Below are 114,017 nucleotides of genomic sequence, written 5' to 3'. Positions count from 1 at the left end.
TCCGTCCCTCGCCCACAGCCCGTCGTTGAACAGCTCGACCTCGATGGCACCGGTGTAGCCGGCGGCCTCCACGTAACCCTGCCACTCCCGCATGTCGATCGAGCCGTCGCCGATCTGGCCACGGCCGGTCAGCACGCCCTGCGGGAGCGGAGTCGTCCAGTCGGCGAGCTGGAAGGTGTGGATACGGCCGCCCGCACCGGCCCGGGCGATCTGCGCGGGAGCCGTGTCGTCCCACCAGATGTGGTACGTGTCGACGGTGACCCCGACCTGGTGCGCCGGGAAGCGTTCGGCCAGGTCCAGGGCCTGGGCCAGCGTCGACACCACGCAGCGGTCGGAGGCGTACATCGGGTGGAGCGGCTCGATGGCCAGGCGGACGCCGTGCCGCTCCGCGTACGGGCCCAGTTCCGCCAGCGCGTCCGCGATGCGCTCCCGCGCCCCGTGCAGGTCCTTGGAACCTGCCGGGAGCCCGCCCGAGACCAGGACCAGGGTGTCGGTGCCCAGCGCCGCCGCCTCGTCGATCGCCCGGCGGTTGTCGGCCAGGGCCTGAGCGCGCTCCCGCGGGTCGATCGCCGTGAAGAAGCCGCCCCGGCACAGCGTCGTCACCGTCAGGCCCGCGTCCCGGACCAGCTTGGCCGTGGCCTCCAGGCCGTACGACTGGACCGGCTCGCGCCACAGGCCGACGTTGCCGATGCCCGACTGTGCGCAGGTGTCCACCAGTTCCGGCATCGACAGCTGCTTCACCGTCATCTGGTTGATGGAGAAGCGCTCCAGGCGTCCTGACTCCGCGGTGCTCACTGGTCCACCCCGTACACGCTCAGCAGGTTCTTCATCCGCTCCTCCGCCAGCTTCGGGTCGGGGAACAGGCCCAGACCGTCGGCGAGTTCGTACGCCTTGGCGAAGTGCGGGAGCGAGCGGGCCGACTGGAGGCCGCCGACCATCGTGAAGTGGGACTGGTGGCCGGCCAGCCAGGCCAGGAACACCACGCCCGTCTTGTAGAAGCGGGTCGGGGTCTGGAAGAGGTGGCGGGAGAGTTCGACCGTGGGGTCCAGCAGGTCGCGGAAGCCCTGCGCGTTCCCCGTGTCGAGGACCCGGACCGCCTGCGCGGCCAGCGGGCCCAGCGGGTCGAAGATGCCGAGCAGCGCGTGGCTGAAGCCCTGCTCGTCGCCGGCGATCAGCTCGGGGTAGTTGAAGTCGTCACCCGTGTAGCAGCGCACGCCCTGCGGCAGGCGGCGGCGGATGTCGATCTCGCGCTGCGCGTCCAGCAGCGAGACCTTGATGCCGTCGACCTTGTCCGGGTGGGCGGCGATGACGTCCAGGAAGGTGCGGGTGGCGGCGTCCAGGTCCGTCGCTCCCCAGTAGCCCTCCAGCGCCGGGTCGAACATCGGGCCGAGCCAGTGCAGGATGACCGGCTCGGACGCCTGGCGGAGCAGGTGGCCGTAGACCTCCAGGTAGTCCTCCGGCCCCTTGGCGACCGCCGCCAGAGCCCGGGAGGCCATCAGGATCGCCCGCGCGCCCGACTCCTCGACGACCGCGAGCTGCTCCTCGTACGCGGCCCGGATCTCCGCCAGGCTGTACGGGTAGCCGATCTCGGTGGCCGACAGCTGGTCCGTGCCCACACCGCAGGCGATCAGGCCGCCGACCGACTTCGCCTCCGCCGCCGACCGGCGGATCAGCTCCGCCGCGCCCGCCCAGTCCAGACCCATGCCGCGCTGGGCCGTGTCCATCGCCTCGGCGACGCCCAGCCCGTGCGACCACAGGTGACGGCGGAAGGCCAGGGTGGCGTCCCAGTCGACGGCGGCGGGCGAGTCGGGCGACACGTCCGCGTAGGGGTCGGCGACGACGTGTGCCGCCGAGTAGACCGTGCGGGAGGTGAAGGGCGTGCCGGGCGTCACCAGGAGCGGTTCGGTGCGCGGCTCGTACGTCCGCGACGCCCCGTTGCTGTCCGGGAGTCGGATGGTCACGGCTGGATCTCCGGTACGTCGATACGGCGGCCCTCGGCCGAGGACTTCAGGCCCAGCTCGGCGAGCTGGACGCCGCGGGCGCCGGCCAGCAGGTCCCAGTGGTAGGGGGCGTCGGCGTAGACGTGCTTGAGGAACAGCTCCCACTGTGCCTTGAAGCCGTTGTCGAACTCGGCGTTGTCCGGGATCTCCTGCCACTGGTCGCGGAAGACCTCGGTGACGGGGATGTCCGGGTTCCAGACCGGCTTGGGCGTGGCCGAGCGGTGCTGGACGCGGCAGTTGCGCAGGCCGGCGACGGCCGAGCCCTCGGTGCCGTCGACCTGGAACTCGACGAGCTCGTCGCGGTTGACGCGCACGGCCCAGCTGGAGTTGATCTGGGCGATCGCGCCGCCCTCCAGCTCGAAGATGCCGTACGCGGCGTCGTCGGCGGTGGCGTCGTAGGGCTTGCCCTTCTCGTCCCAGCGCTGCGGGATGTGGGTGGTGGCGATGGCCTGGACGGACTTCACCCGGCCGAACAGCTCGTGGAGCACATACTCCCAGTGCGGGAACATGTCGACGACGATGCCGCCGCCGTCCTCGGCCCGGTAGTTCCAGGACGGGCGCTGCGCGGCCTGCCAGTCGCCCTCGAAGACCCAGTAGCCGAACTCGCCGCGCACGGAGAGGATCCGGCCGAAGAAGCCGCCGTCGATGAGGCGCTTCAGCTTCAGCAGGCCGGGGAGGAAGAGCTTGTCCTGGACGACGCCGTGCTTGATGCCGGCCTCGTTCGCGAGCCGGGCGAGCTCCAGGGCGCCGTCGAGGCCGGTGGCCGTGGGCTTCTCGGTGTAGATGTGCTTGCCGGCCGCGACGGCCTTCTTGAGCGCCTCCTCGCGGGCGGAGGTGACCTGGGAGTCGAAGTAGATGTCCACCGTCTCGTCGGCGAGGACCGCGTCCAGGTCGGTCGAGACGTGCTCCAGGCCGTGCTGCTCGACCAGCGCCTTCAGCGCGTGCTCACGGCGGCCGACCAGGATCGGCTCGGGCCACAGCACGGTGCCGTCGCCGAGGTCGAGGCCGCCCTGCTCCCGGAGGGCGAGGATGGAGCGGACCAGGTGCTGGCGGTAGCCCATGCGCCCGGTCACGCCGTTCATGGCGATACGCACCGTCTTGCGTGTCACGTCGTTCCCTTCGTACGCGGTCGTCGCGCCGCGTACGCCCCACCCTTCCCTGGTGGCCCGGTGAGCCACCTGTGGACTGGTGAGCGTTACAGCAAGCGCTTTCTATAAAGGAAGAAGCTAGCCTCTGACAGCGGTCCGGACAAGACCGTGACCAGGACGAGTTGTTCGAGGGGGCGAACAACCCGGGGTCGGGGGCTTAGGGTCTGCTCGGAACCATGGCCATAGGTCCCTCGGAGCCAGGGCGTCGGTTCCATCGGAACCAAGGCCACAGGTCTGTATGTGTACGAGGGCGACGAGGCGGACGACGAGATGCGCGACCGGAGGACGACGAGATGACGGTGACCCTGGCGGACGTGGCGGCCCGCGCGCAGGTCTCGCCCGCGACGGTGTCGCGCGTGCTGAACGGCAACTACCCCGTGGCCGCCTCCACCCGGGAGCGGGTGCTGAAGGCCGTGGACGAGCTGGACTACGTGCTCAACGGGCCCGCGAGCGCCCTGGCCGCCGCCACCTCCGACCTGGTCGGGATCCTGGTGAACGACATCGCCGACCCGTTCTTCGGGATCATGGCGAGCGCCATCCAGGCCGAGATCGGCGGGCCGGGCGGCCGCGCGGGCGGGGAGAGACTCGCGGTGGTCTGCAACACGGGGGGCTCTCCCGAGCGGGAGCTGACGTATCTCACGCTGTTGCAGCGGCAGCGGGCGGCGGCCGTGGTGCTGACCGGCGGGGCGATCGAGGACGCGGCGCACCAGGCGGCCATGGACACCAAGGTGCGCAAGCTGACCGACGCCGGGACGCGGGTCGTCCTGTGCGGACGCCCGCCGGCGCCGGAGACCGGGGCGATCGCGCTGGCCTTCGACAACCGCGGGGGCGGGCAGGAACTCACCGAGCACCTGATCGGGCTCGGGCACCGGCGGCTCGGCTACATCGCCGGCCCGGAGGAACGGACGACGACCCGGCACCGGCTGGAGGGACACCGGGCCGCGCTCGCCGCGCACGGCATCGAGGAGGACCCCCGGTGGACGGTGCACGGGCGGTACGACCGGCGGTCCGGCTACGAAGCGACGCTGGAGCTGCTGCGGCGCGACCCGTCCCTGACGGCGGTCGTCGCCGCGAACGACTCCGTCGCGCTCGGGGCGTGCGCCGCGCTGCGGGACTCCGGGCTGCGGATCCCGGAGGACGTGTCGGTGGCCGGGTTCGACGATCTGCCGTTCAGCATCGACGCGGTGCCTTCGCTGACGACCGTGCGGTTGCCGCTGGCGGAGGCCGGGGCACGGGCCGGGCGGATCGCCATGGGCCGGGAGGAGGCGCCGCCCGGGGGGATCGCTTCGGTGCGGGGGGAGTTGATGGTGCGGGGGTCTTCCGGAGTGCCGCGCGCCTGATCGTGCCGGTGCTGGGGAGGGGCGTTGGTGCCAGGGGGCAGAGCAGGTGAAGCCCCGACGGCGGCGCTTCGACGGTCGCCCTTGAGACGCCGGCCGCATAGTCGCCCTCAAGGAAGGCTGATGGCCCGGCCCGACGTCGATGAGGAACTGGCCTGGGCCGTGTCGGTGGACTCCACGATCGTGCGAGCTCACCAGCACGCGTCCGGGGCCCGCAGAAAGGGCCCCGGCCGGCGAACCGGCCGACCACGCCATCGGCCGGTCCCGCGGCGGGCTCCACCAAGATCCACCTCGCAGCCGATGCCCGCTGCCGACCGTTCCTAAAGACTGAGCGGGAGTGAGTCCTGTTGCCAGGCTTCATGCTCAGCCGAACGTCCCGAACGGTGTTGGGCGTTCTGGTTGCCCGCGTTCGCTCCGCAGTCCGGCGGCACGCATCGGGTGCGTGGTCCGGGGATGCGGGGGCGGGGTCCCTCACGCCCGAGTGCACGCCGGTCGGCCTGGACGGTCCGATGCCCCTGCACATCGCTCTGGTGTGCAGGGGGCGGTGTCGTCCGTCGCCGGATCGGGTGCCCTTGGGCGCGCCGTCCGATCGCCACGGCGGCAGCGTCGTGGCGGGTGGTCTTGCGGGTGGTGCTGGTGAGGGGCTTTTGCCAGTGCTGGGCGCCCCATCGGGAGGTGTAGGCCGCGTCGACGGCGATGACGGCGATGCCGGTCTGGTCGGCCATCGAGGTCAGCCGGGCGCGGAGCCTGCTGGTGGGCATGCCGGAGATCAGCTGCCTGAACCGGCGCTTGCGGCCGTGCTTCTCCCGGGTCTTCTCCGCCGTGAAGTCGAGGTCCTCGACGGCGATCGCCTTCACGCCGCAGCGTTTGGCCCAGTGCAGCAGGCGGGTGAGGGCGTGGCGGACCTGGGCGTCACGGTGACCGGCCGGGCCGGACAGGTCGAAGAAGAAGCGGCGCGGGTTTCCGGTCGGGTTGCCGTGGACATCGAGGCGCCATGCGGCGAGGTGGTCGGCGTTGGTGTCGACACCGATCACGCCGTCGGCCAGCGCCGTGGCCAGCGGGATGGTGCGGGATACCGGGATCTGCCAGGACGCGGTCAGATACCAGCGCCCGCGGGCCGTGTCGTGGTGGATGCGGTAGGCGACCGCCCGGTTTGCCTCCACCCGGTCCGCCCACTCCTGCCCCCGGTGCGGGAAAGCGACCCGGCAGGCAAGGACGTACCGGCCGTGCGGAGCGTTCGCCAACTCCTTCAGCGGGGACGGGAGCTTGATGCTCACCTCCCCGTCGGCGGTGATGCGGATGGTCTCGTTGCCGTACCGCTTGCCGGACTCGCCGTCGGCCTGGAGGAACCAGCGCTCGGCCTCCCACCGCTGCCGCCAGTGGGCCTCGGTGAGCTGGGCGGCGTCGAGGTGGTGGCGGGTGCGGGCCAGGCGTTTGCCGCCCCGCACGACATGGACGATTCCGGCCTTGTGGTCGGCGCGCTCGCGCTCCAGCCGGTCTTCCAAGAGGTGCAGGCGGCGGGTCTTGGCGTGCCACTCCTGCCTGCTGCGATAACCGCCCGGCGCCCGCTTGCTGCCCTTCTGCCCCACCGGCAGGGACAAACGGTGCCGGATGGTCCGGACAGCCGCTTCCAGGCTGTGGATGTGGGCGAGTTGGCAGCGGCGGGCCAGAGCCCACTGGTCGTGGCTGGCCTTGGTGATCGCGCCTGCCCATCGCGAGGAGGACTGGGGTGTCAGGTCCCTCTTGCGCCCCGCCCACGCCTCACCGTCGTGGCCCAGCCCGTCCCGGCAGCGCGTTTTCAGGTCACGGCAGGCCAGCGACCCGAGGTGGGCGCCCACCAGCCGCAGCACCTTCTCATCGGCGGGCGCGAGGTGCTTGAGCCGGGTACGGACCGCCACCCCGGACGGCCCCGGAGCGACAAACGACTCCGCAAGCTTGCGCAGCCCACCCACCCCACACCCCCCGGCACAGCCCGCGAAAAATCCGGTCGCCACACCCAACGAGCACCACCCGGAAAGGTCACGCATTCGACAGGCGAAACTACATTCCCTTCCTGAACCAACAGCGCCCAACCCCCAACCGGGAGCGCCAGCGCTCACTCATGCACGTCACAACACACTCTTACTCACTCAAACCTCAGCAGGTCCCACCCCCTCGCGTTCGTTCTCACCGCCGGACAGGCCGGGGATGCGCCCGCCTTCACCGACGTCATGACCCGCCTGCGCGTTCCCCGACGACGTGGTCGTCCGTGCACCAGGCCGGACGTGGTTCCGGCGGATAAGGCCTGCTCATCCCGCGCGATCCGCGACCACTTGCGCAAGCGCGGCATCCAGGCGGTGTTCCCGGTCTGGGCGGATCAGCGTGGCCACCGGCTGCGACGGGGCGAGCGGTGCGTCAACCGCCTGAAGCAGTGGCGGGGCATCGCGACCCGCCACGACAAGACAGCGGCCATCTACCTCGCCGGACTTCACATCGCGGGCGTCTTCCTCTGCTCCGAGCGTTGATCCATCGCCCGCCGAGCAGGTCCTCCGCCGAGTGCCACGTCCGGGGATGCGACGGCAGGGCGAGTGCGGGAGCCTCGTCAGCGGACGACGTCGAAGACGTTCTTCTGCAGACCGTTGGCGTAGACCTCGTGCTCGACGAGCTTCAGCTTCTGGGTGTCCTTGTCCGTGGCGCTGAAGAGCCGCTTGCCCGCCCCGAGCAGGAGCGGAAAGACGAGCAGGTGGTAACGATCGATCAGGCCGGCGTCCGAAAGGGACTGGTTCAGGGAGGCGCTGCCGTGGACGATGATCGGGCCGCCCTCGGTCTCCTTCAGCGCGGCGACGTCGTCGAGCGAGCGCAGGATCGCCGTCTCGCCCCAGTTCGACACCAGGTTGTCCTCGGTGAGGGTGGTGGAGACGACGTACTTCGGCATCACCTTGTAGTCGGCGAAGTCCTCCATGTCGGGCCACACCGGACTGAACGCCTCGTAGCTGGTCCGGCCCATCAGCATCGCGGTGGCTTCCTTCTGCTCCCGGCTTTTGATCTCGAATGCCTCGGGGAGGAACTCGATGTCCTTGAAGGTCCACCCGGAGTTCCGGTAACCGGGCTCGCCGCCCGGGGCCTCCACGACGCCGTCGAGCGAGATGAAAGCGGTGCTGATCAGGGTGCGCATCTAAGGTTCCTCGGTATCTCGTGTCCGGTTCTCAGCAGATTCCGGCGGTGCACGCTTCCACGACACTCGCGGGTGCGGCGCACCAACCATGGTTTCTGACTGCGGGGCACGGAGAAACTCATCGGCCTCACCTCGGGGAGCCACACACGTGCCCGACTGCGGGACACGAAACTGCCTGGTCTCGGATGCCCTGAACGGCTAGGCTCGACCCAGGGAATCTCTGACTAAGTCAACCATCGGGGGTCGTGGCCATGACCGTCCAGGACATCCGCTCCTTCAACCGCTTCTACACGAACGTCATCGGCGCGCTCGACTACGGCCGTCACCTCTACGCCCCCTACACCCTCACCGAGTCCCGCGTGCTCTACGAGCTCGCCTACGCGCCGCGCACGGACGCCGCCGACCTGCGGGCCCAGCTGCACCTGGACGCCGGGTACCTCAGCCGCATCCTGAACAAGTTCGAGGGGGACGGGCTGGTCGAGCGCGGACCGTCCGAGACGGATCCGCGCCGCCGCAGTGTCACGCTCACCGGGCGCGGCCGGGAGGCCGCCGCGCTCCTCGACGAGCGGGCGCGCGAGACGGTCGGGGCGCTGCTGGACACCGTGCGGGCCGAGGACCGGCCGCGGCTGGCTCAGGCGCTGCGGACCGTCCGGACGATCCTGGGCGAGGGCCGGGCGCCACGCCCCGAGGACGTCGTCCTGCGCGAGCCCGCCCCCGGCGACCTCGGCTGGATCGTGCAGCGCAACGCCGCCCTGTACGCCGCCGAATACGGCTTCAACCTCGACTACGAGGGCCTGGTCGCCCGGATCGTCGCCGAGTACGCCGAGGACCACGACCCGCATCTGGAGCGGACGTGGATCGCCGAGCTGGACGGCCGGCCGGTGGGGTGCGTGATGTGCGTACGGGACGACGCGCCGGGTGCCGCCCGGCTCCGGCTGCTGCTCGTCGAGCCGGACGCGCGCGGCCTGGGCATCGGGGACCGGCTGGTCGGGGCCGTCGTCGCCTTCGCGCGCGAGGCCGGCTACCGCGAGGTGGTCCTGTGGACCAACGACGTCCTCGCCGCGGCCCGCCGCATCTACCAGCGCCACGGCTTCGTGCTGGTCGCGGAGAAACCGCACCGTTCCTTCGGCCAGGACCTGGTCGGCCAGGACTGGCGACTGGATCTTCTCGCAACACCCGAGTGACCAAGGGGAGTCGCCGGCAGGGGGGCCGGGTAGGGTCCGTCCACATGAAGCTGGCGTTCTCCACCCTCGGTGTCCCCGGCCTGCCCCTGCCCGACGTCCTGCGGCTCGCGACCGCCCACGGCTACCACGGCGTGGAGCTGCGCGCCCACCCCGAGGAACCGGTCCACCCCGGCCTCGGATCCGCCGAACGGACGGATGTCGCGGCCGAGTTCAAGGGGTCGGGCGTAGAGATCCTCGGTCTGGCGGGCTACGCGCGGGTCGCCGCGCCGGGCGACGACGAACCCGTCCTGGCCGAGATCCGCTCCCTCCTCGACCTGGCCCGCGACCTCGGCGCCCCGTACATCCGGGTCTTCCCCGGCGGCGACCTGGACGTCCAGACCCCCGAGGAGGCCGACGCCACGGCCGCCCGGCGGCTGGGCACGGCCGCCGAGTACGCGAACGACCTGGGCGTCCGCATCCTGCTGGAGACCCACGACTCGCACCGCACCGCCGCCGACGCGATGCGCGTCCTCGGGCTGGTCGGCCACCGCCAGGTGGGCGCGCTGTGGGATGTGATGCACACCTGGCTGGGCGGCGAACAGCCCTCGGAGACCTACGCGGCGCTCTCCCCGCACCTCGGCTACGTCCAGGTCAAGGACATCGCCTCCGCCGAGGACACCACCCCGCTGCCGCTCGGCGCGGGCGTCCTGCCGCTGGCCGAGTGCGTGGAGGTCCTCTCCCGGCACGGCTGGGACGGCTGGCTGTGCTGGGAGTACGAGAAGCGGTGGTACGAGGAGGCGGCGCCGCTGCCGGACCTGCTCGGGGCCGGGCGCGAGCATCTGGGCAGGCTGCTGAACGAGTCGGCGTGACGGGCCGCGCGGCGTCGGCCCGGGGCACCTGACCGGGCTCGGGCACCCGCGGCTCGGCCGCGTCGCGGGTCCTGCCGCGTCGCGGGTCCGGAGGTACGGACGACGCCCGGACCGACGCCCTCCCGGCGCGGTCAGATCACGCGGAACAGGTCGGCGGCGGCGTGGACGTCGGTGAGGTCCTCGACGGAGCGCAGGTTGTCGCACAGGGCCTCCAGCACCGAGCCGACCTCGCCGACGCGCGGGGCGCCGACGACCACGCCGAACACCCGGAAGCCCATCCGGCGCTTGGCGTCGTTCCAGCCGCGCATCCACTCCTCGGTGACGCCGCAGTCGTCGTCGGTGATCATTACGATGTCGCCCCGCCCGCGGGAGGTGTCGTCGGACTCCTCCTCCAGCAGCTCGCCGGCGGCCGACAGCGGTGTCTGACAGCTGGTGCCGCCGCCGAGGAAGGTCTCCGCGAAGTCGAGGACCGGGGGCAGCGGATCGGCTCGCCGCCGTTCTCGGGGTGGTGCGCGGTGGTGGCGCGGCCGTCGTAGACCTGGCGGTACTCGCCCCGGGCCAGCGCGGCGACGTCGATGGGGCCGAACATCCTCGTCGGCGCGGTGAACTTCGACAGCAGGATCTCCCAGTAGGCCGCGCCCTCGATCCGGCCCGTGAGCTCCCGCGCATCTCGGACTTCGCCGTCCCGGGCGGACCGAGCACCAGCGAGTGCTGCCCGGCCAGCAGTGTCACCAGCAGCGTCCGCACGACGTCGGCCCGCTCGTAGAACCGCTCCGACATCGTCGCCGATCCTCCGCAGCCGCTCGGCGGTGTCCTGCGCGTCGACTTTCAACTCCTTGCCTGTGACGCGGTGTTGTGCCGACGGGACGGGTCTGTCCTCCCCGGAACCTACGACGAAGCGAAAGGTAGCCTGGGCCGACCGCGCACAGGGAAAGGCACAGCACCATGACGAACGGCGAGAGCGGTGACACCACGGCACTCGACGACCCGGTGGGCGAGTCGCTGCGCGGCCGCCACGCGGACCTCGGTCGCCGGCTCGGCCGTGCCGCCACCTATCTGCCGGGAGTCGCGACCTTCTCGGCGGTACCCGCCGAAGCGGACGCGGCGGACTGGACCGATCTCGCACGGCTCCTCGGCCCGGACGCGTTCGCCGACATGTTCAGCTGCCCGGCGACCCCACCGCCCAACTGGGAGCCGGTTTTCGTCCTCGAAGGCCGGCAGATGATCTGGCCCGCCGGCAGCCGGCCCGATCAGACCCACGCCGCGACCGGCGGCACCGATGTGGTCGAACTGGGCGAAGCCGATGTGCCCGAGATGCTCGACCTGGCCGCACGCACCCGACCCGGGCCGTTCTGGCCGCGCACCCGCGACCTCGGCACCTACCTCGGCGTCCGCGACGGCGGCAGGCTGGTTGCCATGGCGGGCGAGCGGCTCCGGCCTCCGGGATGGACCGAGATCAGCGCCGTCTGCACGGCCCCCGAGGCACGCGGGCGAGGCCACGCCGTCCGCCTGGTCACCGCCCTCGCCACCCGCATCCTGGCTCGCGGCGGGCGCCCCTTCCTGCACGTGGCCGAGGCGAACGCCGGTGCGATCGCGCTCTACGAACGGCTCGGCTTCACCAGCCGGAAGCACGTGACGTTCCGCGGCTTCCGCACCCCGTGAGAAAGTGCGTTGCACCTCCCTGTCCACGTCGCTAACGTCGCCGCCCATGCCCCCAACCCTGCGAACGCCCCGCCTGCTCCTCGACGCCTACACCCCGCAGGACGAGGAGGACTTCGTCGCCCTGTTCCAGGACACCAGGGTCTCCCGGTGGATGGGGGACGGCCCCGCTGCAGAGGCGGACGACCGGGCCCTGTTCGGGCGGATCTTCACCAAGGTCTATGCCCAGGATCTGTTCGACGTGTGGGCGGTCCGGCGCGGCGGGCGGCTGGTCGGGCATGCGGAGATCAAGCGGACGGACGCGGTCGACGGTCACGAGATCGTCTACGCCCTGGCCCCTCAGGCGTGGGGCAGCGGGCTCGGGACGGAGCTGGCGGAGGCGCTCGTGGGATACGGCTTCGACTCGCTCGGGCTGACCGAGGTGCACGCCACCGTCGCCGCGCGCAACGAGGCCTCCCTGCGCCTGCTCGACCGGATCGGGTTCGCGCACGTCCGGGACATCGAGGAGGACGACGGCGGACTCACCCGCGTGCTGAGCCGCCCGGCGCGGTGATCTCCTCGGCCATCCGGCAAGAATCCGGCAAGAAATTCTTACCCGACCGTGCAACCCTTTCTGTCCCGCGCGGGTCGTACATGGCGTCAGGGCTTTCTGGTGGGGGATCTGGGGGGATCGCGGGGGTTCTGACGGGAGGGGAAAGCCGAGGGGGCCCGGTCCACGGACCGTGGCCCCCTCGAAGCAGAAGCCCTCAGAAGACTCAGAAGAAGACGCCACACCTCAGCAGCACGTTCGCGTACGGCCGTGCCTCGCCCGTGCGGACCACCAGCCGGGCCCCGGCCGACAGCTCCTTGAGCCGCTCGTGCGACACCAGGTCCAGTGACGGGAAGTGCCCGTCCAGGAGCTGCGAAGCCTCCTGGTTCGCCTCCCGTACCTCCGTCGCCGCCGTCGCCCCCTCGACCACCAGCTCGGCCAGCAGCCCCTGAAGCACCTCGGCGAACGTCGGCACCCCGGCCCGGAAGGCGAGGTCCACCAACCGGGGGCCGTCGGGAATGGGCATGCCCGCGTCGCACACCAGCACCCCGTCCCCGTGGCCCAGCTCGGCCAGCGCACCGGCGAGGTGACGGTTCAGTATCCCGTTCCGCTTCACAGCGCGGCGACCTCCGCCGCCGTCGGGAAAGACGCCTGCGCGCCCTCCTTCGTCACGGTCACCGCCCCGACCCGCGCCGCGTAAGCGGCCGCCTCCGCCAGGGACTCACCGGCCCCCAGCCGGAAGGCCAGCGCGGCGGTGAACGCGTCACCCGCACCGGTTGTGTCCACGGCGCTCACCTTCACCGACGGCACCCGGGAGACACCCTCCGCGGAGGCGACCAGCGCGCCCTGCGCGCCCAGCGTCACCACCACCGACCGCGGGCCCTTCGCGAGCAGGATCCGCGCCCAGTCCTCCGGGCTGTCCCCCACGGCGGCCGAGCCCAGGATCACCTTCGCCTCGTGCTCGTTGACGATCAGCGGGTCGCACGCCGCCAGCACCTCCTGCGGAAGGGGGCGCGGCGGCGAGGGGTTCAGCACGAAACGGCTCTCCGGCGCAAGGTTCCGTACGACCTCCACCACCGTCTCAAGCGGGATCTCCAGCTGCGCCGAGACCACCCGGGAGGCGTGGAAGAGGCTCCCGGCGGCGTGGACGTCCTCCGTGGCCAGCCGGCCGTTCGCACCCGGCGAGACCACGATGCTGTTGTCCCCGGACGGGTCGACCGTGATCAGCGCGACCCCGGTCGGCGCGCCGCCCACCAGGACACCCACCGTGTCCACGCCGGACTCCCGCTGCGAGTCCAGCAGCAGCCGGCCGTACGCGTCGTCGCCGACCCGGGCCAGCAGAGCCGTACGGGCTCCGAGCCGGGCGGCCGCGACCGCCTGGTTCGCGCCCTTGCCGCCCGGGTGGACGGCCAGGTCGGAGCCGAGCACGGTCTCGCCCGCACCGGGCCGGCGCTCGACACCGATCACCAGGTCGGCGTTGGCCGACCCCACGACCAGGAGGTCGTAGTCGTACATGAGTCGTCTCCCCACATGAGTGACATGGGCGGGCGGCCCCACCAGCCGTGGGTGACCGCCCGCCGTTCCCCGATGTCAGCCGCTGAAGCCGGCCACGTTCTCCTTCGTGACCACCTTCACCGGCACCTTCACCGTCTCCTCGACCTTCTTGCCCTGGAGTGCCTTCAGCGCGTTGTCCACGGCGATCTTCCCGAGCTGGGACGGCTGCTGCGCCACGGACGCGTACAGCGTGCCGCCCTCGACCGCCTTCAGTCCGTCAGGCGTGCCGTCGAAGCCGACCACCGAGACCGACTTGCCGGCCTTGGAACCCAGGGCCTTGATCGCGCCGAGGGCCATCTCGTCGTTGGCGGCGATGACGCCCTGGACGTCCGGGTGGGCCTGGAGCAGGTTCGACATCACGTCGAGGCCCTTGGTGCGGTCGAAGTCCGCGGGCTGCTGGGCGACGACCTGGATGCCCGGGTAGGCCTTGAGGCCGTTGGCGAAGCCCTGCGCGCGCTCGCGGGCGGCGGAGGTGCCCGCCTGGCCCTGGAGGATCACGATCTTGCCCTTGCCGCCCAGCTTGTCGGCGATGGTCTTCGCGGCGAGCTCACCGCCGGTGACGTTGTCGGAGGCGACGAGGGTGTCCGTCTTCGCGTTGTTGACGCCGCGGTCGACGGCGATGACAGGGATCTTCGCCTTGTCGGCGGCCTTCACCGAGTTGCTCGCCGCGTCCGAGTCGACCGGGTTGACGATGATCGCGCCGAGTCCGGAAGTGGTGAAGTTCTGGAGCTGGTTGGCCTGCTGGGAGGCGTCGTTCTGCGCGTCCGTGACGGTCAGGTCCACGCCCAGCTTCTTCGCCTCGGCCTGGGCGCCCGCCCGGATCTGCACGAAGAAGGGGTTGTTGAGGGTGGACAGCGACAGGCCCATCTTCGGGGTGCTCGCGGCGGAGGACCCGTTGTGCAGGAACGACGTGGCACCGACGATCGCGACGGTGACGACGGCCGCCAGCGCGTACGTCACCGCCTGCTTGCCCTTGTCGCCACCGGTGCCGGCCGCGGCCGGGGTCGCCCCGGCCTTGCGGCGCGCGGTGTCGAGCAGCACGGCCAGCGCGATGACGACGCCGATGACGACCTGCTGCCAGAACGCCGACACGTTCAGCAGGTTCAGCCCGTTGCGCAGCACGGCCAGGATCAGCGCGCCGATCAGCGTGCCGGACGCCTTGCCCGTACCGCCCGCGAGGGACGCCCCGCCGATGACGACCGCGGCGATCGCGTCCAGCTCGTAGCCGTCGGCGGCCTGCGGCTGCGCGGAGGACAGCCGGGCGGCGAGCACGACGCCCGCGACGGCGGCGAAGACGCCGGAGAAGGCGTAGATGGCGAGCTTCTGCTTCTTCACGCGCAGGCCGGACAGCCGCGCCGCCTCCTCGTTGCCGCCGATCGCGTACATCGAGCGGCCGATGTACGTCCGGCCGAGCACGAACGCGGCGATCAGGCCCATCACGACCATGACGAGCACCGGCACCGGCAGCCAGCCGCCGAGCACGTCACCGAGGCGGGAGACCGAGTCGGGGAGGGCGATCGGCGAGCCCTCGGAGATCACCAGCAACAGACCGCGGGCCACCGACAGCATGGCCAGCGTCGCGATGAACGGCGGCAGCTTGCCGTAGGAGATCAGGATGCCGTTGACCAGGCCGCACGCGATACCGGTCGCTATGGCCAGCAGGACGGCGAGGAACACGGGGACGCCCGCCGAGGTGGCGCTCCACGCCAGGACCGTGGCCGACAGCGCGGCGACCGAGCCGACCGACAGGTCGATGCCCGCCGAGACGATCACGAAGGTGACGCCGAAGGCGAGGATGGCGGTGACGGCCGCCTGGACACCGACGTTCAGGAGGTTGTCCGTCGTCAGGAAGTCGCCGGACAGCGCCGACATCGCGATGACGAGGACGATGAGCGCGGTCAGCGCGCCGTTGTCGAGCAGCAGACGGCGCAGGCCGCCCGAGGCCGAGGCGCCACCCGCGCCCGTCGTGCTCTTGAGCGTGTCAGTGGCCACGGGAGGCCTCCGTTCCGGTCGTGATCGTGGTCGTGGTCGGGGTGCTGACGGCGAGTGCCATCACGGTGTCCTGGGTCGCCTCGTCGGCGGAGAGTTCACCGGCGATCCGGCCCTGCGCCATGACCAGCACCCGGTCGCTCATGCCGAGCACCTCGGGCAGATCGCTGGAGATCATCAGGACGGCGGCACCGGCCGCGGTGAGTTCGTTGACCAGCTGGTAGATCTCGACCTTGGCGCCGACGTCGATGCCGCGCGTCGGCTCGTCGAGGATCAGCACCTTGGTGTCGGCGAGCAGCCACTTGCCGATGACGACCTTCTGCTGGTTGCCGCCGGACAGTGTCCGCACGTGCTGGCCGAGTCCCGCCATCCGCACACCGAGCTGTCCCGCGATCCGCTCGGCGGCCTCGCGCTGCCCCTTGAGGTCGACGAGCCCCGCGCGCGTGGCCGACCGCAGCGTCACAAGACCGAGGTTCTCCTCGACCGACGCGTCCAGCACCAGACCCTGGCCCTTGCGGTCCTCGGGGATGAGCCCGATGCCCGCGGTCATCGCCGCGTTGACGTCGTACTTGGGGACGGCGGCCCCGGCGACCTTCACGGCCCCCTTGTCGTACGGGTCCGCCCCGAACACCGCCCGTACGACCTCCGTACGGCCGGCGCCGACGAGCCCGGCGATGCCGACCACCTCACCGGCGTGCACCTCGAAGCTGACGTCGTGGAAGACGCCGTCGCGGGTGAGTTCCTCGACGGACAGCAACGCGGCGCCGCGATCGGCCCGTTCGCGCGGATACTGCTGCTCGATGGAGCGCCCGACCATGAGCCGTACGAGCTCGTCCTCGGGCGTGGAGGCGGGCACCTGCCCGACGCTCCTGCCGTCCCGGATGACCGTCACCCGGTCACCGAGGGCGGCGATCTCCTCCAGGTGGTGCGTGATGAACACGATCCCGACGCCGTCCTCGCGCAGCTTGCGCACGATTCCGAAGAGCTTCTCGACCTCCTCGGAGGTGAGCACGGCGGTCGGCTCGTCCATGATGAGCACGCGCGCGTCGAGGCTGAGCGCCTTGGCGATCTCGACCATCTGCAGGCGCGCGATGCCGAGTTCGCGTACCCGCGCGCGTGGCGACACCTGCACGCCCACGCGCGCCAGGAGGACCTCGGCGTCGGCCTCCATCCGCTTCCGGTCGATCATCCCGAACCGGCGCGGCTGCCGCCCCAGGAAGATGTTCTCGGCGACCGTCAGATCGGGAACGAGGTTGAACTCCTGGTAGATGGTGGCGATCCCGAGCCGCTCGGAGTCCTGCGCACCGTGGATGCGCACCTCCTCGCCGCCGACCAGGATCCGCCCGGCGTCGGGCGTGTAGGCGCCGGAGAGCATCTTGATGAGGGTGCTCTTGCCCGCGCCGTTCTCACCGAGCAGCACGTGCACCTCGCCCCGGCGCAGATCGAAGTCGACGCCGTCGAGCGCGACCACGCCGGGGAAGGTCTTGCGGATGCCCTCGATGCGCAGCAACTCGTCCGGGTTGCTCACGTCGTGCTCCTTTGCACTGGGGAGGGGGACTCGCCGCACGAGCGGCGTACGACGAGGCGGGCGGGGAGGGTGACGGACTCGGGGGTCCGGCCCTCGATGCGGTCGACCAGCGCGCGTACGGCGGCGCGCCCCAGCTCGCCCGTGGGCTGGGCGATCGCGGTGACCGGCGGATCGGTGTGCACGAACCAGCGGATGTCGTCGAACGCGGCCAGCGCGATGTCGTCGGGAACCCGCAGTCCACGCGCGCGTACGGCATCCAGCGCGCCGAGCGCCATCAGGTTGTCGGCCGCGAACACGACCTCGGGCGGCTCGGCCAGGTCGAGGAACCCCTCGGTGACCCGGCGCCCGCTCTCGGCCTGGAAGTCGCCCTGGCCTGTGTAGGCCTCGGGGAGGCCGAGCCCGTGCTCCTGGAGGGCCTCCCGGAAGACCTCCACGCGCTCCCGGCCGGTCGTGGTCGCCGCCGGACCCGCGATGATCGCGACCCGCCGGTGCCCGAGCCCGTACAGATGCGCCACGAGGTCCCGCACGGCGGCCCGGCCGTCCGCCCGGACCACAGGCACGTCCACGCCCGGGATCCACCGGTCCACGAACACCATGGGCGTCCCCGCCCGCGCGGCGTCCAGCATCAGCGGCGAACCGCCGTCCGTCGGGGAGACGAGCAGCCCGTCGATCCGCCGGTCCAGCAGGTTGCGTACGTGGTGGTCCTGGAGGTCGGGCCGCTCGTCGGCGTTGCCGATGATGACGCTGTAGCCGAGCGCGCGGGCCTCCTCCTCGACGGAGCGGGCCAGTTCGGTGAAGTACGGGTTCATCACGTCGCTGATGACCAGGCCCAGGGTGTGGGTCTGGTCGGTGCGCAGGGAGCGGGCGACGGCGTTCGGGCGGTAGCCCAGGGACTCGACGGCGGCCAGCACGCGCGTGCGTGCGTCGGCGCTGACCGACGGGTGGTCGTTCAGGACGCGCGAGACCGTGGCGACGGAGACGCCGGCCTCGGCAGCGACGTCCTTGATGCTGGCCACCGCCGCTCCACCTCCTTGTGGATCAGTCGTGGGAGCACGTGTCGCGTGCTCGTGGAATCGATTACATCGACGGGTGGATGGAATCGATTACACGCCGGTAAATCAAGACCCCGAGGACACCTCTTGACCGGATCGTGATGTCGCGGGCTGCTCCCCGGCGGTCCAGGGTGGAAGGAGAAGGTCCGTTGTCTCGAGGCCCGGCGGGGCCGGAGCGGAGGAGTCATGACGGCGGCGACCCGGAACGACGTACCCGTAGCCCTCGAGGGCAACGGCGTGGAACTGCGCCTCATGCCGATCGGGGGCGGCATGTCGGTGGGCTACGTCAGCCTGCCCCAGGGCACGGACATGGGCCCGGCCCTCAAGGGCATGCCCGACGACGCGTGCCAGTGCCCCCACTGGGGCTATCTGCTGAAGGGCCGCATCAGGATGCGCACGGCCTCCGGCGAGGAGGAGTACGAGGCGGGGCAGGCGTACTACTGGGGCCCGGGCCACGTCCCGGTCGCCCTGGAGGACAGCGAGTTCGTGGAGTTCTCCCCGAGCGAGGACTTCCAGCAGGTGATCGAGCACGTGGTCGCGCAGTCCGGGTGAGCTGGGGGAGCGGCCGGGCCGGTGAGCCGGAGGAACCCCTGACGGGCCGGTGAGTCAAGGGAACCGACGGACCACCGATGAGCCAGAGAACCGCCGGGTCACCGATGAGTTTCGGTGGCCCGGGCGGTCTGTCCCTGGTCGACCACCACAGGAGGAGCGCCGTGCACCACCAGCTACTGCGAGTGCAGAACTTCAACGTCTCGAGCGACGGATTCGGTGCCGGTGAGCACCAGAGTATGGAGCGGCCCTTCGGCCATGCCGATCCGGGTCAGATGTTCGCCTGGGCCGGCGCCACGGCGAGCTGGCCCAACCGCACCGACCCCGGCGGCAGCCGCGGTCTCGACGACTACCTCACGCGCGACTTCGCGAACAACATCGGCGCCGAGATCATGGGCCGCAACAAGTTCGGTCCCCAGCGCGGCCCCTGGCAGGACTACGAGTGGAAGGGCTGGTGGGGTGACGAGCCCCCGTTCCACACGCCGGTGTTCGTCATGACCCACCACGAGCGCCCTTCGTTCACCCTCTCCGACACGACGTTCCACTTCGTCGGCGGCGACCCGGCCGCGGTCCTCGAACAGGCCCGGGAGGCGGCACAGGGCAAGGACGTCCGGCTCGGCGGCGGGGCCATGACCATCCGGGAGTTCCTCGACGCCGACCTGGTCGACACCCTGCACGTGGCGGTCTCGCCGGTGAAACTCGGATCCGGTTCACGGCTCTGGGAGTCCCCCGAGGAGCTGTTCGACCGGTTCCACTGCGATGTCGTGCCGAGTCCGAGCGGGGTCACGCATCACTTGTTCTGGCGGAAATGACGGCAGGTCAGTCGCGTCCGCCCCAGTCCAGACGGTCGGCCAGTCCGGCTGCGGCGAAGGCGGCTGCCAACTCCTCGCGGCCCTCGGTGAAGTGGGCCCAGCTGTCGTAGTGGACGGGGACCACGCGGCGGGCGCCGAGGACCCGCGCGGCCTCGGCGGCCATGGCGCTGTCCAGGACGATCACCTTTCCGTCGAAGACTTCGGCGAAGCGCGGCGCGCCGGCGAACAGGATGGCGGTGTCCACCGGGGCGAAGCGCTCGGCGATCTCCTCCACCGCGTCGAGTGAGGCGTTGTCGCCGCTGACGTAGACGGTGGGCAGGCCCTCGCCGGTCAGGACGAAGCCGACGACCTCGCCGCAGACCGGCTCGACCTCCTCGCGGGGGCCCGGGCCGTGGATCGCGGGGACGCCCGTGACGGTGACCGTGCCGCCGTCGGGGCGGTCGAGCTCGACGGACTGCCAGTCGGCCAGGCCCGTGGCCCTCTCGCCGAGGCGCTGTCCTCCCCCGGGGGTGGTGAGGGTGAGCGGGACGTCGGCGAGCAGGGCCCGGCCGGAGGTGTCGAGGTTGTCGGCGTGCTCGTCGTGCGAGAGGAGCACCACGTCGATGGGGCTGAGTTCGGCGGGCGAGCCGGTGGAGGGGGCGGTCTTCGTCAGAACCACGGCGGGCGCGGGGAAGTCGCCGGGGCCGTCGAAGGTCGGGTCGGTCAGGAAGCGCAGGCCGCCGTACTCGAAGAGGGCGGTCGGGCCGCCGAAGACGCGGACGGGAAAGGGCGCGGTCGTCGCGGGAAGCGCGGACATGAAAGAAACCTCACGGATAGATGCGTTCGAACCGTGAGGCGACCGTAACTGCTTCTCACGGATACAGGCAAGCCGTACCATGAGGAGCATGGAGGAGTCCGTGACCGAACAACCCGCCCCGCCGCCCGCACAGGGCGAGGAGGAGCACCCCTCCCTCGCCCTCGTCAACAGCGCGATCGCCCTGCCCGGCGGGCACACGGTCGACCTCCTGGGCACCCCCGCGCAGACGAACCACTGGCTGACCCAGCGCGGCCTCGCCCCGGTCGACGTCGGCATGCGGGAGATGTGCGCGACCCAACTGCGCTCCCTGCGCGAACAGATCAGGTCGCTGTTCGCCGCCCGGGCCGAAGGCCTGCCCGCCCTCCCCGCGGCCGTGACGGCCATCAACGACGCGATGACCCGGGTCCCCACGGCTCCGCTGCTGGGGTGGGACGACAAGACCGGCCCCTACCGCACGGCCCCCCACCCCACCACCGCGATCGTCGACCTGGCTCTGGCCACTCTTGCCGCCGACGCCGCCGACCTGCTCACGTCCCCCGATGCCGAACGCCTCACCGCCTGCGGCTCCCCGCCCTGCAACCGCTACCTGCTCCGCCACGGCCGCCGCCACTGGTGCTCCACCCGCTGCGGCGACCGCGCCCGCGCGGCCCGCGCGTATGCCCGCCGCAGCGACTCGCGATGACTCGATCGCTTCACTCGTATGGGACGGTTCGACCATGACCAGCGACTACGACCGTCTTCGTAACGGCATCGAGTTCATGACCGCTTACGTCTCCGGCAACGACCTGCTGACGGCCTACGTGACAGAGCGACGGCGCGAGGACCCCATGGCGACCGAGGCCCTCATGGACGGGGCGGCGGCCCTCTGCGCCCTGTTGCTGCGCAAGATGGCCCGGGATGTCGGGAAGACCGAGCACGAGCTCCTCCAGGAACTGGCCCGCGGCACCCACCGACACGAGCGGCAGTCCGAAGAGTGACTCTGATCGTTGGTCAGAGTCATGGCGACGGGGCGAGCCGTGCCCCTCTGCTCTCCGCCACCCGCTTGACGTCCCGCAGGGACTCACTCAGCCGCAGGGCCAGATAATGCAGCTCCGCGCTCGTCACGCGGCGTTCCGCGAGGAGTGCGGCGGCGTGGCCGAGAAGATCGTCCGCCATGTCCAGCTGTACGGCTTCGATGTCGTCGGCCAAGCGTGAGACGTAACCCCTCCCGTCGCCCACTAGGTAGCACGGCCTTCCCTCGGCAGTCGTCCAGGGCAGCAGTCGCTCGGCCATCACGTGCTCACCTCCGCCGCCAGGTAGGGGCGGACCAGTCGGTTGTCCTCTCCGCGCAACGGACGTTCCTCCGGACGGCGGGCCATCGCGCCGCTGACGCCGTCGCGGCAGTACGGGCACGGGGGCGGTGCCGCGGACCGCCGTCGCCGTCCGCGCGGAGGGAACAGGACGCGGAGGAGCGGTTCGAGGGCTCGGGCGATGAGGTCTGTCATGTCTGCTTGCCTTCCGACCTGCGGTGACTGCGTTCTGTGGTGAATCACTCACAGAGTGGGGTCGGCGCTGGCTACGCTGCCAGGGGTCGGGGCTTGACATCGCGCTTGTCAAGAAAGGGAGTTGGCCGCATGGACGAACGCCGCACGCCTCGAACGCTGCGGGAGAAGTACGGGGAGGAGCTGAGGCTACGGCGGACGGCCGCGGGCCTCACTCAGGAGGAACTGAGCGACCAGGTCGTGTGCTCGCCTACGCTGATCAGCCACTTCGAGGCCGGGAGACGGCTTCCCAAACCCGATGACGCCCGGCGGATCGACCGTGCGCTGGGGACGGACGGATTCTTCACGCGGTGGCTGGAGGATCTGCAGAACACGTACGATCCCCGCTTCGCTGCCGCCGCCGAACTGGAGCGACACGCAACCGTGATCCAGCAGTTCGCGCTCTCACTGGTTCCCGGCCTGCTCCAGACACCCGATTACGCGCGCGCAGTGTTCGCCGCTTACCGCCCCAACTCCACAGACCAGGAACTTGACAGGAAAGTTGTCATCCGAACAGAGCGTGCCCGAATCCTCGACGGGCCGTCGGCTCCGGTCATCTGGACGCTTCTCGACGAGGCCGTACTGCGACGCTGTGTGGGTGGCCCGCAGGTCATGGCCGAACAGCTGCACAAGATCGCGGACTTGGCCGGGTCACGACGGATTCGGCTGCACGTCCTTCCGTACCGCGCCGGTGCGCATCCGCTCATGGAGAGCCTGCTCACCCTGATGACCTTCGAGGACTCCGCCCCGGTGGCGTACGTCGACGCATTCGAGACGGGACGTCTGATGGACGATCCGGCGCTGGTGAGCGCCTGCCAGACCGCCTACGCTCTGGCGCTGAGCGACGCGTTGTCGCAGCAGGAGTCACTGGCCCTCGTCAGGTCGGCAGCGAAGGAACACGCGCATGATCAGTAGTGAACACAGCGGGTGGTACAAGTCCAGCTACAGCGGCGGCAGCCAAGCCGAGTGCCTCGAAGTCGCCCGCAACAACCCAGACGTGCCCGTCCGTGACAGCAAGACCGCCACCGGCCCCACCCTGGTCTTCTCCACTCACGGCTGGACGGCATTCGTGACGGCCGTCAAGGAAGGTCGCATAGAGGCCTGAGTGTCGTACCACGGCGGTACGGTCGGATCATGCCCAACCACACGGGAACCCCCGCCGACGAACGGCGACTCGCCGTGCTCGAAGGCGTTCTCGAGCGGATCACGTACGCGAACGAGGAGAACGGCTACACGGTCGCCCGGGTCGACACCGGCAGAGGCGGCGGCGATCTGCTCACGGTCGTGGGCGCGCTGCTCGGCGCCCAGGTCGGGGAATCCCTGCGCATGGAGGGCCGCTGGGGCTCGCATCCCCAGTACGGCAAGCAGTTCCACGTGGAGAACTACACGACCGTCCTGCCCGCCACCGTCCAGGGCATCCGCCGTTATCTCGGCTCCGGCCTGGTCAAGGGCATCGGCCCGGTCTTCGCCGACCGCATCACGCAGCACTTCGGGCTGGACACGCTCCAGATCATCGAGGAGGAGCCCAAGCGGCTCATCGAGGTCCCGGGCCTCGGGCCCAAGCGGACGAAGAAGATCGCCGACGCCTGGGAGGAACAGAAGGCCATCAAGGAGGTCATGCTCTTCCTCCAGACCGTCGAGGTGTCCACGTCCATCGCCGTGCGCATCTACAAGAAGTACGGCGACGCGTCCATCTCCGTCGTGAAGAACCAGCCCTACCGCCTCGCCGCCGACGTCTGGGGCATCGGCTTCCTCACCGCAGACAAGATCGCCCAGTCCGTCGGCATCCCGCACGACAGCCCGGAGCGCGTCAAGGCGGGCCTGCAGTACGCGTTGTCGCAGTCCACCGACCAGGGCCACTGCTTCCTCCCGGAGGAGCAGCTGATCAAGGACGCGGTCAAGCTCCTCCAGGTCGACACGGGCCTGGTCATCGAGTGCCTCGCCGAGCTGGCCGAGCCCCCGGAGGACGGCGAGGACCCCGGCGTCGTACGGGAGAAGGTCCCGGGCCCTGACGGCGGGGAGCCCGTCACCGCGATCTACCTCGTGCCCTTCCACCGAGCCGAACTCTCCCTCTCCGCCCAGCTGCTGCGCCTCCTGCGCACGGAGGAGGACCGGATGCCGGGCTTCCGGGCGGTGGCCTGGGACAAGGCGCTCGGCTGGCTGAGAACACGCACCGGCGCCGACCTCGCCCCCGAGCAGGAGGCCGCCGTCAGGCTCGCGCTGACCGAGAAGGTCGCCGTCCTCACCGGCGGCCCCGGCTGCGGCAAGTCCTTCACGGTCCGCTCCATCGTGGAGCTGGCCCGCGCCAAGAAGGCCAAGGTCGTGCTCGCCGCCCCGACCGGCCGGGCCGCCAAGCGCCTGTCCGAGCTCACCGGCGCCGACGCCTCCACGGTCCACCGCCTGCTGGAGCTGAGGCCCGGCGGCGACGCGGCCTACGACCGGGACCGCCCGCTGGACGCCGACCTGGTGGTGGTCGACGAGGCCTCCATGCTGGACCTGCTCCTCGCCAACAAGCTGGTGAAGGCCGTCCCTCCGGGGGCCCATCTCCTCTTCGTCGGGGATGTGGACCAGCTGCCCAGCGTCGGCGCGGGCGAGGTGCTGCGCGACCTCCTGGCCGACGGGAGCCCGATCCCCGCCGTCCGCCTCACCCGGGTCTTCCGCCAGGCCCAGCAGTCGGGCGTGGTGACGAACGCGCACCGGATCAACGCCGGCCAACTCCCGCTCACCGACGGCATGAAGGACTTCTTCCTCTTCGTCGAGGACGACACGGAGGCCGCAGGCCGGCTCACGGTGGATGTGGCGGCGCATCGCATTCCGGCCAAGTTCGGGCTGGACCCGCGCCGGGACGTCCAGGTCCTCGCCCCCATGCACCGGGGCCCGGCGGGCGCGGGCACCCTCAACGGCCTGCTCCAGCAGGCCGTCACCCCGGGCCGCCCCGACCTGCCCGAGAAAAGATTCGGCGGACGGGTTTTCCGTGTGGGCGACAAGGTCACCCAGATTCGCAACAATTACGACAAGGGCAAGAACGGTGTCTTCAACGGCACCGTCGGTGTGGTCACCTCGCTCGACCCGGTCGACCAGCGCCTGACGGTGCTGACGGACGAGGACGAGGAGGTTTTGTACGAGTTCGACGAGCTGGACGAGCTGGCTCACGCCTACGCCGTGACCATCCACCGCTCCCAGGGCAGCGAGTACCCGGCGGTCGTCATCCCGGTCACCACGGGCGCCTGGATGATGCTCCAGCGGAACCTGCTCTACACGGCGGTCACCCGGGCCAAACAGCTGGTCGTCCTCGTCGGTTCGCGCAAGGCGATCGGCCAGGCGGTGCGCTCCGTGTCCGCGGGCCGTCGGTGCACGGCACTCGACTTCCGGCTCGGTTCGCAGAAAAATGATCGATCAAATGAGTCGTGAAGGTCACAAGGCACTTCCAGATGGGGAACACAGGGGGCAGGATGAGCAAGTTGACGGCACTCAGTGCCGTCAGTAGGCCCGATGGTCGACCCCGAGTGCACTCTCCTGAGCCGAGTGGGGGATGGTAGAGACAGTCAGGGCACCTCGAAGATGAGGCACAACGTCGGTGAGGGAAGACGTGAGCGACAACTCTGTAGTACTGCGGTACGACGGCAACGAGTACACCTACCCGGTGATCGACAGCACCGTCGGTGACAAGGGCTTCGACATCGGCAAGCTCCGCGCCCAGACCGGTCTGGTGACGCTGGACAGCGGTTACGGCAATACCGCCGCCTATAAATCCGCCGTCACCTACCTGGACGGCGAAGCGGGCATCCTGCGGTACCGCGGCTACCCGATCGAGCAGTTGGCCGAGCGCTCCACGTTCCTGGACGTCGCCTACCTGCTGATCAACGGCGAGCTGCCGACCGTCGACGAGCTCTCGACGTTCAAGAACGACATCACGCAGCACACCCTGCTGCACGAGGACGTCAAGAACTTCTACAAGGGCTTCCCGCGCGACGCCCACCCGATGGCCATGCTGTCCTCGGTCGTCTCGGCGCTGTCCACGTTCTACCAGGACAGCCACAACCCGTTCGACGAGCGCCAGCGCAACCTCTCCACGATCCGGCTGCTGGCCAAGCTCCCGACGATCGCGGCGTACGCGTACAAGAAGTCGATCGGCCACCCGTTCGTCTACCCGCGCAACGACCTCGGCTACGTCGAGAACTTCCTGCGCATGACCTTCTCGGTCCCCGCGCAGGAGTACGAGCTCGACCCGACCGTGGTCTCCGCGCTGGACAAGCTGCTGATCCTGCACGCGGACCACGAGCAGAACTGTTCGACCTCCACGGTCCGCCTGGTCGGCTCCTCGCAGGCGAACATGTTCGCCTCGATCTCCGCCGGCATCAACGCCCTGTGGGGCCCGCTGCACGGCGGCGCCAACCAGTCCGTGCTGGAGATGCTGGAAGGCATCCGCGACGCCGGCGGCGACGTCGACTCCTTCATCCGCAAGGTGAAGAACAAGGAGGAAGGCGTCCGCCTGATGGGCTTCGGCCACCGGGTCTACAAGAACTTCGACCCGCGTGCCAAGATCATCAAGGCCGCCGCGCACGACGTGCTGTCCGCCCTCGGCAAGTCCGACGAGCTGCTGGACATCGCGCTGAAGCTGGAAGAGCACGCGCTCTCCGACGACTACTTCGTCTCGCGCAGCCTCTACCCGAACGTTGACTTCTACACCGGCCTGATCTACCGGGCCATGGGCTTCCCGACCGAGATGTTCACGGTCCTGTTCGCCCTCGGCCGGCTGCCGGGCTGGATCGCCCAGTGGCACGAGATGATCAAGGAGCCGGGCTCCCGCATCGGCCGCCCGCGCCAGATCTACACGGGCGTCGTCGAGCGCGACTTCGTGCCCGTCGAGGAGCGCTGAGGCGCAAGTCCGCTCGGCCCCCGTATCCGCGCTTGTGCGGGTGCGGGGGCTCTTGCGTACGTGCGGGGCGAGAAGGCCCGAGAGGCTGAGAAGCAGAAAAGAAGGCGCCCTGTCGCCGGTCCCCCCACGGGCCGACGACCAGGGCGCCTTCCCAGTCCCGGTTCGGATTCCCCCCACGGGATCCGGCCGGGCGTCTGTGAGGACAGCGCCTGAATCGCTGTTGAGCACAAGGAGCAAAACTCGCCGTACTGCGGTGTGCGGTCTGCCGGGACAGCGCACGACCGGGAGGGCCGCTCAAAGCTTCCCGGTGTACGTGTCCCGGCAACGCATCTCTGGAGAAGTCCCCCAAGACATCTCCAGATGCCAGGTGGCGCCCCCCAAGACGCTCCCTGGCATCGTCAACTTAGACCTTCGAACCCCTTCGATGGTTACGTTCACATCACTGTGATCTGCGTCTCTTGCGTATGTCCGTAAGGTACGCAAGAGCCCGGATATGCCGCTCGGGACTCAAGCGTAAGGATGATGCGCGAGCCTTGTGAAGAGCTTATGTGAGCCGGGCCCGGGACTCCAGAGGGGCTCAAATCACGTTCGCCATGAACTTAGGGCGAATTCAGGGGACTTCACCGGAATGTCCGCAGTCGGAGACTGTTCGTGACGACGAAGACCGACGAGAAGGCCATCGCGGCCCCGGCGATCATCGGGTTCAGCGCTCCCGCGGCGGCCAGCGGCAGCGCGGCCACGTTGTAGCCGAAGGCCCAGACGAGGTTGCCCTTGATCGTGGCCAGCGTCCGGCGCGACAGCCGGATCGCGTCCGCGGCCACCCGCAGGTCGCCGCGCACCAGTGTCAGATCGCCCGCCTCGATCGCCGCGTCCGTTCCGGTGCCCAGGGCCAGGCCCAGATCGGCGGTGGCGAGCGCGGCCGCGTCGTTGACGCCGTCGCCCACCATGGCGACGACCCGCCCCTCGGCCTGCAGCCGCCGTACGGCGTCGACCTTGTCCTCGGGCATGACCTCCGCGATCACCCGGTCGATCCCGACGGTCTCGGCCACCGCTTCGGCCACCGCCCGGTTGTCCCCGGTCAGCAGCACCGGCGTGAGCCCCAGCGCGCGCAGCTCGCGCACCGCCTCGGCGCTGGTCTCCTTGACCGCGTCGGCCACGGCCAGCACGGCCCGCGCCCTCCCGTCCCAGCCGGCCAGGACGGCCGTACGGCCCGCCCGCTCGGCCTCGTCCCGCGCGCGGACCAGCTCCGGCGGTACGTCGTCGAAGAGCCGCCCCACGGCGACCTCACGGCCCTCCACACGCCCCCGTACGCCCCGCCCGGGGACGCTCTCGAAGCCCTCGACGTCCGGGAGCCGTCCGGCCCTCCCCCACTCTCGGCTTCGCTCGAGCGGGGGGACCCCCATCTCGGCGCCCAGCGCGATCGCACGGGCCACGGGGTGCTCGGAGGCGTGCTCGACGGCGCCCGCGAGCCGCAGCACCTCCTTCTCGTCCGCGCCCTCGGCGACGTGGACCTCCTGGAGGGTCATCCGGCCCGTGGTGACCGTGCCGGTCTTGTCCAGGACGACCGTGTCGATCCGGCGCGTGGACTCCAGGACCTCCGGGCCCTTGATGAGGATGCCGAGCTGGGCGCCGCGCCCCGTGCCGACCATCAGCGCGGTCGGCGTGGCCAGGCCCAGCGCGCACGGGCAGGCGATGATCAGGACCGCGACGGCGGCGGTGAACGCGGCGACGCCGTCGCCGGTCAGCCCGAGCCACGCCCCGGCCGTGGCGGCGGCGATCAGCAGGACCACCGGCACGAAGACCCCGGAGATCCGGTCGGCGAGCCGCTGCACCTCGGCCTTGCCGTTCTGCGCGTCCTCCACCAGCTTCGCCATCCGCGCGAGCCGGGTGTCGGCGCCGATGCGGGTGGCCTCGACGACGAGCCGGCCGCCCGCGTTGACCGTCGCGCCGGTGACCGCGTCCCCGGCCGTCACGTCCACCGGCACCGACTCGCCGGTCAGCATCGAGGCGTCCACCGCGGAGGCGCCCTCGACGACTGTGCCGTCGGTGGCGATCTTCTCGCCGGGCCGTACGACGAACCGGTCGCCGACGGCCAGCCGCTGCGCCGGGATCCGCACCTCGCGCCCGTCCCTCAGCACGGCCACGTCCTTCGCGCCCAGTTCCATCAGCGCGCGCAGGGCTGCCCCCGCACGGCGCTTGGAGCGGGCCTCCAGATAGCGGCCCAGCAGGATGAAGGCCGTGACGCCCGAGGCGACCTCCAGGTAGATCGAGGAGGCGCCGTCGCCGCGCGAGACCGTGAACTCGAAGGGGTGCCGCATGCCGGGCATGCCCGCGTCGCCGAGGAACAGGGCCCACAGGGACCAGCCGAACGCGGCCAGCGTGCCTAGGGAGACCAGCGTGTCCATGGTGGCGGAGCCGTGCCGGGCGTTCGTCCAGGCCGCCCGGTGGAACGGCAGCCCGCCCCAGACGACGACCGGGGCGGCGAGGGTGAGCGAGAGCCACTGCCAGTTGTCGAACTGGAGCGCAGGGACCATGGCCAGCAGGACGACGGGCACGGCGAGGGCGGCGGAGACGACGAGGCGCCGGCGCAGGGCCGACAGCTCGGGGTCCTCCTCGGCGGCGGGCGACCCTTCGGCGTCCGGCTCCTCGCGCGCGGGCTCCTCGGCGGTGTACCCGGTCTTCACCACGGTCGCGATCAGGTCGGCGACCTCGATGCCCGCGGGGTAGGTGACCCGGGCCTTCTCCGTCGCGTAGTTCACCGTGGCGGCGACGCCGTCCATGCGGTTGAGCTTCTTCTCCACGCGGGCCGCGCAGGAGGCGCAGGTCATCCCGCCGATGAGCAGCTCGACCTCGGCGAGCGCCGGCTCGCGGTCCGTCGGCGCCTTGGCGGTGGTGCTGGTCATGTCCGTACTCCAGGTGGTGCGGGGCGCCCGGGAAGCGGAACGGGCCGTACGGGCCGGGGCGGCGGCGTACGGCCCGTACGTCGGTACGAGTGCCAGGACTGGGATGTCTCACTCAGGCCTGTGCGTCTCGGGCTCTTGAAGCCGGCTCAGGCCTTCCCGGCCAGCTCGAAACCGGCCTCGTCGACGGCGGCGCGTACGGCCTCATCGTCGAGCGGGGCGGCGGAGACCACGGTGACCTCGCCGGTCTTGGCGACGGCCGTCACCGAACTGACGCCGGAGATCTCGGAGATCTCGCCGGAGACGGCACCCTCGCAGTGTCCGCAGCTCATGCCGCTCACCTTGTAGACGGTGGTGACGGGGCCCGTGGTGTCGGTCTGGGCGGTCATGTCGTTACTCCTCGTCGAGGCGTGTGGGGCGATGAGGACCTGGGTGGGGTCCGCATGCGCCCAACTGTACCCCTAGGGGGTATCACTTCTCGATGTCCCCGACCAGCGGTTGCAGGTACCGCAGGAGGGCGTTCTTCAGCTCTTGGACGTACGCCTCGCGTTCGGCCCCCTCGTGGACCAGGATCAGCTCCAGGCCCGCCTTGTAGATGCCGACGCACATCTGGGCGGTGCGGGTGATCGCCGGGGCGGGGACGTCGGGTGCGAACGGGGTGAGGATCGTCTCGACCCGGGTGACCAGCGTGCGGTGCAGCGCGTCGTGCTCCTTGGCGATGCGTCCCGGGATGTCGGGGCCGTGCATCAGCGCGAAGAAGGCCGGGTGGCGGCAGTTGAACTCGACGAAGCGGTCGACGGTCTCGGCGACCACCTCCTCGATCGGGGTCGTCGCGTCGGCGATCGGGGCGAGGATCTCGTCGTAGGACTGCCGCATCTCGTGCATGAGCCGGCTGCCCAGCTCGATCGCGATCGCTTCCTTGTTCGGGAAGAACTGGTACAGCGTCCCCGGCGAGACGCCTGCCTCGCGGGCGATGGCGTTGGTGCTGGCGGCCGTGTAGCCGGTCGTGGAGAAGACGGTGGCGGCGGCGTCGAGCAGCTGGGCGATCCGGCGCTCGCCGCGGGCCTGGCGGCGGCGCGGCCGGTCCTCGGCCGCCGCCGTCGTCTCTGTTCCGGCTTTCTCGGTCTTCTCGGGCACGCGTTATCCCCAGGTCTCAGAACGCGATTGACAAACGCGAGTGGTCGCTCGCATTCTGGAGTCGGCAGAAATGCGAGCGATCTCTCGTGTTTGCCAGTCTATGGCAGCCCCGCGCTGTCAGGCTGCGCCTGGACACGGGTCACGGTGAAGGGGACACCGCACGATGACCGAAGTCAACACACCGCCGCGCGTCGGAGGCTGGACCCGCTTCGTGACCGCCCGGCCCAGACTGTCGCTGCTGGTGGCGCTGGTCCTCACCGCGCTCGCGGTGCTGGCCGGCAGCGGCGTAGCCGACCGGCTCGGCGCCGGCGGCTGGGAGGACCCGGCCGCCGAGTCCACGTACGCGACCAAGGCCCTGGAGCGCGAGTTCCCCGGCTCCCAGCCCAACCTGCTGCTCCTGGTCGACGCGGGCGACGCCTCGGTCGACGACCCGGCCGTCGCCGCCCGGGCCGAGCGTCTCGCCGAGCGACTGGTCCACGAAAAGGGCGTCACCGGCGTCGGTTCCTACTGGCAGTCCGGCAGCCCGGCCCTGCGCGCCGAGGACGGCCACGAGGCGCTGATCGTCGCCCGCATCACGGGCGACGAGAAGACCGCCGGCGAGACCTTGGAGCGCATCGCCCACTACCGCGGCGCGCACAGCCCGGTGGAGGTCACCGTCGGTGGCCCGGTCGCCGTGCGGCACGAGATGCAGACGATCATCCAGGAGGACCTGATCCGGGCCGAGCTCATCGCCCTGCCGGTGACGCTCGTGCTGCTGGTGATGGTCTTCGGCAGTGCCGTCGCGGCCCTGCTGCCGCTCGGCATCGGCATCGTCGCCATCCTCGGGACGAACGCGATCCTGCGCGGCCTCACCGAGCTCACCGACGTGTCCGTGTTCGCGATCAACCTCACCACGGCCCTCGGCCTCGGCCTCGCCGTCGACTACGCGCTGTTCATCGTCCGCCGCTTCCGCGAGGAACTGTCCACCGGCGCCGAGCCCTTGACCGCGATCGGCACGACGCTGCGCACCGCCGGCCGCACGGTGCTGTTCTCCGCCCTCACGGTCGCGGTGTCCCTGGCGGCGATGCTGGTCTTCCCGCAGTACTTCCTGCGGTCCTTCGCCTACGCCGGGATCGCCGTGGTGCTGCTGGCCGCGGCCGCCGCGCTGATTCTGCTCCCGGCGGCGCTGATGCTGCTGGGACATCGGGTCAGCTCCCTGGATCTGCGCCGGGTGTTCCGGCGCGGACAGCGGCCGAAGCCCGCCGAGGAGGAGGGCAGGGCCTGGGCGCGCTCGGCGGCGCTCGTCATGCGCCGCGCCCCGTTCTTCGCCCTGGGCACCACAGCCGTCCTCGTCCTGCTCGGACTGCCCTTCCTGGGTGTCAAGTTCGGCACCGCCGACGACCGTCAGTTGCCGTCGACGTCCGAATCCCATGTCGTGCAGCAGCACATCCGTGAGGGCTTCCCGGGCAGCCCCGGCGGCGGCCTCGAAGTGCTCGCCGAGGGCCGCGCGACCGAGGCGCAGTATGGCGCCTACAAGGAGCGGATCGCCCGACTGCCCGATGTGCTGCGGGTCGACGGGCCGCTGGTGAAGGGCGACTCGGCGTACTTCACGGTGCTGCCGAAGGGCGAGGCGGTCGACGACCCGGCCCAGCGCCTCGTCGGCGAACTGCGCGAGGTCCGGGCCCCCTTCGACACCAAGGTGACCGGCACGGCGGCCGTCCTGGTCGACTCCAAGGACGCCATAGGGGAACGTCTGCCGCTCGCGGCCGTCTTCATCACGATCGTCACACTGCTCCTGGTCTTCCTCCTCACGGGCAGCGTGCTGATACCGGTCCAGGCGGTCGTGCTCAACGCGCTCAGTCTGACGGCCATGTTCGGCGCGGTCGTCTGGATCTTCCAGGACGGCCATCTCTCCGGCCTGCTCGGCTTCACCAGCCCCGGCTCCGTCGAGACGACCCTCCCGGTCCTGATGTTCTGCGTGGCCTTCGGCCTGTCCATGGACTACGGCGTGTTCCTGCTCTCCCGCATCAAGGAGGAGTACGACCACACCGGCGACCACGACCAGGCCGTCCGCCACGGCCTCCAGCGCACCGGCGGACTGATCACGGCGGCGGCGGTCATCCTGGCCGTGGTCATGGTCGCGATCGGCACGTCCCGGGTCACCAACACCAAGATGCTCGGCCTGGGCATCGCCCTGGCGGTCCTGATGGACGCGATGATCGTCCGCAGCCTCCTGGTCCCCGCGGTCATGCGCCTCACCGGCCGCGCCACCTGGTGGGCCCCGGGTCCCCTGCGCCGCTTCCACGAACGCTTCGGCCTGAGCGAGGCGGACCCGGAACCGGCCAGAGATCCGGAACCGGCCAGGGGCAAGGTCGGGGCCAGGGGCTGAAGTACAGGCCCGTGCGGCACGGGCTAGCGTTCCCCGAGGCGCTGACTGCCCGGGGCGCCAGGACACCCAGCGGCCCCGGGCACGAACGGAAGGCGGGTAGATCATGCGGGCAGTGGTGTTCGAGCGGTACGGGGAGCCGGCCGAGGTGCGGGACGTCGCTGATCCGGAGCCCGCGGAGCACGGGGTCGTCGTGCGGGTCGAGGCCACGGGGCTGTGCCGCAGCGACTGGCACGGCTGGCAGGGCCACGACCCGGACATAACGCTGCCGCACGTGCCGGGGCACGAACTCGCCGGGGTCGTCGAGGCGGTGGGCGACCGGGTGACCCGCTGGCGGCCCGGCGACCGGGTCACCGTGCCGTTCATCTGCGCCTGTGGCACCTGCCCGTCCTGCGCGGCGGGCGACCACCAGGTGTGCGAGCGGCAGACCCAGCCCGGCTTCTCGCACTGGGGTTCCTTCGCGCAGTACGTGGCCCTGGACCACGCCGACGTCAACCTCGTGGCGCTCCCCGGGGAGCTGTCGTTCGCGACGGCGGCCTCCCTCGGCTGCCGGTTCGCCACGGCGTACCGGGCGGTGGTGCGGCAGGGGCGGGTCGCGGCGGGGGAGTGGGTGGCGGTGCACGGTTGCGGCGGGGTCGGCCTCTCCGCGGTGATGATCGCGGCGGCGTCGGGCGCGCGGGTCGTGGCCGTCGACGTGTCGGCCCGGGCGCTGGACCTGGCGCGGAAGTTCGGGGCGGCGCAGTGCCTGGACGCGTCGGCCGTGCCGGACCCCGCGGCAGCGGTCCGTGACCTCACCGGCGGCGGCGCCCATCTCTCCCTCGACGCTCTCGGATCCCCCGCCACCTGCGCCGCCTCCGTGAACGGCCTGCGCCGCCGCGGCCGGCACGTCCAGGTCGGCCTGCTGCCCTCGCCGACCGGCACCACACCCGTGCCGATGGCCCGCGCGATCGCCCTGGAGCTCGAACTCCTCGGCAGCCACGGCATGGCCGCGCACAGCTACCCGCCGATGCTGGAGCTGGTGCGCGGCGGCGTTCTGCGCCCGGACCTGCTGGTGACGTCCACGATCCCGCTGGACGAGGCCCCGCCCGCGCTGGCGGCGATGGGGACGGCGCCACCGGCGGGCGCGACGGTCATCGAGCCGTGGCGCTGACCCTGCCGCGGGGACACCCGTGCCCCATGCGGCGGTGGGGCACGAGGTCGGGCCGGGAAGGTCAGTCGGCTCTTCGGGCGCGGTTGCCGGGCCTGGCGGCCACCCAGGCCCGGACCGTGTCGACGTACCAGTAGCACTTGCCGCTCTCGACGCGGTCGGGCGGGGGCAGCAGGCCGTGTTTGCGGTAGGACCGCACGGTGTCCGGCTGCACCCGGATGTGTGCCGCGATCTCCTTGTAGGACCAGAGTCTTCGGTCGGTCATGACGTGCACCTCCCCGCGCGCACCACGGCGGCGACCGGGGACGGCCGTCCGGGGGAGCCGGGCGCTGCGCTGGCGATCAAGAAGCCTGTGTCCGGTCAACGACACTCCGTGACACAGGGCAGGGCCCGTGACGGAAGATCCGCGTACACGGGACACGTGTGACAGGAAGGGGGCGTTCGTGACACACCCGGGGCAAAGATGCGCGCCGGAGCTTTCGGCGGGACGCCTTGACGTGGCAGAGCGTACTCGGACACAGAACACGCGGAAAGCGCTGTCATGATCTGGTCCGAATGTCCGGACAAAACATTGACAGGGCTTCGGGAAGGGGGCTACAAAGCCGGGGAGAGCCGACACCGAGGGGCAGCCGATGGCGTACGACCTGATCACCATGGGGCGCATCGGAGTGGATCTGTATCCGCTCCAGACGGGCGTCCCGCTGCCGCAGGTCACGTCCTTCGGCAAGTTCCTCGGCGGCTCGGCCACGAACGTCGCGGTCGCCGCGGCCCGCCTGGGACGGCGGACCGCGGTGATCACCCGCACCGGCGACGACCCCTTCGGCACCTACCTGCACGAGGCCCTGAAGGGCTTCGGCGTGGACGACCGCTGGGTCACCCCGGTCCCCGGCCTGCCCACCCCGGTCACCTTCTGCGAGGTCTTCCCACCGGAGGACTTCCCGCTGTACTTCTACCGGCAGCCCAAGGCCCCCGACCTGGAGATCGACGCCCACGAGCTCGACCTGGACGCCATCCGTGACGCCCGCGTCTTCTGGGTCACGGGCACGGGCCTGAGCGAGGAACCGAGCCGTACGGCGAACCTCGCGGCCCTGGCCCACCGCGCCAAGTCCGGTACGACGGTCTTCGACCTCGACTGGCGCCCGATGTTCTGGACCGACCCCGGCGCGGCCCGCCACTTCTACCAGGAGGCCCTGCGCCACACCACCGTCGCCGTCGGCAACCTCGACGAGGTGGAGGTCGCCACGGGCGTGCGCGAGCCCCACGCCGCCGCCCGGGCCCTCCTGGATGCCGGTGTCGAGCTGGCCGTCGTCAAGCAGGGCCCCAAGGGTGTCCTCGCCGTCGACCGCGAAGGCGTCACCGCCGAGGTCCCGCCGCTGCCCGTGAACGTCCTCAATGGCCTCGGCGCAGGCGACGCCTTCGGCGGCTGTCTCGTCCACGGCCTGCTGGCCGGCTGGGACCTGGAGAAGACCATGCGGCACGCCAACGCCGCCGGCGCCATCGTCGCCTCCCGCCTGGAGTGCTCCTCCGCGATGCCCACCCCGGACGAGATCGAGGCGGCCGTCACCGCGGGGGCCGTCAAGTGACCGTCGACGTCTCCGCACTCGTCCACCTCCGCAGCCACCGCCCGGAGGCGATCGCCGAGGCCGCCGCCCGCCGCCCCCGCCGGCCCCTGCTGAACGACAACGGCCGGCTGATGATCGTCGCCGCCGACCACCCGGCCCGCGGCGCCCTCGGCGTCGGCGGCCGCAGCATGGCCATGGCCAACCGCGCCGACCTCCTCGAACGCCTCTGCCTGGCCCTCTCCCGCCCGGGCGTGGACGGCGTCCTCGCCACCGCCGACATCCTCGACGACCTGCTCCTGCTCGGCGCCCTCGACGGCAAGGTCGTCCTGGGCTCGATGAACCGCGGCGGCCTGCAGGGCGCGCGCTTCGAACTCGACGACCGCTTCACCGGCCACCGCCCCGAGGACATCGAGCGCCTCGGCTTCGACGCGGGCAAACTGCTGCTGCGCATCGACTACGACGACCCGGGCTCCCTCACCACCCTGGAGTCCACCGCCCGCGCCATCGACGACATGGCGGCCCGCCGGCTCCCCGTCTTCGTCGAGCCGTTCATCTCCCGCCGCGACGAGACGGGTCGGCTGCGCAACGACCTGTCCGCCGAGGCCGTCACCCGGTCCATCGCCATCGCCTCCGGCCTGGGCGGCAGTTCCGCCTACACCTGGCTGAAGGTGCCGGTCACCGACAACCCCGACGACATGGCCGAGGTCATGGCCGCCTCCACGCTGCCCGCCGTACTGCTGGGCGGCGAGGTGGGCGACGACCAGGACGGGGCGTACGAGAAGTGGCGCGGCGCCCTCCAACTGCCCACCGTGCGCGGGCTGGTGGTCGGCCGCTCGCTGCTGTACCCGGCGGACGGCGACGTGGCCGCCGCCGTGGACACCGCCGTAGGACTGCTGTGAGGGCCGCTTCATGACCAGTGAGCTGTACGTCCCCAAGGGCACCACGACCGACGTGAACTACGTCCTGGACATCGACCCCAGGCGGGCCGGCTGGACGCACAGCGGCCTGCGGATCGTGGAGCTGGCGCCCGGCGGCACGCACACCTTCACCACCGGGGACAGCGAGTGGATCGTGCTGCCCCTGACGGGCGCGTGCACCGTGCGCGTCGAAGACGAGGAGTTCCACCTCTCGGGCAGAAAGAGCGTGTTCGCGTCGGTCACCGACTTCGCGTACGCGCCCCGCGACGCCCGGGCCCAGATCGCCTCCGGCGCGGGAGGCCACTTTGCTTTGGCAGGAGCGAAGTGCGAGCGACAACTCCCCGCCCGCTACGGCCCCGCGCCGGAGGTCCCCGACTCGAGGCGTACACGGCCTCGTTGCGTACTGCTGTGCAAAGTGGCGGATCTGCTCCCACCCCCGCGAACGGTCTTCGGGGCCAGAGGGCGCGCTGTTCCGCTTCGGCGGTCCGCGTCGTGCAAAGTCACACCTCGGCGATGGCAGACACCCCGCTGTAACCGCCCACGCGGTCATATAACCGAGAGAGACCACATGTTCACCCCCGGTAGTGAACGCCCGCGGCGGCCGCTGCGCACCCGTCACCATCCATAGGGAGGGATACCGATGACCTCGACGACGAGGCTGACGGTCGCACAGGCGCTCGTACGCTTCCTGTCCGCCCAGTACACCGAACGCGACGGCGTCCGGCAGCGGCTCATCGGCGCCACCTGGGGCATCTTCGGCCACGGCAACGTCGCCGGCATCGGCCAGGCGCTCCTGGAGTACACCGACGCGATGCCGTACCACCAGGGCCGCAACGAACAGGCCATGGTGCACGCGGCGGTCGGTTACGCGCGGCAGTCGGGCCGCCTCTCCACGCACGCGGTCACGACCTCCATCGGCCCGGGCGCCACCAACCTCGTCACCGGCGCCGCCCTGGCGACCATCAACCATCTGCCGGTGCTGCTCCTGCCCGGCGACATCTTCGCCACCCGCCCCGCCGACCCGGTCCTCCAGCAGCTCGAAGTGCCGTACGCGGGCGACGTGTCGGTCAACGACTGTCTGCGCCCGGTGTCGAGGTACTTCGACCGGATCGCCCGGCCGGAGGCCCTGATCCCCTCCGCGCTGAACGCGATGCGCGTGCTCACCGACCCCGTCGAGACCGGTGCCGTCACCCTCGCGCTGCCCCAGGACGTGCAGGCCGAGGCGTACGACTGGCCCGACGACTTCTTCGCCGAGCGCACCTGGACCGTACGGCGACCCGGTGCCGACCCGACGGAACTCGCAGAGGCGGTACGGATCATCCGCGCGGCGGCAAGGCCCCTGGTCGTCGCCGGCGGCGGCGTCCACCACAGCCGCGCCGAGGACGCGCTCGCCGAGTTCGCGGAGACCACCGGCATCCCGGTCGCCTCCACCCAGGCCGGCAAGGGCTCCCTGCGCCACGACCACCCCCAGGACGTCGGCGGCATCGGCCACACCGGCACGGCCACCGCGAACGAACTCGCCCGCACCGCCGACCTGGTGATCGGCGTCGGCACCCGCTACACCGACTTCACCACCGCTTCCGGCACGCTCTTCTCGAACCCGGACGTCCGGTTCCTCAACCTCAACGTCGCCCCCTTCGACGGCCACAAGCTCGCCGGGCACCCCCTGATCGCGGACGCCCGCACCGGCCTGGAGGAGCTGACCGAGCGACTGGAGATGCACGAACACCGGGTCGCCGCGTCGTACGCCACCGAGTACACCGAGGACAAGGAGCGCTGGGAACAGCGCGTCGACGCCTGCTACGAGGTGGACGAGCCGGACACCCGCCCGACCCAGCCGCAGGTCCTCGGCGTGCTGGACGCCCTGGTCGACGAGTCGGACATCCTCATCAACGCGGCCGGCTCCCTCCCCGGCGACTTGCACAAACTGTGGCGTACCCGCTCGTACGACCAGTACCACTTGGAGTACGGCTACTCCTGCATGGGCTACGAGATCCCGGCCGCGATCGGCGTCAAGATGGCCGCTCCCGACCGGCCCGTGTGGGCACTGGTCGGCGACGGAACGTACCTGATGATGCCGACGGAGATCGTGACGGCCGTACAGGAGGGCGTCGCGATCAAGGTCCTGATCATCCAGAACCACGGCTACGCGTCCATCGGCGGACTGTCCGAGTCGGTCGGCGGCGAGCGGTTCGGCACCGCCTACCGCTTCCCGTCCGAGGACGGCACGTACACGGGCCCGCCGCTGCCGGTGGACCTCGCCGCCAACGCGGCCAGCCTCGGCATGCGCGTCCTGCGCGCGAAGTCCGTACGGGACCTGCGGGAGGCCCTCGCCGAGGCCCGGGCCGCTGACACACCCACATGTGTCTACGTGGAGACCCAAACGGCAGACACAGTGTCGGGCGCGCCTCCCGCGCAGGCCTGGTGGGATGTACCCGTGGCCGAGACCGCGACACGGCCGTCCGCGGTCAAGGCACGTGAGCTGTACGAACGGCACGTCTCCACCCGACGCCGCCATCTGTGAAGGAGTTCCCGGCCATGACGAAGATCGTCAACCACTGGATCGGCGGCAAGACCGTCGAAGGCGCCTCGGGCACGCACGGGCCGGTGACCGATCCGGCGACCGGCGAGGTGACCACGAAGGTCGCGTTCGCCTCGGTCGAGGAGGTGGACGCGGCGGTCGCCGCAGCCAAGGAGGCCTTCACCACCTGGGGCCAGTCCTCGCTGGCCCAGCGGACCTCGATCCTCTTCAGGTTCCGGGCGCTGCTCGACGCGCACCGTGACGAGATCGCCGAGCTGATCACCGCCGAGCACGGCAAGGTGCACTCCGACGCGCTCGGCGAGGTGGCGCGCGGCCTGGAGATCGTCGACCTGGCCTGCGGCATCAGCGTGCAGTTGAAGGGCGAGCTGTCCACGCAGGTGGCGAGCCGCGTGGACGTGTCCTCGATCCGCCAGCCGCTCGGTGTCGTCGCCGGCATCACGCCGTTCAACTTCCCGGCGATGGTGCCGATGTGGATGTTCCCCCTCGCCATCGCGTGCGGCAACACGTTCGTGCTGAAGCCGTCCGAGAAGGACCCGTCGGCGTCGATCAAGCTCGCCGAGCTGCTCGCCGAGGCAGGCCTGCCGGACGGCGTCTTCAACGTCGTCCACGGCGACAAGGTGGCGGTGGACCGGCTGCTCGAACACCCGGACGTGAAGGCGGTGTCGTTCGTCGGCTCGACCCCGATCGCCCGCTACATCCACTCCACCGCCTCGGCGGGCGGCAAGCGCGTCCAGGCGCTCGGCGGCGCCAAGAACCACATGCTGGTCCTCCCGGACGCCGACCTGGACGCTGCGGCCGACGCCGCCGTGTCCGCCGCCTACGGCTCGGCGGGCGAACGCTGCATGGCCATCTCGGCGGTCGTCGCGGTCGGCGCGATCGGCGACGAACTGGTGGAGAAGATCCGCGAGCGCGCCGAGAAGATCAAGATCGGCCCCGGCAACGACCCCGCCTCCGAGATGGGCCCGCTCATCACCAAGGTCCACCGCGACAAGGTGGCCTCCTACGTCGAGGGCGCGGCGGCCGAGGGCGCCGAAGTGGTCCTCGACGGCACCGGCTACACGGTCGACGGATTCGAGAACGGCCACTGGATCGGCATCTCGCTCCTCGACAAGGTGCCCACGTCGGCAAAGGCCTACCAGGACGAGATCTTCGGCCCGGTCCTGTGCGTGCTGCGCACGGAGACCTACGAGGAGGCCCTGGACATCGTCAACGCCTCGCCGTTCGGCAACGGCACGGCGATCTTCACCCGGGACGGCGGCGCGGCCCGCCGCTTCCAGCTGGAGGTCGAGGCCGGCATGGTCGGCGTGAACGTCCCGATCCCGGTCCCCGTCGGCTACCACTCCTTCGGCGGCTGGAAGGACTCGCTCTTCGGCGACCACCACATCTACGGCAACGACGGCACGCACTTCTACACCCGCGGCAAGGTCGTCACCACCCGCTGGCCGGACCCGGCCGACGCCCCCGCGGGCGTGGACCTGGGCTTCCCGCGCAACCACTGACCGCTGCCCGGACAAGCCGGGCAGGACCAAGGACTGGATCACCGGGCTGAAGAAGGACGCGATGGCCTGGGCGGACCGGGGCCTGATCGAGAAGGGGCTGGTCCGGGACGAGAAGGTGCTCGGCCTCTTCCCCGTGCGCCGCTACCCGGCACGCCGTCCGCTCATGGAGTCGATCTCACACGGCCAGTGGTCCGCGACAGCGGTGCGCCATGTCGTGCGGGCGGCGGAGGAGGCGCTGGCGGTGACAGCCGACATCCGCCTGAGGCGGCCTCGCACGGACGGCGCAGCGGCATCAGGGTCACGCTGAGGCCGACCGGGACGCGTATCCCGGCGCCGGCGAGGTGGGCGAACGCCTGGTGGGTCTCCACCTTGAGCGACTGCCCTGTCTGCCGAAGTGTTGCTGTTTTTTGACGAAGTGTTGTGTTTCTACTACGTTTTATCCATGAGCCCAGTGAGTCATCGCGAGGGAATGCCGATCTACAACCAGCTGAGAGTGCTCCGCGCGGAGCGTGGCCTCAGCCGCGTCGCGCTGGCCAAGCTGGTGGAGGTACACCCGCAGACCATCGGTGCCATCGAGCGGGGCGACTACTTCCCGAGCCTCGACCTGGCGTTCCGGCTCAGCGACGTGTTCGAGCTTCCGGTCGAAGCGATCTTCAGCCGCAAGCCCTTCGCCCCCCTCTCCGCCCAGCTGTACAACAAGGAGGAACGCTCGTGAGCCGCCAAGGTGCCAACGAGACTGCGGATCTGGCCCGCAGTCCCATGCGCCCTGTGGCGCTCTCGCTCTGCGTGCTGAGCGCGGCCATGGTGGTGCTGTCGCTCATCTCGGACGGCAACGCGTTCTCCGACTCGTGGTGGCTCGCGGCCTTCGTGCTCTGGCTGCTGCTGTGGGGCGTGCTGCGCTCGATGACCCGCGGTGTGGCCGAACGGCCGCGGGCGGGACTGGACGAACGTGAACGCGGGCTGCGCGACCAGGTCTCCTTCATCGGATACCAGTGTGCGGTCGGCGCCGGCATGGTCGTCGTGCTGCTCATGGTCGTCTTCCAGAACCAGCCCGACATGATCGAGCGGATGCCCGCGCTGCTGACGACCCTCATGCTGGCCGCGTCCGTCGTACCCTCCATCGTCCTGGCGATGTCCGGTGCGAGCGTCGAGGACGCCGATGCGGATGAGGACGAGTGATTCGACAGCCGCGGACCGGGAATCAGTGCGACGGTAACCGCTCATGAGGACTGCTGACTCACGATGCCGTGATGGCAATGGAGTTGACCGCATGCGGACACTGTCAGCAATCGGTCAACGTTCCCGGAAGAGGAGCGGCGCCTGACGGTCGCCGACCCGCACGCCGGTTCACCCGCCGTGGCGGTGGGCTACCGGATGCCGGACCCGGTCGCCGAGCGCGCCGACTACCTCGCGCACCTCGTCCTGGCCGCGCTGCTGGGACAGGGCGGGCATGCCCTGCTGCGCCGGGGGCCGACCGCGGCCGCGCAGGTGTTCAGCCTCTCGGTGGGCTGGGGTCTCCGGGGCTGGCGAGGAACGAGGTCGATGCCAGGCCGCTGAGTGCCACGACCGCCCGCTGGCACGCAGCGGCGTGACCGGCGAACAGGTGAGCCGGGCGGCCGCCCGGCTCAGGTCCACGAGGCGGCGGTGGCACCACTGCGAACGGGCGCTGCCGACGAACTCGGCTTCTGACGGGTTGAGGGGGCTGTGCGGGTCAGCCCCGGTTCTTCTTGATCCCCGCCACAATGGCGATGAGAACGGCGATTCCGATGGCGATCCAGACGGCGATGCTCATGAGGTGCTCCTTCAGTGTTTTCCGGTAGGGGGTTGGTTGGGGACGGGTCGGGGGCAGCGGACTAACGCAGCCGCAGCGCTTCGGTGAGCGGTATGCGGGAGCCGCTGCGCAGCACGCTGCCGCGTACATCCGCCCGGCGACGCGGGTCATCCCCGCCAGCGCGGCGACCGCCAGCACCAGGGAGAGGCCGATCTGCCAGGCCGGGGCGATACCCAGCAGCATGCGGGCCGGCATCAGGATCGGGCTGAGCGGCGGTACGAGCGACAGCCATTCGATCAACGGGTCGTGCGCGTCCTTGCTCAACAGGGCGATGCCCAGCACGAACGGCATGGTGATGAGCAGCATCACCGGCTGCACGACCCCTTGCAGGTCCTCCTGCCGTGAGACCCGCGCGGCGGCTGCGGCCAGCATGGCGGCGAAGAGGAAGAAGCCGAGCAGGAACCACACGCCCAGCGTCACCAGTGTCCCAAGCCGACCGGGTGGCCGCGCCAGCGGACCTCTCCCTCGTCGGGTGTGAGGACGCCGAGGATGATCCGCATCGTCGTGGTCTTGCCTGCCCCGTTGCTTCCCACGAAGCCGAACAGCTCACCGGCGCGGATGTCGAAGGTCATGTCGGCGACTGCCTGACGTCTGCCGTACCTCTTTCGTACGCCGTCGACCTCCAGGGCTGGCCCAGTCATCTCGCGTACCTCCAGATGCGACGCGCTAACGAGATGGAGTATTGCGTTAACACATCACTTCGTCAATGTAGTCATACGCTTTGGAGCTCTACCACGCGCAGTCCGCGAGACGGGCCATCACGTCGAACTCGGCGGGCCAGGCGTACCAGCTGACCGCGGGCACCTTCCGCAGCCCGCCGTGGTGACACTGCCGGCCGGGGTGTTTCGGCGGTCATCGTGCTGCCTTTGTGCGGTGTCAGGTGGATACGTGTTCCGGCTCGGGCCCGTCGTGGCCACCGAGGGGGTGTGTTCCGTGTACGCCGCGCTCTGAGTGCCACCGGTCCGCCAGCCCCTCACAGCCGCCGATGGGAATCGTGCTGTTCGGTTCCCGCCAACCCAAGAAGCGAAGGAATCCGGAGTGCGGACGGGGTGACCAGGCCCCGTCGTACCGCGGACGTGGTACGCCATGGGGCCGCGTACTCCCGTAGGAGGGGTGCGGGTTCGGCCTTCGGTCGACAACTGTTCGACAGGTTGACCCCGTACCGTTGACGCATGGATCTTCGACTGCCCGGACTGCGCGGGCTGCTTCGGGGGCCCCGGCGCCTCATGGCCGCCGGGGCCGCCGTCGTCGTGCTCGCCGGAGCGGGGACGTGGACGGCCGTCGCGTCCGACGAGGTGCCCCCGGTCGACCGCGCCGACCGGGTCCTGGACACGGGGAACGGGGTGCGTATCGACACCTCGTACTTCACCTCCGGCGGCCCCGGCCGCCGCCCCGCCGTCCTGCTCGGCCACGGCTTCGGCGGCAGCAAGAACGACGTACGGCAGCAGGCCGAGGATCTCGCCAGAGACGGCTACGCGGTCCTGACCTGGTCGGCGCGCGGCTTCGGCAAGTCGAACGGGAAGATCGGGCTGAACGACCCCAAGGGCGAGGTCGCCGACGTCTCGAAGCTCATCGACTGGCTGGCGAAGCAGCCCCAGGTCGAACTCGACAAGCCCGGCGACCCCCGCGTGGGCATGGCCGGCGCCTCGTACGGCGGCGCGATCGCCCTGCTCACGGCGGGCCACGACGCCCGCGTGGACGCCATCGCCCCGGCCATCACGTACTGGAACCTCGCCGACGCGCTGTTCCCGAACGGCGTGTTCAAGAAGCTGTGGGCCGGCATCTTCGTCAACTCCGGCGGCGGCTGCGAGCGGTTCGAGCCCGCGCTGTGCCGGATGTACGAGCGGGTCGCCGAGTCGGGCAAGCCGGACGCCGAGGCGCGCAGGATGCTCGACGAGCGTTCGCCCTCCGCGGTCGGGGACCGCATCAAGGTGCCGACGCTGCTGATGCAGGGCCAGTCCGACTCCCTCTTCCCGCTCGGCCAGGCCGACCAGGCCGCGAAGGCCATCCGCGCGGGCGGCGCCCCCGTCGACGTCGACTGGATCGCCGGCGGCCACGACGGCGGCGACATGGAGACGACTCGCGTCCAGGGCCGCGTGCAGAGCTGGTTCGACCGCTATCTGAAGGACGACAAGGGCGTCGACACCGGCCCCGCCTTCCGCGTCACCCGCACCCTCGGCCTCGGCTCCGGTGACGGCGAGCCCCGGCTGACCGGCGTGACCTCGGACCGCTACCCCGGCCTGGAGAGCAAGCAGCGCTCCATCGCCCTGGCCGGCCGCGAGCAGAGCTTCGACAACCCGCCCGGCGCCAGCCCGCCCGGCGTCTCCGCCCTGCCCGGCCTCGGCGGCGCGGGCGGCCTCAGCCAGCTGTCCTCGCTCGGCGTCGGGGTCTCCCTCGACTTCCCCGGCCAGTTCGCCGCGTTCGAGTCGGCCCCGTTCCGGGACGACGTCCAGATCACCGGCTCCCCGACGGCCACGGTCCACGTGAAGTCCACCAGCGACGACGCCGTGCTCTTCGCCAAGGTCTACGACGTCGGCCCCGGCCGCACCCAGCCGGTACTGCCCTCCCAGCTGGTCACGCCCATCGGGGTCGAGGGCGCCAAGGCCGGCAAGGACGTCACCATCACCCTCCCGGCGATCGACCACGAGGTCGACGACGGCCACCGGCTGCGCCTGGTCCTCGCCTCGACGGACCTCGGCTACGCCTCCCCGACGACCCCGGCCACGTACACCGTCTCCCTCAAGGGCGACCTCAAGGTCCCGTCGGCGCTCGGCGAGAGCAACGCACAGGGCCCGCTGCCCGCCTGGGTGTGGTGGATGCCGCTCGCCGGCGCCGTGATCGCCCTGGCGCTGATCATCACCGGACGCCGCCGCACGGCGGCACCCGCCCCTCCGGACCCCGAGCTCGCCGAAGTGCCCCTCCAGATCACGGACCTGACCAAGCGGTACGCCAAGTCCTCCGACCGGTACGCCGTGAAGGACCTGTCCTTCCGCGTGGAGAAGGGCCAGGTCCTCGGCCTGCTCGGCCCGAACGGCGCCGGCAAGACCACCACCCTGCGCATGCTGATGGGCCTGATCAAGCCGGACGGCGGCGAGATCCGCGTCTTCGGCCACGCCATCAGCCCGGGCGCCCCGGTCCTGTCCCGGGTCGGCGCCTTCGTCGAGGGCGCGGGCTTCCTGCCGCACCTGTCCGGCCGCGAGAACCTGGAGCTGTACTGGCGCGCCACCGGCCGCCCGGCCGAGGACGCGCACATGGAGGAGGCCCTGGAGATCGCGGGCCTCGGCGACGCCCTCGCCCGCGCGGTGCGTACCTACTCCCAGGGCATGCGCCAGCGCCTCGCCATCGCCCAGGCCATGCTCGGCATGCCGGACCTGCTCATCCTCGACGAACCGACCAACGGCCTCGACCCGCCCCAGATCCGCGAGATGCGCGAGGTGATGATCCGCTACGCCGCCGCCGGGCGCACGGTCATCGTCTCCAGCCACCTCCTCGCGGAGGTCGAGCAGACCTGTACCCACCTGGTCGTGATGGACCACGGGCAGCTCGTCCAGGCGGGCCCGGTCGAGGACATCGTCGGCTCGGGCGACACCCTCCTGGTGGGCACGGCCACGCCCGTGGAGGAGCCCGTCGTCGAGAAGGTCGCCGCCCTGCCGGGCGTCGCCTCGGCCGTGCCCGTCGACGAGGGCCTCCTGGTCCAGCTCGACGCCGACGGCAGCCCGCAGCGCCTGGTCGCCGAACTGGTACGGCTGGACGTGCCCGTGCGGTCGGTCGGCCCGCACCGCCGCCTGGAGGACGCCTTCCTCACCCTGATCGGAGCCGAAGCATGAGCAAGCTCGCCGAGCGGGCCGAGCCCGTCGAGGTCGCCGACGGCTACCGCGCGGGCCGCACCCTGCCCTTCCGCGTCGAGCTGGTCCGGCAGCTGAAGCGGCGCCGCACGATGGTCATGGGCGGCGTCCTGTTCGCCCTGCCGATCATCCTGCTCATCGCCTTCCAGGTCGGCGGCGACCCGGGCGGCAACAACAACCGCGTCAACCTCATGGACACGGCGACGGCCTCCGGAGCCAACTTCGCCGCCGTCAACCTCTTCTCCGGCGCCGGCTTCCTGCTCGTCATCCCCGTCGCCCTGTTCTGCGGCGACACGGTCGCCTCGGAGGCCAGCTGGTCGTCCCTGCGCTACCTGCTCGCGGCCCCCGTGCCCCGGGCCCGGCTGCTGTGGTCCAAGCTCGCCGTCGGACTCAGCCTGAGCCTGGCCGCGCTGGTCCTGCTCCCCATCGTCGCCCTCGTCGTCGGCACGGCCGCCTACGGCTGGGGCCCGCTCCAGCTGCCGACCGGCGGCACCCTGCCTACCGGCACCGCCGCCCAGCGCCTGCTGATCGTCGTCGTGTACATCATGGTGTCCCAACTGGTCACCGCGGCCCTCGCGTTCTGGCTGTCGACCCGGACGGACGCACCGCTCGGCGCGGTCGGCGGCGCGGTGTTCCTGACCATCATCGGCAGCGTCCTCGACGAGGTGACGGCCCTCGGCGACTGGCGGCACTTCCTGCCCGCGCACTGGCAGTACGCCTGGCTCGACGCGGTCCAGCCGCAGTTGCAGTGGACGGACATGATCCAGGGCACGTCGATTTCCGTGACGTACGCGCTCGTGCTGTTCGCCCTGGCCTTCCGCGGTTTCGCCCGCAAGGACGTGGTGTCCTAGGCCAACGGGCGCGGCGCGGGCGTCAGGGCCGGTACGCCACCGCCGTCGAGGGTCTGCGCGAGGGCGCCGTTTTCTGGGGCCCTGGGGGAACGCCTGTTTTGGGGTCGAACATTTTTAACGCATTCGCCATGGTTCGCCACCCCTTCCGCGGAACACAGAGATCCATCAGCATGAACAGGCCGGGTCCGACCAGCCTGGCGGTGAGGGGGAGATCGCCGTCCTGCCCGCACGGGCGAACGGATCCGGAGGGGACACCATGCGAACAGTCAGAAAGCAGGCCGTGGAATGGCTCGCCGCCGCCGCGACCGACCCGCGCGGCTGCAAGCGGCAGTGGCGGGGAGAAACGGGGATCGCCGTGCTGGCCTGCGGACGGTTCTGGGACGTGCTGAGTGTGCCCGAGGAACTGGGTGTGCTGGCCCTGGGCGCCCTGTTGCGCACCCCACAGGCCCCCGGTCCCGTACTGACGGACACCGCCGCGCGCAGAGTGGGCTTCTTCCTGCCGCCGGACCCGATGGGCCGCTGGGTCGGTCCGAATGTCCGGTACCTGGGAAAAGGCGCATGGGTCACAGTGCCCGCGCCGCATCTGGCCGGAGGAGGCCTCCGCTGGCTGGTTCCGCCCGACGGCACGGGGACGCTGTTCCGCCCCGCCGCCGTGGAACTGGCTCTCGAGTACGCCCTCGGCACCCTCGCCGCGCAGGCCACCGCGCGGCGGCGGTGTCCGACGTGTGGAGCCCTGACCGCGGAAACGCGTTGTCGCGATGCCGGCCAGTCCGTATGACGGCGGCGTACGCGGACGAGATCGAGACCCTGTATCAGGGCTGACCCGCTCCCACGCACGAGAACAACCCCGCACACGACAACGGCGGGTCACCCGATGACCGGTGACCCGCCGCGGTGTGCGGTGGTCAGGCTGCGGTGTCCTAGCAGAGGCCTGGACGGTTCTCGGTCACACCGGCGTTGGCACGCCAGTTGTTGGCCGTGCCGGCAGTTCCCGTACCGGTGGTGTCGTCGTGACAGTCGTGTTCGCCGTTGTTCCTGAGCGTGTTGGTGAAGATCCTGTTGCCCGCATTGCCGCCCGCGTCGATACGGATGCCGTCCCTCGGATTGTTGGTGGCGGTGTTCGACGAGATGAGGGACCCGGTGAGCGAGTTCGGACCGACGTTGATGCCGTCGCCGGTGGCGCTGGTCGAGTTGGTGATCTTGTTCGAGATGATGCTGACGTCGGTGCTCGCGTTTCCGCCGAACGCGGTGCTGGTACGCACGCCGCGTACACCCCTGTCGATGATGTTGGAGCGGATCCTCAGTCCGGTGTTGTCGTTGCCGACAAAGATCGCGGAGCCGGTGTTGTTCAGGGCGTCGTTCGCCCGCACATCGGTGCTCGCGGAGTTGAAGATGGCCAGCAGCGAACCGTCCTGCCGGGAGATGTTCTCGTCGATGTCGACGTCGTTGACCGCTCCCGGCAGCGTTCCGGTCAGCACGATCCCGGACGAGCTGTTCTGGAAGAAGGTGTTCTCGCTGATGTCGGCGTTCTTGAGGCCCTGGTCGGAGTACACGCCGTTACCGCTGGAGGCTCCTGCTTGGTTGTTCTGGCGGATGCAGTTCTGCTGGACCGCGGAAGGAGTCGCACCGTTGGAGTTGAAATAGACTCCGAGCACGTTGTTCTGCACCGTGTTCTCTGTGACGTTGTGCCCGGAGAACGCAGCACCCGTGAGCACCCCGGAGCCGAGCGTGTTGTTCTGAACCGTGAACTGCTGGAACCGGATGCCGTTCGCCAGCAGGTTGACGACACCGCCTGACGCATTCGACGCCTGGACGATCGCATCGACGTTCGGGTCCGGCGCATCGGAGTCGGTGCACACGGACGGGGTACGCGGCCCCGTCAACTGCAGGTTCGCCTTGTTCACGGTGACCACTTCGTCGTACGTCCCGGGGCAGACCCTGATGGTCGCCCCGGGCGACGCCGCGTTGACTGCCGCCTGGATGGAGGTGAAACCCGCCTGCGCGCACTGTGCACCGTCGTCATCCACAACCAGTTCGGTCTGAGCGCCGTGGCTCGGTGCCGCAGAGAGCGCCGCAACGGCTGCCACGCACACCGACACGAACAACCGCTTCTTCATGCCCTACTCCTTCGTTCTCAGGACAGAACCAGCGATCACGACAGCTGCTGGGATCGCAGCGCTGAGTCAACGCACGAATTGACAGCCGGAGAATCCGGCTCGCTGATCCTCCTCGACCTTCGGGTGCAGGGGCGAGACCAGCAACTTTCGATGCGCCGTTCGGATCTTCCGAGGACAGTCACCTTGGCGCCGCCCCGGAGGGCCGGACCCATACCGCGACGTCGATGCCGTAACGCCGGACACTCAGCCGACAGGGCGGACATGTTTGCAGGATTGGTATGCCCGTGGTCACATTTCCCCGAAAGGTGCCTAAATGGCATTTAGGCCCTGATTGAAGGCCGTCCGTCGATGGCGGCTTGGCCAAGTGACACCTGGGAGGACCAATGCCTCACCGCATGCTCTGTTCGGCGGCCACCGTGCTGCTGGCTTCCGCATCGCTCTTCGCCGCCGCACCCGCGCAGGCGGCTCCGCAGCAGACGTTCCCCTGCAGCGTCGGCTTGCAGAAGGTCGACAGCGCCCTGACCACCAGGGTCACCCTCACTGCCCTGTGCGACGAGACGCGAACCATCGGCGTGAGCATCACCGCTGACGGCACCGAGCGCGCGAGCCTGCAGTACACCGTTCAGGCCAATGTCCAACAGAGTGTCACGGTCACCCTGCCCAGAGTCCCGCAGCTGTGCGCCACGCTGCAGACCGACGGCGAGAGCGCGACGCTCTGCACCCCCTGACGGTACCTCTCGTCGGCACCCGCCCGATGCTCACGGTGGCCGCCGCTCATCTCATGGTCCGCATGGCCTGGGTGGACGGCGGCTACCGCCGTTTCGGCGTGGAGCCGGCCACCACCTGCCTGCGAGCCGGCGCAAGTGCAATGCGACCACAGAAAGGGAGAACTGCTGCTGCTCCGTTGGGTGATCGACCTAGTGTGTGGTCTGGGAATTCTGCAATTCATATCAACTGCTGTGCAGGGCCATGTGGATGAAGTTCCTGGGTCAGGGCCTCCCCAGGTGGTGTGGCCAACCGCGTTCGTGCAATATCGGTTCCGTTCTTCCAACGGAGAAGGACTGGAACGGAGACATCAAATGCGCAAGAGCATGAAGCTGGGTGCCGCATCGACCCTCGCGGCGGTCGCCCTCCTCGCGGGATCCGCCTCGGCTGCCAGCGCCTTCGGCGGGGACTTCGACGGCAAGCACGAGGGCGACCCGTACGTCTGCGGCAACTCCTCGACCGATTCGGGAGCGGGGGACGGAAGCACCTCCACCGCTGTCGGGTACGGCCCGGTGACGGCCTGCCAGGTCGGCGAGACCAACATCTTCAACAACAACCAGAACGGCGAAGTGTCGGGCGGGGACATCTTCATTTTCGAGGAGATCACCGACATCATCGAAACCGTGGCGTGACCTAGCGTCAACAGGGTCAGCGGGTCCTTTCTCGTTGCTTGGAGAATCCCGACCCGGCCTGCAAGCATCTTCCCTGACGGCGGATGGGGTGAAATCCTCGTCCGCCGAGGGGGAGGAACTCCGTCGGCCCGCCGACGGGGGTCGCTGCTGAATTCATATCAACTGACGCGCACGGCCACTCGGATGAACTTCCGGAGCCAGGCCCCTTCCTGGTGGAGCGGCCTTGAGCGTTCAGGCAGTATCGGTTTTGTTCTTCCAACAGGGAAGAACCGGAACGGAGACATCAAATGCGCAAGACCATGAAGCTGGGTGCCGCGTCGACCCTCGCGGCGGTGGCCCTCCTCGCGGGATCCGCCTCGGCTGCCAGCGCCTTCGGCGCGGACAACGAGGTCGACCCGTACGTCTGCGGCAACTCCTCGACCGAGTCCGGAGCAGGCGAGGACAGCACCGCCACCGCCGTCGGGTACGGCCCGGTGACGGCCTGCCAGGTCGGCAAGACCAACATCTTCAACAACAACCAGAACGGCGACGTGTCCGGCGGGGACATCGACCTGGAGTCGATCCTCACGGAGGTCCTTGCTCCGGTGGTCCCCTGACCTAGCGTCAGCACACGGATGCGCCCCTGATTCGGGTTGTGATCGTTCGATTCGTGATCGCCGGTCAGGGGCAGGGCGTCATTTCTCGGTTCCCTGGAGAATCGAGGCCCGATCCCAGAAGCGCCTTTCTCTGACAGGCGTATGAGGTGACATCCTCGTGCGCCGGGGGAGAGGCGCTTTCCGTTTCACCAGCGAGCGTCGACCCCATGCCGGCAGCGGCCATCCATCTCGATGGCCGTTGTTTCTTTTCCGTGGTCGGTGAGCTTGGCCAACTTGTTCGAGTGCAGCCGTCTCGAATATCGTCCGATCGGCGTAATTCATGTCAGTCGCCTTACAGGGCCGTTCGGATCAAATTCAATGATCGCTCGCCCGGAAGAGTGTCACCTGCTTGATGGAGGGTTTCCTGCCGATGCAGTATCAGTTCCACCCAGAGGAATGTGAGTCGCATCGCGCCTCGGAGGGAATATGACTGATACGATCATCTTGCCGCGTTGTCCGGAAACCGGGAAAGCGTCGTTCCGTACCGAATCCGAGGCGAGGGCCTGGCTGGTCAAGCAGCCGTTGTTGGAGAAAATCCCCGACCGTATCTACCGATGCTCGGACTGTCGGTACTGGCACTTCACCGGGTCCCATAACTGGACCAGCCAGAAGATCCAGCGGAGGCGGAACTACGGGAGGCGGGAAGCGGTCTCAGGTCGCAGCCGTAAGAAGAGGAGGAGTCGCTGACGCGAGAGAGACTGGCGTCGATGCTGCGGTGCGACCTGTTGCACGCAATCCCACTCGATTCCGGCCTGTGGTACCGGTCGGCCTGAGGCCTGTTCCTTTGGATCCAGGACCGGCTTTTCCCCTTTCTACGAACAGGAAGACGACTAGATTGCGAAAGAACCTGAGTAGGGGAATGGTCGTGGCTGCCGCCGCGACGAGCATCCTGCCCTTGTACGGCATCACGGCGTTCGCGGACACGCAAGCCGGGGTGTCCGTCAACGCCGCTGACAAGTCCAACGACGTGAGCGCCGCGACCGACCCGTCCATCGGGAGCTCCTTCACCAGCGGCCTGAACCCGCGCGGATCGTCCGGCACCTCGCACGGCGCCGGCGACAGCGATGACCGCTGGCCCGGCGGCGTTGACAAGGACACCGGTCACGTCGATGTCGATGTGCCCCGTTTCCTCAGTGACAGTGGGTACGCCGACAGCGGCTCCCGTGGTGACGGCGGGTACGGCGACGAGGTCGGGGCCGAGGTCGACGGCGGCTATGGCGAGGATGTCGTCGCCGAGGTCGACGGCGGCTATGGCGAGGACGTCGTCGCCGAGGATGACGGTGGCTATGGCGACGAGGCCGGGACCGGGGACGAGCCCGGCTATGGCGAGGACGTCAGCTCCGGCGACGACAGTGGCTACGGCGACGACACCGGCAGCGGTAAGGGCACCGGTTCCGGACACGACAGTGGCTACGGCGACGACACCGGCAGCGGTAAGGGCACCGGTTCCGGCGACGACAGTGGCTACGGCGACGACACCGGCAGCGGTAAGGACGCCGGTTACGGCGACGACGCCGGCTCCGGACAAGACAGCGGTTACGGCGACGACACCGGCTACGGTCAGGACGCCGGCTCCCGCCCTGACGGTGGCTATGGAGACGACACCGGCTACGGCGACGACTCGGACGCGCCAGGAGGCTACGGCGACACACCGTCCACGAAGCCTCCCACCACGCCGCCGGCGAAGCCGCCCACGTCCCCGCCGCCCACCCACAGGCCGCCGGCGACGAAGCCACCCACATCGTCGCCTCCCACCACCGCTCCGCCGGCCAAGGAGCCGCCCACGTGGTCACCACCGACCACCCGGCACCCTGAGCCCTCGGTGAAGCCGCCCGCCTCACCACCGGCGGAACCGCCCCACCTCCCCGAGACCGGCCTCGGTAAGGAGGCCATCGCGGCCTCGGGGGCCGCGGCGCTGCTGCTGACGAGCGGCGTGGTCCTGTACCGACGAGGCCGGGCCGCGTCCCGTCGGTAGTGCTCTGCTCCGGGTGCCGGACGTGCCGCGTCCGGCACCCGATTGCTTTCCCGGTCCCCAAGGCCGCGGACCCTTCCGTGGGGAAAGGGATGGGGGCACGACGAATTCAGATGGCAGTCCGCGCGGTTCAACGGCTGCCGATGCGCGGAGAAAGGGGCAGCCATGGCCGCTCAGCGACGGCGTCGCGGAAGATGGCCTCTGTACGTAGCGGCCGGGTTTCTCGCGTTGGCCGCCCTGGTACCGGGACTGGGACACGCCGTGTACGCCGGGGCCCAGAAGGCCGCCCATACGCCTGTGCCGGCAGTTCCTGTGCCGACAGCGGCCGTGCCGGCAACCACCGTCGTCCGGCCCGCACTGCCGGTGCCGGCCCTACCGCTCGCCCCGCAACCCGCCTTCGGCGCCTACCTCCACTACGACTCGCTCGGCGTGGCCCGTATGGCCGGGCTCAGCCGGTGGCTCAACGGGGCCCAACTGCGGGTGGGGCACACCTATCTGCCGGGCGACCTCTGGAGCAACATCGAGGGCGAGCCCCGCTTCCTCGATGTCTGGGCGGCCTGGCGTCGGGAGAGGGATGACCGGATGCTCGTCCTCAACGTGCCCATGATGGAGCGCAATGAGGAGGGCCTGTCCGATGACGAGGTGCGTGCGCTGTTGCGGCGGGGTGCGGCCGGGGAGTTCGACGGACACTACCGCCGTCTGGCCGAACGGCTCGTGGCGTTGGGGGTGCCGGACACCGTGCTCGTGCTCGGGTGGGAGATGAACGGCACGACGTACACGCATCGGTGCGGGCCGGACCCTGAGGCGTGGAAGGCGTACTGGAACAGGATCGTCACCGCCATGCGTTCGGTGACGGGGCAGCAGTTCCGCTTCGACTTCGCGCCGAGTCGCGGGCGTGACGCCATTCCCTGGACGGAGTGCTATCCGGGGGACGCCACGGTCGACATCATCGGCATGGACTCGTACGACCAGCCGCAGGGGCTGTCCTTCGAGGGACAGGTGACCGAGCCGTACGGGCTGCAGGACCACGTGGACTTCGCGAAGGAACACGGCAAGCCCATTTCGTATCCGGAATGGGGCCTGTTCCGCAACGGCGACAACGCGGAGTACATGCGGCGCATGCTCGCCTGGATCGACGAGCACAAGCCGCTGTACCACACGATCACCGACTACTGCCCGCACGGCGTGTGGCAGTGCCGGCGGAATCCGCAGGCGGCCGAGGTGTACCGGTCCGTGCTCTCCGGCCCCACCGGGCCCCTGCCGCTCCCGCTGCCGACGCCTGTGCTGACGCCACAGCCCGCACCGGTGTCTCCGCCGCCCCCGAACTGCTCGCCGCTGGACCTGGGTGACTGGGTCGAGTACTGGCTCGGTGGGAGGGTCTGCATCCGCTCCGACTGGTGGTCGCGCATCTGGTGACCCCGCCGGTCCGAGGGGGGCGGCGGGAGGCTCAGGTCCTGCCGCCGCCCTGCTCCTTCCAGCGGAGCACGAGTTCCCTGACACGGCTGCGTGCGGCGACCTCGCAGGCGACCGCCGACAGCAGCGGGGCGGTACGCCGCCGGGCCAGCAACAACCGTTGGTTGACGACGGGTTCCGGGGCCCACTGGCGCTTGTACGGCTCGCTGCCGCGCAGCAGGCTGAGCGTGCCGCGCTCGCCATCGGCGGTGTACCGGGCGCAGGCCTCCAGGAGCATCACGGCGATGTCCGCCTTCCGTTCGCGCAGCACGGGGTGGACGCCGGACAGGTAGCAGCCCGCCAAGTGCGGAGACAGCAGTGTCAGGTCGACGGCCACCACCTCGCCGTCCAGCAGGAACTCGGTGATCATGGCGTCGCCGGAGCGCACCATCGGACCGATCGCGCGCACGAGGTGCTCGGCGAACCGCTCCCGTAGGTGCTCCGGCGTCACCCGGCGGCCCTGCCACTGCAACCGGTGCAGCGCGAGGAGCCGTCCCAGCGCCGCGTCCACCTCGTCGGGGGACACGGTCCGGTCCGCCACGCCCAGCGCGGTCAGCTTGCGCAGCTTGGCCCGCGCCCGCCGGGCCTTCGGGACGGGCAGCTGGGCCGTCAGCTCCTCCAGGGGTACGGCGGGCAGCTCCATGCAGAGCGAATCGCGCACCCGGCGGCGCGGGCCGCGCCAGTGGTCGTAGATGCGCTCGATGGCGCCGCCCGGCCGTACTTCGCGGAAGTCGATCAGCGCGGTGCGGGCAGCGGCCGACAGGGCTTCGGCGAGTGGGGCCGTCGCCCGGTCGGCGTGTTCGTCGTCGAGCAGTACGTCCCCGAAGTCGGAGATCGCCCCGCCCAGTGGGACCAGCCGGGGCAGCGCAGGCCCGAGGAGCATCAGCGGTGCGACCGCCCGCAGTTCGCCGCCGTCGCGCACCAGCACCAGCCGCAGCCGGCCGGGCCTGCCGTACGACGTCCACCACGAGTGCAGCCAGGCGTGGCTCTGGAACGGCGTCGCCGCACCGCACCTGCGGTACAGCCGTTCCCAGGCCGGGCCCAGTGCGGTGAACTCCCGCTCGTCCGTGCACAGTTCGGCCCGCAGGGTGCCGGCGCAGGCCTGCAGCGCCGCGCTCACCGCTGTCCGTGCCCGTCGGCGGCGGTGCGGCGCGGGCGGACCAGCAGCGCGAGGCCGCCCAGCAGGCCGCCCGCGCTCGCGCCCACCAGGCCGGTCAGCACGGGGGACGCCGAGGACGGTTCGGTGGGCCTGACGGCCCGGGAGAACTGCTGGAGTTCGACGTGCGTGGCGTCCTTGGCGTGGTGGGCGTGCCGGGTCAGCGCACGGGTGACCGCGTTGGCCATGTCGACGGCGAGACCGGGGCGTGCGGCGGTGGCCGTCAAGGCGACCATCGGCGCGTCCGGGGAGGTCGCCGACCGCACGCTCTCGCGTAGCGTCCGCGTCGGCACGCCCGCCTCCACCTGGGCGTCCCCGAGCACCGCGAGCTGCGTCGCGACGCGGCCGTACGCCTGGGCGAAGCCGAGCGCCGCCTGCGGGTCCGACTTCGCGGTCGGTACGGCGAGGACGTAGGCCGTGGCCGAGTACGCGGGCGGCGTGAGGGTGCCGTAGGCGCCGCCGGCCAGGCCACCGGCGAGGGCGCCGGCCGCGAGCAGGGACCACGGCGGCAGCGCTCTCGGGCGCCTCAGCGCGGGGCGTCGGCGGGCCGGTGCTGCCGGGGCTGTCGGGGTTGGCGAGGGTGCCGGAGGTGTCTGGGTTGCCGGAGATTCGGTGGTGGAGATCATGAGAGGGCCACTTCCAGAGGAGACGGTGACGAGCGGGAGACGGCGGCCGCGTACACGTCCATGAGCCGTGCGGCGGTGTGCGTGATGCAGTAGTGGCGGGCGGCGGCGGAGACGGGGCGGCTCGGCGGACGAGACCGCCCGGCCTCGGTCAGGGCGCGGGTCTCGGCCAGGGCGCGGGCGAACGCGTCCGCGCCGCCCCGCACCCGGCGCGCCCCGGCGGCGAGGCGCGGCGGGAGGTCCTCGACAGCCGGACAGGAGGCGTACAGCACCGGCAGCCCCGCAGCCAGGCCCTCCACGACGGCGAGGCCGAAGGCCTCCTCCGGGCTCGGCGAGGCGAGCACGTCCATCGCCGAGGTCAACGACGGCAGATCGAGTCCGCGGGTACCGCCGGCGTCGTACGGCCGTTCGCCGGTGAACAGCACCCGGTCGGTCACCCCGGCCCGCTCGGCGGTGCGCCGCAGCACGTTCTCCTCCGGGCCACCGCCGACCAGCAGGAGCCGGTAATCGCGGGGGAGCCGAGTCAGGGCGCCGATCAGGACGCCGAACCGCTTGCCCGCGGTCAGCCGGCCGATGCCGCCGACGACGTACGCGTCCTGTGGCAGTCCGAGACGGTGGCGGGTGTGCTCGCGGCTGACCGGGTCGAAGCGGAAGCGGGCCACATCGATGCCGTTGGGCACCACCTCGATGCGCGGCTCGGGCACACCCCAGTGCCGGAGCCGGTCGGCCACCGTGGGCGAGACCGCGACCGTGGCGTGGCCCAGCCGCTCGCTGGCCAGGTACAGCGCGCGCACGCCGGCGGTCAGGGCGCGGCCCTCCAGTTGGGTGCCGCCGAGGGAGTGTTCGGTGGCCACCACGGCCCGGACGCCTGCCAGGCGCGCGGCGATCCTGCCGTAGACGCAGGCCCGGTAGAGGTGGGTGTGTACGAGGTCGTAGCGGCCGGACCGGATCAGGCGGACCAGCCGGGGCAGGGTGGACAGGTCACGGTTGCCGGACATGCCGAGGTGGATGACGCGGACACCGTCCGCCGTCAGGCCCTCGGCGACCGGGCCGGGGTTGGTGAGGGTCACGACGTCGCAGTCGGCGGGCAGGTGGCGCAGCAGCAGCCGGAGTTGCTGTTCGGCACCGCCGACGCCGAGGCCGGTGATGATGTGCAGGGCCTTCAGCCCGGGCATGGCCAAGGCTCACACTCCCTCGACGGGGTGGCGGCGCAGCAGGTGCTTGAGGCGCAGCCGCCAGGCCGTGTCCCGTTCGCCGATGTGCACGCGGGGGATGGCGAGAGGGCCGGACAGGTCACTGGGGTCGGTGGCGCAGGCGTAGCTGTAGCCCGCGTCCCGTACGGCGTCGACGGCGCGGCGGTCCACCAGTCCGTACGGGTAGCAGAAACCGTGGATGTGAGCACCGGTCAGCTCGCGGAGCGCTGCTCTGCTGTCCCGCACCTCGGCGCGCAGCAGGGCGTCGTCGGCCCGGGTCAGGTCCACGTGCGTGAGGCCGTGCGAGCCGATCTCGACGCCCTCGGCGGCGGCGTGCCGGATGCCATCCGCCGACAGCAGGGGCTTGCGCGGACCGCGCGGGTCCCAGGTGTTCTCGCCGCCCAGCCTGCCCGGCAGCACGAACAGGGTGGCGCCGCAGGCGTGGCGGCGCAGCAGCGGCAGGGCGTGCGTGAGGAAGTCGGTGTACCCGTCGTCGAAGGTCAGCCCCACCAGGTCCTGTCCCTCTCCCCGGGCGCGCGCGGCGAGCAGCTCGTGTACCCCGACGCCGCGCAGGCCCCGGCGGCGGAGCCAGCCGAGCTGCCGGTCCAGGCGGCCGGGTGAGACGGTGACGCGGTACGGGTCGTCGGAGCAGTCGCCGACGGAGTGGTACATCGCCACCCAGGCGGGCGGGCCCGGTCTGCGCCGGGGCCTGTCGGGACCGGGGGCGGCGGAAGGGGCGCGGTCAGCGGAAACGAGCATGCGGAAGCCTCCGGGTGACGGTGCGGACTACGGATGCGAGGCGCTGCTCGCCCGGCATCCGGGCGAGCAGGAAGAAGACGACGGTCACGGCCGTGCCGCCGGCGGCGAACCCGAGGACGGGGGAGTCGACGAGGCTCGCGCAGAACCCGCCCACGCCACATGCGACCACCGCCGCGCGCAGCGGCTTGCCCATCGCGGCCAGCAGCGGCCGGACGCGGATCGGCACGCCGTGCGTCTCCATGCCGTACAGCAGGATCAGGGCGGTGAGGGTGATGCCGGCCGCGTTGGCCGCGGTGATCCCCAGGACGCCCCACGAGCCGACCGTCACCGCGCCGATCCACGAGGTGGCGACGATCCCGGCGGTCATCGCGGCCACCGGGTACCAGGTGGGCCGCCCCGCCGCGAAATACGACCGGACGAGCGCGCCCACCAGGGCGTGGCCGAGCAGCCCGAGCGCGTACACGCGCATGACGGCGGCGGTGGCCGCGGCGTCCTGCGCGGTGAACGCGCCGCGCTGGAACAGGACGTGGACGAGCTGCGGGGCACAGGCGACGACGGCCGCGGTGCCGAGCAGCACGAAACACGACACCGCCCTCAGGTCGCGCTCGACGCGGTCGCGGGCCCGCTCCGTGTCGCCCTGGGCCAGCGCCCGCGATACGACCGGGAAGGTGACCGTGCACAGCATCAGGGCGAGCACCATCGGCATCTGGGCCACCTTCTGGGCGTAGTTCAGATGCGAGATGGCGCCGGCGGGGAGCGAGGAGGCCAGGAAACGCTCGACGAGGACCTGGGACTGGCGGCACAGGGCGAAGAGCAGGACGGTGACGATGAGGGCGACGTTCATGGTGTGCCGGGATGCCTCTCCGGCTGCCGCGGCTGTCTCCGGAACCGTTGGAGTGCGGTGCAACCGCCGTAGCAGCGACGGCAGTTGGATGGCGACCATGAGTGCGCCGCCCACCGCGACGCCGATAGCCGCCGCCCGTACGCCCCAGCGCTCGCCGAGGGCGAACATCGCCGTGATGATGGCCGCGTTGTAGGCCACGTAGATGGCCGCGGGCGCGACGAACCGGCGGTGCGCGCGCAGGGCCGCGCTGCAGTAGCCGGCGAGGCCGAAGGTCAGGACGCAGGTGCCGGTCAGCCGGGTGCAGTCCACAGCGAGCCCGGGGTCCGGGAGCCCTGGCGCCAGCAGCTGGACCAGGTACGGCGCCCCCCAGACGACCAGCGCCGACGCCACGGAGAACGCCAGCGCCAGGCGGGGCAGCGTGCGGCGGACCAGGGCGCGCACCGGGTCGCCCGTGCCGTCCCTGGCGCGGCGGGCCAGGACCGCGCTGAACGCCGGTACGAGCGCGAAGGCCAGCCCGTCCTCGATCAGCAGTGTCGCCGCGAACTCCGGCACGGTCCAGGCGACCAGGAAGGCGTCCGTCTCGCTCCCCGCTCCGAAGAGGTGGGCCAGCACCTGGTCCCGGCCGAGGCCCAGCAGAGCACCGGCCAGGGAGAGAGCGACGGTGACGAGGGCGGCCCTGGCGAGGAAACCCTGCGAGACGGGCCCGGCGCCCCCGGTCTCCGGGCCCTCGGCGCCGGCGCGCGCCAGCGGGACGGTGGCGTCCCCGGCCCGTGGCGGGGTGACGGTCATCGTGCCGCGGCCTCCTCGGGGACGGTCGGGTCGGGACCCGCCAGCGCCCACCACGCCGACAGGCCGAGGCAGACGGCGGTGAGCACGGTCGAGGGGCCGCCGATGTCGGCGTACGCGAAGTTGACCAGGTGCCAGACCAACAGGCCCCATGCGACGAGCGCGCAGTCGAGCCCGGGATCCCCCGCTCGCCGGGCCCGCACCAGCCTGCGCAGCCCCAGCACCAGCAGCGCCAGCCAGCTCCCCGCCAGCGTCAGCAGCCCGATCAGCCCCTGCTCGCCCAGCACCAGCAGGTACATGCTGTGCGGTGACAGCAGCGGCTGCTTCCGGTACGCCGCGCCCGCGCCCTCGGTGTCGCTGCCCGACGACAGCGCCAACGAGGCGTGCCCGTCGCGGTGCTCGGGGAAGCCCTTGAGGCCGATGCCCGTCAGCGGCCGCTCACGCCACATGCCGGCGGCTGCCGCCCACAGGGCGTACCGGTCGGAGACCGACTGGTCGGGAGCGTCGGCGACCTGCCCGATGCTGCTGAGCCTCTCGTTGAGCAGCTCCGAGCCGACACCGAACCCGCCGACGAGGAGCACGGCGACGGCGGCCACGACCGCGCCCACCCTGACCGCACGTCGCAGGCCCGCCAGCACCAGTTGCGCCGTACAGGCGAGGGCCGTCGCGATCCACGCGCCCCGGCTGAAGGACACCGTCAGCGGCACCACCAGCAGCAGCGCGCACACCAGGGCACACACCCGCCCCCAAGCCCTCGGCTCCGCTCCAGCAGGGAGGTGCCCCCTCCGTACCGGTGCGGAGCCCAGCGCCAGCCCCACCGCGCACACCAGCCCGAAGGCGACCACGGTCGCCATCCCCATGATGTCGCCGGGGCCGAAGGTGCCGACGGCGCGGATCTCCCGGCCCATGTACGAGGCGCCGGTCCCGGTCGCGTACTGGTGCACCCCGACGGCTCCCTGCCACACCGCGAGCGCCACCACCGACCAGGCCAGCAGCCGGACGTCGCGCCGGTCCCGTACGAGCAGCAGGACGGCGGCCGGGACGAGGACGAAGATCTGCAGATAGCGCGAGAAGCCCGCGAGCGCCGTGCCCGGCACTTCGGCTCCCGCGGCCGCGACCGCGATCCCCACCACGGGCAGGCCCAGGATCACGGCGGCGGTGGGCGACAGGGGGCGTCGCCGGTGGTAGAGCAGACGTACGGCGCAGCACAGTACGACGGCACCGGAGGCGGCGTCGGCGGGGGTCGCGCCGCCCTCCCCACCCGGCGCGACGGGCAGCGCGAGCAGGGCGATCATCGCGACCACCGGCAGGACGGGTGTCAGCCCGCGCGCGGCGGGCAGGGCGTATGCGTGGCTCACCGGTGTTCAGCTCCCCGTGGGCCGGACCAGCGTGGCGGCGGTGCGCAGCAGGATGCAGACGTCCTGCCACAGCGACCAGTCGTCGATGTACGCGTTGTCGAACCGCGCGCGGTCCTCGATGGAGGTGTCGCCGCGCAGCCCGTGGATCTGGGCGAGCCCGGTGAGGCCGGTCCGCATGCGGTGGCGGGCGGCGTAACCGGGGTAGGTCTGGCTGAACACGGCTACGAAGTACGGCCGTTCGGGGCGCGGCCCGACCAGGGTCATGTCGCCCCGGAAGACGTTCCACAGCTGGGGCAGCTCGTCGAGCGAGGTGCGGCGCAAAAAGCGGCAGAAGCGGCTCATGTTCCGCTCACCCGCCACGCTCCAGCGGGTCGCCGCCTCGCGGGGGTCGGCCGGGCGATGGGTGCGGAACTTCAGCAGCGTGAAGGGGCGGCCGTCCCTGCCGACGCGCTCCTGACGGAAGACGACCCGGGGCCCGTCGCTGACCCGCAGCACGACCGCGCAGACCAGCAGCAGCGGGCCGGCGAGGAGGAGCAGGATCCCGGAGACAAGGACGTCGAGGACCCGCTTGGCGGGGCTGTCGGGGCATCGGCCGACGTCCAGGCGACGGCAGGAGAAGCCCGCGATCCGCTCGCGCTGTGACCGGCGGCAGGGCGTGCGTCCGGCCTCGTCGTACGCCGTGCCCCCGGCCCGGTCGGGCGCCGGCAGGTCCGCGTCGACCTCCCAGAGCACGCAGCCCGCCTCGGCCAACCTCCGCAGCAGCGCGGCGTGTTCGCCTGCGGGGCCCACGATGAGCACGGCCCGCACGTTGTTCTGGATGACGGCCCGCTGCGCCTCCTCGTCCGTGCTGAGCACCGGCAGCCCCTCGCCGCCGGCCCCGCCGTCGGAGAGGACGCCGACCGGCCTGAGGCCGCACCCGGGGTGGCGCAGGAAGGCGGCGGCCACGCGCGGGGCGGTGGCGGCCGGGCCGACGACGAGGGCCGCGGCCGGGTGGCGGGCCAGCGTCCGGCGGCGGTGCCAGTGCACCGCGCCGCGGCCCGTCCAACTCGCCGCCGACTGCAGGACGCAGCCGGTCAGCAGCGTACGGACGGACAGGGATTGTGCGGGGGAGAGCGCCGCGACCACGGCCGCGAGCGCGCACCAGCTCACCGCGATCCGTGCGCAGACGGTGGGGAGTTCGTCGAGGACGGCGGGCACGGCGGCGGGGCGGTACAAGGCCGCCCGGGCGTTCAGACAGAGGACGGCGAGCAGCAGGGGCGCGATCACCAGGGGATGCGGGAGTACGGGGGTGGCGGTGAGCGCGGCGGCAGCGTCCGCGGCGAGCAGGGGCAGCCCGGCGGTGTGCCGCCTGGCGGTCCGCCGCCCGGCGGGGAGCCGCAAGCCGCCGGAGGCGCCGCGCGGGTGGATGACGGAGACGGGCGGGAATCCCCGCTCCGGTGGCATGCCACCAGGGGGAGGGACGGTACGTTCGGCGGTCACGAGCGGATCGACTCCCTGCACTCGGTGGGTTCCGGGCGGTGGGCCACCGTGCGCCGGACGCCGAGCAGTTCGCGGTAGAGGTCCGCGACCGCCTCGGCCGAGCACCGCACGTCGTGCGCGGCCAATACGTGGCGGCGCCCCTCGGCTCCGAGCGACTCGCGCAGCGGCGGGTCGAGCAGCGTCCTGGTGACCGCGTCGGCCAGCGGCCCCGGCCGGCCCGGGGGCACCAGACAGTGCGTCGTGTGACCGGGCGGCAGACTCTCGCGTGCTCCGGCCACGTCCGTGACCAGCACGGGACGCTCGCACGCCATCGCCTCCAGAGGGGCGAGTGCCATGCCTTCCCAACGGGACGGCAGCACCACCAGGTCGGCAGCCTGGTACCAGGGGACGACATCGGCGACGGCCCCGGTGAACAGCACGCCCTCGGGCGCGCGGTGCCGTAGCGGCCGCTCCTGCGGCCCGTCCCCGACGAGCGCCAGCCGGGCTCCGGGCACCCGTCGCAACACCGAGGGCCACGCCTCGAGCAGCACGTCCTGCCCTTTCTGCCGGCACAGCCGCCCCACGCAGACCACCAGCAAGGCGGCCGGATCAAGCTCGGCGAGCGGTGCGAGGGCCGGGCGTCCGGCGGCGACGGCGGCGGGGTGGAAACGCACCGGATCGATGCCGTTGGGGATCACCCGCCAGTGGGCGCGCACACCGGCACGTTGGCCTCGCGCGCGCTCAGCCTTGCTGACGCACACCACGCGGGTGGTCCAGCGCGCCGCCCACCGTTCCCACGCCGAGGCGACCGCCGCGGTGACCCCGCCGACCGCCTCGAACGACCAGGCGTGCGGCTGGAACACCGTCGGGATCCGCCCCCGCACCGCCAGCCGGGCCGCGAGTCCGGCCTTGGCGCTGTGCGCGTGCAGCACATCGGGCCGCACCTGTTCGACGACGCGAGCGAGCCGGAGCACCTCACCGGCGAGCGACGGCCCCGGCGCCCGGGTGGCGGGCCAGTGCCGTACGTCCGCGCCCAGTTCCCGCAGCGCCTGTCGCAGGCCGCCGTCGGGGCACGCGACCGTGACGTCGAAACCGGCCGCACGCTGGGTGCGCACCAGTTCCGTGACCACGCCGGCGACGCCGCCGTCCACCGGCTGGGTGACGTGGAGGACGCGCGGTGAGGCCCCCGGCCGCGTGGCGCCGCGTGACGATCCGGAAAGCCGGCCGGCCATCACCGTGCGGGACAGCCTTGACGACGACCGTCCTGCTTCGACCGGCCGTCAGGCAGGCGGACCGCCCTGCGCGCCGTGGTGGAGAGACCTTGGGAGTGACGCATGACCGGCGTTGCTCCTTCACGGAAACATCAGTTTGTCGGTTGGTTCGACGCGTCACTCTATACCGGCATTAAGGACATACAGGATAAGACGTGCATACATAATCAAATGCCCTGACGTTGTGTCAGGTGTGCCGTCTGGTCGCGGCGGGCCCCGGGCGGTACTTCCGGCCAGTGACGGCTCCCCCGTTCCGCGAACGGTTCGCTACTCACGGTGCTCTTCCGGTTGCAGAACGCAGCGGCTGCTTTCACGGTGGACGCAGGAACCTCACGCATCACCTGCGAAAGGAAACTTCCATGCCCGCTCTCTCGGCACGGCGCATCGCGTCGTCCGCACTGTGCGCCACCCTCGTTCTCGGAGTCGCGGCTCCCGTCGCCCTGGCTGCCGACACGGCGCGCGAGGGCACTCGCGAGGCGGCCCCCGTCGCCGACGCGGCCACCCTCCAGGCCCAGGTCCAGCAGTTGGGTCACATCGGCACCGTGGTGCCCCCGGTCACCGAGCTGATGGACGCAGCGCTCAAGGCCCAAAACGGTCAGCTTTCCGCCGCGGAGGCTGCCAATCTCGGCGACGCCGCCAAGGCCGCCATCGCCAGGGCCGCCACCGCCGCCCAGATGAGCTCGACGGCTCCCGCCACTCCCGCGGCCCCCGTGGTGCCGAGTGCCCCGTCGGTGTCGACGAACCCGGCGTCCGTGTCACTGTCGCCGACGGGGACCACGCTGCGTGACGACGAGAAGGCGGCCGCCAACACGAGGCAGGGGCTGGCGGACCTGCAGGCACTCGTGGACGCCCTGCTCAAGGCCGTCACGTCCGGCAACCCGGCCAGCGTCCTGCCCGCGATCGAGGCCTTGGCGCAGGGGCTCGTGGCCACCATCTCCGGCATCCTGGGCAACCTGCCGACCGTGCCTGGTCTGCCGCTCCCGCTGCCTTCCTGAGTACGAGCGGGTCTGCCTGAGGCGAAGCAGGCACGGCCCGGACGTCGTACCGGCCCTGCGGCGGGCCGGTACGACGTGTCTTTTTTCTACGGCCGGACCATGTCTTTCCCCCGCTAATGCGAGGATGGGAAAGGCGGATAAGAGATGCCCTTCATTCGGGTGACCTTCCGTGTGGGCCGCCGTAATTTTCTGCGTACGGGGTTTCCGCTCAGTCCGGGGCTCGTTGGAGGCGGTGAAGCAATTCCCCCTGGTGACTTTCGAGTTGCCGCAGAAAGGAACACGATGAAGTCTCTGAAGGCTGCCGCCCTCGTTGTCGGGTCCCTGGTCGTGGCCGGTGCCGCCGCTCCCGCTGTCGCTCTCGACGCGCCGAAGGTCAAGGCCGCCGGCCTCACCGGAGAGGTCACCAAGGTCACGGAGCATGTCGACCAGCGGCTGGCGGGCCACCAGATGGAGGTGCTCGACACGGAGAACAAGGGTTTCCTGCCCAGCACCGTCAAGGAGGCGAAGAACGCCCTCGAACAGGAGAGCGCTCGACTGGCCCCCGGACTGCACGCGCAGAGCTGAGCGGTATTCCCCGGGCCGATCCCACCGTGCATGGGATCGGCCCGTCGAGCGTGTGTCACGTGGACCGCCGCTCAGGGCGAGGAAGAGGCAGGCAATGCGAACCGGCAAACCACCGCAGCCACAACCAGCGCGCCCCGCGGCGCCCATGACGGCCACACCCGCGGCTGCCGGCGCCGCGCGCCCGGCGGCGAAGTCGCCCGCCGTCCACCCCACCAGGGCCACGGTGCGACGCCGGGCGCTGTGGGGGCTGTTCGCATCGGCGTTGGCAGTGGCTTGCGCCCCGGCCCTGGTGGCCTCGGGGTCGACCCCGAGGGCATCGGGATCGGCGGGGAAGGCACCGGGACCGGCCGGAGGCGAGGAACGGTTCGACGAGACGTATCACGGGCGCCGCATCGTCGGTGTCAGGTACGACGCCGAGCGGCCCGGTCAGGACGGCCCGAGCGCGTGGCACGTCACCGTGGACGGGCGGCCGTTGCATCTGATGCGCCGGGCGGACGGCAGCTGGATGAGCATGGTCGACCACTACCAGTCGTTCGCGACCCCGCTCGCCGCCGCGCGCGCCGCCGTCGACGAACTCGGCCCCGGCGCACGGCTGGGCACGCCGGGTGAGCGGAGAGGTCGCACGCAGGACAGCCGTACGGCGGACGGAAACAAGGGCGCCGAGGGGGAGCATCGCCGTGGTGTACACGCGTAAGGACGTCAGCACACTCACCCGGTCCGAACGGCGCCGGCTCGTCAACGCGCTGCTGGAGCTCAAACGGCGCGGTGAGTACGACGAGTTCGTGCGTAGGCACATCGAGTACTACACGCCCGACGGTGAGGGCGGCCTGCGCGCCGCCCACATGGCGCCTTCCTTCCTGCCCTGGCACCGCAGGTTCCTGCTGGACCTGGAGACCGCGCTGCGCCGCGTGGACGAGTCGGTGACCGTTCCGTACTGGGACTGGACGCGCAACCGCACGCCGACGGCCCTGCCGTGGACCGAAGACCTGCTCGGCGGCACCGGGCGGCGTTCCGACCGGCAGGTGATGTCCGGCCCCTTCGCCTACCGCCACGGCGTGTGGACGATCAAGGTGGGAATCACCGACACGGAGTACCTCACGCGTGACCTGGGCCGCCCCAGGGACCCGATCGCGCTGCCCACGGCCGGGGATCTGGAGGGGGCCCTCAACGATCCCGTCTACGACACGTCACCCTGGAACTCCAAATCGGCCAAAGGGTTCCGCAACAAGCTGGAGGGGTGGGGGCCCGGGCGGGGCCCCACTTCGTGGCGCACCCACAACCGGGTCCATCGTTGGGTCGGCGGCCACATGGTGGGCGGCGCATCGGTCAACGACCCCGTCTTCTGGTTGCACCACGCCTTTGTGGACCTCCTCTGGTTCCGCTGGCAGCGGCGGCACCCGGGCGCCCGCTATCTCCCCGCGAAGCCGCTCGCCCGAGGGGACGCACAACGCGGCCGAGTCGTCGCGCGGCACGAGAGGATGCCGCCGTGGGACGTCACACCGGACGAGTTGGAGGACCAGAGCCGGATCTACCGGTACGCGTAGTCCGTGCGAGCCGTGTACGGGTGAGGCTGCATACGCGCGGTACGCGAACGGCCGGGCGTCACCAGGCGGCACACCTCAGCGGGGGGCCAGGAGCCGTACGGGCGAACCGGCCAGAAAGGCCCGGATGTTCTCGACCGCCTGGCCGTAGTACGTCGCGTAGTTGGCCCGGGAGACGTAGCCGAGGTGCGGGGTGGCGAGCAGGCGCGGGGTCGTGCGCATCGGGTGGTCGCCGGGCAGGGGCTCGATGTCGAAGACGTCGACGCCGGCGCCGGCGATCCGGCCCTCGTGCAGGGCGGCGAGGAGGGCGTCCTGATCGACGATGGCCGCGCGCGAGGTGTTGACCAGGAACGCGGTCGGCTTCAGGAGGGCGAGTTCGGCGGGGCCGAGCAGGCCGCGGGTGCGGTCGCTCAGCGCGAGGTGGACCGAGACGAAGTCGCTGTTCGCGAGCAGGTCTTCCTTGGAAGGGGCGAGTTCCACGCCGACCTCGTCGGCGCGCTCGCGGGTGAGGTTCCGGCTCCAGGCGTGGACCTCCATGCCGAAGGCGAGGCCGACCCGGGCGACGCGGCTGCCGATCTTCCCCAGGCCGAGCAGCCCGAGGCGCCGACCGTGCAGGTCGGCGCCGACCGTGCTCTGCCAGGGGCCGCCGGAGCGCAGGGCGCCGCTCTCCTCGACGATGCCGCGGGCGAGGCCGAGCAGCAGCGCCCAGGTCAGTTCGACCGGCGGGGTGGAGGAACTGGCCGTGCCGCACACCGTGACGCCGTGCGCCTGGGCGGCCTTGTAGTCGATGACCGAGTTGCGCATGCCGGAGGCGACGAGCAGTTTCAGCCGGGGCAGCCGGGCGATCAGCGACCCGGGGAACGGCACGCGCTCGCGCAGGGTGACCACGATGTCGAAGTCGGCCAGGGCCGCGGCCAGGGCGTCCTCGCCGTCGATGTGCCGGTCGAAGGACACGACCTCCACGTCGTCCGCGACCACCGACCAGTCGGCGACCTCGGCCGCCACCTTCTGAAAGTCGTCCAGCACAGCACAGCGCAGTCGCACGTCACACCTCTCCCACGGCCTGGTCCGATTCCACGGACCATGATCGGGGCTGCGGGGGGGCGGAGGGAAGGCCTCCGGCGAGTAAGGACTTCCGGATCAGGGCAGGGTGACAACCGTCGACGCGTATGAGAGTCCGGCCCCGTAACCGAGCAGCAGTGCGAGCCCACCGGAGCGGACCGCGCCCGTGCTCATGAGTGCGTCCATGGCCAGCGGCACGGACGCGCCCGAGGTGTTGCCCGTGGTGACGACATCCTTGGCGACCACCACGTGGTCGGGCAGATCGAGTGATCTGGCGAGCGCATCGATGATGCGAGCGTTGGCCTGATGCGGGATGAAGGCATCCAGATCGCCGGCCCGGACGCCCGCCGCGTCCAGGGCCCTGCGCCCGACCTTCGCCATTTCGTAGACCGCCCAGCGGAAGACCTTCTGCCCCTCCTGGCGCAGAGCGGGCCACTTCATGCCGGGCCGGTCCCGCAGGGCGTTCCAGGAGACGGTCTGCGCGATGGCTTCGGACTCGGATCCGTCCGCGCCCCACACCACCGGGCCGACGCCCGGCTCGGTGGAGGGGCCGAGAACCACCGCGCCCGCGCCGTCCCCGAAGATGAACGCCGTCGACCGGTCCTCGAGATCGAGCAGGTCGGTCATCCGTTCCGCGCCCACGACCACGACGTACCCGCCGCGGCTGCGGATGGCGTCGGCGGCGAGGGCGACCGCGTGGACGAAGCCGGCGCATCCCGCGGAGATGTCGAACGCGGCCGCGTTGACGGCCCCGATCCGGTATGCGATCTCCGTCGCCGCCGCGGGCGTCTGCCGCAGATGGGTGAAGGTCGCCAGGATGACGCAGTCGACGGTCTCGGGGGCCAGGCCCGCCGTCGCGAGCGCTTTGCCGGCGGCTGCCTGAGCCATGTCGGCGAGGGATTCGTCCGGAGCGGCCCAGTGTCTGGTGACGATGCCGGTGCGCGAGCGGATCCACTCGTCGGAGGAGTCGATGTGGCGGCTCGCTTCCTCGTTGGTGACGACGCGTTGCGGCCGGTAGGCGCCGACGCCCAGGATCCTCGCGCTCTCGGCGCCGGTCGGTGACGTTATCCGTGCCCCCATGAGACCCTCGCTGACTTCTCGGGCTTACGCCGGCTTGATGGACATCGAGTGGCGGAAGTAGTTCGACGGATCGTATTTCTTCTTGACCTTCTGCAGGCGTGCGTAATTGCCTTTGTAGTAGAGCGTCTGCCAAGGAATACCGGAGGTGTTGATCGCAGGATCCGCCATATCGGTGTCCGGGTAATTGATGTAACAGCCGTCCGTCTGGCCATCGAGTCCGGGCACGCCTCCGGTGGCCGAGTGGACCGCGGCGTACAGGTTGCGCAGCCACGCCAGATGGGTGGCGTCCTCCTCGGAGCGGGTCCAGAACGTCTGGTAGAGCATCTTGATGACAGAGCTGCGCTGCGCGACGGCCGTGGCGTCGGGAGAGACGGCGTTGACCTGCCCGCCGAAGGAGAAAAGCACCAGCATGGCCCGTGGGTTGCGGTAGTCGGGCCTGCTCATCGAGGCGTACAGCGCGGCCAGTTGCGCATCCGTGAAGTTGGTCCTCAGGTACGCCGACTTGTGGGCCCCGCGCAGCGTGGGGTCGTTGAGCGTGGCATTGATGGTGCCCAGAAGCTGGGTCGCCTGGAGCCAGGGGAGCTTGCGCGCCGGCGCCCGTGTGGTGGTGACGCCGGCGAGGACCGCCTTCAGATAGTTGTCCAGCAGCTGCTGTGCCCCGGAGATGTCGGCATCGACCTGGGTGACCAGATTGAGGCCACTGCCGGCGGTGGAGTAGACGTTGAGAATGCTGCTCAGGTGGCGATACGGCGAGTTCGGGGCGCTGTTCGCCTCGAACCAGGCACCGAAGTTCTTCACCAGCCGGGTGAACTTCGCCTGGTCCAGTTCACTCCAGGGAATCGACTGGATGTGCGTCAGCACGTGGGAGGGCGGCGACACGAGCTGGGCTTGGGCAGCGGTGCCCGTCGCGTTCGGGGAACGCAGCCAGTAACGGGTCACGACGCCGAAGTTCCCTCCTCCACCGCCGGTGTGGGCCCACCACAGGTCGCGGCCCGGGTCGTCGGCCTCACGGGTGGCCGTGACGATCCTGGTGGTCCCCGCGGCGTCGACGGTGACGACCTCCACGGCATACAGGTGGTCCGCGATCAGGCCGTTCCGGCGGGAGAGGAGACCGTACCCGCCGCCGGCGATGTGACCGCCCGCACCGACTCCGTAGCAGACACCGCCGGGAAGGGTGACGCCCCAGCCCTTGTAGAGCGCTTCGTAGACATGCTGCAGGCGGGCGCCCGGCTCGACGAAGAACGCCCGCTTGGTGTCGTCGTAGCCCACCGAGGTCATCTCGGAGCAGTCGAGGATGACCTCGACCTCCGGATTGCAGACGAAGTCGGTGAAGCAGTGGCCGCCGCTGCGGACCGACACCCGCTTGCCCGCGCTGAACGCCGCCTGCACGGCCGAGGCGGCGTCCGACGCCGACCTGATCATCTTGATGTAGTCGGGCGCCGCGACGAACCGCTGGTTGTTGCCGGTGGTGAGCAACGGGTAGCGCGGGTCGGTGGGGGTCACCGTCGCTCCGGGCGCGGACCCGGACGCCGCCGCGGCGGCCGGGTCCGCGCCCGGGAGCGCCGTACTGCCGGCCAGCGCGGTCACGGAGGCGGCTGCCCCCTGTATCAGGCGTCTTCGGTTGATGATCGGCATGGACGAACTCCTGGAGATGCGTGGGTGTGACGACGGGCCCCAGCCTGCCCCGGGGCCCGTCGTCCATGAGCAGAAGAGAGGGCTCAGCCCTTGGGGGCCGGGCCGTTGCCGAGCGACGAGGCGCCGCTGACGTCGATCACCTGACCGGAGACCCAGCCGCCGGCGGGGGAGGCGAGGAAGCCCGCCACACCGGCCACGTCCGCCGGGGTACCGGTGCGGCCGAAGGCGGACCAGCTCTCGGCCAGCGCCCGCATCTGCGGGTGGGCCAGCCACGGGTTGAAGTCCGTGTCGATGATTCCCGGGGCAACGGCGTTGACCGTGATGCCGCGCGGGGCCAAGGCCTCCGCCAGCGTGAGCGTCAGGGTGTTCATCGCGCCCTTGGTCATCGAGTAGGCCACCACGTTGGGCATGGCGATACGGGTGGTCGCGCTGGAGACGTTGATGATCCGGCCGCCGTCACGCAGCCGGTCCAGACCCTGCTGGATGACGAAGAACAAGGACTTGACATTGACTGCGACCAGCTTGTCGAAGTCGGCTTCCTCCACATTGCCGATGGGGGCGAGCAGCCCCGCACCGGCGTTGTTGACCAGGATGTCGAGCCCGTCGGCGACTTTGTCGAACTCCGCCCACAGGGCGGTCGCATCGCCGTCCACTCCGAGCTCCGCCCGGACGAGGAACGCCTGGCCGCCCTCCGCCTCGATCGCGGTCACGACCTCCTTGGCCGCGGCCTCGCTGCTGTTGTAGTGGACGCCCACCCGGGCCCCGTCCGCCGCCAGCCGCTCGGCGATGGCCCGTCCGATGCCCTTGCTCGCGCCCGTCACCAGAGCGACCTTGCCTGACAGAGTGCCCATGGGAGCACCTCCATATCGTGATTGATCCGTCAACACGGGATAGATGTCGAACAGTTGTGTAGCTCTGCCTGTCTCATGGCGTCCGTGCCGGATGGCGTCCGGCGGCGGGCCGCCCGGCAGGCAGGTTCCGGGGTGGGGTGCGGAGCATCCGCCTGGCCGCCGGCGGCTGCCGCCAGATGCGGCCCGTCCGCGGTGCCGGACCCTCCAGTACGGGCCCGCCGGACGCCGGTCGCACCGTGGTGGTGACGCAGGGCAGGGCCAGCTGGAACCGGGTGTGAAAGCCGCCGAGCAGTAGGTGGATGACGGGCTCGGCGGCCGGGCGACCACCTGTCCTGGTGCCGTACGGCGGCCTCGGGGTCGAGTCGTGGGACCCGAACGCCACCGCCGTGACGGCGCTCATGCCTGGGTCGATCTCGAAAAGCCTTTCGAGGGTGGCGGCCGCGAGGTCGGAACCGGCCTCGACGGCCTTGACCGGAGTGGCCCGGCCGTCCCGGACGTCGAGCACCAGCGGATAGCGCACCAGCGGCGTCAGGCGGTCGTACACCGCCCTGCGGCCCACCCGGTCGCCGCCGACGACGGGGTGGCCCTTGACCGTCACCGCTCCGGTCGGCGTGCCGAGCGACAGGGCGGTGTCCAGGGCGAGCCAGGTGGGCGGGATCGCGTGCACCTTTCCCGGGGTGAACGGTTCCGTGCCGCCCGCGTCTTCGGCGCGCTGCAGCCGTGCCCTGGAACCGGCCAGCGATTCGGTGAGCGTCAGGGAACCGGAGAGTTGCAGGGCCCGCGACAGCCGCTCCTCACGGCGCGCCGACTCCGCGGGACGCTGCTGCGCCAGGCAGCGCAGCACGCGACGGATCCGGTGGATCCGGTCCGCTCCGGTACCCAGGTGGGCCGCGGCCACCGTGCGCCGGGGGGTGACGGCCTCGGGGGCTGCCGTCAGCAACGCCTCGTCGGCGGCCAGCACCAGGACGTCAGCGTCCGGGCCCGCCTCGGTGAGCAGGCCGGTCAGGGAACGGCCCGGTCCGGCGGCGATCACGCGCTGTTCGGCGTGGCGCCCGGTCGGCTCGACACGGACGAGCCCGGCGTACGGCTCCTCCACGATCACCACCGCGCGCCGCCGTCCCGGCGGACAGGACCCCCACACCGCGGGGGACACCGTGATCACTGCTTCTCCTTCGCGGGCGAGGGGCGGGGAATGGCGAGGCAGAGCACCGCCGCGACCAGGCCGAGGGCGAGGGTCAGCCACCAGCCGTGGTCGAACGCCGTGATCCGGTCCGCGCCGTGGGAGTTGCCGAGCACCGCGACCAGGACGGCGACGCCCAGTACCGAGCCGACCTGGCGGGCCATGGTGACCACTGCGGAGCCGGTGGAGAAGCTGGTCGGCGGCAGCGCCGAGACGGCTGCGCCGACCAGGGTGGGCACGGTCAGTCCGACGCCGATGCCGGTGAGCAGCATGCCGGGCAGCAGCCCCGTGACGTACTCGGGGCGGGTGTCCAGGACCAGCGTCCACCAGCCGATGCCGAGGGCGAACACCACGCACCCGAACGCCGAGACCGCGCCGGCTCCGTACCGCCGGGTGAACGGGCCGGCGCCGATCGCGAGGATCGGCACCATCAACGGCCCCGGGGCGATGGCCAGTCCGGTGGCGAGCGGGGACCAGTGCCAGACGTCCTGCGACCACAGCACGGCGGACAGCAGCATCATCGCGAAGGCCACCGCGAAGACCAGGTTGGCCAGGGTCGCGAAGGGCATCGCGGGAAGCCGCAGCAGGCTCAGCGGCAGCACCGGGGACGGGTGACGTGCGCAACGTACGACGAAGAACACCAGTGCCAGGGCTGAGCCCGCCAGGCAGCCGAGCACCGGGCTCGAGGCCCAGCCCCAGTCCTCGCTGCGGACCACGGCCAGGGACAGCAGCGCGATCCCACCGGTGAGCGCAGCGGCGCCGAGCACGTCCGCGCGAGCGCTCGCGGTGCGGGCCGGTGTGGCGGGCACGGCGCGCAGGCCCACCGCCCAGGCCGCCACCCCGATCGGCACGTTGACCAGGAAGATCCAGCGCCAGTCCAGCTCGGTGAGCAGACCGCCGGCGAGAGGTCCGAAGGCGGCGGCGAGCCCGCTGATGGCGCTCCAGGTGCGGACCGCCCCAAGGCGGCGCTCCGGCGGCGCCGCGATGAGCAGGATGCCCAGCGACGAAGGGATGAGCAGGCCGGCGCCGACCGCCTGCACGATCCGGGCGGCGACCAGGGTCCACACGGTGGGCGCCAGTGCGCACGCCACGGAGGCGAGGACGAAGACCGCGAGCCCCGCCAGATAGGCGCGGCGTGGCCCGATGCGATCCGCGAGCCCGCCTGCCGGGATCAGCGAGGCCGCGTAGACGACGGCGTAGGCGTTGAGGATCCAGGACAGCGAGGCGAGGGACGCGCCGTTGTAGTGGGCGCCCACGTCGGGGAGGGCGACATTGACGATGAACACGTCCAGGTTGGACATCGCCACGCCCGCCGACACCACGCCGAGGACCACACCGAACCTGGCGGCCCGCAGGGGAACAGCTGTGGACATGAGATTCTTCTCCCGGGCCTCAGCCGAGGGTGGCCGGCAGGCGGTCGTGGCCGCGTTGGACGATCTGGTCGCGGAATCCGGGCAGGCCGACGATGGCGAGCTTCGGGAAGCGGCGCAGCAGGCGGGGCAGTACGGTCTCGGCGGACAGCCTGGCCAGGGCCGCGCCCAGGCAGTAGTGCGCGCCGGCGCTGAACGTCAGCTGCTTGTTGCCCTCCCGGTCGGGGTCGAAACGGTCGGGTTCGGCGAAGCGCTCGGGGTCGCGGTTGCCCGCGGCGATGAGCAGGGTCACCGCGCTGCCCCGGGTGATCTTCTCGCCGAAGAACTCCAGGTCCTGCCCGGCGACCCGGTTCAGGGCGTGCACCGGCGGATCGAAGCGGAGCACCTCCTCCAGGAACCGGGAGACGAACTCGGGCTCCCGCCTGATGCGTTCGGCGTACTCGGGGTTCTCCACGGCGATGCGGACGGCGTTTCCGAGCAGGTCCTGCGGCGCCTCGCTGCCGGCCACGATCACGGCCATGAGGTTGGCTATGAGGTCTTCCTCGGTCAGGTCGCTGCCGGCGTCGCGGGCGCGGATGAAGGCGCTCGTCAGGTCCGGACCGGGCTCCGCGCGGCGCAGGGCGACGAGTTCGGTGACGTACTCGGCGAGCCGGTCCATCGCGGCGTCCGCCGGCTGGAGCCGGCCGAGGTCGCTGACGGGGTCCATGGAGGTGGTGATGGCCGCGATGACAGGGTGCAGTCCGGGCAGGTCCTCCTGGGGCAGGGACAGCAGCTCACCGAGGACGGCGATCGGGAACCGGTAGGTGAACTCCTCCACCAGGTCCACGCTGCCGCCGTCGGCCGTCAGCCTCTCCAGGTGCCGCACCGCCTCGTCGGCCAGACGCTCCACCATCGGGGCGAAGGCGGCGACGCTGTGGGCGGAGAAGGCGCTGGAGAAGAACCGGCGCATCCGCTCGTGATCGGGCTCGTTGCTGAACAGCATGTTCTTGGTGAGCCACACCCAGGAGGAGTGCTCGCGCCAGCCGGGCATGCGCAGGTCCTGCATGGCCGCATCGGTCTGGAGCAGGCCGGGGTGGCGCAGTGCCCGAGCGCACTGCTCGTGGCCGACGGCGAGCAGATGCGTCTCACCCAGCCGCACCAGGCCGCCGTGGGCGCGCAATTCCTCGTAGAGCGGGTACGGGTTCTGCTTGCCCTCGGGCGACAGCAGCCGGATCATCACGTCCAGCGGTTCGGCCAAGGTCTGAGACTCGGTCACTTCTGCTCCCGGTGGTTCATCGGTCACTGGTCAACGGGCGGTGCTGATCACAGCTGTTCCATCACGAAGTCGGCCTTGGCCGCGCCGCATTCGGGGCACTCCCAGTCGTCGGGGATGTCCTCCCAGCGGGTGCCGGGCGGTATCCCGTCCTCCGGCAGCCCCAGTTCCTCGTAATAGACCCAGCCGCACAGCAGACACATCCACGCTCGCTTGGCGGTCCGGACACTCAGGTCGTTCATGGGATCACTTACTTCTCTGCTACCGGGCACCCGCCCGGAGGCGGACGCGTCTCCTGGGCCGGTGCGGACTGCGGACTGCTGACTGCGGATCACGGGCCCACGGGCGCGTCGCGGGCGGTGTGTCCGGCGACGAACGCCGAGACGCCGGCCTGGACCCGCGGGGAGCTGAGGATGCCGATGTGGCCGACGTCCGGGGCGGCCTCCAGCCGGGCCCCGGGCAGCTCCCGGGCGATCACCTCGGCATCGGAGTACGGCACCACCGCGTCGGCCGGGTCATGGACGGCGAGCACCGGGCAGTCCAGACCCTCGCCGCGTGCGACGGCGTCCCAGTGGCTGACGGGCACGCCGTTGCGCCGGTGCAGCTCGGCGTAGACGCGCCGCACCGTGTCGGGTCCCAGGCGCAGCCCGGCGCCGTCCCACCTGTCGAGCACTCCGCTCAGCGTGCAGGTGGGCGCGATGACCACCAGGGCGTCCAGCTCGGCCCCGCGCAGGGCGGCCCCGCTGATCGCCGCGATCGAGCCCAGCGAGTGGGCGATGATCACGCTCACATTGCCCAGGGTGCCCAGCACGGCCGCGACCGCCCCGGAGTACTGGGTCATGGTCGCCTGGGACCCCGGCCACACTCCGTGCGCCGGTGCGTCGAACGCGGCGACGGTGAAGCCCAGGTGCCGCATCGGTCCGACGAAGGAATGCATGCTGCTGCTGTCGGACGCCCAGCCGTGCACCAACAGTGCCGTCGGGCGCCCGTCACCGGGCTCACCCCAGACGTACCCTCCGGAGATGTCCGGGGAGCCGTCCACCGCGAACCGCCGCGCGCCCAGCGGCAGCACGTTGTCGGGCCGCAGGCCCAGCCTGCGGGTGTCGCTGAACACATCGGTCGCCCAGCGCGCTGCCGCGCCCGGCGCGATGGCGCTCAGCGCACCGTGGACCACCCTGCGCACGGCTCGGCGTCCGGTCACCGTCCGGCCTCGGCGAACTTCGAACCGGCTGCCCCCTCGGGCGGCACCTTGCTGCCCGAGCGGTCGCTGTAGAAGCCCGACTCGGTGTCGTAGAAGTGCAGATGGCGGACGATGTCCCACATCTGGCGGAATGAGAACACCTCTTCGCGCACCATCCCGGGGTACTTCTCCTTCAGCGCCTGCTGTGCCTTGGGCAGGTTGTAGAAGGGGATCACCGGCGCCACGTGGTGGGCCGTGTGGATCGAGATGTTGTGGGTGAGGAAGAGGAGCCACTTCGGGTAGACGTAATCCGTCGTGACCAGGAGGCGGCTGGCGTTGCGCGTCCAGTGCTCGGCCGTCAGGTAGGGGATGTCGCTGGCGCTGTGGTGCATCAGCGTCGTGGCGCTGAACCAGGCGTGGGTGGCCAGCCACGGCGCCACGAAGTACAGCAGCACTCCCTGCCATCCGGTGAAGTAGGCGAGCGCACCGAAGTACGGCAACCCCATCGCAAGGACGAAGGCGATGGAGCGCTTCACGTCACGGCGGTGCGCCGCCTTCGGGTAGAAGCCCGGCCGGAAGGCGGACTCCACCCAGTAGTTGATGGTGCCGCCCCAGAACGCCCAGGTCCTGGTCGACAGGTAGACGAGCTTCTGTCGCAGTGGCATCCGCCGGTACACGCCGGCCGGCAGGGGGCGCCAGTCGGTGTCCAACTCCAGGTGATTGGTGCTGGAGTGGTGCATGTTGTGCACATGCCGCCAGGAGTGGAACGGGTAGGCCAGCGGCAGCAGTGACAGATGTCCGATGACGGTGTTCAGACGCCTGTTGCGGGAGAAGGAGCCGTGCCCCGCGTCGTGCGCTATGCAGTGCAGGCCCCAGCCGCCCAGACCTGCCACGATCCACAGCGGCAGGTAGAGCGTCCAGTGCGGGACGAAGGCGACACCGACGACGGCGCCGCCGTACAGCAGCCAGCTGACCGCGAACCCGAGTAACCCGCGCCAGACCCGCGGCTCGAAGTAGCTCTTGGGGACGGCGGCGGCCAGCCGCTCGCCCTCGATCGCCGCGGACCGGGCGAGGAATTCCTCGAACTGCGCGTCAGGCGCGGTGGGGAAGTCGAACGCACCCATGTCGGCCCTCCTAGGCGGCCTGGTCCGGAAGCCGGAGCTCCTTGGCCAGGTAGCCGCACAGATCATCGATGGTCTGGTACTCGTAGAGCAGTCCCGGGGAGAGCCGTCGTTCGACGACCTTCTCCAGTGCGCCGGAGACCTGGACCGCGACCCGGGAGTCGAGGCCGTACGACTCGAAGGTGAGCGAGGTGTCGATCTGGTCCTTGGTGACCTTGAGGTGGTCGGCCAGATACGCCACCAGCCAGTCGCGCAGCGCGGCCTGCGTCAGGGGGCCGCTCGGCTTGGCAACCTTCTTCTTGAACACGCTCGGTCACTCCGTCCCTTTGGTGGAGCCGGCGGCCGCCATGGCGAGCGCCTGCTCACGCTTCTTCTGGATCTGCTCCTTGGTCGGCTCGCGCAGGTCCCAGACCAGGCCGACCTTTTTCAGTCCGGCGAGCAGCCATCCGCTCAGGTCCGGCTCCAGCCAGCTCACGCCGTGCCGGTAGGAACCGGGGAAGGCGTGGTGGTTGTTCTGCAGGCCCTCACCGAAGGTGAGGATCGCGACCGCCCAGTTGTTGGCGCTGCGGTCCTCGTTGTCGAACGGGCGGCCGCCTATCGCGTGGCAGACGGAACCGACCATCCAGGCCGCCTGGTTGGCCAGGAAGATCCGCGCCAGGCCACCGAAGACGACACCGGTGAGGGCGGACATCGCCGTTCCCTCGACGGCGAAGCCGATCAGGCCCGGGAGGATCACACCGCTGATCACCCAGATCGCGTAGGTGCGGTGGTAGTACATCAGCCGGCGGTTGCGCAGGACGTCCGGCGCGAACACCGACCACTTCGAGTTCTCGGGGCTGAGCATCCACGGCATGTGCGCGTACCACAGGCCGTGCAGGCGCTGCTTGAAGGTGCGTCCGTGCAGGTTCGGCGAGTGCGGGTCGCCCTCCTGATCGCTGAAGCGGTGGTGCCGGCGGTGCGTGGTGACCCACCACATCACGGGTCCCTGGGCACCCATCGAGGCAGTGATCATCATGATCGCCTCGAACACCGGGCCGGTACGAAACGCCTTGTGGGCGAGGTAGCGGTGGAAGCCCACCGTGATGCCGAACATGTGCACGAAGTACATCGCGGCGAACAGCCAGATGTCGGTCGCGGTGAAGTTGCCGGTCGCCAGGAAGTACGCCGCCGCCGCGGTACCGATCAGCGGCAGGATCATCGTGGTCAGTGCGGAGAACCGTTTGGTGCGCAGGCTGATCGGGTCCAAGCGGACGATGGCATGCGCCAACGCCGCTGAATGGGCCGAGGCCGTGGACATCAGGCGACTCCTTTTCCTCTCGCGGTCTTTCGATCCGGGTAGCGCACGTCGGACACCAGGCCGAGCGTGTCCATGACGCGTATGACGGTTCCGGTCGGGTCGAACTGCCAGAACCCGTGCCGGTTGTGCGCGAGCGAGGGACGGGCGTGGTGGTTGTTGTGCCAGGAACCGCCGACCGACAAGGGCGCCAGCGGCGGCACGTTCCGGCTGCCGTCCCGGGTGGGATAGGGCCGGTCCCCCAGCGTGTGACCGATGGAGTTGACGGCCCAGGTCACGTGGTCGAGAAGGAAGATCCGCACCAGGCCGCCCCACAGGAGGCCGCCCACCGCGCCGCGCATGGTTCCCGTCAGCAGCCAGCCGAGCAGCGTGGGAAGCGCGAGGCCGAGCAGGACCCACACGAAGTAGTACTGGTTCAGCCGCATCACCAGCGGATCGCGCACCAGGTCGGGGACACGCTTGGCCCAGTTCTGCCGGCGCACCTTGAACAGCCAGCCCACATGCCCGTGCCACAGCCCGCGCAACCGGGCCCACCGGTCGTTGCCCAGCGGCCTCGGCGAGTGGGGGTCGCCGTCGCGGTCGGTGAAGGCGTGGTGCTGCCGGTGGGTGGCCACCCAGAACAGCACCGGACCCTGTGCGGCCATGCTGCCCGCGATCCCCCACAGCGAGGTCACCACGGGCCTCGCGGAGAACGAGCGGTGGGAGAAGTAGCGGTGGAAACCGCCCTCGACCCCGAGTGAGGTGATCACGTACATACCGGCGAGCAGCCCGAAGTCCACCCAGCCGAACCCGTACCGCAGCGCGAACAGCACCGCCGCGACGGTGCCCAGTGTCGGGACTCCCACGGTCACATACGCCAGCCTCCGGGCCGCGACATCGATCTCACCGTCCTGCGGCACCGCATCGGCTCCGACGGCCGGTCGATCGCCGGCCCGTATCGTTCCGTCCCGGCCCGTCATCGCGCTGACCCGCTGCCGGCCGGCACCGTGAAACGCTTCAGGGTGCCCTCCAGGAAAGCGGTCTTGGTCGCCTTGCGGCGGACCTTGCCGCTGGTGGTCATCAACACCGTGCCGGGAGGACCGAAGTACAACTCGGCGGGCCGCACTCCGTGGTCGGCGGTGACCGCCGCGGTCACCGCGGCGCGCAACGACTCCTCCTGCGCGGCGAACTGGCCGGACGTACCGCGGTACTCGGCGACGACGACCACCTGCTCTTCGTCCGATCCGCCCGCCTCGTCCCCGGACACGGAGAACACGGCGCACCGGCGCAGCGCGCCGTCGCAGCGCTCCACCGAGGCCTCGATGTCCTGCGGATAGAGATTCCGGCCGCTGATGACGATCACGTCCTTCAGCCGCCCGGTCACGAACAGCTCACCGTCGAGTACGAACCCCAGGTCGCCGGTGCGCAGGAAGCCGGGGCCCGCCTGCGCCGCTCCGGCAGGCCGGGCGCCGAAGGCCGCGGCGCTCAGCTCCGGCCGCCGCCAGTAGCCGCCGGCCACGTTCGGGCCCGCTACCCACACCTCGCCGACCCGGCCGTCCGGCAGCACCTCGGCCGTCTGCGGGTCGACCACCAGCACCTCGTGGCCCACCGCGGACACACCGCAGCCGACCACCTCGACGCCGGAGGTGTCACCGGCTTCGACCCGCACGGCCGTCCCGGTCCCGAGCGCCGCCTTGTCCAACCGCTCCAGCCGGGCGGCGTCGCTCTTGGCCGGCTTGCCCGTCACGAACAGGGTCGCCTCGGCCAGGCCGTAGCAGGGGATGAGCGACGCCGCGTCGTAGCCGCAGCGTGCGAACCGCTCCCGGAACCGCTCCAGCGTCGGCGCGGACACCGGTTCGCTTCCGCAGAACACCTGGCGCAGCGAGGACAGATCGAGAGAGTCGAGCGCCTCGTCGGGGATCGAGGACGTACACAGGTCGAAGGCGAAGTTGGGACCGACCGTGATCGTCACCCGGTACTCGGTCAGTGCCGCCAGCCAGCGGTACGGGTCCTGCACGAAGTGCACCGGCGACATCATGACCAGCGGCCAGCCTCCGTGGACGGCCAGCATGATGGTGCCCATCAGGCCCATGTCGTGGTACGGCGGCAGCCAGGAGCAGCCGACGCGGTCGGGCTCCATGCCCGCGTGGGCCTCCAGCACCCGGCAGTTGCTGACCAGGTTCTCGTGAGTCAGCACGATGCCCTTGGGCTCACCGGTCGAACCCGAGCTGTACTGGAGGAGCGCCGGGTCCGCGAGCCTCGGCGGCACCTCGGCGCCGTCCCCCTCGAAGAGGGCCTCGTCGGGGAAGATCCACTGGGCCTTCGGGGTGCCCTTGGGGTACTGCGCCTCGAACGCTTCCACCTGCGGTGCGAACCGGCCGTCGGTCAGCACCGCCCGAGGCTCGCAGTCCACCATGATGGACAAAAAGCGCGCCATCGCCCGGCGTCCGAAAGGCGGGAACGAGGGCACCGCGGTGCAGCCGGCCCGCAGGATGCCGAACAGGGCGGCCACGTAGTCGAGTCCGGGGTCGAGCGCCAGGACCACACGGCTGTCCTCGATCCCGCGCCGGGAGAGCTCCCGGGCGACCGCCCGTGACCTCAGTTCAACGTCCCGGTACGTCCAGTCCACCGGGTGATCCGTCGTACCGTCCGGCAGAAACCGGAAGGCCAGTGCGTCCGGGTGCGCCTCCGCCCGGGCCGTGAGGATCTCCGGCAGCGAGAGTCCGTCAGGCGGGCTTGCGGATGGTTCCAGCACGGAAGTGGCCTTTCTGCTCGGGGTCTCATCGCTCACGAAGGACGGCGGCGGGCCGGGGTCAGCCGCCGCGGACCATGCGCAACTGCTGGGCGGAGCCCAGGTGGGTCCCGTCCGGATCCCAGGCGTCGATCGATTCCGAGGACCATCCGGAGGCGGCGGCCTGCTGTGTCGTCGCCCGCAGGAGAAGCCATGGCGACGACGCCTGCGCCAGCCCCGCCCCGGGCCGCACCGTGATCTCCACGGTCGGCACCAGTGCCAGTGTCGAGAGCACGGCCGCGTACGACGGAGCCAGCGCGTCCATCAGAAAGACAAAGCGCACGGCGTCCGGCGGAATGTCGTCCTCCAGGAGGCGGACCCATGCCACCAGTTCGGCCCGGTTCCCACCCCCATAAGGACGTGCCGAACCCACCGGGCGAATCTCCATGCTCGTCGAGATCGGCACGAATTCCTTCGGAATCGCGAACACGTCGCATTCCTTGGGACTCGGCACCTCGGGCATCGGTTGCCGCACCGTCGGCCACGAGGCGTCGCCGGCCGCCGCGGCGAAGACCGCCCAGGAGTCGAGCAGCGGACCGCGCTCCGACTCGGCGCGCCCGGACACGATCGAGCTGGACCGCCCGGCGTGCGTCAGGGCGGTGTCGATCCGGAACGGAGCGTCGATGGCGCGGCCGAACCGGCCCGTCACACTGACCAGTTCACGCCCTTCGGCATGCTGCCGCATGGCCGAGGTCACCAGCGCGAGCGCCAGTCCGCCGTGCAGCCCGCCGAAGCCTTTCAGATGGTCGCGAACGTCGACATGACCGTCCCGCGAATTCTGCAGCAATCTCCCCGGAGGTATCGAATCCACAACTCCGCCCCCTCGTTCTTTCTACGTCAACACGCCTTGTGTTCACGCGTCGATCGGACAGTGAAACAAAAACCGCGAAAAGTTGCATGCGAGATCGGCGGCCCGGAAAATGGAATCCCATTTTCCGGATCGCGGTCATGCCGCCGGTTCGCCGGCGGCGGTGCGGGTGCGGCGCCGCCGGGGGCGGGCTGCCGCCTCAGGCTCGGAGCCTGTGGCCAAGAACCGGCCAAGGACCGGCCAAGGAGCGGTCAAGGGCGGCCGGTCACGGGGAGACATCGGCGGCGACTTGACGGACCAGGGGCGCCGATGTGACGGAACCTGAGCGGTGAGCCGCCGGGGCGTGGGCGAAGGCGCCCGCCTGGAGAAGAATCCAGACCATGCTTGCCGCCTACATCGAAGAGCTCGGTTCGCCGGATCTCATCCAGGTCGGTGAACTGCCCCCTCCCCAGCCCGGCCCCGGCGATGTGCTCGTCGACGTCGAGGTGACCGCCGTCAACCACGTGGACACCTTCGTACGTTCAGGGGCCTGGCGGACGCCGATGTCCTTGCCCTTCGTCATCGGACGTGACCTGGTGGGCACGGTCGTGGCGGCCGGGCCCGGCGCACCCGGCTTCCGCGCCGGGGACCGCGTGTGGTGCAGCAGCCTCGGGCACGCGGGCCGCCAGGGTGCCGCCGCCGAGCGGGTCGTGGTGCCGGCCGACCGGCTGTACCGCCTGCCGGACGGCGTCGACGCGGTGGACGCGGTCGCGCTCTCCCATCCGGCGTCGACGGCCTACCTCGCGCTGTTCACCCACGGGCGGGTGCGGGCCGGGGAGACCGTCCTCATTCTCGGCGCCGCGGGAAACGTCGGCAGTGCCGCCGTGGTGATGGCCGCTCAGGCCGGTGCCCGGGTGGTCGCCGTCGCCTCGGCGCGGGACGCGGACTACTGCCGCGCTCTCGGCGCCCGGAATGTGATCGACTACCGGGACCCCGAGGCGTCCTGGTGGATCGGGGAGGCCGCACCGGGCGGAGTCGACCTGTACATCGACACGTCCGGTCGCAACGACCTCGAGACGGCGATGAACCTCCTCGCGCCGCGGGGACGCGTCGTGATCCTGGCCGGCCTGCGGACCCGGCCCGTACTGCCGGCCGGACCGCTGTACCTGCAGGACCGATCGGTGCACGGCTTCGCCATCTCCCACGCCCGCGCCGACGAACTGGCCGAGGCCGCCACCCACATCGGCCGGCTGATGGCCGACGGCCTGCTGCGCCCGCGTGCCACGGAGGTACTGCCACTGAGCAAGGCGGCCAAGGCCCACCGCATGCTCGAGGAGAGCAAGGTCCACGGAAAGCTGGTGCTGCGGGTCGCCGATCCGGCCCGGTGAGGTCGCCGGTGGCCGAACGGGTCCCCGGGCGGCGCGCCGAAACTCGTGAACGAAACACACGAAAGCGCGGGTGCACCCGCCAATGTGTCTTCTGGTGTCTCTCGACGTCTCTGCCAGGAGGGTCATTGGCGGGTTTTCCCGTTGGTTCTCCGTCACCTTTACCGGTATTTCTGGGACCTGACGGATCAGGGCGGCAATGGTTGACCCCGGCGCACCGCGGTCGGCAGGATCTCAGTCATGGCCAACACAATCCTTGAAAAGTCCCCGCTGTTCGAACTGCGCGCCGGCAAGCGTATTTCAGCGCGTCCCGAAGAGGTTTACGCGGTCGTGAGCGACCTGCCGCGCCAGGTCGAATGGAGCCCGGAGTGCAGGGGCGGCGAGTGGGTGTCCGGTGAGCCGTCCACGGTCGGCGCGATCTTCCGCGGCGAGAACCTGCGCAGCGAGGACGTGGTGGCCTGGGCTCCGCTGATTCGCGGCACCTGGCACACGGAGGCCAGGGTCGTCGCGGCGGAACCGGGCCGGACCTTCCAGTGGATGATGCTCACGCACGCCCGTGAGGACCAGGAGAGCATCTGGGGTTTCGACATCGAGGCCGACGGCGACGGCAGCGTTCTCACCCATCATTTCCGCATGGGCAAGCCGACCGCCGGAATTCACAAGATCGTCAAAGACATGAACGAGTCGGAGTGCGAGAAGTTCATCACCGACTGGACCGCGAAGCTCGAGCAGGACCTCGACGAGACCCTTGACCGGATCAAGGACGTCATCGAAAAGCAGTAGCTCCACTTCTTCCTTGGCTGGTCGGTAGTGCGGGAAACCGCATTCATGGACGAGAGAGCGGGTAGATGTTTCTCCAGCGCATAGGAAACAAGGGAATTCGCCTGGGCACGTTGTTCGACCGCGCGGCGGCCCGGCATCCGGCGAGCTTCGTGATCCTCGATCACGATCTCGACATCGCCCCCCAGTTGGGCCGTCGCGCGACGCTGACGGAGCTGGCCGGCCTGATCGACGACTTCGCCTCCCGGCTGTGGTCGGTGCAGGTCCGCCCGGGCGACCACGTCGTCGTGCACAAGAGCGACGGCTTCGACATCTCCCTGCTCGCCTGCGCGGTCGCCCGGGTCGGCGCCATTCCCGTGCTGCTGTCGCCGAAGCTGGACGGCGAGACGGTCGCCGTACTGCTGCGCCGGGTCGGGCGGCCCTTCCTGGTGACCGACCAGAGCAAGCTGGAGAACTCGCTGCCCGCCGAGGTGCTGGAGATCTCCCGGCAGGTGCTGGTCACCTCCGGGGAGTACCCGGGCGCCACGCCCTTCGCCGACCTGGCCGGAGCCCCGCGGGTGGCGGCGGTCACCATGCCCGTCGACCACCCGACGCTCATCACGCACACCTCCGGCACCACGGGCATCCCGAAGCTGGCCGTGCACACCGGCAAGAGCTTCCAGGCCCGCTACCGCCCGCAGGCGACCGTGGTGGCCACCGCCGTCCGCCGCAGCGAACCGATCGCGGTGCACGTGTCGTTCGTGCACTCGCGGATGTTCACCGCCATGCCGATCTCCATCATGCAGGGCCACCCGCTGATCATCCTCAGGGACGACGACCCCAGGACCGTCGCCGACCTGTTCGCCCAGGTGCCGCCGGGATTCATCGAGGCCCACCCCAACACGTTCCTGCGCTGGGAAGTACTGGCGGACGACCCGCGCGGCCCGCTGGCCAACGTGAAGTACTTCTCCAGTACCTTCGACGCCATTCACCCCCGCACCGTCAACCGCCTGCTCCAGGCTTCCCGCCGCAAGGGCCGCCGGTTCGCGCAGGCCTACGGGCAGAGCGAGGTGGGCCCGATCGCCGGGCGCACCTACTGCCTGAAGGACGGCGCCGACTTCAACGGACGCTGCGTCGGCATGCCGTTCCCCGGCATGACCGGGGTGCGCGTCGTCAGCCGTGACGGCAAGCCGCCCACCAAGGAGAACCCCGGCTTCATCGAGGTCAGAAGCGACGGCCGCATCGTCACCTACCTCGGCGAGCACCACCGCTGGGAGAAGCAGGTCAACGACGGCTGGTGGCGCATGGGCGACGTCGGTTACCGCACCAAGCGCGGCTGCCTGCACCTGCTCGACCGCGAGGTCGACGAGATCCCCGGCATCCAGAGCACCCTCGAGATCGAGGACAAGCTCTTCACCCGGGTGCCGGAACTCGTCGAGGTCATCATCGTTCCCGGCCAGGACGGCATCCCGGTGCCCGTGGTGTGCACGCGGGACAACAAGCCGCTGGACCAGGTCGCCTGGCAGTCGGCCGTGGCCGGGCTGCCGCCGATGGCGGACCCCGTCCAGTGGCGGCTGGAGGACCTGCCGCAGACCGCCACCACCAAGATCAAACGGCTTGAGCTGGCTCGGCTGCTCACGCAGGAGCCGGCGACGTAACACGGCGCCCGCACGGCGTGGCGGCCGTCGGGCCGCCCGTCCGGGCTCCGGCGTCGGGAAACCCGGACGCCGGAGCCCGCAGGCCGGTCCTTCTGCGCGTATGCCTCCGACTCGCCGGCGAAGCCGCGCACACCCGCGTCGAACCGGCCCACGGCCTGCAGACCAGCCCTGACGGCATGCGCGACGACCTCGGCCTCACCGGCAGCCTCGTCGTCTTCCGAGCGGATCACGGCCGTACCGGCCCCCCCGGATCGGCCAGGCGGCCGCCGAGCAGCCGCTCGACGAGGCCGCCACTGCCGCCTTACGCACCGGACAGGAACCGGCCGAGGTCCTCGCGGTCTCGGCCGAGCTGTCAAGACGCCTGAGCGCGGCGGAACCGGCCGACCTGTGCGATCCGGCCCGCCGCACCGGCGCCGCACCGGACCTCGTGGAGGCGGGCACCGCGCCGCTGACCCCTACGGGGCGTGCCGGGCGGATCAGCGCCGCTCCGCCCGGCACGCCGCGCAGACACAGGAGACCGATCAGACATGACGACCCGACAGCCTGCCTCCGGGCGGTGGATCCAGGGCTGGGACCCGGAGAACGAGGAGTTCTGGGAACGCTCAGGCAAGAAGATCGCCCGCCGCAACCTGCTGATGTCCGTCCTCTCCGAGCACGTCGGCTTCTCCGTGTGGAGCCTGTGGTCGGTACTCGTCCTGTTCATGTCGCCGGAGATCGGCCTGGGCTTCGCCCCCGACGAGAAGTTCCTGCTGGTGGTGACCCCCACGCTGGTCGGCGCGGTGCTGCGGCTGCCGTACAGCCACGCCGTGACCCGCTTCGGCGGCCGCAACTGGACGGTGTTCTCCTCCGCCGTGCTGCTCGTGCCGGCGCTTCTCGCGTTCGTCTTCGTCCAGCGCCCCGGAACACCTCTGTGGGTGTTCCTGCTGATCGGCGCCACGGCCGGACTGGGAGGCGCCAACTTCGCCTCCTCCATGACCAACATCACCATCTTCTACCCACAGCGGCACCAGGGCTGGGCCCTCGGCCTGAACGCCGGCGGCGGCAATCTCGGCGTCGCGGTCATCCAGCTGCTGGGCCTGCTGGTCATCGCCACGGCCGGTGACACCCACCCCTCGTACGTGGCCGGTGTCTACCTGCCGCTCATCGTGATCGTGTCCCTGCTGGCGGCGCTGAAGATGGACAACGTCGACGCCGTACGCGCCGAACCGGGCGCCCTGCGCGAGGCCGCCGCGAGCCCCCACACCTGGTGGATATCCGCCCTGTACATCGGCACCTTCGGCTCGTTCATCGGCTACGGCTTCGCCTTCGGCCTCGTCCTGCAGAACCAGTTCGGGTCCACCCCGCTCGAGGCCACCTCCGTCACCTTCCTCGGCCCGCTGCTCGGTTCCCTCAGCCGGCCCGTCGGAGGCAGGATGGCCGACCGGTGGGGCGGCGCCCGCGTCACCCTGTGGAACTTCCTCGGCCTCGCCGCGGGGACCGTCGTCCTGCTCATCGCGTCGCACGCCGGCTCCTTCGGCCTGTTCGTCGCCGGCTTCACCGCACTGTTCGTCCTCAGCGGCATCGGCAACGGCTCGACGTACAAGATGATCCCCGCCGTGTTCGCCCGGGAAGCGGAGGACGCCATCACCTCCGGCGCCGACGCACCGCCGGCCTTCGCCCGCGCACGGCGTGTCTCCGGCGCGGTCATCGGCATCGCGGGTGCGGTCGGCGCGCTCGGCGGCGTCGCCATCAACCTCGCCTTCCGCGCCTCGTACCAGTCAGCGGGCGGCAGCGCCGAGACCGCCTTCCTCTGCTTCCTCACCTTCTACGCCCTGTGCGCGCTGGTTCTCGTCAAGGTCTACCTGCGCCGGGACCGCACCCAGCGCACCGCTCCCGGTCCGTCCCGACCCCGTACCTCCCATGTCCGGTGACCGCGCGCAGGGCCTCACGGTCAGCGTCGGCACGCACTGCGCCTACTGCGCCCTGCAGTGCGGCACCCGGCTGCACCGCAGCGGCCAGGCGGTCGAGGTCGAGCCGTCGCCCGACTTCCCGGTGAACCAGGGCGGACTGTGCCAGAAGGGCTGGACGGCCCCCGTCCTGATCACCGCTCCCGACCGGCTGCGCACCCCCCTGGTGCGCGGAGCCGGTGGCGAACTCGCCCCGGCCGGCTGGGACGAGGCCCTGGACCTGATCGCCCGGCGCCTGCAGCGGCTGCGTGCGGAGCACGGCCCCGACGCCGTCGCGGTGTTCGGCGGCGGCGGACTGACCAACGAGAAGGCGTACGCCCTGGGGAAGTTCGCCCGGGTCGCGCTCGGCACCAGCCGGATCGACTACAACGGCCGCTTCTGCATGTCGTCGGCCGCGGCCGCCGGCAACGCGGCGTTCGGCATCGACCGCGGACTGCCGTTCCCCGTCACCGACCTCTCGGGCGCCGATGTCGTCATGCTGGCCGGGGCCAACCCGGCGGAGACCATGCCCCCGTTGATGCGCCATCTGACCCGTCCCCGGCTCGTCGTCATCGACCCGCGCCGTACCCGCACCGCCGAACAGGCGGCGCTGCACCTCCAGCCCGCCCCCGGCACGGACCTCGCGCTCGCCCTGGGCCTGCTGCACCTCGCCGTGACCGACGGCCACCTGGACAAGGAGTACCTCGACACCCGCACCACGGGATTCGAGGCCGCCTGGGAGTACGCCGTCGCCTGGTGGCCCGAGCGCGTCGAGCAGATCACCGGCGTTCCCGTCGACGACCAGCGCGCGGCCGTACGCATGCTCGCCGAGGCCGATCGGCGTTACCTCCTCACCGGCCGCGGCGTGGAGCAGCACAGCAAGGGCACCGACACCGCGGCCGCGTTCATCAACCTGGCGCTGGCCCTGGGCCTGCCCGGCAGGGCGGGCAGCGGGTACGGCTGCCTCACCGGCCAGGGCAACGGCCAGGGCGGCCGCGAACACGGCCAGAAAGCCGACCAGCTGCCCGGATACCGCATGATCAGCGACCCTGAGGCGCGCGCTCACGTCGCCGGCGTGTGGGGCGTCGACCCGGCGTCCCTGCCCGGCCCCGGCCCCGGCGCGTACCAGCTCCTGGATGCCCTCGGCACCCCCGGCGGGCCACGGGCGATGCTGGTATTCGGCTCCAACCCGGTCGTGTCCGCGCCCCACGCCGCCCACGTGGCACGCCGTCTGGCCGCACTCGACCTGCTCGTGGTGGCCGACCTGGTGCCGTCCGAGACCACCGAACTCGCCGACGTCGTCCTGCCGGTGGCCCAGTGGGCCGAGGAAGAGGGCACGACGACCAGCCTCGAAGGGCGCGTCCTGCGCCGTCGGCCCGTGCTCGCCCCGCCCGACGGTGTCCGCACCGACCTCGAGGTGCTGCACGGCCTCGCGGTCCGGCTGGGCCAGCCGGCCCACCGCTTCCCCGTCTCGCCGCGCGCCGTCTTCGACGAGCTGCGCCGTGCCTCCGGCGGCGGCCGTGCCGACTACGCCGGCATCACCTACGAACGGCTCGACGCGGGCGAGGCACTGTACTGGCCCTGTCCCGACGTGCCCGGCGGCGACCACCCGGGAACGCCCCGGCTGTTCCTCGACCGGTTCGCCCACCCCGACGGCCGGGCGCGTTTCGCTCCCGTGGAACACCGCGACCCCGCCGAGACACCCGGCACCGACTACCCCCTCCTCGCCACGACGGGCCGGGTGCTGGCCCAGTACCAGTCCGGAGCGCAGACCCGCCGCGTACCCGAACTCGTGGCCGCGGCGCCCGAGGCGCACGTCGAGGTCCACCCCGACACCGCCGCCCGGTACGGCCTCGGCGAGGGCGGCCTGGCCCGGGTCACCTCGGCCCGCGGCAGCACGATCGCCCGGGTGCGCCTGGTGCGGACCCTGCGCACCGACACCGTCTTCCTGCCGTTCCACTTCCCGGGCGCCGGCCGGGCCAACCTGCTGACCGGCCCGGCCCTCGACCCGGTCAGCGGCATGCCCGAGTTCAAGGTGAGCGCCGTGCGCATCGAGCCCTGGCGGGAGCCGACGACATGACCGCGGTCACCGTCATCGGCCACGGCCCCGCCGCCCACCGTCTGATCCAGCGCCTGCGCCACCACGGGCACCGCGGCCCCGTCACGGTGGTCGGCGCCGAACCACGGCCCGCCTACAACCGGGCCCTGCTCGTCTCCGTCCTCGACGGCACCCTGCCCGCCGCGGGTCTGGCGCTCGCGCCGCTCCCGCCGGACGTACGGGTCCACACCGGCGTCCGGGCCACCGAGGCGGACCTGCGGCGCCGACTGGTGCGGACCGACGACGGGGCGGAGCACCCCTACGACGTCCTGGTGCTCGCCACCGGTTCCCGGGCCACCGTGCCCGAACTGCCCGGTGCCGACGGCACGTTCGCCCCCGAGATCCGCGCGCCGTACACCCTTGCCGACGCCCGCCCGGTGGACAAGGGGCCCGTCGTCGTGGCCGGCGGCGGGCTGCGCGGCGTCGAGGCCGCGTACGCGCTCGGCCGCGCCGGACACGACGTCACGCTCGTCCACCCCGGCGCCCACCCGATGCACCGCCTCCTCGACGAACGCGCCGGAGCCCTGCTGACGGCCGCGCTCCGGGATTGCGGCGTGGTGCCGGAGACCGGGCGCCGCGTCTTCGGCGTGGAGCCCGGCAAGGTGGCCCTCGACGACGGCCGGCTGCTGGCCGCCGGGACCCTGCTGATGTGCACCGGCGGCAGACCCGACACCGCGCTCGCCCGCGACGCCGGACTGGCCGTGCGGCACGGCGTGGTCGTGGACGACCGGATGCGCACCTGCGATCCGCACGTGTACGCCCTGGGCGACTGCGCCGAGCAGCCTGGCTGCCACGGCACACTGGCGTCCGCCTGGGACCAGGCGGACGCCCTGGCCCGGACCCTCACCGGCGGAGACGGCCGCCGGCGACCCTCGCGGCACGTCGTCCGGCCCCGGTTGCCCGGACTCGCCGTCGCCGTCGCCGGACCGCCGGGCACACTGAGCGCCCCGGGCGACGACGAGCAGATCGTGTTGTCCGACCCGGCCCGTGGTCGCTACGGGCGGCTGGTGCTGCGCGACGGCCGCGTGCACGCCGCCGTCCTGGTGGGCCTGCCCCGGGCCGTCGCCGCCGTCGGCCAGCTGTACGCGGCGGACCGCCCGGTGCCCGCCGACCGGCTCGCCCTGCTGCTGGGCACGGGCGGCGAGTACGCGAGCTCGGCGGAACTGCCGGACACCGCGGTGGTGTGCCAGTGCAACAACGTCACCAAGAAGGCCCTCGAACAGGCATGGCGGCGAGGTGCGCACGACCTTCCCGCGATCGCTGCCGCGACCCGCGCCACCACCGGCTGCGGCAGCTGCACAGCCCTCGTCCGCCAGGTCTGTGAAAGGGCCGCACAGCCGTGAAGGGAAACCCGCCGCATGACACGCGTCCTGGTGGTCGTCGGGCACGGAATGGCCGGGAACCGGCTCGTCGAGGAGGTCCGGTCCGGTGACCGGTCGGGCCGGTGGCGGATCGTGGTCGTGGCGGAGGAACCACGCCCCGCCTACGATCGCGTCTCCCTGTCCTCGTACCTCGACGGCACAACCGCCGCCGACCTCACCCTCGCCACTCCCGGCCTGCTCACCGACCCGCTGGTCGACCTGCGGCTGAGCACGAGGGTGACCTCCGTCGACCGCGCCGCCCGCACCGTGACGTGCGCCGACGGCACGCTCCTCGGCTACGACGCGCTCGTCCTGGCCACCGGATCGCGTCCGTTCGTGCCCCCCGTCCCCGGCCGGGACCTTCCCGGCTGCTTCACCTACCGCACGATCGAGGACCTCGACGCGCTCCGGGCCGCCGCGGCGCCGGGCGAACCCGGTGTCGTCATCGGCGGCGGCCTGCTGGGCCTGGAGGCCGCACAGGCCCTTCGGCTGCTCGGGATGCGGCCCCACGTCGTCGAGATGGCACCGCACCTGATGCCGCTTCAGGTCGACGAGGGAGGCGGTCGGGTCCTCGCCCGGCTCGTGGGCGAGCTCGGAGTGAGCGTGCACTGCGGCCGCGGTGTCGCCTCGCTCGACGAGGGCCCCGACGGCCGGGTGCGCGGGGTGACGCTGTCGGACGGCACCGCTCTGCCCGCCCGGGCCGTGGTGTTCGCCGCCGGTGTGCGTCCCCGTGACGAACTGGCCGAGTCCGCCCGGCTCGAACGCGCCGAACGCGGCGGCGTCCTCGTGGACCAGCACTGCCGTACGGCCGACGAGCGGATCTGGGCCGTGGGGGAGTGCGCCGCGGTACTGGGCCGCTGTTACGGCCTCGCCGCACCCGGATACCGGATGGCGGAGGCGGTCGCGCGTCAGCTGCTGGGTTCCCCCTCCGCCGCTTTCCCCGGGGCGGACATGTCGGCCAAACTCAAGCTCCTCGGCGTGGACGTGGCCGGCTTCGGCGACATCCACGCCAGGACCGAGGGCGCCGTGGAGTTCGTCCGCGAGGACCGCGCCGCCGGCACGTACGGCAAGCTGGTCCTCGCCTCGGACTGCCGCACCCTGCTCGGCGGGGTCCTGGCCGGCGACACCAGCGGCTACGCGGTGCTCCGCACCCTTCTCGGCCGCGAACTCAACAGCCCTGCGGACCTCCTGCTGGCCGGGACCCAGTCCATGTGAACGGCGCGCCACGCCACGCTCGGGCGTGGCGCTGTCCGCACGCGGGGCGTCGGCGGTGCCGGCGCTGGCCGCCTTCCCCTTCGTGACCGCACGTCACCGCGCCTGCCCTGGTGAGAGCGGTGGGTCCGCGGTGTGACGCGATCCCCTGCGCCGGTTCGACCCGCCCCCTGGGAGCCCTCGGCCGACAGCCGTGTGACGGGCAGGGGCTGTTCCGCGCCATCCGGCTCACCGCACGGCGCGATCCCGCTGGCGGATACCCTTCACCACCGCATCGCGAACTTGAACCTTGGAATAGGTTGATCGTGCCGTCTGCCTAGGCATTTGCCGTTCTTTGGTTCCCTCTTGGCCGTCGCGTGTGAGGCTCCAGTGACGCGGGAGGCGGCCGGATCCTTGCCCCGGCCCCTCCTGCGGAGCGCACCGCCAGGCCTGAAAGGGCCGCAATCGGCCGAGGGGGAACCGCATGTCACGCACGATCCTGCAGCTTGATCACGGCGACCGCACCATCCTCGAAGAATCGGGACAGGCCACGACGGGAAACCCACCGCGCATCAGAACTCACGACGCACTGCTGTCGGAACTGGGTCCGGTGCTGTTCTCCTCGATGCCTCGCCGCGATCAGCGCACCAAGGGCATGACCTATCTGCGGGGTCTGCTCGAGGCCAACGGGCGTAAGTCCATTCGCAACATCGCAGCACTCTTCGGCGGCGACGCCACCGAGCAGAGCCTCCACCACTTCATCGTCAGCTCCACCTGGGACTGGGCACCGGTGCGCCGGGCCCTGGCACAGCACGTGGAGCGCGTCGCGCAGCCTCAGGCGTACGTCGTCCATCCCTTGATCATTCCCAAGGCCGGGGAGACGTCCGTGGGCGTGGAACGGCGCTTCGTGCCGGCGCTCGGGCAGGTGGTCAACGCACAGCAGGCGGTGGGTGTGTGGGGCGCCGCGCCGGACTGGAGCAGCCCGCTGAACTGGCGGCTCCAGCTGACCCACAGATGGCTGGCGGACCGGCGTCAGCGCCGTCAGGCATCCATACCCGAGAGCGAGATTCCCGAGAGCCTGGGCCAGTGCTCGGTCAAGGCGTACCAGGAACTGATCAAGAACTCCCGCCTGCCGCTCAGGCCGGTGGTGATGGATGCCCAGGAGACGGACGTGGCCGCGGTCGTCGGGCGCTTGCGTGCCGCGCACACCCCGATGATGCTGCGGGTCGGCGGCACCCTGCGGCTGACGGTGGAGGAACCCGCGTTCCCGCGGCGGGGCGTCAGCATGACGGCGGAGCAGATCATGTCGATGGTCTGGCACATGCGGCGGCCGGGCGAGGAACTCTTGTCGCCCAGAACGGTGGTCACCATTCGGGTCGGCCTGTCCTCCACCGCACGCCGGACGGGGCGGTCCGACGACACGCTGCTGCTGATGGGGGTGGCGCAACGCGGTCACTGGCCCGCGGAGCTGTGGCTGACCGACCTGACGTCGCTGAGCGTCGGTGAACTGCTCCGACTGGCCGCTCTCGCCCGCCGGGTGGAGCGGGACCTCACCGAGGTCGCCGACCGGGTCGGCATCCGGGACTTCTCGGGACGGTCGTTCACCGGATGGCACCGCCATGCCACGCTCGCCTCCGTCGCCCATGCCGTCGCCATGCTCAGCGACAGGGCGCAACCGCCGCTGCTGAGCGGCGTCGGCTGACCGGAAGGCCGCCGGCACCTCCGGCCGCCGACATCCGCGCTCACCTGGGCCCCGGCGCATCCGGCCGGCCCCGCGACGGCGGTGGCGAGGCGTCAGGGAAAGGTTCCGTCAGGTCGCGGCCCCACACCGGGGCGGACCTGACGGACCCGGGAGGCGGACCTGACGGACTGGTCCGCCCAGTTGACGGATGGTCCCGGCGGACGTTGGCCGCGGGGTGCGCTCCCGCACAGGATCGGGGCCATCCGAGCCGATCGCCGAGAGGGATCCCTGAACATGACCAACGTCGCCGTCATCTACTACTCCTCTCAGGGAAACGTGCACAAGCTCGCCGTCGCGGCCGCCGCGGCGGCCGAGAAGGCGGGCGCTGAAGTACGGCTGCGCAGGACTGCCGAACTGACGTCCGAGACCATCGTCCCGGGCAACGACAGCTGGAACAGGGTGTGGGCCGAGCACCTGGAGTCCGTCCAGGACATCCCCGAGGCCGCCCTGGAGGATCTGGAGTGGGCCGACGCGGTGCTCTGGGGTACGCCCGGGCGCTACGGACTGCCCGCCGCCTCGCTCAAGCAGTTCATCGACCTGACCCTGCCGCTGCATTCACGGCGTGGACTGGTCAACAAGGTGATGTCCTCCTTCACGTCCACCGCGACGCTGCACGGTGGCCAGGAGAGCACGATCCTGGCCCTCAACAACGCCTTCTACCACTGGGGCGCGATCATCGTCCCGCCCGGCGTCGCCGACCCGATCCAGCTGGCCCCCACCAACGGCAACCCGTACGGCGTGAGCAGCGTCTCGCGCAACACTGCCGCCAACGTCGACGAGGACAATCTGGCGGCCATCGAGTACCAGGCCCGCCGCACCGTGGAGATCACCGCGGCGCTCCGCCGGGGACTGCAGACCGCCTGACCCGACGCGTGCGGGAGGGCCTCGGCGGGGGCGCTGCGAGCTCTCGCCCGGGACTGTGCGCAGCCGGGCGGCCGCGTTCGTCGCCGCCCGGCCACGCCCGGCCCACGCCGGGTCCGTTCCTCCCTCACGAGTCGGTGGGCCTCCGCAGGCCCACCCCCCATCGCACGGCGCGCCCCGCACGGTCGGCCGTGCCCGTCTTCTCGGAGGCACCGTGGAGAACACCCTGCTCGACATCCGGCTGAAAGCCGCGCTGCATCAGCCGGACTGGGAGGACCCCTCGCAAGTCGAGCGGGTCAGGAAGGAGCTGGCCGCCCGCAGTCCGCTGGTGGCCGGCGACGACATACGCCGGTTCAAGTCGCTGCTCGCCCAGGTCGCCGCGGGCCAGGCCCATGTGATCCAGGCCGGCGACTGCGCTGAGGACCCGGCCGAGTGCACCGCCGAGCACGTGGCCCGCAAGGCCGCCGTCCTTGATCTGCTGGCCGGGGCCATGCGGCTGATCACCCGCAAGCCCGTGCTGCGGGTGGGCCGGATCGCCGGCCAGTACGCCAAGCCGCGCTCGCAGCCGACCGAGATGGTCGACGGCGTCGAACTGCCCGTCTACCGCGGTCACATGGTCAACAGCCCCGAACCGGACCCGGACAGCAGGCGCCCGGACCCGCTGCGGCTGCTCACCGGATACATGTCCGCCCGCGATGTGATGGGACACCTGGGCTGGCAGCCCGGCGGATCCGCCCGCTTCGGCATCGACCCGCCGGTGTGGACGAGCCATGAGGCGCTGCTCCTCGACTACGAGGTGCCCATGCTGCGCCGCGACGAGGGCGGCCGGTTGCTGCTGACGTCCACGCACTGGCCGTGGGTCGGCGAACGCACCCGGCAGGTGGACGGCGCGCACGTCGCGCTGCTCGCCGAGGTGGACAACCCGGTCGCCAGCAAGGTGGGGCCGCGGATGGCGGTCGACGAACTGCTCGCCCTGTGCGAACGGCTCGACCCGCACCGCGAACCCGGCCGGCTCACCCTGATCGCCCGCATGGGCGCCGACGCCGTCGCCGACGCCCTGCCGCCCCTGGTGACGGCGGTCCGGGAGGCGGGGCATCCCGCGATCTGGCTGACCGACCCCATGCACGGCAACACCGTCAAGACCCGTGACGGCGTCAAGACCCGATTCGTGGAGACCGTCGAGCGCGAGGTCGTGGCGTTCCACCGTGCCGTGACGTCCGCGGGCGGCATCGCCGGGGGCCTCCACCTGGAGACCACCCCCCACGCTGTCACCGAGTGCGTCGCGGACGAGTCCGCCACCGACTGCGCCGGATCGCACTACACCACCTTCTGCGACCCGCGGCTCAATCCGGGCCAGGCCGTCTCCGTGGTCTCGGCCTGGAGCCTGTGACCGTAGCCCCAAGCCCCGGTGACCGCACCGGCGGGACCGGTCGCACAGCACTGTCCGCACTGCATGCATGGAGGCTCGGGAAGACATGGACAACACCATCGCCCTCGTTACCGGCGCGGCCGGAGGCATCGGCAGCGCCGTGGTCAGCGCGCTGGCGGAACGCGGGGCCGTCGTGGCCGCCGTCGACCGGGACGCGGAACTGCTCGACCAGGTGGTCGGCAAGCTCACCGCGGAAGGGCTGGAGATCACCGCCTACCCCGCGGACGTCACGCGCAGCGACGACGTGGAGCGCACGGTGGCGGCGGTCGAACGGGACCTCGGCCCTGTGGAGCACCTCGTCAACGCCGCGGGCGTGCTGCGCCTCGGTGAGGCCGTCGGCCTCACCGACGACGACTGGAACGCCACGTTCGCGGTGAACGCGACCGGCGTCTTCCACTTCTCGCGTGCCGTCGTGCGACGCATGAAGCAGCGCAGACGCGGCAGCGTCGTCACCGTCGCGTCCAACGCGGCCGGAACACCACGGACGGAGATGGCCGCCTACGCCGCCTCCAAGGCCGCGGCGACGATGTTCACCAAGAGCCTCGGCCTGGAGGTCGCCCGGTACGGCATCCGCTGCAACGTCGTGGCGCCGGGATCCACCGACACGCCGATGCTGAGCTCCATGTGGGACGACGAGTCGGGCCCGCGCAACACGATCGACGGCCGGCCGGAGGCGTTCAAAGTCGGCATTCCCCTGGCGAAGATCGCTCAGCCGGCCGACATCGCCGACGCCGTCGCCTTCCTGCTCTCCGGCCAGGCGTCGCACATCACGCTGCACAGCCTCACCGTCGACGGCGGCGCCTCTCTGGGCAGCTGACCGCGACACCACCAGATCACCACCGGATCACCGAGAGGACGCCATGGCCGGTATCCCGACCATCGAGCCCTACCCGATGCCGACAGCCGGGGAACTGCCCGCCAACACCGCCCAGTGGGCCGTCGACCCGGCGCGCGCGGTGCTGCTCGTCCACGACATGCAGCGCTACTTCCTGGCCCCCCTGCCCGCCCCGCTGCGCACCCAACTGGTGGACAACGCCACGATGCTGCGGGAGCGGTGCGCCGAACTGGACGTGCCGGTGGCCTACACGGCCCAGCCCGGCGGCATGACGCAGGCGCAGCGGGGCCTGCTGAAGGACTTCTGGGGGCCGGGCATGCGGACAGCCCCCGCCGACCGGGAGGTCGTCGAACCGATCGCCCCGCGGCCGGGCGACTGGATCCTCACCAAGTGGCGTTACAGCGCCTTCTTCAACACCGACCTGCTCGCCCGCATGCGCGCCCACGGGCGGGACCAGCTCGTCGTCTGCGGCGTGTACGCGCACATCGGCGTACTGGCCACGACCGTCGAGTCCTTCAGCCACGACATCGAGACCTTCCTGGTCGCCGACGCCGTCGCCGACTTCTCCCACGACGACCACCGGATGGCTCTGGAGTACGCCGCCCGGCGTTGCGCCGTGCTCACCACCGCCAAGGAGACATTCGTATGACCGGCTCCAGCAGGGCACCGCAGGCTTCCGATCTGCTCTCCGAGATCCTCGGGCCGCAGCCGCGGCCGTTCGCCGTGCTGTACCGTCCCGAGGCGGCCGGGCCCGGTGTGGTGGACGTCCTGGTCGGTGAGGTGTCCACGCCGACCGCACTCGCCGATGTGCCGCTGTCCAAGGCGGCCGACGCCCCGGCCGGGCCTTCGGGCCGGCACGACACCCTGGTCGTCATGCCCTACCGGCAGATCGCCGAGCGAGGCTTCGCCGCCCCCGACGACGGATCCCCGCTGATCGCGCTCAGGGTCGCCGAGCAGGAGAAGGTGTCGCTCACCGAGGCGGTGAGCCGGATCGGCGACCGGCCGATCCGGCTGAACGGCGGCCGGTTCGACGTGGACGACGAGGCGTACGCCGACGTGGTGCGCCGCGTCATCACCGACGAGATCGGCCAGGGGGTGGGCGCCAACTTCGTCATCAAGCGGTCGTTCATCACCCAGATCACCGACTACGGCCCCCGCAGCGCGCTCACCCTCTTCCGGCGGCTGCTGGAACAGGAGTCGGGCGGGTACTGGACCTTCGTCATCCACACCGGGGACCGCACGTTCGTCGGCGCCACCCCGGAGCGGCACATCAGTGTCCGTGGGGGAACGGCCGTGATGAACCCCATCAGCGGCACGTACCGCTACCCCGCCACGGGCCCGACCCTGCCGGAGGTGATGGCCTTCCTCGCGGACCGCAAGGAGGCCGACGAGCTCTACATGGTCGTCGACGAAGAACTCAAGATGATGGCGCGGATCTGCGAGGGCGGCGGACGGGTCACCGGCCCGTACCTGAAGGAGATGGCACGACTCGCGCACACCGAGTACTTCATCGAGGGCCGCACCGCGCGCGACCCCCGGGAGATCCTGCGCGAGACCATGTTCGCCCCGACCGTGACCGGCAGTCCGCTCGAGAGCGCGGCCCGGGTCATCAGCCGCTACGAGCCCGAGGGGCGCGGCTACTACAGCGGCGTGGTCGCACTCATCGGCCGGGACGAGCACGGCGCCCGGGAGCTGGACTCGGCCATTCTCATCCGCACCGCCGACATCGACGCCGACGGCCGGGTGCGGATCGGGGTCGGCGCCACGCTGGTGCGTCACTCCGACCCGGCGTCGGAGGTCGCCGAGACCCGCGCGAAGGCCTCGGGGCTGATCGACGCCCTGCGCACGGACGGGGCCACCCGCTTCGCGGACCATCCCGACGTACGGTCGGCGCTGGACCGCCGCAACGACAAGATCGCCGAGTTCTGGCTGGCCGACGAGGCGGCGCGGTCCCGGCCCGAGCCCGCGCTGTCCGGGTGGCGGGTGCTGGTCGTGGACGCCGAGGACACCTTCACCTCGATGATCGGTCATCAGCTGCGGGCGATGGGCCTTTCCGTGACGGTCCGCCGCTTCGACGATCCCTACTCCTTCGACGGGTACGACCTGGTCGTCATGGGGCCCGGCCCCGGCGACCCGCGCGACACCTCGCACCCCAAGATCGCACACCTGCGCGATGCGGTCCGCCGGCTGCTCGACGAGCGGCGGCCGTTCCTCGCGGTCTGCCTCAGCCATCAGGTGCTGTCGTGCGAGCTGGGCTTCCCGCTCGTCCGCCGGCCGGTTCCCAACCAGGGCACGCAGCGGGAGATCGATCTGTTCGGCGCCCGGGAACGCGTCGGCTTCTACAACACCTTCGCCGCCCGCAGCGCCGACGACAAGCGGGAGTGTGCCGGGGTCGGCGTGATCGAGGTGAGCCGCGATGCGGAGACCGGCGAGGTGCACGCCCTGCGCGGTCCGCACTTCGCGTCCGTGCAGTTCCACTCGGAATCGGTGCTCACCCAGGAGGGGATCCGTATCACCGGCTCGCTGCTGGCCGGTTTCCTGGGCGCCGGCGACCTGACGGAAAAGGAATCTTCGGCGGCGATGTGACGGATAAGGAGAAGCGGTCTTCTTTTCCCGTCCGCATTTCCTGAAAATGTCTTTCCAGTACCTCGACTGCTGCTTCGGAAAACGACCTGAGGGGCTACACCTATGCTTCCTGTCCAGGCCAGCGACAAGGGTCTCTACATGGGCCTCGTGGCCGAGCGGGCCGCAGCCGAACACGGCGACCAGCTCATCATCCTCGACCATGACCTGGAGCTGCTCCCGGAATCCGGGCGGCAGATGACCTTCGCCCAGCTGGCCGAGCACATCGATGACATGGCGGCCCGGCTGTACGCGGCGGGCATACGCCGCAGCGAACACGTCGCCATCCACAAATCCAACGGATTCGACATCAACATCCTTTCCTGCGCCGTTTCCCGAATCGGCGCGGTTCCGGTGCAGCTCTCGCCCGCACTGGATGCGGAAAGCGTCGTCGCGCTGCTCAGGCGGCTGGGCGGCCCGTACCTCATCACCGACACGGCGAAGTGGGACGGCCCCTTCGCCGACGCCCCGCTGGACGAGATCACCAGCAAGGTGATCATCGTTGACGGATCGCGTCCCGGCACCGTGTCGCTGGCGGACCTCGCCGGTGCGCCCCGGCAGGAGCCCGTCGTGGCGCACCCGGACCTGCCGGCGCTCATGACGCACACGTCCGGCACGACGGGTCTGCCCAAGCTGGTGGTCCACTCGGCCCGTACCCTGCACGGCCGTTACCGTCCGCAGGCCAAGCTCTTCGACATGATCCGCGAGCGGGAGACCGTGGCGATGCACGTGTCGTACGTGCACTCGCGGATGCCGCTGGCGCTGGCCGTGCTGCTCCCCAGGGGCAACCGGATGGTCATCATGAACGACGCGGACCCGCAGAAGGCGGCCGAGTTGTGGGCGGAGACCCGTCCGGGCTTCATCGAGTCCCACCCCAACTCCTTCATGGAGTGGGAGGTACTGGCCGACCACCCCCTCAAGCCGCTGGCCAACGTGAAGTACTTCAGCACCACGTTCGACGCCATCCACCCGAGCACCATGCACAAACTGCTGCACGCCACCGAGCGCAGCTCGCCGCTCTTCTACCAGATCTACGGGCAGAGCGAGACCGGTCCGCTGGTCGGCCGCGGCTTCACCCGCAGGACGGCACTGGGCGCCGACGGCCGTTGCCAGGGCTACGCCTTCCCGGGCGACACCAAGTTCAAGCTGGTGAGCCGCAACGGCAAGGAGGTGACCCGGGAGAACCCCGGCTACATCGACGTGCAGGCCGCCGGCCGGGCGCTGGGGTACCTCGGTGAGCGCGAGCGCTACGACGCCCAGGTGCACGGCGGCTGGTGGCGCGGCATGGACCTCGGGTACCGCACCGAGGAGGGCTGCCTGCACCTGCTGGACCGCGAGGTGGACTCCATCCCGGGCATCGCCTCCACCCTGGAAATCGAGGACACGGTGCTGAGCCGACTGGACGAGCTGACCGAGCTGGTGGTCGTCCCCGGGCCGGACCAGGAGGCCGTACCGGTGCTGTGCACCCGTGACGACCTGCCGCTGGACCGGGCGCGTTGGGACAAGGCCACCGTGGAGTGGCCGCAGTTGGCGGACCCCGTTCAGATGAAGCTCTCGGAGCTGCCGCGCACCGCCACGATGAAGGTGCAGCGGATCGAGCTCGCGGCCCGGCTGCGCCGCCGCGCCGCCGAACAGTCGGCCTGAGCACGTACGGCCGGCGGCAGGGAGGAGGAACACAGGTGACTGCCGGCGACGCCGACGTTCTGATCGTCGGAGGCGGCCCCACCGGACTGCTCGCCGCGTGCGAGCTGCTGCGCCGCGGCGTCCGCGTCAGGATCGTCGACCGCGCACTGGAGCCCACCAAGGTGCCCAAAGCCCTGTCGCTGTGGCCGCGGGTGCGGGACATTCTCACGGACCTGGGCGTGGGTGAGGAGGTGCGGCGCTTGTCCGTCCCCGTCCACGCGTTCCGTTACTTCTCGGACCGCAGACCGGTCGCGTCCCTGACGTTCACCGAGGATCTGGCGGCCCGGCAGCTCCCGCAGTACGAGACGGAGCGGATCCTGACCGAGCGCCTGCACGCGTTGGGCGGGAAGGTCGAACGCGGGGTACGGCTGCTGTGCCTGGACGGCGTGGACTTCTCCGGGAGGATCGAGCCCGGTGGCACCGTCACCGCCGTCCTGGAGCACGGCGACGGGGCGGTGGAACGGTTCCGCGTGCCGTTCGTCATCGGCGCCGACGGTGCCGGCAGCGCGGTGCGGGGCCAGCTGGGCATCGGCTTCGAGGGCACCACGTACGAGATGGCGTTCGCCCTGATCGACACGCACATCGACGGCCATCTCCCACCGGACGAGATCGCCTACTACCAGAGCCTCAGCGGAACCCTGGTGGTCGTGCCCCAGCCAGGCGGAGTGTTCCGCTTCCTGTCCCTCATGCCCGGCGGCGGCACCCTGTCCCGCGAGGGCATGCAGGAGATCATCGACACGTACGGCCCCCGAGGGGTGCGGATCACGCAGCCGGTCTGGGAGACCGTCTTCCGGGTGCACGCGCGCCGGGCCGGCGAATTCCGGCGCGGCAGGGTCTTCCTGGCCGGGGACGCCGCGCACATTCACAGCCCGGCGGGCGGGCAGGGCATGAACAACGGTCTGCAGGACGCCCAGAACATCGCCTGGAAGCTGGCCGCCGTGCTCCAGGGCCGCTCCCCGGTCTCCTTGCTGGACACCTACGGCACGGAGCGTACCGAGGCCACCCGGCGTATCGTCCGGGACACCGATCTGCACACCCGTGCCCTGACCGCGCGCACACCACGGCGCGCGGCCGTCCGCGACACGGCGTTCACGCTGCTGGATCGCTCCAGTGCCGCGGCCCGGCTGTACGCGCCGGTCATGGCCGGACGGCGGCTCGCCTACGCCCCCGAGCGGGACACCCAGCATCCGTCCAGCCGGCGCTGCCGGATGCGTGGCCGGCTTCCGGGGGCACCGGGGCCGGGCGCCGTGTTCCCGCGCGAAGCGGCCCTGGCGCTCGGCACGGCAGGCCCGGACGCGGACCCGACGGCGTGGACGCTGCTGCTGCGGCCACCCGCCGAGGACGCCCGATGGGTCACCGAGACGGGGCACATCGCGGCCCGGTGGCCGCAACTGCGGGTGCTGTGGCGGGGATCCGGGGCGGCCGAGCGGCAGGGGATCTGCCGTCGACCCGGCTACTACCTGATCCGCCCGGACGGCCACATCGCCGCCCATGGTCACGCCGGAGACCTGGACCGGCTGGAGGCCGAACTCGGCTTCCAGCTCATCCCGGGCGCCCGCTGAGACGCGCGCGTCCACGACGTCCCAGCGAGCCGACGAGCAGGCGGCGCCTGACGACGGCCCCCGTCGCCCCGGGTCCGCAACGGCGCTGCCCGTTCGGACCCGGGGCGCCGTCACGGCCGCGTCCCCGGACCAGGCTCCCTTCCGTGCCGGCCCGTCACGTGTCTGTCACCGGTCGCCCTGCGGCTGATCGGGCAGTGCCAGGCACAACGCGTCCAGGGCCGCCGCGAAGGCATGGTCCGGGGGCGTGCCGTAGCCGATGACCAGGCCGTCGCGCGGTGGCATCGTGCTGTCGGGGTGGCGGTAGGGGCGCAGCCCGTCCAGGGCCAGTCCCTGCCGCCGCGCCGCGCGCAGCGCTGCCTCCTCGGTGTTCCCGGGCAGTTCCAGTACGGCGTGGAGCCCGGCCGCGATGCCGCTGACCCTGATGTGCGGGGCGCGTTCGGCGAGCGTGCTCGCCAGCAGGTCGCGGCGGCGCCGGTAGTGCTGTCGCATGCGGCGCAGGTGCCGGTCGTAGGCGCCGCAGGCGATGAAGTCGGCCAGCGTGAGCTGGTCGACGACGCCCGACCACATCTCCCGGGGCCCCTTGGCGGCGAGGACGTCGTCGACGAGCCATCCCGGCAGCACCATCCAGCCGAGCCGCAGCGCCGGTGACAGGCTCTTGCTGATCGAGCCGATGTAGACGACCCGGTCGGGGTCGAGGCCCTGTACCGCGCCGACCGGCTGCCGGTCGTAGCGGAACTCGCCGTCGTAGTCGTCCTCCACGAGAAGCCCGCCGAAGGAGCGGGCCCAGTCGATGACCGCCGCCCGGCGTTCGGGATGCAGCGGGCCGCCGGTGGGGAACTGGTGCGCGGGCGTCAGCAGGACGGCCTTGGCGCCGGTGCCCGGCAGTTCGTCGATCCGGGCCCCGTGCGAGTCGACCGTCAGCGGGACGGTGCGCATCCCCTCGCTTTCGAGCAGGCTTCGGTGGAAGTCCAATCCGTAGGACTCCACCGCGACGGCGCCTTTCAGCACGCCGCCCAGCAGCCGCAGCGCGTGGGCGAAGCCGGAGCAGAGCACGATCCGGTCCGGATCGGCGCGCACACCCCTGGCGCGCGCCAGATACTCCGTGAGCGTCTCGCGGAGCTCCGCCCTGCCGCGCGGATCACCCACGCCGAAGGCGTCGTTGGGGGCCGCGGCGATGGCCCGGCGCGCGGAGGTCAGCCATGCGGCACGCGGGAAGGCGGCCGCGTCGGGCGAGCTGGGCATCAGGTCGTGCAGGATGCGGCGGCGGGTCCGGCGCTGCGGGCGCCGCGCCTGGTGCGGATGGAACGGTGTGGCGCGCTGGGCGACCTGGGTGCCGGAGCCCTGACGGGAGGAGAGCCAGCCCTCCTCGACGAGTTCGGCGTAGGCGTCGGCGACGGTGTTGCGGGCGATGCCCAGATCATGGGCGAGGCTGCGGTAGGGAGGCAGCCGGGTACCGGGGGTGAGCCGGCCGGAGCGGATGGCCTCCCGCAGGGCGTGCATGAGCTGGCTGCGCAGGCTTCCCTCCCCGGATAGTTCCAGGTGAAGGTCGGTTCCCGCGGCCGGACCCGGTTCGGCTTCGGCGGTCTGGGGCTCCGGAACATTGACCCATGTTTCTGCCATGGAAATGCACCATACCTTGGGCCGTTTCCCCTCTTAACTTTGAGGCATGACAACCTTTCAGGTGCCTCAGCGCATGAACTTCTCCACCGTCGCCCCCAAGGTCTTCAAGGCCGTCCTGGCGCTCGACACCGCCGCCCGCGAGGGGCTCGACCCGGTCCTTCTGGAGCTGGTGCAGATCCGCGCCTCCCAGATCAACCACTGTGCGTACTGCATCGACTACCACACCTCCGACGCCCGCAAGGCCGGCGAGACGGAAGAGCGGATCTACCAGCTCTCCGCCTGGGAGGAGTCGAGCCTCTACACCGAAAAGGAGCGGGCCGCTCTGGCGCTGACCGAGGCCGTCACCCTCCTGCCCCAGGGCGTGTCGGACGAGGTCTACAACGAGGCCGCGAAGCACTTCGAGGACAAGGAGCTCGCCCAGCTCATCGCGCTCATCTTCACCGTCAACGCGTGGAACCGGATGAACGTCACCACGCGCAAGACCCCCGGCACCGAGTAACCGACAGTTCCGCGTCACGGGCGGTGGCACACCCACCGGGGCCACCGCCCGTGGCATGCCATGGACCCATTCCTGACGAAGGGCTGATGAAGCCGTGACCACCGTCGACACACCGGTGTCAGCCACCACCGGCCGTTCGCCCGTCAAGGGCTGGCTCGCCGTCCTGGCGGTGACCCTGGGCATCTTCTCCCTGATGACCTCCGAACTCCTGCCCGTGGGTCTGCTCACCCCGGTCGGCTCCGCCCTGGACGTCTCCGAGGGCACCGCGGGACTGATGGTGACCGTGCCCGGTCTGGTCGCCGCCGTCTCGGCGCCCGTGGTCACCGTGGCCACCGGTCGCATCGACCGCCGTATCGTGCTGGCGGTCCTGATCGGCCTGGTGGGCGCGGCCAACCTGGCCTCCGCCTTCGCGACCAGCTTCGCGGTCGTCCTGGCCGCCCGTTTCCTGATCGGCATCAGCGTCGGCGGCTTTTGGTCCATCGCCGGCGGCATAGCGCTGCGACTGGTGCCGGAGAAGCATGTCCCGCGGGCCACCGCCGTCATCTTCGGCGGCGTGGAGACCGCGTCCGTCCTGGGCGTCCCCGCGGGGACGATCATCGGTGATCTCAGCAACTGGCGTACCGCGTTCGCCGCCGTGGGCATCCTCGGACTGATCTCCCTGGCCTGCATGGTCTTCCTGATGCCGAAGGTGCCGGCCGAGCAGACCATCACGTTCAAGGACCTGCCGAAGGTCTTCAAGGGCAACGCGGGTGTACGAGCCGGGATCGCCATCACGTTCCTCGTGATCACCGGCCACTTCCTGGCCTACACGTTCGTCCGGCCCATCCTCCAGGACGACGGGATCGACGACAGCATGATCGGCGCGTTGCTGCTCACCTTCGGCGTCGCCGGCATCTGCGGGAACTTCATCGCCGGAGCGCTCATCGGCAAGCGGCTGCGGCAGACCGTCGTGGCCGTCTCCCTGGTCCTGACCCTCGCCATGGTGCTTCTCGCGCTCGTCGACACGGGCACCGTCACCGCGGGCGCCCTCCTGATCCTGTGGGGCCTGGGCTACGGCGCGGTGCCCGTCACCTTCCAGACCTGGATTCTCGACGCCGCACCGGACGCGACCGAGGCCGCTTCCTCGCTGTACGTCTCCACGTTCAACCTGTCCATCGCGCTCGGCGCGCTCTTCGGCGGCTTCGCCGTCGACGGCATCGCCACCACGAGCGTGCTGTGGATCGGCGCCGTCCTCGCCATCCTGACGGTGCTTGTGGTGGGCGGGGCCCGCCGCACCGCGGCCGTCTCCGCCGAGTAAGGCGACGGGCTCGCCCGCCGTCCGCCGAACGGCCCGTCCTCCGTGATGAATCCCCCGCGCGCGGGGGACGGGCTCCCCTCTTTCGATCTTCCTTGTCAACCACGACGTAAGGAACGGCATGACCGAGAACACCGCCCTACCCGTGGGCGTGACCCGTCCCGGCGACGAGGCTTTCCAGGACCTGTCCGTACGCGGTATCAACAAGCGTTTCAGGGCCAGGCCGGAGGAGTTCCACGTCGTCACCACCACCGAGCAGGTCGTGAGCCTGGTGCGCGACGCGGTCCGGGACGGGAAGAGGATCGCCGTGCGCAGCGGCGGTCACGGCTACGAGAACGTGGTCGGTGACCCGGCCGTGCAGGTGGTCATCGACCTGGGCGAGATGCGCGAGGTGTCCTTCGACTCCGAGCGGGGGGCGTTCGCCGTCGAACCCGGCGTCCGGATGGCGGACCTGTACCGGACCCTGTACGAAGGCTGGGGCGTGGCCCTCCCCGCGGGCGACAGCGCGACCGTCGGACTCGGCGGTCACGTGGTCGGCGGCGGCTTCGGCTCCCTGAGCCGCAGCGAGGGCCTCGCGGCCGACCATCTGCTGGCCGTGGAGGTCGTCGTGGTCGACGCCGCCGGCGACGTCCGCGCGGTCGTGGCCACCCGCGACCCCGAGGACCCGCACCACGACCTGTGGTGGGCCCACACCGGTGGTGGCGGTGGCAACTTCGGCGTCATCACCCGCTACTGGTTCCGTTCCCCGGGTGTCACGGGGGACGATCCCCGCGAGGCCCTGCCCCAGCCCCCGGCCTCCGTGCTGACGGGCACCGTCCTGTTCAACCGGGAGTCGCTGGACCGGGCGGCCCTGCGCACCCTGGTCGGCAACTTCGGCCGCTGGCACGAGAACAACAGCTCGCCGGACTCCCCGTACACCTCCCTCTTCTCCGGCCTCGTCCTGCTCGGCAGGCCGCGTGAGGGCGACCCCGGCATGGGGGCCGTGGCCTTCGCCCATGTGGACGCCACCCGCCCGGACGCCGAGAGGCTGTTGAGCGACTACGTCACGGAACTCACCGCCGGTCTCGGCGACTTCCCGGTCGTACTGCCCACCGAGGTCCTGCCCTGGCTCGAGGCCAAGAAGGCCCTCGCCCAGTCCCAGGACGCGGAGGTCGGCCGGCAGAAGGTCAAGTCGGCGTTCCTGCGCCGCGGTTACGCCGACGAGCAGATCGACACGCTCTACGACTACCTCGACAGCGCCGACCACGGCAACGACAGCAGCCTGGTGGCACTGCAGTCCTACGGGGGCCGGATCAACTCGGTGGCCGGCGACGCCACCGCCTCCGCCCAGCGCGGCTCCGTCATCCAGGCGTTCTTCATGAACACCTGGCAGGACGCGGAGCTCGACGGGACCAACGTGGACTGGATGCGCCGCCTCTTCCGCGATCTGTACGCCAAGAGCGGCGGCGTTCCGGCACCGGGAGACGAACACGACGGCTGCTACATCAACTTCCCGGACGCCGACATGGCAGACCCCGAGTGGAACGCCTCGGGCGTCTCCTGGGAGAGCCTGTACTACAAGGACAACGCCCCACGCCTGCGCGCGATCAAGGCCGAGTGGGATCCGCGCGGCGTCTTCCGGCACGTCTTGTCGCTCGGTAGCGGGAACTGATCCGACAGGACGGATACCGCAGGCTTGCCCACGAGCCGTGGGCGAGCCTGCGGGCCGAAGTCGATGTCGACGGGGGAGGGAAACCGGTCATGGGCTCGATCTGTTCACAGGTGGCCGCCCGGCCACATCACGCGCCTTTCCGGACACTCGGCGTGTCCGTGATCACGAGATGGGGCGCCGTACGTGAACATGCTGCTTGTTCGACGTTGGGTGGAGCCAAGTGTGGCCGCGCAGGTCGGGGGAGACGTCAAGTGCTTCGTGTATCCACGGGTGATACGCCTGTGTACGCCATCGCGGGGGACCACCGCACTCGGTGTCGCAACGCTCCACCGCAGGGCGGGCGCACCACTCCTCGACCCGCCTCCACCACGACCCGCGCCGACGAGCGCGGGGGGATTCCCGTGTCAGGGTGAGAGCCGGTCACCACGTGGGCACCAGGCGGCACAGAACCACAGAAGTCGCGCCCCGAGTCCTTGGTGAGCCTCTTGGGCGCCGCCACCTGCGAGCACCTTCGTGAACCGGCGTGTCGATCACGATCTGATCATGTTGACGTAGCGGTCCGTCGTCGACGGCCTGGCTCGCCGCGGGCATCCGCCCGCCGTCCGCCACCGTCATGCAAACCGAAGTCAATGACCGGTAAGGACGTTGTGATGCTGCATTTTTCCCTGCTGGGACCAATGGAGATACGCGTGAACGGGGAGTTGCGGACGCCCAGTGCGCCCATGGCTCGCCGGGTTCTCGCAGTGCTGCTCACTCATGCGGACCGTGTCGTCCCCATGGACCTGCTGATCGACGAGCTGTGGGGCGAACGGCCGCCCAAAAGGGCACGCAAGACCGTCCAGACGTACATCTATCAGTTACGCAAGGCCCTGAGCGGCGAAGGCAGCGCTCGTCTGAACGGGGATCTGGTGGAGACCCATTCGCACGGATACCGACTCCGGCTGGAGGGCGGCCAGTTGGACCTGCGGGACTTCCAGGAGCGGTTGTGGGAGGGGCGGGAGGCACTCGCTCGCGGTCAGGCGAACGAGGGCGCCATGGCGTTGCGCCGCGGCCTGGAGCTGTGGCGCGGAGCGGCACTGGAGGACGTGGAGACGGGGCCGGTCCTGGCCGCCGAGGCCACGAGGCTGGAGGACCTCAGGATAAGAGCACTCGAACAGCGCATCGCGGCGGACCTCGCCCAGGGCAGGCACCAGTCGCTCCTGGAAGAGATCAGGGAGCTGACCTATCGCCACCCTGTGCACGAGGAGTTCTGTGCCCAGCTGATGACGGCGGCGAAGCGCTGCGGACAGCGCGACGAAGCCCTGTCCGCCTACGCCCGGCTGCGCAGGGCCATGACCGAGCAATTGGGGCTGGAGCCCTCCGAGCGCTTGCAGGAACTCCAGCGCTTGGTACTGGCCGGACGCGACGAACGGATACCCGCGCGGCCACAGGACAGGGCTGCGGAGCCGGCTGTCGGCTCAAGCCCTCCGTTCCAGTTGCCCGCGGCCATCGGTGTCTTCGTCGGGCGTCGCAACGAACTGGAGCGGGTCGAACGTGCCGCGCGGGGCACCGGAGCCGACTCGCACGTGCGGATCGTGACGGTGACCGGCGGGCCCGGCGTGGGGAAGACCGAAGTGGCACTGCAGGTGGCGCATCGGCTGCGTGCGCACTTCCCCGACGGGCAGTTGAAGGCTCGCTTGCACACGGAGGACGGAACGGCACAGCACCCCGCCGAGGCGCTCAACGGACTACTCGTCGCCGCCGGGTACGACAAGCGTTCGTTGCCGGAGCGCACTGACGACCGCGCGCGTATGTTCCGGGGCTGGGCGGCCGGACGGCGCTTCCTCCTGCTGCTCGATGACGCAGCCGACGAGGACCAGATCCTGCCCTTGCTGCCGGCGGGTTCGGGAAACGCGGTGATCGTCACCTCGCGCTGCCGGATGGCCGGCCTGCCCGGCTCGGTGACGTCCGTCGAACTGGAGCCGATGCCCGAAGCCGAGGGGAGGCGGCTGCTGGCACAAGTGGTCGGCGAGGAAAGGACGGCGCGAGAGCCGGCAGCGGCGGCTGCCATCGTGTCCAGATGCGAAGGCCTGCCCACGGCCATCCACGCCGTGGGAAGCCGGATCGCCGTCTGGCCCGACCGCAGCCTCGCGGACTTCGCCGCCCGGCTGGAAGACGGCCACCAGCGCTTGGAGGAGCTGAGCAGCCCGCATCTCGACATGCGCCAGTACCTCGCCGAGTCCGTCGAACGGCTGCCGACCAGCGCCCGGGAAGTGGTGAACGAGATGGGCAGGGCGGAACAAGCCGACGTCACCGTTGAGTATCTTGCCCGCCGACTGCACCGATCGGTGCCGTCCATCGAGCGGTCGGTGGAGTTGCTGGCGGCATTCCACGTGGTCAAGCCCGTGGTTTGCAACGGCGGCCACATTTTGCGCCTCGCACCGCTGTTCCGCCTCGCCTTCGCCGGGCGCCACACCCGTGCGCCCGAACCCGCCACGCGGGACGTGGAGGCGCTGCAGTTCACGTGCCCGATCGACGGGCAGGTCTCGCAGTTGCCGAACTCGTTACGCCTGGGAGCACTTCCCACTCGGAGGTTGGGGACGGTGAGGATCGGTTCGGCCGCCGGCGGACGGATCCAGGATCGCTGCCCCTCCTATCTGTCGCTCAGATGCCCCATTCCGGCAGGCGAGTTGATCGAGGAGCACCGTTGAGCAGGTTGCGCTGGCTGACCGCGGGGGAGTCCCACGGTCCCGCTCTCGTGGCGACGCTGGAGGGCCTTCCGGCCGGTGTGCCGGTCACCACGGAGATGGTGGCGGACCACCTGGCGAGGCGGCGGTTGGGCTACGGCCGTGGTGCGCGGATGAAGTTCGAGCGCGACGAGGTCACCTTCCTCGGCGGTGTGCGGCACGGCCTCAGTCTCGGCTCCCCGCTCGCGATCATGGTGGGCAACACCGAGTGGCCCAAGTGGGAACAGGTCATGGCGGCCGACCCGGTGGATGCGGAGGTGCTGGCGGGTCTGGCCCGCAATGCGCCGTTGACCCGCCCGCGCCCCGGTCACGCCGACCTCGCGGGTATGCAGAAGTACGGCTTCCGGGAGGCTCGTCCGATCCTGGAGCGGGCCTCCGCGCGGGAGACGGCGGCCCGGGTGGCGCTGGGTGCGGTGGCGCGGTCGTACCTGAAGGAGACGGCGGGCATCGAGGTCGTCTCGCATGTGGTGGAGCTGGCGGCGGCGAAGGCGCCGTACGGCGTGTACCCGACGCCCGCGGACGTGGAGAAGCTGGACGCCGATCCGCTGCGGTGCCTGGACGCGGACGCGTCGAAGGCGATGGTCGCGGAGGTCGACCAGGCGCACAAGGACGGCGACACCCTCGGCGGCGTGGTCGAGGTGCTGGGGTACGGGTTGCCGGTCGGTCTCGGTTCGCACGTGCACTGGGACCGCCGCCTGGACGCCCGCCTGGCCGCCGCGCTGATGGGCATCCAGGCGATCAAGGGAGTCGAGGTCGGCGACGGCTTCGGCCTGGCACGCGTTCCCGGCTCCGAGGCGCACGACGAGATCGTCGCGACCGCCGAGGGCATCCGGCGGACGTCCGGCCGTTCCGGCGGCACCGAGGGCGGGCTGTCCACGGGTGAGCTGCTGCGGGTGCGGGCGGCGATGAAGCCGATCGCGACGGTGCCGCGGGCGCTGAAGACGGTGGATGTCACCACGGGCGAGCCGGCGGCCGCCCACCACCAGCGCTCGGACGTGTGCGCGGTGCCGGCGGCGGGGATCGTCGCGGAGGCGATGGTGGCGCTGGTGCTGGCGGACGCGGTGGCGGAGAAGTTCGGCGGAGACAGTGTGGCCGAGACCACCCGCAACGTGCGGTCCTACCTCGACACTCTGACGATCCGGTGAGTGCCGTGCCGGTGGTCGTGCTGGTGGGGCCGATGGGCGCGGGCAAGTCCACGGTCGGGCAGCTGCCGGCCGAGCGGCTCGGGGCCGGCTTCCGGGACACCGGCGAGGACATCGTCGTCGAGCAGGGACGGACCATCGCCGAGATCTTCGTAGAGGAGGGCCAGCAGGCCTTCCGGGTTTCCTCGGGCCCGCTCTGGTCGAGGGCTGCTGTGGGCATGCTGCGATAGCTGCCTCGGTGACGGACTGCTGTGGTGATTCGACGAACTGCTCCTGGGTGGCGGCCCATTGTGGGCCGTCCGGACATCGCCGTCGTGACGGGCAGCCATTCATGCCCGGCAGGACGCGTTTACGTCGCACGCTATCCGCAGCCCTTGGACAGGACTACGCTGTGGGGTGAGGCCCCAGTCCCCGGTATCGATGCTGTGTCCCGCTCCCGGGGAGGCCCACCGTGTTCGTCCTGCTCCTCATCCTCATCGCGGTCCTTTTCGGCTTCGGCTTCCTCAGTCCCATCTGGTGGGTGGCCGCGGCGGTGTTGGTCTATGCCGCCATCCGACACGGCCGCGATCGTGGCGGCGGCCGGAGCCGCAGCGGCAGTTCCGATCTCGGGGACTACCGGGACTACCAGGAGCGACGGAATCGCCAGGAACGCTGGGACCGCCGCTACAGCCGTCAGAACCGGGCGCGCTGGCGGCGCGAGGACCGTCGGGATCGCGAACACCGCAGGTGATCCGTGAAGTGGCCGGGTAGCCACGGGTTGCGTTCGGAGGCGGCCGGGGTCCCGGTGGCCGCCTGGGCGGGCAAGTCGCTCCCGGTGCGGATACAGCGTGCGCTGCGGCGATTTCACGCGGAGAACCAGCGGCGCGACTCACGAGAACCAGGCGTGTCGTCCAGGTAGGGAGAGGTCATGATTCGCGCGGCCGACGTCCGAGAATGGCGCAACCGCGATGTCGTCGACACCGGGTCGCACAAGATCGGTGTCCTGGAGGCGGGCTATGTGGACACCACCACCGATGAGCCGGCCATGGCCACGGTACGCACCGGACTGCCCACCCGGCATCGTCCACTACCGGACTGCCCTACAAGCCCGGTGCGGCCGGCGAACGGCAACTGGCGCGCCGCTGATCACCCACGGACG

General features: G+C 70.9%; 98 protein-coding genes and 9 pseudogenes (1 of these 107 only partly in view). 61 read left to right on the top strand and 46 right to left on the bottom strand.

Annotated elements, in window-relative coordinates:
• The 3 genes in view from ACIBNA_RS04335 to ACIBNA_RS04325 are tightly spaced (at most 44 nt apart) and all read right to left on the bottom strand, a layout consistent with a single transcriptional unit that may run on beyond the window.
• Positions 1 to 747: the 5' portion of a sugar phosphate isomerase/epimerase family protein gene (locus ACIBNA_RS04335; protein ID WP_399163926.1), read on the bottom strand. It extends 51 nt beyond the left edge of the window; 747 of the gene's 798 nt are visible here — the first part of the coding sequence; the start codon lies at positions 745 to 747; the stop codon falls past the left edge of the window.
• A 44-nt stretch (positions 748 to 791) separates the two neighbouring features.
• Positions 792 to 1,961, bottom strand: coding sequence for a dihydrodipicolinate synthase family protein (locus ACIBNA_RS04330; RefSeq protein ID WP_399163751.1), 1,170 nt, complete (start codon positions 1,959 to 1,961; stop codon positions 792 to 794).
• Entirely contained in the window at positions 1,958 to 3,109 is a 1,152-nt protein-coding gene (locus ACIBNA_RS04325) for a Gfo/Idh/MocA family protein (protein ID WP_399163750.1), read from the bottom strand. The genes ACIBNA_RS04330 and ACIBNA_RS04325 overlap by 4 nt, the downstream gene beginning before the upstream one ends.
• A 332-nt stretch (positions 3,110 to 3,441) precedes the next feature.
• On the opposite strand from ACIBNA_RS04325, the gene ACIBNA_RS04320 reads away from it, so the two are divergent.
• Both ACIBNA_RS04320 and ACIBNA_RS04315 read left to right on the top strand, forming a co-directional pair.
• Positions 3,442 to 4,488, top strand: coding sequence for a LacI family DNA-binding transcriptional regulator (locus tag ACIBNA_RS04320; protein WP_399163749.1), 1,047 nt, complete (start codon positions 3,442 to 3,444; stop codon positions 4,486 to 4,488).
• Positions 4,489 to 4,626: 138 nt separating this feature from the next.
• Positions 4,627 to 4,790, top strand: a pseudogene (locus tag ACIBNA_RS04315) (IS5/IS1182 family transposase); the annotation flags it as partial.
• Positions 4,791 to 4,805: 15 nt separating this feature from the next.
• Here the strand turns inward: ACIBNA_RS04315 and ACIBNA_RS04310 are convergent.
• Positions 4,806 to 6,437: pseudogene (locus ACIBNA_RS04310) on the bottom strand (IS200/IS605 family accessory protein TnpB-related protein).
• Positions 6,438 to 6,632: 195 nt separating this feature from the next.
• Between ACIBNA_RS04310 and ACIBNA_RS04305 the strand changes: the two are divergent.
• Positions 6,633 to 6,989 (top strand): annotated as a pseudogene (locus ACIBNA_RS04305) (transposase); the annotation flags it as partial.
• Positions 6,990 to 7,066: 77 nt separating this feature from the next.
• On the opposite strand, the gene ACIBNA_RS04300 reads toward ACIBNA_RS04305, so the two are convergent.
• Positions 7,067 to 7,639, bottom strand: a complete 573-nt coding sequence (locus tag ACIBNA_RS04300; protein WP_399163748.1) for a dihydrofolate reductase family protein — start codon at positions 7,637 to 7,639, stop codon at positions 7,067 to 7,069.
• A gap of 251 nt (positions 7,640 to 7,890) precedes the next feature.
• Here ACIBNA_RS04300 and ACIBNA_RS04295 point away from each other — a divergent pair, with 251 nt between their 5' ends.
• Entirely contained in the window at positions 7,891 to 8,823 is a 933-nt protein-coding gene (locus ACIBNA_RS04295) for a GNAT family N-acetyltransferase (RefSeq protein WP_399163925.1), read from the top strand.
• Between the two features lie 44 nt (positions 8,824 to 8,867).
• On the top strand, positions 8,868 to 9,671 hold the full coding sequence (locus ACIBNA_RS04290) for a sugar phosphate isomerase/epimerase family protein (protein ID WP_399163747.1): 804 nt from the start codon (positions 8,868 to 8,870) through the stop codon (positions 9,669 to 9,671).
• A gap of 131 nt (positions 9,672 to 9,802) precedes the next feature.
• On the opposite strand, the pseudogene ACIBNA_RS04285 reads toward ACIBNA_RS04290, so the two are convergent.
• Positions 9,803 to 10,150: pseudogene (locus ACIBNA_RS04285) on the bottom strand (hypothetical protein); the annotation flags it as partial.
• Positions 10,087 to 10,503 (bottom strand): annotated as a pseudogene (locus tag ACIBNA_RS04280) (AAA family ATPase); the annotation flags it as partial. The pseudogenes ACIBNA_RS04280 and ACIBNA_RS04285, both read right to left, overlap by 64 nt.
• Before the next feature lie 113 nt (positions 10,504 to 10,616).
• Here ACIBNA_RS04280 and ACIBNA_RS04275 point away from each other — a divergent pair.
• Positions 10,617 to 11,333, top strand: a complete 717-nt coding sequence (locus ACIBNA_RS04275; protein ID WP_399163746.1) for a GNAT family N-acetyltransferase — start codon at positions 10,617 to 10,619, stop codon at positions 11,331 to 11,333.
• 46 nt (positions 11,334 to 11,379) lie between these two features.
• Entirely contained in the window at positions 11,380 to 11,883 is a 504-nt protein-coding gene (locus ACIBNA_RS04270) for a GNAT family N-acetyltransferase (RefSeq protein WP_399163745.1), read from the top strand.
• 202 nt (positions 11,884 to 12,085) lie between these two features.
• Here ACIBNA_RS04270 and rbsD read toward each other — a convergent pair whose 3' ends face one another.
• From rbsD to ACIBNA_RS04245, 5 genes are all read right to left on the bottom strand, one after another.
• Complete coding sequence (rbsD, locus tag ACIBNA_RS04265) at positions 12,086 to 12,475, bottom strand: D-ribose pyranase (RefSeq protein ID WP_399163744.1); 390 nt, start codon at positions 12,473 to 12,475, stop codon at positions 12,086 to 12,088.
• Positions 12,472 to 13,374 (bottom strand): ribokinase, encoded by a 903-nt coding sequence (locus ACIBNA_RS04260; RefSeq protein WP_399163743.1) that lies wholly within the window; start codon positions 13,372 to 13,374, stop codon positions 12,472 to 12,474. The genes rbsD and ACIBNA_RS04260 overlap by 4 nt, the downstream gene beginning before the upstream one ends.
• A 75-nt stretch (positions 13,375 to 13,449) precedes the next feature.
• Positions 13,450 to 15,405, bottom strand: coding sequence for a substrate-binding domain-containing protein (locus ACIBNA_RS04255; RefSeq protein WP_399163742.1), 1,956 nt, complete (start codon positions 15,403 to 15,405; stop codon positions 13,450 to 13,452).
• Positions 15,395 to 16,930, bottom strand: a complete 1,536-nt coding sequence (locus ACIBNA_RS04250) for a sugar ABC transporter ATP-binding protein (protein ID WP_399163741.1) — start codon at positions 16,928 to 16,930, stop codon at positions 15,395 to 15,397. The genes ACIBNA_RS04255 and ACIBNA_RS04250 overlap by 11 nt, the downstream gene beginning before the upstream one ends.
• On the bottom strand, positions 16,927 to 17,946 hold the full coding sequence (locus ACIBNA_RS04245; RefSeq protein WP_399163740.1) for a LacI family DNA-binding transcriptional regulator: 1,020 nt from the start codon (positions 17,944 to 17,946) through the stop codon (positions 16,927 to 16,929). The genes ACIBNA_RS04250 and ACIBNA_RS04245 overlap by 4 nt, the downstream gene beginning before the upstream one ends.
• Positions 17,947 to 18,168: 222 nt before the next feature.
• Here ACIBNA_RS04245 and ACIBNA_RS04240 point away from each other — a divergent pair, with 222 nt between their 5' ends.
• Together ACIBNA_RS04240 and ACIBNA_RS04235 are read left to right on the top strand one after the other, a co-directional pair.
• Positions 18,169 to 18,534, top strand: coding sequence for a hypothetical protein (locus tag ACIBNA_RS04240; RefSeq protein ID WP_399163739.1), 366 nt, complete (start codon positions 18,169 to 18,171; stop codon positions 18,532 to 18,534).
• Positions 18,535 to 18,695: 161 nt separating this feature from the next.
• Positions 18,696 to 19,343, top strand: a complete 648-nt coding sequence (locus ACIBNA_RS04235; RefSeq protein ID WP_399163924.1) for a dihydrofolate reductase family protein — start codon at positions 18,696 to 18,698, stop codon at positions 19,341 to 19,343.
• Positions 19,344 to 19,350: 7 nt separating this feature from the next.
• Here ACIBNA_RS04235 and ACIBNA_RS04230 read toward each other — a convergent pair whose 3' ends face one another.
• Positions 19,351 to 20,139 (bottom strand): MBL fold metallo-hydrolase, encoded by a 789-nt coding sequence (locus tag ACIBNA_RS04230; RefSeq protein ID WP_399163738.1) that lies wholly within the window; start codon positions 20,137 to 20,139, stop codon positions 19,351 to 19,353.
• Positions 20,140 to 20,227: 88 nt separating this feature from the next.
• Here ACIBNA_RS04230 and ACIBNA_RS04225 point away from each other — a divergent pair, with 88 nt between their 5' ends.
• Positions 20,228 to 20,821 carry a CGNR zinc finger domain-containing protein gene (locus ACIBNA_RS04225; protein ID WP_399163737.1) on the top strand — a complete coding sequence of 198 codons (594 nt, stop codon included), beginning with the start codon at positions 20,228 to 20,230 and terminating at the stop codon, positions 20,819 to 20,821.
• 34 nt (positions 20,822 to 20,855) lie between these two features.
• Positions 20,856 to 21,116 carry a hypothetical protein gene (locus tag ACIBNA_RS04220; protein ID WP_399163736.1) on the top strand — a complete coding sequence of 87 codons (261 nt, stop codon included), beginning with the start codon at positions 20,856 to 20,858 and terminating at the stop codon, positions 21,114 to 21,116.
• A gap of 19 nt (positions 21,117 to 21,135) precedes the next feature.
• Here the strand turns inward: ACIBNA_RS04220 and ACIBNA_RS04215 are convergent, their stop codons facing one another.
• The gene (locus tag ACIBNA_RS04215) at positions 21,136 to 21,411 is read right to left on the bottom strand and encodes a hypothetical protein (protein WP_399163923.1); all 276 of its coding nucleotides are present in this window, start codon (positions 21,409 to 21,411) and stop codon (positions 21,136 to 21,138) included.
• Positions 21,411 to 21,623 (bottom strand): hypothetical protein, encoded by a 213-nt coding sequence (locus ACIBNA_RS04210; RefSeq protein ID WP_399163735.1) that lies wholly within the window; start codon positions 21,621 to 21,623, stop codon positions 21,411 to 21,413. Before ACIBNA_RS04210 ends, ACIBNA_RS04215 begins: the two co-directional genes overlap by 1 nt.
• A gap of 129 nt (positions 21,624 to 21,752) precedes the next feature.
• On the opposite strand from ACIBNA_RS04210, the gene ACIBNA_RS04205 reads away from it, so the two are divergent.
• The 4 genes from ACIBNA_RS04205 to ACIBNA_RS04190 all read left to right on the top strand — a co-directional run bounded on the left by ACIBNA_RS04205 (position 21,753) and on the right by ACIBNA_RS04190 (position 26,538).
• On the top strand, positions 21,753 to 22,574 hold the full coding sequence (locus ACIBNA_RS04205) for a Scr1 family TA system antitoxin-like transcriptional regulator (protein ID WP_399163734.1): 822 nt from the start codon (positions 21,753 to 21,755) through the stop codon (positions 22,572 to 22,574).
• Complete coding sequence (locus ACIBNA_RS04200; protein ID WP_399163733.1) at positions 22,564 to 22,764, top strand: DUF397 domain-containing protein; 201 nt, start codon at positions 22,564 to 22,566, stop codon at positions 22,762 to 22,764. The genes ACIBNA_RS04205 and ACIBNA_RS04200 overlap by 11 nt, the downstream gene beginning before the upstream one ends.
• Before the next feature lie 29 nt (positions 22,765 to 22,793).
• Positions 22,794 to 25,070 (top strand): ATP-dependent RecD-like DNA helicase, encoded by a 2,277-nt coding sequence (locus ACIBNA_RS04195; protein ID WP_399163732.1) that lies wholly within the window; start codon positions 22,794 to 22,796, stop codon positions 25,068 to 25,070.
• Between the two features lie 178 nt (positions 25,071 to 25,248).
• Complete coding sequence (locus tag ACIBNA_RS04190; RefSeq protein ID WP_399163731.1) at positions 25,249 to 26,538, top strand: citrate synthase; 1,290 nt, start codon at positions 25,249 to 25,251, stop codon at positions 26,536 to 26,538.
• A gap of 620 nt (positions 26,539 to 27,158) precedes the next feature.
• On the opposite strand, the gene ACIBNA_RS04185 is transcribed toward ACIBNA_RS04190, so the two are convergent.
• From ACIBNA_RS04185 to ACIBNA_RS04175, 3 genes are all read right to left on the bottom strand, one after another.
• Complete coding sequence (locus ACIBNA_RS04185; RefSeq protein WP_399163730.1) at positions 27,159 to 29,441, bottom strand: heavy metal translocating P-type ATPase; 2,283 nt, start codon at positions 29,439 to 29,441, stop codon at positions 27,159 to 27,161.
• Between the two features lie 146 nt (positions 29,442 to 29,587).
• Positions 29,588 to 29,827: a heavy-metal-associated domain-containing protein gene (locus ACIBNA_RS04180; protein WP_399163729.1), complete on the bottom strand. Its 240-nt coding sequence runs from the start codon at positions 29,825 to 29,827 to the stop codon at positions 29,588 to 29,590.
• A gap of 82 nt (positions 29,828 to 29,909) precedes the next feature.
• A complete protein-coding gene (locus ACIBNA_RS04175) occupies positions 29,910 to 30,575 on the bottom strand; it encodes a TetR family transcriptional regulator (protein ID WP_399163728.1) in 666 nt (221 codons plus the stop codon).
• 163 nt (positions 30,576 to 30,738) lie between these two features.
• Between ACIBNA_RS04175 and ACIBNA_RS04170 the strand changes: the two genes are divergently transcribed.
• On the top strand, positions 30,739 to 32,943 hold the full coding sequence (locus ACIBNA_RS04170; RefSeq protein WP_399163727.1) for an MMPL family transporter: 2,205 nt from the start codon (positions 30,739 to 30,741) through the stop codon (positions 32,941 to 32,943).
• Positions 32,944 to 33,046: 103 nt separating this feature from the next.
• Positions 33,047 to 34,090, top strand: coding sequence for a zinc-dependent alcohol dehydrogenase family protein (locus ACIBNA_RS04165; RefSeq protein ID WP_399163726.1), 1,044 nt, complete (start codon positions 33,047 to 33,049; stop codon positions 34,088 to 34,090).
• A 61-nt stretch (positions 34,091 to 34,151) separates the two neighbouring features.
• Here the strand turns inward: ACIBNA_RS04165 and ACIBNA_RS04160 are convergent, their stop codons facing one another.
• Complete coding sequence (locus tag ACIBNA_RS04160) at positions 34,152 to 34,352, bottom strand: helix-turn-helix transcriptional regulator (RefSeq protein WP_399163725.1); 201 nt, start codon at positions 34,350 to 34,352, stop codon at positions 34,152 to 34,154.
• Positions 34,353 to 34,719: 367 nt separating this feature from the next.
• On the opposite strand from ACIBNA_RS04160, the gene iolC reads away from it, so the two are divergent.
• From iolC to ACIBNA_RS04115, 9 genes and pseudogenes are all read left to right on the top strand, one after another.
• Entirely contained in the window at positions 34,720 to 35,670 is a 951-nt protein-coding gene (gene iolC / locus ACIBNA_RS04155) for a 5-dehydro-2-deoxygluconokinase (protein ID WP_399163724.1), read from the top strand.
• Positions 35,667 to 36,548, top strand: coding sequence for a deoxyribose-phosphate aldolase (locus tag ACIBNA_RS04150; RefSeq protein WP_399163723.1), 882 nt, complete (start codon positions 35,667 to 35,669; stop codon positions 36,546 to 36,548). Before iolC ends, ACIBNA_RS04150 begins: the two co-directional genes overlap by 4 nt.
• A 10-nt stretch (positions 36,549 to 36,558) precedes the next feature.
• Positions 36,559 to 36,966, top strand: a pseudogene (locus ACIBNA_RS04145) (5-deoxy-glucuronate isomerase); the annotation flags it as partial.
• 240 nt (positions 36,967 to 37,206) lie between these two features.
• Complete coding sequence (gene iolD, locus ACIBNA_RS04140) at positions 37,207 to 39,090, top strand: 3D-(3,5/4)-trihydroxycyclohexane-1,2-dione acylhydrolase (decyclizing) (protein ID WP_399163722.1); 1,884 nt, start codon at positions 37,207 to 37,209, stop codon at positions 39,088 to 39,090.
• Between the two features lie 14 nt (positions 39,091 to 39,104).
• Positions 39,105 to 40,607: a CoA-acylating methylmalonate-semialdehyde dehydrogenase gene (mmsA, locus tag ACIBNA_RS04135; RefSeq protein WP_399163721.1), complete on the top strand. Its 1,503-nt coding sequence runs from the start codon at positions 39,105 to 39,107 to the stop codon at positions 40,605 to 40,607.
• Positions 40,608 to 40,626: 19 nt separating this feature from the next.
• Positions 40,627 to 40,914: pseudogene (locus ACIBNA_RS04130) on the top strand (hypothetical protein); the annotation flags it as partial.
• A gap of 135 nt (positions 40,915 to 41,049) precedes the next feature.
• Positions 41,050 to 41,322, top strand: a complete 273-nt coding sequence (locus ACIBNA_RS04125) for a helix-turn-helix transcriptional regulator (protein ID WP_274816482.1) — start codon at positions 41,050 to 41,052, stop codon at positions 41,320 to 41,322.
• Positions 41,319 to 41,786, top strand: coding sequence for a hypothetical protein (locus ACIBNA_RS04120; RefSeq protein ID WP_399163720.1), 468 nt, complete (start codon positions 41,319 to 41,321; stop codon positions 41,784 to 41,786). The genes ACIBNA_RS04125 and ACIBNA_RS04120 overlap by 4 nt, the downstream gene beginning before the upstream one ends.
• A 195-nt stretch (positions 41,787 to 41,981) precedes the next feature.
• A complete protein-coding gene (locus ACIBNA_RS04115; RefSeq protein ID WP_399163719.1) occupies positions 41,982 to 42,164 on the top strand; it encodes a hypothetical protein in 183 nt (60 codons plus the stop codon).
• 154 nt (positions 42,165 to 42,318) lie between these two features.
• On the opposite strand, the gene ACIBNA_RS04110 is transcribed toward ACIBNA_RS04115, so the two are convergent.
• Positions 42,319 to 42,858, bottom strand: coding sequence for an ABC transporter permease (locus ACIBNA_RS04110; RefSeq protein WP_399163718.1), 540 nt, complete (start codon positions 42,856 to 42,858; stop codon positions 42,319 to 42,321).
• Positions 42,855 to 43,079, bottom strand: a complete 225-nt coding sequence (locus tag ACIBNA_RS04105) for an ATP-binding cassette domain-containing protein (RefSeq protein WP_399163717.1) — start codon at positions 43,077 to 43,079, stop codon at positions 42,855 to 42,857. The genes ACIBNA_RS04110 and ACIBNA_RS04105 overlap by 4 nt, the downstream gene beginning before the upstream one ends.
• A 531-nt stretch (positions 43,080 to 43,610) precedes the next feature.
• Here ACIBNA_RS04105 and ACIBNA_RS04100 point away from each other — a divergent pair.
• The 3 genes from ACIBNA_RS04100 (at position 43,611) to ACIBNA_RS04090 (ending at position 47,912) form a co-directional block, all read left to right on the top strand.
• Entirely contained in the window at positions 43,611 to 46,265 is a 2,655-nt protein-coding gene (locus ACIBNA_RS04100) for a CocE/NonD family hydrolase (protein ID WP_399163716.1), read from the top strand.
• The gene (locus tag ACIBNA_RS04095; protein WP_399163715.1) at positions 46,262 to 47,134 is read left to right on the top strand and encodes an ABC transporter permease; all 873 of its coding nucleotides are present in this window, start codon (positions 46,262 to 46,264) and stop codon (positions 47,132 to 47,134) included. The genes ACIBNA_RS04100 and ACIBNA_RS04095 overlap by 4 nt, the downstream gene beginning before the upstream one ends.
• Positions 47,135 to 47,390: 256 nt before the next feature.
• The gene (locus ACIBNA_RS04090; RefSeq protein ID WP_399163714.1) at positions 47,391 to 47,912 is read left to right on the top strand and encodes a hypothetical protein; all 522 of its coding nucleotides are present in this window, start codon (positions 47,391 to 47,393) and stop codon (positions 47,910 to 47,912) included.
• Between the two features lie 142 nt (positions 47,913 to 48,054).
• Here the strand turns inward: ACIBNA_RS04090 and ACIBNA_RS04085 are convergent, their stop codons facing one another.
• Positions 48,055 to 49,233: a right-handed parallel beta-helix repeat-containing protein gene (locus tag ACIBNA_RS04085; protein WP_399163922.1), complete on the bottom strand. Its 1,179-nt coding sequence runs from the start codon at positions 49,231 to 49,233 to the stop codon at positions 48,055 to 48,057.
• A gap of 401 nt (positions 49,234 to 49,634) precedes the next feature.
• Between ACIBNA_RS04085 and ACIBNA_RS04080 the strand changes: the two genes are divergently transcribed.
• The 5 genes from ACIBNA_RS04080 (at position 49,635) to ACIBNA_RS04060 (ending at position 54,671) form a co-directional block, all read left to right on the top strand.
• The gene (locus tag ACIBNA_RS04080) at positions 49,635 to 49,979 is read left to right on the top strand and encodes a hypothetical protein (RefSeq protein ID WP_399163713.1); all 345 of its coding nucleotides are present in this window, start codon (positions 49,635 to 49,637) and stop codon (positions 49,977 to 49,979) included.
• Positions 49,980 to 50,330: 351 nt separating this feature from the next.
• Positions 50,331 to 50,648 (top strand): hypothetical protein, encoded by a 318-nt coding sequence (locus ACIBNA_RS04075; RefSeq protein WP_399163712.1) that lies wholly within the window; start codon positions 50,331 to 50,333, stop codon positions 50,646 to 50,648.
• A gap of 287 nt (positions 50,649 to 50,935) precedes the next feature.
• Positions 50,936 to 51,244: a hypothetical protein gene (locus ACIBNA_RS04070; RefSeq protein WP_399163711.1), complete on the top strand. Its 309-nt coding sequence runs from the start codon at positions 50,936 to 50,938 to the stop codon at positions 51,242 to 51,244.
• A gap of 904 nt (positions 51,245 to 52,148) precedes the next feature.
• Positions 52,149 to 53,258 (top strand): LPXTG cell wall anchor domain-containing protein, encoded by a 1,110-nt coding sequence (locus ACIBNA_RS04065; RefSeq protein ID WP_399163710.1) that lies wholly within the window; start codon positions 52,149 to 52,151, stop codon positions 53,256 to 53,258.
• Between the two features lie 162 nt (positions 53,259 to 53,420).
• Positions 53,421 to 54,671 (top strand): glycoside hydrolase family 26 protein, encoded by a 1,251-nt coding sequence (locus tag ACIBNA_RS04060; RefSeq protein WP_399163709.1) that lies wholly within the window; start codon positions 53,421 to 53,423, stop codon positions 54,669 to 54,671.
• A 31-nt stretch (positions 54,672 to 54,702) separates the two neighbouring features.
• On the opposite strand, the gene ACIBNA_RS04055 is transcribed toward ACIBNA_RS04060, so the two are convergent.
• From ACIBNA_RS04055 to ACIBNA_RS04020, 8 genes are read right to left on the bottom strand one after another with little or no spacing between them, the layout of a single operon-like run.
• Complete coding sequence (locus tag ACIBNA_RS04055) at positions 54,703 to 55,827, bottom strand: GNAT family N-acetyltransferase (protein ID WP_399163708.1); 1,125 nt, start codon at positions 55,825 to 55,827, stop codon at positions 54,703 to 54,705.
• On the bottom strand, positions 55,824 to 56,489 hold the full coding sequence (locus ACIBNA_RS04050; RefSeq protein WP_399163707.1) for a lipopolysaccharide biosynthesis protein: 666 nt from the start codon (positions 56,487 to 56,489) through the stop codon (positions 55,824 to 55,826). The genes ACIBNA_RS04055 and ACIBNA_RS04050 overlap by 4 nt, the downstream gene beginning before the upstream one ends.
• A complete protein-coding gene (locus ACIBNA_RS04045; protein WP_399163921.1) occupies positions 56,486 to 57,652 on the bottom strand; it encodes a glycosyltransferase in 1,167 nt (388 codons plus the stop codon). Before ACIBNA_RS04045 ends, ACIBNA_RS04050 begins: the two co-directional genes overlap by 4 nt.
• An 18-nt stretch (positions 57,653 to 57,670) precedes the next feature.
• Positions 57,671 to 58,438: a polysaccharide deacetylase family protein gene (locus ACIBNA_RS04040; protein WP_399163706.1), complete on the bottom strand. Its 768-nt coding sequence runs from the start codon at positions 58,436 to 58,438 to the stop codon at positions 57,671 to 57,673.
• On the bottom strand, positions 58,422 to 60,071 hold the full coding sequence (gene murJ, locus ACIBNA_RS04035; protein ID WP_399163705.1) for a murein biosynthesis integral membrane protein MurJ: 1,650 nt from the start codon (positions 60,069 to 60,071) through the stop codon (positions 58,422 to 58,424). The genes ACIBNA_RS04040 and murJ overlap by 17 nt, the downstream gene beginning before the upstream one ends.
• On the bottom strand, positions 60,068 to 61,426 hold the full coding sequence (locus ACIBNA_RS04030; protein WP_399163704.1) for an O-antigen ligase family protein: 1,359 nt from the start codon (positions 61,424 to 61,426) through the stop codon (positions 60,068 to 60,070). The genes murJ and ACIBNA_RS04030 overlap by 4 nt, the downstream gene beginning before the upstream one ends.
• A gap of 6 nt (positions 61,427 to 61,432) precedes the next feature.
• Positions 61,433 to 62,905 (bottom strand): exopolysaccharide biosynthesis polyprenyl glycosylphosphotransferase, encoded by a 1,473-nt coding sequence (locus ACIBNA_RS04025; RefSeq protein WP_399163703.1) that lies wholly within the window; start codon positions 62,903 to 62,905, stop codon positions 61,433 to 61,435.
• Positions 62,902 to 64,116, bottom strand: coding sequence for a glycosyltransferase (locus tag ACIBNA_RS04020; RefSeq protein WP_399163702.1), 1,215 nt, complete (start codon positions 64,114 to 64,116; stop codon positions 62,902 to 62,904). Before ACIBNA_RS04020 ends, ACIBNA_RS04025 begins: the two co-directional genes overlap by 4 nt.
• Positions 64,117 to 64,514: 398 nt before the next feature.
• On the opposite strand from ACIBNA_RS04020, the gene ACIBNA_RS04015 reads away from it, so the two are divergent.
• The 4 genes from ACIBNA_RS04015 (at position 64,515) to ACIBNA_RS04000 (ending at position 67,258) form a co-directional block, all read left to right on the top strand.
• Positions 64,515 to 65,150, top strand: a complete 636-nt coding sequence (locus ACIBNA_RS04015; RefSeq protein WP_399163701.1) for a hypothetical protein — start codon at positions 64,515 to 64,517, stop codon at positions 65,148 to 65,150.
• Positions 65,151 to 65,432: 282 nt separating this feature from the next.
• Positions 65,433 to 65,714, top strand: coding sequence for a hypothetical protein (locus ACIBNA_RS04010; RefSeq protein ID WP_399163700.1), 282 nt, complete (start codon positions 65,433 to 65,435; stop codon positions 65,712 to 65,714).
• A 145-nt stretch (positions 65,715 to 65,859) separates the two neighbouring features.
• On the top strand, positions 65,860 to 66,408 hold the full coding sequence (locus ACIBNA_RS04005) for a tyrosinase family oxidase copper chaperone (protein WP_399163699.1): 549 nt from the start codon (positions 65,860 to 65,862) through the stop codon (positions 66,406 to 66,408).
• Positions 66,392 to 67,258 (top strand): tyrosinase family protein, encoded by an 867-nt coding sequence (locus ACIBNA_RS04000; RefSeq protein WP_399163698.1) that lies wholly within the window; start codon positions 66,392 to 66,394, stop codon positions 67,256 to 67,258. Before ACIBNA_RS04005 ends, ACIBNA_RS04000 begins: the two co-directional genes overlap by 17 nt.
• A 75-nt stretch (positions 67,259 to 67,333) precedes the next feature.
• Here ACIBNA_RS04000 and ACIBNA_RS03995 read toward each other — a convergent pair whose 3' ends face one another.
• The 15 genes from ACIBNA_RS03995 to ACIBNA_RS03925 all read right to left on the bottom strand — a co-directional run bounded on the left by ACIBNA_RS03995 (position 67,334) and on the right by ACIBNA_RS03925 (position 82,837).
• Positions 67,334 to 68,299, bottom strand: a complete 966-nt coding sequence (locus ACIBNA_RS03995; RefSeq protein WP_399163697.1) for a D-2-hydroxyacid dehydrogenase family protein — start codon at positions 68,297 to 68,299, stop codon at positions 67,334 to 67,336.
• Positions 68,300 to 68,395: 96 nt separating this feature from the next.
• The gene (locus tag ACIBNA_RS03990; protein ID WP_399163696.1) at positions 68,396 to 69,397 is read right to left on the bottom strand and encodes a beta-ketoacyl-ACP synthase III; all 1,002 of its coding nucleotides are present in this window, start codon (positions 69,395 to 69,397) and stop codon (positions 68,396 to 68,398) included.
• 24 nt (positions 69,398 to 69,421) lie between these two features.
• The gene (locus ACIBNA_RS03985; RefSeq protein WP_399163695.1) at positions 69,422 to 71,032 is read right to left on the bottom strand and encodes an FAD-binding oxidoreductase; all 1,611 of its coding nucleotides are present in this window, start codon (positions 71,030 to 71,032) and stop codon (positions 69,422 to 69,424) included.
• An 83-nt stretch (positions 71,033 to 71,115) separates the two neighbouring features.
• Positions 71,116 to 71,883, bottom strand: coding sequence for an SDR family oxidoreductase (locus ACIBNA_RS03980; protein ID WP_399163694.1), 768 nt, complete (start codon positions 71,881 to 71,883; stop codon positions 71,116 to 71,118).
• A gap of 73 nt (positions 71,884 to 71,956) precedes the next feature.
• A complete protein-coding gene (locus ACIBNA_RS03975) occupies positions 71,957 to 73,045 on the bottom strand; it encodes a hypothetical protein (protein WP_399163693.1) in 1,089 nt (362 codons plus the stop codon).
• Positions 73,042 to 74,436, bottom strand: a complete 1,395-nt coding sequence (locus ACIBNA_RS03970; RefSeq protein WP_399163692.1) for an MFS transporter — start codon at positions 74,434 to 74,436, stop codon at positions 73,042 to 73,044. Before ACIBNA_RS03970 ends, ACIBNA_RS03975 begins: the two co-directional genes overlap by 4 nt.
• A 19-nt stretch (positions 74,437 to 74,455) precedes the next feature.
• Positions 74,456 to 75,688: a cytochrome P450 gene (locus tag ACIBNA_RS03965; protein ID WP_274816442.1), complete on the bottom strand. Its 1,233-nt coding sequence runs from the start codon at positions 75,686 to 75,688 to the stop codon at positions 74,456 to 74,458.
• A 47-nt stretch (positions 75,689 to 75,735) separates the two neighbouring features.
• Positions 75,736 to 75,927 carry a rubredoxin gene (locus ACIBNA_RS03960; RefSeq protein WP_274816441.1) on the bottom strand — a complete coding sequence of 64 codons (192 nt, stop codon included), beginning with the start codon at positions 75,925 to 75,927 and terminating at the stop codon, positions 75,736 to 75,738.
• 89 nt (positions 75,928 to 76,016) lie between these two features.
• Positions 76,017 to 76,886 (bottom strand): alpha/beta fold hydrolase, encoded by an 870-nt coding sequence (locus ACIBNA_RS03955; protein ID WP_399163691.1) that lies wholly within the window; start codon positions 76,884 to 76,886, stop codon positions 76,017 to 76,019.
• On the bottom strand, positions 76,883 to 77,989 hold the full coding sequence (locus ACIBNA_RS03950; RefSeq protein ID WP_399163690.1) for a fatty acid desaturase: 1,107 nt from the start codon (positions 77,987 to 77,989) through the stop codon (positions 76,883 to 76,885). The genes ACIBNA_RS03955 and ACIBNA_RS03950 overlap by 4 nt, the downstream gene beginning before the upstream one ends.
• A gap of 10 nt (positions 77,990 to 77,999) precedes the next feature.
• A complete protein-coding gene (locus tag ACIBNA_RS03945; RefSeq protein WP_399163689.1) occupies positions 78,000 to 78,293 on the bottom strand; it encodes an acyl carrier protein in 294 nt (97 codons plus the stop codon).
• 6 nt (positions 78,294 to 78,299) lie between these two features.
• Entirely contained in the window at positions 78,300 to 79,283 is a 984-nt protein-coding gene (locus tag ACIBNA_RS03940) for an acyl-CoA desaturase (protein WP_399163688.1), read from the bottom strand.
• Positions 79,283 to 80,179, bottom strand: coding sequence for an acyl-CoA desaturase (locus ACIBNA_RS03935; protein ID WP_399163687.1), 897 nt, complete (start codon positions 80,177 to 80,179; stop codon positions 79,283 to 79,285). Before ACIBNA_RS03935 ends, ACIBNA_RS03940 begins: the two co-directional genes overlap by 1 nt.
• A 56-nt stretch (positions 80,180 to 80,235) precedes the next feature.
• Entirely contained in the window at positions 80,236 to 82,014 is a 1,779-nt protein-coding gene (locus tag ACIBNA_RS03930) for a fatty acyl-AMP ligase (RefSeq protein WP_399163686.1), read from the bottom strand.
• A gap of 58 nt (positions 82,015 to 82,072) precedes the next feature.
• Entirely contained in the window at positions 82,073 to 82,837 is a 765-nt protein-coding gene (locus ACIBNA_RS03925) for an acyl-CoA thioesterase (RefSeq protein WP_399163685.1), read from the bottom strand.
• 401 nt (positions 82,838 to 83,238) lie between these two features.
• On the opposite strand from ACIBNA_RS03925, the gene ACIBNA_RS03920 reads away from it, so the two are divergent.
• The 15 genes from ACIBNA_RS03920 (at position 83,239) to ACIBNA_RS03850 (ending at position 103,947) form a co-directional block, all read left to right on the top strand.
• Positions 83,239 to 84,225 carry an NADPH:quinone reductase gene (locus tag ACIBNA_RS03920; protein ID WP_399163684.1) on the top strand — a complete coding sequence of 329 codons (987 nt, stop codon included), beginning with the start codon at positions 83,239 to 83,241 and terminating at the stop codon, positions 84,223 to 84,225.
• Positions 84,226 to 84,462: 237 nt separating this feature from the next.
• Entirely contained in the window at positions 84,463 to 85,005 is a 543-nt protein-coding gene (locus tag ACIBNA_RS03915) for an SRPBCC family protein (RefSeq protein WP_399163683.1), read from the top strand.
• Positions 85,006 to 85,070: 65 nt separating this feature from the next.
• Positions 85,071 to 86,639: a class I adenylate-forming enzyme family protein gene (locus ACIBNA_RS03910; RefSeq protein ID WP_399163682.1), complete on the top strand. Its 1,569-nt coding sequence runs from the start codon at positions 85,071 to 85,073 to the stop codon at positions 86,637 to 86,639.
• Positions 86,640 to 87,166: 527 nt separating this feature from the next.
• Positions 87,167 to 88,549 (top strand): nitrate/nitrite transporter, encoded by a 1,383-nt coding sequence (locus ACIBNA_RS03905; protein WP_399163681.1) that lies wholly within the window; start codon positions 87,167 to 87,169, stop codon positions 88,547 to 88,549.
• Positions 88,539 to 90,644 (top strand): molybdopterin oxidoreductase family protein, encoded by a 2,106-nt coding sequence (locus tag ACIBNA_RS03900; protein WP_399163680.1) that lies wholly within the window; start codon positions 88,539 to 88,541, stop codon positions 90,642 to 90,644. Before ACIBNA_RS03905 ends, ACIBNA_RS03900 begins: the two co-directional genes overlap by 11 nt.
• The gene (locus tag ACIBNA_RS03895) at positions 90,641 to 92,005 is read left to right on the top strand and encodes an FAD-dependent oxidoreductase (protein WP_399163679.1); all 1,365 of its coding nucleotides are present in this window, start codon (positions 90,641 to 90,643) and stop codon (positions 92,003 to 92,005) included. The genes ACIBNA_RS03900 and ACIBNA_RS03895 overlap by 4 nt, the downstream gene beginning before the upstream one ends.
• A 15-nt stretch (positions 92,006 to 92,020) precedes the next feature.
• The gene (locus tag ACIBNA_RS03890) at positions 92,021 to 93,238 is read left to right on the top strand and encodes an NAD(P)/FAD-dependent oxidoreductase (protein ID WP_399163678.1); all 1,218 of its coding nucleotides are present in this window, start codon (positions 92,021 to 92,023) and stop codon (positions 93,236 to 93,238) included.
• 460 nt (positions 93,239 to 93,698) lie between these two features.
• The gene (locus tag ACIBNA_RS03885; RefSeq protein ID WP_399163677.1) at positions 93,699 to 94,916 is read left to right on the top strand and encodes an IS701 family transposase; all 1,218 of its coding nucleotides are present in this window, start codon (positions 93,699 to 93,701) and stop codon (positions 94,914 to 94,916) included.
• A 273-nt stretch (positions 94,917 to 95,189) separates the two neighbouring features.
• On the top strand, positions 95,190 to 95,819 hold the full coding sequence (locus ACIBNA_RS03880) for an NAD(P)H-dependent oxidoreductase (RefSeq protein ID WP_399163676.1): 630 nt from the start codon (positions 95,190 to 95,192) through the stop codon (positions 95,817 to 95,819).
• 211 nt (positions 95,820 to 96,030) lie between these two features.
• Positions 96,031 to 97,206 (top strand): 3-deoxy-7-phosphoheptulonate synthase, encoded by a 1,176-nt coding sequence (locus ACIBNA_RS03875; RefSeq protein ID WP_399163675.1) that lies wholly within the window; start codon positions 96,031 to 96,033, stop codon positions 97,204 to 97,206.
• A gap of 85 nt (positions 97,207 to 97,291) precedes the next feature.
• Positions 97,292 to 98,062 carry a 2,3-dihydro-2,3-dihydroxybenzoate dehydrogenase gene (locus ACIBNA_RS03870; protein ID WP_399163674.1) on the top strand — a complete coding sequence of 257 codons (771 nt, stop codon included), beginning with the start codon at positions 97,292 to 97,294 and terminating at the stop codon, positions 98,060 to 98,062.
• A 43-nt stretch (positions 98,063 to 98,105) separates the two neighbouring features.
• A complete protein-coding gene (locus tag ACIBNA_RS03865; RefSeq protein WP_399163673.1) occupies positions 98,106 to 98,729 on the top strand; it encodes an isochorismatase family protein in 624 nt (207 codons plus the stop codon).
• Positions 98,726 to 100,666, top strand: coding sequence for an anthranilate synthase family protein (locus ACIBNA_RS03860; RefSeq protein ID WP_399163672.1), 1,941 nt, complete (start codon positions 98,726 to 98,728; stop codon positions 100,664 to 100,666). Before ACIBNA_RS03865 ends, ACIBNA_RS03860 begins: the two co-directional genes overlap by 4 nt.
• Positions 100,667 to 100,768: 102 nt before the next feature.
• Positions 100,769 to 102,346 (top strand): class I adenylate-forming enzyme family protein, encoded by a 1,578-nt coding sequence (locus tag ACIBNA_RS03855; RefSeq protein WP_399163671.1) that lies wholly within the window; start codon positions 100,769 to 100,771, stop codon positions 102,344 to 102,346.
• Between the two features lie 35 nt (positions 102,347 to 102,381).
• Positions 102,382 to 103,947, top strand: a complete 1,566-nt coding sequence (locus tag ACIBNA_RS03850) for an FAD-dependent monooxygenase (RefSeq protein ID WP_399163670.1) — start codon at positions 102,382 to 102,384, stop codon at positions 103,945 to 103,947.
• 165 nt (positions 103,948 to 104,112) lie between these two features.
• Here ACIBNA_RS03850 and ACIBNA_RS03845 read toward each other — a convergent pair whose 3' ends face one another.
• Positions 104,113 to 105,567 carry a PLP-dependent aminotransferase family protein gene (locus ACIBNA_RS03845; protein WP_399163669.1) on the bottom strand — a complete coding sequence of 485 codons (1,455 nt, stop codon included), beginning with the start codon at positions 105,565 to 105,567 and terminating at the stop codon, positions 104,113 to 104,115.
• A gap of 46 nt (positions 105,568 to 105,613) precedes the next feature.
• On the opposite strand from ACIBNA_RS03845, the gene ACIBNA_RS03840 reads away from it, so the two are divergent.
• From ACIBNA_RS03840 to ACIBNA_RS03805, 8 genes and pseudogenes are all read left to right on the top strand, one after another.
• On the top strand, positions 105,614 to 106,066 hold the full coding sequence (locus ACIBNA_RS03840) for a carboxymuconolactone decarboxylase family protein (RefSeq protein ID WP_274816418.1): 453 nt from the start codon (positions 105,614 to 105,616) through the stop codon (positions 106,064 to 106,066).
• Positions 106,067 to 106,160: 94 nt separating this feature from the next.
• Positions 106,161 to 107,363, top strand: coding sequence for an MFS transporter (locus ACIBNA_RS03835; protein WP_399163668.1), 1,203 nt, complete (start codon positions 106,161 to 106,163; stop codon positions 107,361 to 107,363).
• Between the two features lie 118 nt (positions 107,364 to 107,481).
• On the top strand, positions 107,482 to 109,011 hold the full coding sequence (locus ACIBNA_RS03830; RefSeq protein ID WP_399163667.1) for an FAD-binding oxidoreductase: 1,530 nt from the start codon (positions 107,482 to 107,484) through the stop codon (positions 109,009 to 109,011).
• Positions 109,012 to 109,496: 485 nt separating this feature from the next.
• Complete coding sequence (locus ACIBNA_RS03825) at positions 109,497 to 111,701, top strand: BTAD domain-containing putative transcriptional regulator (RefSeq protein WP_399163666.1); 2,205 nt, start codon at positions 109,497 to 109,499, stop codon at positions 111,699 to 111,701.
• On the top strand, positions 111,698 to 112,882 hold the full coding sequence (aroC, locus tag ACIBNA_RS03820; RefSeq protein WP_399163665.1) for a chorismate synthase: 1,185 nt from the start codon (positions 111,698 to 111,700) through the stop codon (positions 112,880 to 112,882). Before ACIBNA_RS03825 ends, aroC begins: the two co-directional genes overlap by 4 nt.
• Positions 112,879 to 113,058 (top strand): annotated as a pseudogene (locus ACIBNA_RS03815) (shikimate kinase); the annotation flags it as partial. The gene aroC and the pseudogene ACIBNA_RS03815, both read left to right, overlap by 4 nt.
• Before the next feature lie 272 nt (positions 113,059 to 113,330).
• Positions 113,331 to 113,609 carry a hypothetical protein gene (locus tag ACIBNA_RS03810; protein WP_399163664.1) on the top strand — a complete coding sequence of 93 codons (279 nt, stop codon included), beginning with the start codon at positions 113,331 to 113,333 and terminating at the stop codon, positions 113,607 to 113,609.
• A 177-nt stretch (positions 113,610 to 113,786) separates the two neighbouring features.
• Positions 113,787 to 113,969, top strand: a pseudogene (locus ACIBNA_RS03805) (PRC-barrel domain containing protein); the annotation flags it as partial.
• Positions 113,970 to 114,017 lie beyond the last annotated feature (48 nt).

Source organism: Streptomyces sp. NPDC050164, assembly GCF_044459945.1.
Classification (GTDB): domain Bacteria; phylum Actinomycetota; class Actinomycetes; order Streptomycetales; family Streptomycetaceae; genus Streptomyces; species Streptomyces coeruleorubidus_A.
This window is presented reverse-complemented; position numbering and strand designations above follow the sequence as displayed.

What these genes read in the sequence shown, in the direction of transcription:
- ACIBNA_RS03960 (WP_274816441.1), bottom strand. Translation starts at nt 75,927, where the DNA reads ATGAACGACCTGAGTGTCCGGACCGCCAAGCGAGCGTGGATGTGTCTG.
- ACIBNA_RS04075 (WP_399163712.1), top strand. Translation starts at nt 50,331, where the DNA reads ATGCGCAAGAGCATGAAGCTGGGTGCCGCATCGACCCTCGCGGCGGTC.
- ACIBNA_RS03990 (WP_399163696.1), bottom strand. Translation starts at nt 69,397, where the DNA reads ATGGGGGCACGGATAACGTCACCGACCGGCGCCGAGAGCGCGAGGATC.
- ACIBNA_RS03895 (WP_399163679.1), top strand. Translation starts at nt 90,641, where the DNA reads ATGACCGCGGTCACCGTCATCGGCCACGGCCCCGCCGCCCACCGTCTG.
- ACIBNA_RS04095 (WP_399163715.1), top strand. Translation starts at nt 46,262, where the DNA reads ATGAGCAAGCTCGCCGAGCGGGCCGAGCCCGTCGAGGTCGCCGACGGC.
- ACIBNA_RS04020 (WP_399163702.1), bottom strand. Translation starts at nt 64,116, where the DNA reads ATGGCCGGCCGGCTTTCCGGATCGTCACGCGGCGCCACGCGGCCGGGG.
- murJ (WP_399163705.1), bottom strand. Translation starts at nt 60,071, where the DNA reads ATGACCGTCACCCCGCCACGGGCCGGGGACGCCACCGTCCCGCTGGCG.
- ACIBNA_RS04090 (WP_399163714.1), top strand. Translation starts at nt 47,391, where the DNA reads ATGCGAACAGTCAGAAAGCAGGCCGTGGAATGGCTCGCCGCCGCCGCG.
- ACIBNA_RS04165 (WP_399163726.1), top strand. Translation starts at nt 33,047, where the DNA reads ATGCGGGCAGTGGTGTTCGAGCGGTACGGGGAGCCGGCCGAGGTGCGG.
- ACIBNA_RS04170 (WP_399163727.1), top strand. Translation starts at nt 30,739, where the DNA reads ATGACCGAAGTCAACACACCGCCGCGCGTCGGAGGCTGGACCCGCTTC.
- ACIBNA_RS04260 (WP_399163743.1), bottom strand. Translation starts at nt 13,374, where the DNA reads ATGTACGACTACGACCTCCTGGTCGTGGGGTCGGCCAACGCCGACCTG.
- ACIBNA_RS04275 (WP_399163746.1), top strand. Translation starts at nt 10,617, where the DNA reads ATGACGAACGGCGAGAGCGGTGACACCACGGCACTCGACGACCCGGTG.
- ACIBNA_RS04320 (WP_399163749.1), top strand. Translation starts at nt 3,442, where the DNA reads ATGACGGTGACCCTGGCGGACGTGGCGGCCCGCGCGCAGGTCTCGCCC.
- ACIBNA_RS04220 (WP_399163736.1), top strand. Translation starts at nt 20,856, where the DNA reads ATGACCAGCGACTACGACCGTCTTCGTAACGGCATCGAGTTCATGACC.
- ACIBNA_RS04300 (WP_399163748.1), bottom strand. Translation starts at nt 7,639, where the DNA reads ATGCGCACCCTGATCAGCACCGCTTTCATCTCGCTCGACGGCGTCGTG.
- ACIBNA_RS03830 (WP_399163667.1), top strand. Translation starts at nt 107,482, where the DNA reads ATGACCGAGAACACCGCCCTACCCGTGGGCGTGACCCGTCCCGGCGAC.
- ACIBNA_RS04290 (WP_399163747.1), top strand. Translation starts at nt 8,868, where the DNA reads ATGAAGCTGGCGTTCTCCACCCTCGGTGTCCCCGGCCTGCCCCTGCCC.
- ACIBNA_RS04205 (WP_399163734.1), top strand. Translation starts at nt 21,753, where the DNA reads ATGGACGAACGCCGCACGCCTCGAACGCTGCGGGAGAAGTACGGGGAG.
- ACIBNA_RS03950 (WP_399163690.1), bottom strand. Translation starts at nt 77,989, where the DNA reads ATGGGTGCGTTCGACTTCCCCACCGCGCCTGACGCGCAGTTCGAGGAA.
- ACIBNA_RS04230 (WP_399163738.1), bottom strand. Translation starts at nt 20,139, where the DNA reads ATGTCCGCGCTTCCCGCGACGACCGCGCCCTTTCCCGTCCGCGTCTTC.
- ACIBNA_RS03885 (WP_399163677.1), top strand. Translation starts at nt 93,699, where the DNA reads ATGTCACGCACGATCCTGCAGCTTGATCACGGCGACCGCACCATCCTC.
- ACIBNA_RS04115 (WP_399163719.1), top strand. Translation starts at nt 41,982, where the DNA reads ATGCCGGACCCGGTCGCCGAGCGCGCCGACTACCTCGCGCACCTCGTC.
- ACIBNA_RS04240 (WP_399163739.1), top strand. Translation starts at nt 18,169, where the DNA reads ATGACGGCGGCGACCCGGAACGACGTACCCGTAGCCCTCGAGGGCAAC.
- ACIBNA_RS03985 (WP_399163695.1), bottom strand. Translation starts at nt 71,032, where the DNA reads ATGCCGATCATCAACCGAAGACGCCTGATACAGGGGGCAGCCGCCTCC.
- ACIBNA_RS03845 (WP_399163669.1), bottom strand. Translation starts at nt 105,567, where the DNA reads ATGGCAGAAACATGGGTCAATGTTCCGGAGCCCCAGACCGCCGAAGCC.
- ACIBNA_RS03880 (WP_399163676.1), top strand. Translation starts at nt 95,190, where the DNA reads ATGACCAACGTCGCCGTCATCTACTACTCCTCTCAGGGAAACGTGCAC.
- ACIBNA_RS04225 (WP_399163737.1), top strand. Translation starts at nt 20,228, where the DNA reads ATGGAGGAGTCCGTGACCGAACAACCCGCCCCGCCGCCCGCACAGGGC.
- ACIBNA_RS04070 (WP_399163711.1), top strand. Translation starts at nt 50,936, where the DNA reads ATGCGCAAGACCATGAAGCTGGGTGCCGCGTCGACCCTCGCGGCGGTG.
- ACIBNA_RS03910 (WP_399163682.1), top strand. Translation starts at nt 85,071, where the DNA reads ATGTTTCTCCAGCGCATAGGAAACAAGGGAATTCGCCTGGGCACGTTG.
- ACIBNA_RS03915 (WP_399163683.1), top strand. Translation starts at nt 84,463, where the DNA reads ATGGCCAACACAATCCTTGAAAAGTCCCCGCTGTTCGAACTGCGCGCC.
- iolD (WP_399163722.1), top strand. Translation starts at nt 37,207, where the DNA reads ATGACCTCGACGACGAGGCTGACGGTCGCACAGGCGCTCGTACGCTTC.
- ACIBNA_RS04010 (WP_399163700.1), top strand. Translation starts at nt 65,433, where the DNA reads ATGAAGTCTCTGAAGGCTGCCGCCCTCGTTGTCGGGTCCCTGGTCGTG.
- ACIBNA_RS03860 (WP_399163672.1), top strand. Translation starts at nt 98,726, where the DNA reads ATGACCGGCTCCAGCAGGGCACCGCAGGCTTCCGATCTGCTCTCCGAG.
- ACIBNA_RS03980 (WP_399163694.1), bottom strand. Translation starts at nt 71,883, where the DNA reads ATGGGCACTCTGTCAGGCAAGGTCGCTCTGGTGACGGGCGCGAGCAAG.
- ACIBNA_RS04270 (WP_399163745.1), top strand. Translation starts at nt 11,380, where the DNA reads ATGCCCCCAACCCTGCGAACGCCCCGCCTGCTCCTCGACGCCTACACC.
- ACIBNA_RS04195 (WP_399163732.1), top strand. Translation starts at nt 22,794, where the DNA reads ATGCCCAACCACACGGGAACCCCCGCCGACGAACGGCGACTCGCCGTG.
- ACIBNA_RS04060 (WP_399163709.1), top strand. Translation starts at nt 53,421, where the DNA reads ATGGCCGCTCAGCGACGGCGTCGCGGAAGATGGCCTCTGTACGTAGCG.
- ACIBNA_RS04005 (WP_399163699.1), top strand. Translation starts at nt 65,860, where the DNA reads ATGACGGCCACACCCGCGGCTGCCGGCGCCGCGCGCCCGGCGGCGAAG.
- ACIBNA_RS04160 (WP_399163725.1), bottom strand. Translation starts at nt 34,352, where the DNA reads ATGACCGACCGAAGACTCTGGTCCTACAAGGAGATCGCGGCACACATC.
- ACIBNA_RS04080 (WP_399163713.1), top strand. Translation starts at nt 49,635, where the DNA reads ATGCCTCACCGCATGCTCTGTTCGGCGGCCACCGTGCTGCTGGCTTCC.
- mmsA (WP_399163721.1), top strand. Translation starts at nt 39,105, where the DNA reads ATGACGAAGATCGTCAACCACTGGATCGGCGGCAAGACCGTCGAAGGC.
- iolC (WP_399163724.1), top strand. Translation starts at nt 34,720, where the DNA reads ATGGCGTACGACCTGATCACCATGGGGCGCATCGGAGTGGATCTGTAT.
- ACIBNA_RS04215 (WP_399163923.1), bottom strand. Translation starts at nt 21,411, where the DNA reads ATGGCCGAGCGACTGCTGCCCTGGACGACTGCCGAGGGAAGGCCGTGC.
- ACIBNA_RS04295 (WP_399163925.1), top strand. Translation starts at nt 7,891, where the DNA reads ATGACCGTCCAGGACATCCGCTCCTTCAACCGCTTCTACACGAACGTC.
- ACIBNA_RS04185 (WP_399163730.1), bottom strand. Translation starts at nt 29,441, where the DNA reads ATGACCAGCACCACCGCCAAGGCGCCGACGGACCGCGAGCCGGCGCTC.
- ACIBNA_RS04050 (WP_399163707.1), bottom strand. Translation starts at nt 56,489, where the DNA reads ATGATCTCCACCACCGAATCTCCGGCAACCCAGACACCTCCGGCACCC.
- ACIBNA_RS03890 (WP_399163678.1), top strand. Translation starts at nt 92,021, where the DNA reads ATGACACGCGTCCTGGTGGTCGTCGGGCACGGAATGGCCGGGAACCGG.
- ACIBNA_RS04040 (WP_399163706.1), bottom strand. Translation starts at nt 58,438, where the DNA reads ATGCTCGTTTCCGCTGACCGCGCCCCTTCCGCCGCCCCCGGTCCCGAC.
- ACIBNA_RS03970 (WP_399163692.1), bottom strand. Translation starts at nt 74,436, where the DNA reads ATGTCCACAGCTGTTCCCCTGCGGGCCGCCAGGTTCGGTGTGGTCCTC.
- ACIBNA_RS04200 (WP_399163733.1), top strand. Translation starts at nt 22,564, where the DNA reads ATGATCAGTAGTGAACACAGCGGGTGGTACAAGTCCAGCTACAGCGGC.
- ACIBNA_RS04015 (WP_399163701.1), top strand. Translation starts at nt 64,515, where the DNA reads ATGCCCGCTCTCTCGGCACGGCGCATCGCGTCGTCCGCACTGTGCGCC.
- ACIBNA_RS04210 (WP_399163735.1), bottom strand. Translation starts at nt 21,623, where the DNA reads ATGACAGACCTCATCGCCCGAGCCCTCGAACCGCTCCTCCGCGTCCTG.
- ACIBNA_RS04100 (WP_399163716.1), top strand. Translation starts at nt 43,611, where the DNA reads ATGGATCTTCGACTGCCCGGACTGCGCGGGCTGCTTCGGGGGCCCCGG.
- ACIBNA_RS03865 (WP_399163673.1), top strand. Translation starts at nt 98,106, where the DNA reads ATGGCCGGTATCCCGACCATCGAGCCCTACCCGATGCCGACAGCCGGG.
- ACIBNA_RS04105 (WP_399163717.1), bottom strand. Translation starts at nt 43,079, where the DNA reads ATGACTGGGCCAGCCCTGGAGGTCGACGGCGTACGAAAGAGGTACGGC.
- ACIBNA_RS03855 (WP_399163671.1), top strand. Translation starts at nt 100,769, where the DNA reads ATGCTTCCTGTCCAGGCCAGCGACAAGGGTCTCTACATGGGCCTCGTG.
- ACIBNA_RS03900 (WP_399163680.1), top strand. Translation starts at nt 88,539, where the DNA reads ATGTCCGGTGACCGCGCGCAGGGCCTCACGGTCAGCGTCGGCACGCAC.
- ACIBNA_RS04125 (WP_274816482.1), top strand. Translation starts at nt 41,050, where the DNA reads ATGAGCCCAGTGAGTCATCGCGAGGGAATGCCGATCTACAACCAGCTG.
- ACIBNA_RS03920 (WP_399163684.1), top strand. Translation starts at nt 83,239, where the DNA reads ATGCTTGCCGCCTACATCGAAGAGCTCGGTTCGCCGGATCTCATCCAG.
- ACIBNA_RS03905 (WP_399163681.1), top strand. Translation starts at nt 87,167, where the DNA reads ATGACGACCCGACAGCCTGCCTCCGGGCGGTGGATCCAGGGCTGGGAC.
- ACIBNA_RS03840 (WP_274816418.1), top strand. Translation starts at nt 105,614, where the DNA reads ATGACAACCTTTCAGGTGCCTCAGCGCATGAACTTCTCCACCGTCGCC.
- ACIBNA_RS03940 (WP_399163688.1), bottom strand. Translation starts at nt 79,283, where the DNA reads ATGTCCACGGCCTCGGCCCATTCAGCGGCGTTGGCGCATGCCATCGTC.
- ACIBNA_RS03870 (WP_399163674.1), top strand. Translation starts at nt 97,292, where the DNA reads ATGGACAACACCATCGCCCTCGTTACCGGCGCGGCCGGAGGCATCGGC.
- ACIBNA_RS04180 (WP_399163729.1), bottom strand. Translation starts at nt 29,827, where the DNA reads ATGACCGCCCAGACCGACACCACGGGCCCCGTCACCACCGTCTACAAG.